Genomic DNA, 114,381 nt, shown 5'->3' with positions numbered 1-114,381 from the left:
CCGAGGCTGCGCTCGTCCCTCTGCTGCCAGTAGTGGTCTTGTTTGTCGCGGTCGTCTTCAACCGCGGTCGGATGCCGACTGCAGGTCAGCTCACCGATTTGATCATCCCTCGGTGAGTCGCAACAGCTCGTTGAAGCCCTCCTCACCTCGTACACAGAACTTCGCCGTGGAGCCAAGAACAACGTCCGGTGGTTCGTCGCTCCTTGCCGACGAATGCCTGCCGACGTCCTCTGCATCCGCGACGCACGCTCGGCAGCCTCCTGCATCGCACAGCGACATCACCGTCCGACTCCGCTGGTCAAGCTTTTACGAACCGCAGCCGTCGGCCCGTGCCACTACGTGCAACTCGCAGCGGTGCACGGCGGTCACCAGAGGCTCTTCGTGCCACCTGCCGCCAGAGCCATTACGCAGGCGTTTTTGCAGGTCAGATCCCCCAAGCCCCCTTGAGCGCCGGGTGATTCCCAAGCTCAGAGCGCGGGTTCGATTCCCGTCACTCGCTCCATAGCAAAACCCCAGGTCGACGACCTGGGGTTTTTCTGTGTCCAGAGCGTTTTCCGCGGGCGTCCCTTCACGCGCCGGTTCGTGGCGCCGGGAGGCCCGGATCGTCGATGTCGACGGCGATCTCGACCCCGGAGGTCGAATGGAAGGTAGCGACGTTCTCCGTCAGCCGGATCCGGTCGAATGGATTGGATTCGCTGAAGAATATCGCCCATACCAGCGCGCGGTCGGCAGTCAGGCGGGCGACGAAACCCTCCGAGCCGTACGAACCCTCGCCGCCCCACAACAGCCCCCTCTCTCCCAGGTCCACGGCGGCCAGCCCATCGACCGAGGACACCCGGGACGGGTCGTCTTGCAGTAGTTCCGTGAGGTCGAAGGGGGCCAGCACCGTGAAACCCGCCGGTGTGGCGCGGTCGAGGGCTATGTCGTAGGAGTTCCCGTCGGCGTAGTGGAGCGCGTCCCTGGTGGGCAGTTCAAAGCTTCTCCACAGGTTTTCGATCGTGGTTGTCATCCGGCGCCGCCTCTCCGTCGCCCGGCTCAATGACCGAGAGTCCGTCGTGCCAGGGCCCCGAGGCTCGCCGCGATGTGTTCCCTGCTCAGGCCCAGTTCGCGCTGGTGGCGGAAGAGTTCGGGGGCCAGGGGAGCCAGGAGGTGGTCCGCCAGGGGCTGGGGGTCGGGGAGGGCCGCCTCGCGTACGAGGTGGGTGACGTGTGCGTGCCAGAAGCCGTACGCGCCCGTGCCGTACCGTGCCGCCCCGGTCTCCGCGCCCAGGGCCAGCGGGAGGTGTGCCTCCAGGAGCGTGGTCATCTCGGCGTAGAACGCGGCCAGTCGCTCGGCCGGGGGCGCGGGCCGTTCGCCCGGACCGCCGCCGGGGCCCAGCGGCGGTGCGCCGCGCAACAGTTTCTCCTGGAGCGCCCGCTCGTGCTCGTCCAGCAGGGCCCGGGCGATCGCCGCCCGGTCGGGATAGCGGCGGTAGAGCGTCCCGCGGCCCACCCCGGCCGCCTTCGCGATGTCCTCCATGGTCACCGAGGCCGGGTCGCGTTCGGAGAAGAGGCGTGCGGCCGCCGCGAGGATCCGGGCCCGGTTGCGGGCCGCGTCCGCCCGCTCGGGCGGGGCGGGGGGAGCCCCGGCCCCGGGGGGCAGCGGCAGCAGGGGCCGGGGCGGTGTCGGTTCGCTCATGGCAGCACCGTAGGCAGGAAGTGGACAAGGTGTCCAGTTAGGCGTACGGTCCGGACCGAAGCTAAGTGGACGGCGTGTCCACTTAGTGGGTCGCGTCGAGCGCCGACGCCCTCCACCTGCCAGGGAGCCCCCATGCCGCACCTCCTCCACCTCGACTCCAGCGCCCGCCGCGACTCCTTCTCCCGTCGGCTCGGGGCGACCTTCGTCGCCGCCTGGCGGGCCGCCGGCGGGGGCGCCGTGACGTACCGGGACCTCGCCGCCGAACCCGTGCCGCCGATCGGGGAGGCGTGGACCCGTATCTGCGACACGCTCCTGCGCGAGGGCATCACCGACATCCACCGCTACGGCGAGGCCGTGCGCACCGAAGAGGAGCGGGCGGCCTGGGCGGTCGTCGGGCCGCTCCTGGGCGAACTGGTCGCCGCCGACGTCGTCCTCGTGGGGGCGCCGATGTACAACTTCGGCGTCCCGGCCGCCCTCAAGGCCTGGATCGACCAGGTCACCTTTCCCAAGATGGTCCTCGCGCCGCGCAAGTTCGTCGTCGTCTCCGCGCGCGGCGGCGCCTACGGCCCCGGTCTGCCCCGCGAGCCGTTCGACCACCAGGGCCGCTATCTCCTCGACTTCTTCCGCGGCCACTACGCCGTCGAGGACGCCGAGGTCATCAGCGCCGAGCTGGTCAACGCGGGCGTCGACCCCGCGCTGGCCGCGCGCCGCGGGGAGCAGCGGGAGTCGTACGCCGCCGCCACCGCCGCGGCCCGTGAACTCGCGCAGAAACTCGCCCACTTCACCGTCGCCGACCGGGAGGACTGACCGTGCCGTGGATCTGGCTGCTGCTCGCGGGCGCCGTCGAGGTCGCCTGGTCGCAGAGCATCGGGCCGACCGAGGGCTTCACCAGGGTCCCGCAGACCCTGCTCTGCCTGCTCCTCATGGTGGGCGCGGTCTACCTGCTGTCCCGCGCCATGGCGGAGCTGCCCGCGGGCCTCTCGTACGCGCTGTTCACCGGCATCGGCACGGTCGGGGCGATCGTGCTGGGCGCGGTGGTCCGGCACGAGCCGCTCGGGCCGGGCCGGGTCGTGGCCCTGCTGCTGATCGTGGCGGGGCTCACGCTGGCCCGGCTGACCGCGTGATCACCGGGTTCCGCCGTGCCACCCGGCTGGCCGCGTGATCACCGGGTTCCGCCGTGCCACCCGGCTGGCCGCGTGGCCGCCGGGTTCCGCCGTGCCGCACGAACCACCGCATGACCACCGGGTTCAGCCGTGCCGTCGCCCCCGTTCGAACCGGTCCCGCCCCTCCTCCAGTTCCACCAGCGGCCCCGGGTAGCCGGTGGCCCGTGCCTCCCGGGGAGGGAGTTTCCACGGTTCGTGGATGTGGCGGTCCGGTACGTCCGCGAGTTCGGGGATCCAGCGGCGCACGTACGTACCGCGCGGGTCGAGGCGTTTGCCCTGGGTCACGGGGTTGAGGACGCGGTTGGGGCGGGTGTCGGTGCCCGTTCCCGCCGCCCACTGCCAGTTCATTTGGTTGTTGGCGATGTCCCCGTCGACCAGCAGGTCGAGGAAGTGGCGGGCGCCGACGCGCCAGTCGGCGTACAGCGTCTTGGTGAGGAAGCTCGCCGCCAGCAGCCGGCCCCGGTTGTGCATCCAGCCCTCGTGGGCGAGTTGGCGCATCGCCGCGTCGACGAGGGGGTAGCCCGTGCGGCCCGCGCGCCACGCCTCGGTCTCGCGCGCGTCGTCGCGCCAGCGGTCGCCCCGGGCGCGGTAGTCCCTGTGCGACGTCTCGGGGCGGGCCGCGAGGACCTGGTAGTGGAAGTCGCGCCAGGCCAGCTGCCGTACGAACGCCTCCGCGCCCGGCGAGGGCCTGCTCCTCGCCAGCTGGACCAGCTCGGCCGCCGACAGGGCGCCGAAGTGCAGGAACGGGGAGAGGCGGGAGGTGGTGTCGGCCGCCAGGTCGTCGTGGCCGTCCGCGTACCCGTCGAGGCCGGACGCCAGCCACGACCGCAGCCGCTCGCGCCCGGCCCGCTCGCCGCCCCGGGCCAGCCCGGGCGAGGTCCCCTCCACGTCCGTACGCGGACGCAGCGGCTCCGAGGCGGTCTCGGGGACCCGCACCCGGCGCGGCGGCGGGACCACGTCCCGTACGCCTTCCTGGGTCCAGCGGCGCAGGTACGGGGTGAACACCGCGTAGTGGTCGGAGCCCGCCGGGGTCACCTCGCCCGGGGCGAGCGCCGTCACCACCGCGTCGTGGACCACCAGCGCGCCCCCGGGCAGCGCGTCGCGCAGCGCCGTCTCGCGCCGCACCGCGTACCGGCTGGGGCCGCCCGCCAGGTGCACCCGGCGCGCGCCCGTCTCGGCCACCACGGCGCGCACCTGCTCCACCACGTCCCCCGAGCGCACCACCAGGCGGCCGCCGCGCTCGCGCAGGCCGGTGTCGAGGTCGGCGAGGCAGTCGGCGAGGAAGGCCCGGCGGTTGGGCGCGTCGAATCCCGCCGCGCGCACCCCGTCGTCGTACACGAACAGCGGCACGACCTCGTCGGCCTCGCGGACGGCGGCGTGCAGGGCGGGGTTGTCGTGCAGCCGCAGGTCGGCGGTGAACAGCGCCACGGAGACGGTCATCCGCCCATCCTCCGCGAGCCGCGCCCGTGAGGAGGGGAAGCGCGGCCGGGAGTCACCCCCGCCCCGCCCCGGGGCGGGGCCCGCTCAGCCGCCCCACCCCTGTTCGCGCAGGACCGCCGCCACGTCCGGCGCCCGGTAGTGCTCGCCCTTGAGGACCTTGCCGTCGGCGCGCAGCACGGGGCGCCCGTCGGGGCCCAGCTTCGTCATATTGGCGCGGTGGATTTCCGCGATGACCGCGTCGAGGTCGATGCCGTGGACCAGGGCGGTGCCGTACGCCACGTACACGACGTCCGCCAGCTCGTGGGCCAAGTGGTCCAGGGGGCCCGCCACGGAGACCTCCGCCGCCTCGGCCGCCTCCTCCACCAGGAGGTCGCGGCGGTGGGCGGCCAGCTCCGCGGGGATCTCGGCCGGAGTGGTACGGGCGTCCAGACCGAAGGTGGTGTGGAATTCCCGGACGAGGGACGCGGGACTCGGCGCGCAGGTGGAATCGCAGGCTTCGGTTCGCTGTACGGGGGTGCTCATTCGCCCCACTTTACGTTCCCCGCCCCCGGCCAACCCGCCGTTCCCGTACGCCCGTTACTCCCTGGCCAGGAGGGAGTGGATCTGCGGCCAGGAGGGAGTGGATCTGTGCATCTGCGATCGGCGCGGGCCGCCTCGGGGGGGCCGCCGACGCCCGGGTCGCCGGGGCCGGGGAAGGACGGCTGCGTACACACGTACGCACGCGCTATCGGCGGGGCGACTGTTCCTGGCGCCTGACTCGGTGTCATAATGTATGGGTAGCCCTTCGTGCATCCCCCGTCGCGAAGGGCTACATCTCTGTCCGGGCACACCCGAGCGCGGCCGTACGCGGCTCTGCCCGGTTCCGGGCATGGCGTGGCCTTCACACGGGCAAGGGACTCCCCTCGTGGCCCCCTGCCCGTGTTTTTTCGAGTTAACAGTGGCGTAGAGTGTTTGTGCAAGCCCAGTTCCGACCAGACGGGGTGGGGGGACAGATGGAAGACCACACGCCTGAGTTGACGACCCTGCAGCAGAAGGTCGCCTACATGGTGGAGAAGACCTTCCCCGGCGAGACCGTCTCGGGGCGGGCGTTCTCCGACCTGGTGAAGGAGCGCGGCGGGCATCTGTCGCACAGCTACTTCTCCAACATCCTCGCGGGCAAGGTCACCCACCCTTCCGAGGACATCCTGAAGGCGCTCGGGCTCGGCTTCGGAGTCGACTGGCGCTTCTTCAAGGAGGAGTCCGAGGTCGTCGACGACGTGGTGGCCGGACTCCAGTTCCTCGCCAAGCGGCGTACGGGCGAGATCAGCGGCCTCGCGGGGCGCGGGCTCGACGACGAGGGCCTCTCCGCCGAACTCCTCCAGTTCGCCCTCTCCCTCCTTGAGGAGACCAAGGGCGCCGAGGGCGGCGAGGGCGCCGCGGGCACCCGGGGGAGCTAGGAGGGCACCTCCGCCCGGGAGCGGAGTCCTGCCCCCGGTCACCCGGTCCTGACCGTGGTCGTGTTCATGCCCGTTCGTTAAGATGCGCCGATCCATCGCATGCCATACGACCGCGTGACCACGCCCCAGAGGGACCCAGAGGCCGACATGTCCATGCGCGAGCTGCGGAGAGAGTGCGAAGCGGGGCTGGCGGACCTGCCGATCCCCGCCCCGTTCAGCATCCCGGCCCTCGTCGCGAACATGGAGCAGGCCCGGGGCCGGACCATCGTGCTGCGGGAGCTGCCCGAACGCCTCGCGCGCGTCAACGCCGCCTGCGGACTGCGGCTCAAGGCCGGCGGGACCAGTCTCGTCCTCTACCGGCGCCGCCCCACCGACTACCAGACCCAGCACGTCATCCTGCACGAGCTGTGCCACGAGTGGTTCGACCACGGCACCTCCCTCGACGCCGACCAGCTCGCGGCGCTGCTCCCGGTCTTCGACAGCTCCCTCGTCGGCCGGATGCTGAAGTCCGGCGCCACCGTGCAGGCCCGCGCCCAGTACGACACCCACGACGAGCGCGTGGCGGAGTTCGGCGCCTCCCTCATCCCCCGGATGGCCCTCGACGTGACCAGCGACGACATGGTCGGACGGCTCTCCGACTCGCTCTCACGGCCGGTCGCCCGCCGCCGCCGGGGCTTCTTCCGCCGCGACTGACCCGCGACCGACCCCGCGCTCGTCCCCCATGCCCGTCCCCGCGCCGGTCCCCGTGCTCGTCCCCGCGACCGGCCCCCTGGAAGTCCCCCGCTCCCCCCGCCCCCCCCCACGAAGGAACCCGTGAGCCCCCTCGACCTCGCCGGCTACCTCATAGCCGCGCTGATGACCGCCGTCGCCCTGTGGCGTATGCCCGCCGCCCTGTGGGGCGACGAGGAGGACAAGCGCCGGCGCGCCCTGTGGGGCTGCTACGCCGGGTTCGCCGTCGCCCTGTGGACCAAGACCAAGTTCGTACGGATCACCCTCAACGACAGCGAGGTCACCGACCTCGCCGTCCTCATCAAGCACTACACCGCCACCATCGCCATCCTGGCGATCCTCAGCTACATCGTGGCGATCTACGGCCACTTCCCGGACGAGGGTGCCGTGCCCCGGCACGTACGGTTCGCGCGGACCGTGCAGCGGGTCGCCGCCAAGGCGTCGGCGGCCACCCTGGTCCTGCTGACCGTGCTGTTCTTCACCGTCGTCGACCGGTCCGTGCCCTCCGACCGGTTCGTCTCCGACCACGCGGGCCAGTGGGGCGCGACGCTCTACATGAGCGTGTTCTACCTGTACTTGGGCGCCTCCTCGGCCGTCTGCGCCTACCAGTGGGCGCTGGCCACCGGCAACGCCCGGGTGCGCCATCTGCGCCTCGGGCTCGGCATGATGACGTTCGCCATGTTCATCGGCGTCGCCTACACCCTCAGCCGGACGCTGTTCCTGTGGGTGAGCGTCGTGGACCGGCCGGGCAAGTCGTTCGCGCTGCGCTTCGACGAGGTCACCGAGGCCTCGCAGATCGTGCTGTTCGCGTTCTTCGCGCTGGGCGCGTCCCTCCCCGCGTGCCACAAGGGCTGGCGGCGGGTGCGGCTGTGGCGGGCGCAGGCCCGGCTCCACCCGCTCTGGTACGAGCTGATGACGGCCTTCCCGGACCAGCCGTTCGAGCCGCCCCGGTCCCTGGTGCGGGAGCTGACGCGCTTCGACACCCCGGCCGACCTGCGGATCGACCGGTGGGCCGCGGACATCGCGGACGCGGTGGAGAAGCTGCGCCACTATGTGCCGGACGAGCTCCTCGACGCGGCCAAGCGGGCCGCCGGGGGCGAGGCCGGGGCCGGGGCCGGTGCCGCAGACAGCGCGGCGGCCGGGAGCGAGGCCGTCGGCCCGCTCGCCGACGCGTACTGGATCAAGGCGGCGCTCGCCGCCAGGACCGGGGGCGCCCCCGCCGGCCGGGCCGCCGCCATCGAACCGCAGCACGCCACCGACCAGGACGGCGAGGTCGCCTGGCTGGTGCGGGTGGCCGCCGCGTACCAGACGATTCCGCACGACCGGGCCCGCGAGGTCCTCGCGTCGGCGCGGACCGGAGCCCAGGAGAGCACCGCGTGACCAGCACCACCGACAGGACCACCCCCGACCACCGCACCACCGACAGGACCACCCCCGACCACCGCACCACCGACAGCCGGACCCCCGACAGCCGCACCACCGGGCTCGACGACCCGGCCCGGCGGCCCGTCGCCCTGGCCGTCACCAACGTCCTCCAGCCCCGCAACTGCCTGCTCGTCGGCATGCTCGGCATCGGGTACGCGGCGGCGGGCGACTGGACCGGCCTGCTGTGGGGGTTCCTGGGCGCGCTGTGCGCGGGACTGATCCCGGCCGGCTACATCGAGTGGGAGCGCGGACGCGGCACCTGGGGCGACCGGCATGTGGTGGACCGTACGAAACGGGCGCCGATCTTCTTCGTCATCCTCGGCTCGATCGGCACCGGCTCGCTGGTCATGGTCCTCGGGGACGCGCCCGTCGGCATTCTCGCGGCGATGCTCGCGCTGTGGGTGATGACGATCGGGCTGCTCGCGGTGAACACGGTGTGGAAGATCTCGGTGGACGCGTCGGTGGCGTCGGCGGTGGTGGCGCTCCTCGCCGCCGTCACGCACGAGCCGCTGTGGCTGCTCCTCCACACCCTCACCGTCGCGGTGTGCTGGTCGCGGGTGGCCCTGCGGTACCACACGGTGGGGCAGACCGTGGCGGGGGCGGCGCTGGGGGCGGCGACGGCGGGGGCGTTCCTGTTCGTCTGACGCCGAGCGCCCCGGGCGGCCGCGAGCCGTCCCGGGGCGTTTGGGGCGTCCGGGGTGTTTGGGGCGTCCGGGGTGTTTGGGGCGCGCCCGGCTCCGCCTTCACACCTTCACATGTGGATCGGGCTCGCGTCCCCGCCCTCCGTCGGGGGCACGCGGGGCGGGCCCTTGCGGTAGAGGATCACGGTGATGAGCAGGCCGAGGGCGAAGAAGGCGGCCGACCACCAGTAGGCCGTCGCGTAGCTGTGCAGCTGGGCCTTGGCGAGGACCTGCGGGGTCGGCTGCCTGCCGACCAGATAGTGGGTGGCGGCGCTGGTGGCCAGGGTGTTCAGGAGCGAGGTGCCCACCGAACCGCCCACCTGCTGGCTGGTGTTGACCATCGCGGAGGCCACGCCCGCGTCGTGGGCGGCGACTCCGGCCGTGGCCAGGTTCATCGCCGGGGCGAAGATCAGGCCCATGCCGCAGCCCATCACCAGGAGCGGCGGCAGGACGTGCGGCGCGTACGTGCTGTCGACGTCCAGCGCCGTCATCCACACCAGGCCCGCCGCGCCCAGGCCCATCCCCAGCGGCACGATCGGTTTGGCGCCCACCCTGGGCACGAACCGGTTCTGCGCGATCACCGAGGACGCGATCATGATCACGACCATGGGGATGAAGGCGAGTCCGGTCTTCACGGGCGAGTAGCGCAGCACCTGTTGCAGGTAGTACGTGAGGAACAGGAACACCCCGAACATCCCGGCGCCGGAGATGAACATGGCCAGGAACGAGGCGCCGCGGTCCCGGTCGAGGACGACGCGCAGCGGCAGCAGCGGGTGCGCGGCACGCCGCTGCCACACGACGAACGCCACCAGCAGGACACCGCCCGCCGCCAGGAACCCCCAGGTCTGCGCGGAACTCCAGGAGTGCTTCTCAGCGTTGGAGAAACCGAAGACGATGCAGAACAGACCCGCCGAGACCAGGAGCGTGCCGGGGATGTCGAGCTTGGGACGGTCGGCCGGGGCTCCCGGGTGCAGCAGCCGCAGGGCGCCGAGGAAGGCGATGGCCGCGAAGATGAGGTTCACGTACAGACACCAGCGCCAGTTGAGGTACTCGGTGAGCAGACCGCCGAGCAGCAGTCCCACCGCGCCGCCGGTGCCCGCGATGGCGCCGTAGATCCCGAAGGCCTTGGCGCGCTCCTTCGGGTCGGTGAACGTCGTGGTGAGCAGCGAGAGCGCGGCCGGGGCGAGCAGCGCGCCGAAGACGCCCTGAAGGGCGCGGGCGAGGACGAGCACGGTGAAGCTGGGCGCGGCGCCGCCGATCGCGGAGGCGACCGCGAAGCCGACCAGACCGGTCAGGAAGACGGCCTTGCGGCCCACCAGGTCCGCGACGCGTCCGCCGAGCAGCAGCAGCGAGCCGAAGGCCAGGGCGTACGCGGTGACGATCCACTGGCGGTTGCCGTCGCTGAAGCCGAGATCGCTCTGCGCGGAGGGCAGGGCGATGTTCACGATGGTGGCGTCCAGCACCACCATGAGCTGGGCGAGGCCGATGACGGCGAGGACCAGCCAGCGGTGTTCATGGGCGGCGCCCTGGTGGCCGGTGCGCCCGGCCGCCGCGGCGGCGGCCGTGGCCGCGCCCTCACCGCGCCGGGGCGGCCCGTCGGGACTCGCCCCGCCCGCCGCTTCGGCGCTCGCCTCCGGTGCCGAAGCGGCGGCGATGCGTTCCGCCCTGCCCTCTTCGACGGCGTCCTTGGTATGACGACCCATGGCGTACGTCTCCTTACGAGGGGATACGCGCCCTTCATCACGCTAAGGGGAGGTACGGGGTTCCGCCACGCGAGTGACGCGGGGGGCCGATGGGGTGAACGCCCCGGCGGAGAAGATCATGCGCGAGCGGCGACGGGAAGTGCCGGGCAACGACGGGCAACGGCGGGCAACGGCGGGAGCGCTCGGAGGGGTCGCGCGGCGGTTACGGCGGTTACGGCGGTTACGGCGGTTACGGCGTCGAAGCCGTCCGCCCGCCCCCCGCACCCAGCTCCACCCCCGCACCCGGTCCCGGCCTCGGCCCCTGCCCCGCCAACAGCCGGAACCGCAGGGCCACTTCGAGCTCGAAGCGGGCGTCCGGGTCGTCGAGCGCGGCGCCGAAGAGGTGCTCGATCCGGCGCAGCCGCTGGCGTACGGTCTGCGGGTGCAGCTCCAGCCGCTCCGCCACCTCCGGAGCGCTGCCCCGGTGACACTGGAGCCACACCAGGAGGGTGGTGGCCAGCCGGGTGGCCTGCTTGGGCGTGAGGTCGTCCAGCGGCCGGAGCCGCCGGTCGGCGAAGAGCCCCACCAGCGGCTGGTCCCCGAGGAGCAGCAGCTCCGGCAGCCGCTCCTCGCAGCGGACGATCCCCCCGGGCTTGCCGACGATCCCCCCGGGCCTTTCGAGGCGGGCGAGCAGCGTGCGCGCCCAGCGCAGCGAGTCCGCCGCCATCGCGAGCGGCACGGCCGGTCCGACCACAGCGCCGCGCGCGTCGAGCGCCGCCGCGAACACCTGGTCCCGGAAGGCCGTCCCCGGCTCCGGGACCAGCAGGAACGGCTCCGGTCCCTCCAGGTCGGCGAGGACGTCGGGCGGCAGCCTGCGGTGGATGCGGTCGCGCTCGGCGGGCGGCCCGAGCGCGACGCACGCCACCGTGTCCGGCAGCGTCCACCCCGCCGCCATGGCCGCCTGTTCGAGCGCGGGCCCGGTGGTACGGGAGACGATCCGCTCCAGCAGATGGTGGCGCCGCCGCCCGAGCGCGCCCGCCTTGTCGGCCTGCGCCTCGGCGTAGCCGCGCACCGAGACGGCGGAGATCTCGTCGATGTGCGCGAAGACGGCCTCGGCGAGCAGGACGACCTGGTCGGCCCCGACCCCGGCCCGCCGCGCCGCGCGCGCGTACCGCCGCCAGGCGACGCGGGCCCCGAGCCGGTACGCGGCCTGGAGCGCGTCCAGGCTGCGGCCCTCCGCGAACTCGCCGCGCCCCAGCACCCAGTAGACCCGCCAGCGCTCGCCGCCCGGGTGGGCGGACGCGCCGGCGCCGCCCTCCACCAGATCCGCGAATTCGGCGAGAGCGGTTTCCACACCCATCTGGATTCCGTGCCCGAATTTCCCGTGCAGCGGCCTGGAGAATTCCGGCACGTGCTGGCGTATCTGCCGGATCACCTCGGCCGCCGTGGAACTCTGTTCCTTTCGCAGCTCCGCGGCGAGCGTGCGCGGCAGAGCGGCCCATGGCCCGGCCATGCGTGCGAGTATGAGCGGTTGTTACTCGCCAGTCAATAGCCGTGATGCCCGCCTTCCGGGGCTCTGCCGCCACGCCGGATGGCGGAATACTCACCCGGGTGACAACGTCTCCGCAATGCGCGGCACGACGGCTTCACCGGCCCACAATTCCGAAATCGGCAGGTGAATGCCCACCCTTAGCGAAACCCCCCATGGCGGCGCGCACCTCGTCGAGGGTGGCCTCGGCGACGGCGTTGGCGCGTTTGTTTCCCTCGTGGAGGACATCCCGTACGTACGAGAGGTCGCGCGCGTACTCGGCACGGCGCGCCCGGAGCGGCGCGAGCCGGGTGTTGACGGCCTCGGTGACGGTCCGCTTGAGCGCGGCGGCGCCCCCGTCACCGATGTCGGCGGCGACGGCGTACGGGTCCCGGTCCTGGCAGAGCGCGGCGAGCTGAAGCAGCCCCGAGACACCGGGACGGCCGGCCGGATCGTAGGTGATGCGGCGGTCCGCGTCGGTGGTGGCGCGGCGGATGAGGGCGGCGGTCTCGTCGGCGGTGGCGGAGAGCGGGATGGAGTTGGAGCGGGACTTGCTCATCTTCGTCCCGTCGGTGCCGAGGAGCACGGGCGCGGCGGAGAGCATGGCCTCGGGCTCCGGGAAGACGGTCCCGTACCGGTCGTTGAAGCGCCGGGCGATGGTCCGGGTGACTTCGAGGTGCGGGACCTGGTCCTGCCCGACGGGGACCACATCGGCCTTGCAGAAGAGGATGTCGGCGGCCTGGTGCGCCGGATACGTGAACATCAGCCCGCTGACGGCGGACTGGCGCGAGTGCGCGATCTCGTCCTTGACGGTGGGGTTGCGGCCGAGCTCGGCGACGGAGACAAGGCTGAGGAAGGGGAGGAGGAGCTGGTTGAGGGCGGGGACGGCGCTGTGCGTGAAGACGGTGGCGCGGGCCGGGTCGATACCGACGGCGAGGTAGTCGAGGACGAGGCGGTGGGTGTGGCCGAGGAGGTCGTCGGCGATGTCGCGGTCGGTGATCACCTGGTAGTCCGCGACGACGACGAAGATCTCGGCCCCGCTGTCCTGGAGGCGGACGCGGTTCTGGAGGGTGCCGAAGTAGTGGCCGAGGTGGAGGGGGCCGGTGGGGCGGTCGCCGGTGAGCATGCGGGTCATGGGTCTGTGCCCTTCTGGGGAGGTGGGTGGAGGCCGTGGTCCGGGGGGACGGCCATCTCCCTGGCTCCTCGCGGAAGGGGCGAGGCGGGACATGCGAAAGGGCCGTCCGATACCGAACGGCCCTTTTCGCGAACGCGCATACGCGCAGGTCTGGTGGCCGCTCCTAGGAGGAGCGCCACCAGGTGGAGTGCTGCGCGGGGGTCATGGGGGGAGTGTAACGGGGGTGCCGCCTGGCGGGTAAGGACTTCCGGCTCCGCCCGCCACTTCCTTACCCTGGCCGGCCGGGGGACGGCGCGAGTTGATGCGAGGCGCGTAATTCCCCCTGGCGTCAGCTCACGGCCTTCTCGACGGCTTCGAAGATGTCCGCGTCCGTCTCCTGCTGCCAGGAAGGGAGGTCGGACCAGTCGGCGACGTAACCCGGCTTCGGGTGCTCGAAGTGCTTGTACATCTGCGCGATCCAGCAGGTCGCGACGAAACGGCTCTTCTGCTCCCGGGTCAGTCTGGCCGCGGTGCCGCCGCTGACCTCGATGAACTGGCTGACCTGCTCGTACACCGAGCCGGCGGCCTCCCGCTCCCACTCGGGCGTGTCCTCCCACGGAGTCACGTAACCGGCCTTCGGCTCGCCGGGGAAGTGCTGGTGCACCCCCGCGATCCAGGCTTCCCGGAAGACCCGTGCGCCCTGGCCTTGCCCTTGCCCGTGCGACATGCCAACCCCTCTCGTCACGTCTTGCTCAACGCGCCGATCTCGGCCCCCAGCTCGGCTACGCGACTGTCGTGCGCCATGGGGCCGAGCTCACCGCGTAGGCCCTGGAGTCTACGGGCGACATATCCGGAGGAGGACTCGCGCGCGAGGGCCAAGGCCTCCCGGCCATAAACGATCACCTGGTCAGGATCGCGCCGCTTCGCGCCGACGGCCGCCAAGTCCGCCAGGACCACTCCTCGTCGCCGAAACGAATGACCATGAGCCAATACGCCCTGTTCCAGGGCCGATCTCAAGGTCTGCTCGGCCAGATCGAGACGGCCGAGCTGTACGTATCGCGCTCCCCGCTCCTCGGCCAGGCGCGAGCCGTCGAACCGAAGCCATCCGCCGTTGTGCCCAGGGCCGGCCAGGTACGCGACCTCCTCAGCCGCGTCCAGCGCGCGCTCGCACGCGGCCAGGTCACCCATCCCGGCGAAGGCCTCCGCCTGCACGGACGCGACCCAGTGCCGAGTCGACAGTGCGCTGTCTCCCCGCCTGGCGATCATTTCAGCGGCCGACAGAAGGCGGATGGCGTCCTTCAAGCGGTGTTCACAGAGATCAACGTACGCATGCCGGACGAGCGCACACGCCCAGAGGTCGTACGCTCTCGCTTCTCTGCTCGCCGAAGCGGCGAGGGCGTAGGAAGCGGCGGCGTCCGTGTAGCGGCTGCTGTCGAACGCCAGCTCTCCCGCGAGCTGGAACAGGTCACCGGCCGCGCCGCACAGCATCCGCGCCTCGGCGCCGGAGCGTGCCTGGAGGGTACTGGTCAGGGCGGAGAGCTGCTCCCGAACGATGGGCCGCACCGCCCTTTTGGCGCGGGCGAGTTGGTACACCTGCCACAGGTGATCATTCATCTGCAAGAAGCCCGGAGCACGCCCCCGGTGAGCCGCGTCGTCGAGCGCCGCGGCCTGGTCGGCGGGCAGACCGGAAGTCAGGGCTCCGACCATCGCTATCGCGCGCAGGAATTCGCGTCGGATCATGTCCTCACTGTCCCGCAAGTGGTGGTCGTCACTGTCCCGCAAGGGGTGATCGTCGCCGGGTGGGGCCGGAACAGGGCTCTGCCCCTGGCCACGCGATTGCGCGACCAGGGCGCCCACTTCGGCGAGATCGACTCGCAGCACCGCTGCGAGTCGGGGCCGTAAGGAGACCTGGGGTTCGGTCTTCCCGCTCTCCCACCGGCCGACCGTGGTGCGGTCGACGCCGAGCGCGTGGGCGAACGTTTCCTGGCTGTGGCCGAGGGCCTTTCGCCGTTCCGCGAGTCCCACGCGGGGCCCCTTTCTCCACCGATGATTCTGGGGGCGGACGATGCGCCCAGGGCATCGGATGTGCCTCAAGACTGCCGCATGGATGCCGTGGAGCGCGGGCGTTCACAGCGGTTTCCTTGACGGTGTCAGTAACCGCGGCGGCACGCACCTGCCGTTCGGGAGGGTCCGACGCTCCTCGTCGGGCGGGTCACGACCACGAAGGAGCAGTCATGGGATGGGGAACCGGCAAGGGTGGCGGCGGGGGCGACGGGAAGCATGCGGGTGGCAAGGACCCGGGTACGTCCAAGCCGTCGCCGGACAGCTCGCAGCCCAAGCAGCCCCCGAAGCACGGGAAGTAAGAGCGCGCCATGAGCATGAACCACCGCATCGGCGCGGCGGCCCAGCAGCTCGCCGCCCACGGTCTGCTCGGCGCCCTCCACGACGAACTCGGCGCCCCGCTCGCACCGGAGTGGGAGCACGCGCTGTGGGCCGTGCCCCGGCACGCCTTCCTGCCCGGGACGATCTGGCTGGCTGACGACCTGACCCCCTGCACGCGCGCTTCCACTCCCAAGACCTGGCTGCGGGCGGCCTACGCGGACGCTCCGGTGGTGACGCAGATCAACGACGGCGACGACCCCGGCGACGAGGAGCGCTGGCCCTCGTCATCCGCCTCGGCCCCCTCCATCGTCTTCCGCATGCTCGACCTGCTGCGCCTCCGCCCCGGGCACCGCGTGTTGGAGATCGGCACCGGGACCGGCTGGAACGCCGGGCTGCTCGCCCATCGGCTCGGGGCCGAGCAGGTGACCACGATCGAGGTCGACACGGCACTGGCGGTGCAGGCGGCGCTCGCCCTGAAGAGAGCCGGCCTGGAACCCACGGTCATCAGCGGGGACGGGGCTGCCGGTTACCCGGCGGGAGCGCCCTACGACCGGATCATCGCCACCTGCTCGGTACGGGAAGTGCCCCCGGCCTGGCTGCGCCAGACGGCCCCGGGCGGGGTGATCCTCACGCCGTGGGAGACACCGTGGCTGTGTTACGGGCTGCTGCGGCTCATCGTCGACGGTACGGGGACGGCGTCCGGCTGGTTCTCTCCCCACTCGGCGTTCATGCTCATGCGCGGCCAGCGCTCCGACCTGCGGATCTACCGTGATGTCGTACGTGATGAGCACGTCCCCACCGAGTCCGTGACGCGCCTGTCGCCCTGGGCGGTGACGGGCGACGACTGGGCCGCCCGCTTCGCGATCGGGCTCCGGACGCGGGATGTCTGGCACACCTGGCACGAGGATCCCGGCGTCGAGGGGGTCGTCTCCCGGCTGTGGCTCGCCACCACCGATGCCACTTCGTGGGCGGCGGTGGACCGGGACGGGCGCGGTGGTGAGCGGTTCACCGTGTGGGAGTACGGACCGCGGCGCCTGTGGGCGGAGGTGGAGGAGGCGTACGGGTGGTGGCGCCGGGTGGGCGGCCCCGGTCCGGAGCGCTTCGGGATGACGGTGACCCCGGACGGCCACCACACCCCGTGGCTCGACTTCCCGGACCACCCGGTCCCCCGGGGCGGGGGTGGGCCCCGGGGTGGCGGCGGACCGCAGGGGGCGCGCACGCAGTTCCCCAAGCCCCGGTAGCCACCCCGGACCGCGGGGTGCCGGACCCCTTTCCTCCTTACCTGCGGACCGTGGAGGGTTGCTCGCGCAGTTCCCCGCGCCCCTGTAGGCCACCCCGGACCGGGGGGTGTGCCCCTCTCTCACCTGCGGACCGTGGAGGGCCGTTCGCGCAGTTCCCCGCGCCCCCCAAGGGGTCGTGCCCGAGCGGGGTTTCGCGGTTGCGGGGGGCCGCCTCAGGGGCGCGGGGAACTGCGCGAACGGCCCCCACCGGCCCGCAGCCGAAGGACGACCGATCCGCGCAGCGGAGCGTCGGCGACGGTGGTGTGGCAGTGTCGGATGCGACGGCGGCGCACGGTCGCCCGCGGCGGGGGCCATGGTCCAGAGGCCCGGGCTTGCGCAACCCGGCCGAACGGGCGGGCGGGTGGGTCATGGGGGCGCGCTGATCACGGCCTGCGGACGCCTTCCGGTCTGAGCCGACCAGCAGAGGCCCGGGCCCTCCCAACCCGGCCGCACGGGCGGGCGGGTGGGCAAATCCCCCCTCAACTCAACCCCCCGGCGAAGCAATCGCCCGAGCCGCCCGCACCTCCTGGCGGAGGGGGCCCAGTACCCCCTCCTCCGGGCCCGTCAGCGACGCCCGTACCTCCACCAGCGTGGACGACGCCCGCAGCCCGTCCGCCAGCCCGCGCAACTCCCGTACCGCCGCCGCCACTTCCTCCTCCGCCGGCGGGGCCGCGCCGTGGTTGACCCGTACGCGTGCCGCCGTCGTCGCGTCCACGATCCGCTCCACCGCCACCACCAGCGGCCACCACGCCGCCGCCCGCGCCCCCGTCGGCGGCGGCTCGGTCAGCGCGCGCTGGAACTCGGAGCGGACCACCGACAGGTCGCGGTAGATCCGGCGGCGCCGGCGGACCCGTTCGGCCTGGTCCTGGCCTTCCCCGCCGAACCGGCCCTCTCCGCCGAACGCGCACTCCACGTACCCCGCCGCGTCCTCCACCGCGTCCGCCAGCCGGTCCCCGATCCGGGTGTGCCAGCTCTCCGGCCACAGCAGATAGCCCGCCACCAGCGAGATCCCGCAGCCGATCAGGCTGTCCCACAGGCGCGGCAGCACCAGGCCGAAGCCCTGGTGGTTCAGGAGGTCCGAAAGGAGCAGGATCACCGGGGTGATGGCCGCCGTCTGGAAGGCGTACCCCTTCGCCGAGAACGCCGGGATCAGCGCCGCCAGCACCACCATCACGGGCACGTCCCACCACCCGCGCGGCACCTCCGCCAGCACGGCCGCCGCGGTCACCAGACCCACCGCCGTCCCCAGCGCGCGCAGCACCGCCCGCGAGAACACCGACCCGAAGTCCGGCTTCAGGACGAACGTGACGGTCAGCGCCACCCAGTACGAGCGCTCCACCGCCACCAGCGACACCAGCGCCTGGGCGAGCCCGATGCAGAGCGCGAGCCGCAGCCCGTACCGCCAGGAGGCCTCGGAGAACAGCACGTCGCGCGCGCCCCGCCGCACCCGGATGCGCAGCGCCGCCGGGCGCCCGAGCCGGTCGTCGACGTTGTACGGATCGGGGTCCGGCTTGTGGACCACCACGGCCGCGTGCCGCAGCGCCGCGTCCACCGCCCGCTCCGACGGCGCGGCCGCCTCCGGCAGGGCCAGGTCCGGCACCGGTCCGGTGTGCGCCCGCTCCACCGCCGTCGCCAGCTCCCGTACGGCCGCGGGGATCTCGGGCGGCAGCGGACGCCCGCGCAGATGCGCCGCGGGGGCCGCCTCCACCAGCGGGATCACCACGTTCAGCTGGGCGAGCAGCCGCACCAGGGGGCTGCGCCGTCCGTGGTCGCGGGTGCGGCGCGCGAGCACCAGGTCGTACGCCGTGTTGAGCGACTGCGTGACCGCCTGCCGTCGGGCGTCGTACGCCGGTGTGCCCGCGGCTTCGAGGAGGTCGGCCACCGCCCGGTAGGTGGAGGCGACGGCCGTCCGTTCCGGGACGCGGTTGCGCAGCGGCCAGCCGAGCAGGGTGAGCAGGAGGACGAAGAGCCCGCCGAGGGAGAGCAGCAGCGGCGCCTTCCACCAGGGCGAGGGCATCGGCAGTCCCGCCCCGACCACGGCGTTCAGCAGGAGCAGCAGCCCGGACACGGACGCCACCGCCCCGATGGACGAGATCATTCCGGAGGCGAGGGCGACCAGGGTGAGCGCGGCGACCGCGAACCAGCCCTCGCCGTACACCAGGGTGCCCAGGGTGACCCCGAGGGCGCCGAAGAGCTGCGGCACGGCGATGTTGAAGACCCGCATCCGGTACGCGTCGGCGGTGTCGCTGATGACCCCGGAGAGCGCGCCCATGGACACCAGCGCGCCGTACGTCGGCTGGTCGGTGGCGAAGCCCACGGCCAGCGGGGCCGCCAGCGCGATCCCGGCCCGCGCGACTCCGGGCCACACGATCGGGGTGCTCTGCGGGCGCAACCCGCTGACCAGCCACTGCGGCGGCGCGAGCCGCACCCGCCCCCGGCCGCCCGGGCCCTTGTCCACGTCGAGCTGTGCACCCATGGCATCAGTATGCGATCACGGTGAATACAACCTTTTGGGTGGGTCTACCCGCGCCGGAAGAGAGCCGTGCGGGCGAATATTTATCCACACCCTGTGGATAAACTTTCCCGCCCGCCCCAAGAAAACGGACATCTACGGCACACCTACGGCACATCTACGGCACGAACAGCGTCTTCCCCCGCGCCCCGCCCGCCCGGTTCCGCTCCATCGCCTCCGCCACCTTCTCCAACGGGTATTCCGCCTCCACGGGCACGTGCACGTCACCCGCCAGTGCCGCGGCCGCCAGCGCGTCGAGCAGCGCGCCCGACGCCGTGAGCTGGAAGTTCACTCCCCTGCCGGACGGGGCCGCGCCGCGGGTGCTCAGGGCCGCGCCGCCCGGACGCATCAGCCGGGCGTACACCTCGAAGGCCTCCGCGTCCGCCGACACCAGGTCCACCACCGCGTCCACCCCGCCCGGCACGGCCCGTTCGCACGCCTCGCGCACCGACTCCTCGGTGGAGTCGATCGCCAGGGCCGCGCCCAGCGCCCGCATCCGCTCCCGCTCCGCGCCCCGCACCACCGCCACCACCCGGATGTCCCGCGCCGCCGCCAACTGGGTCAGCGCGCTGCCGACCCCGCCCGCCGCGCCCACCAGGAGCATCGAGTCGCCCGGTTCGAGCGCCACACCCGTACGCAGGATCTGGAGCGCGGTCATCCCGGCCGTGGGCAGGGCCGCGGCCGCCCGCAGCGCGAGCCCGTCGGGCACCCCGGCGATGGTCGCGTCGTGCGGCATCGTCACGTACTCCGCGTATGTGCCGGTCCCCACCGGTGGCCGCGCCGCCTGCCCGTACACCGCGTCGCCCACCACGAACCGGTTCTCGCCGGGTCCGACCACGTCCACGCGGCCGGCGAAGTCGACGCCGAGGACCAGCGGGAAGACGTGCGGGGCCCGGCCGTCGAGGAGGCCGTCCGCGACCTGCCAGTCGAACGGGTTGAGGGCCGCGTACGCGACCTTCACCAGCACTTCGCCCGGGCCGGGTTCCGGCTTGGGGACATGGATGACCTCCGGCGTGGCCCTGAAGGCCTGGACCGCGACAGCGCGCATACCTTGACGCCTCCTGCTCGGCTAGGCCCCCCTGCAACCGGGCTTCCGGACGGTCCGATCCTCACCCACGAGCGCGCCGCCCGCACCCCGGGCAACCCGGCCCGCCCCGCTTAAGGGACCCGCCCGGCCGACGGGTTTGCCGGGCCGACGGGTTCGCCGGGCCGACGGGTTCACCGGGCCGACGGGTTCACCGGCCGGGCGTCGCGGGCCGCTGTCCCCGCCGGGGAGCGGTCCGCGGTGCGTTCAGCCCGTCAGATGGGCGCGCACGGCCGCGTTGAACTCCTCGGGCCGCTCCAGGTTGGGCAGATGGGCCGCCCGCTCCACGACCACCAGGGCGGACCCGGGGACCGCGGCGTGCATGGCCTCGGCGTCGGCGACCGGGGTGTACGTGTCGTCGCGGCCCACCACGATCAGGGTGGGGACGGTGACCGTGGTGAGCAGCTCCCGGTAGTCGGGCCGCTCGGCCCGCCCGCGCAGCGCGGCGGCCGCCCCCTCGGGATCGGTCGCGGTCATCATCCGGTGCACCCGCGCCTTGACCGCCGCGTCCGCGTACGGCGCCACCATCTTCTCCAGGACCTCGTCGGCGTACGGCTTCATGCCCTCGCGTACGAGCCGGTCGGCCGCCTCGCGGCGGGCGGTGCGTCCGGCCGGGGTCTCGGCGGCGGGGAAGGTGTCCGCGAGGAGCAGACCGCTGATCCGCTCGGGGAAGAGGCGGTAGCACTCCATGACGATCTGGCCGCCCATGGAGAGCCCGCCGAGGAGGAAGCGCCCGAGGCCGAGCCGGTCGGCGAGCGCCAGGACGTCCTCGGCGAAGTCGGAGAGGAGGGTGGTGCCGGGGGTGACGGGCGCGCTGCCGTAGCCGCGCAGATCGGGGGCGACGACCCGGTGCGAGCGCGCGAACTCCTCGGTCTGCGGGTCCCACATCGTGCGGTCGAAGGGATGGCCGTGGACCAGGAGCAGGGCGTCGCCCGTGCCCCGGTCGGTGTAGGTGGTGGGCATGTCAGGAGGCTAGGCGGCCCCAACTCCTCGGTGCAATAAGATCTTTGCTCTCGGTGCAATGCGGTCTCGGTGCGAGGCTGCTCCCGGTGCACTGTCGCTGCTCTCGGTGCAATGCGGTCTCGGTGCGAGACTGCTCCCGGTGCACTGTCGCTGCTCTCGGTGCACTGCGGGCGGGCTCTGGAGGAGCGATGGACTACCTGCGGCTGGCGGACGGGGTCGCGGCGGCGATAGCCGACGGAAGGCTGCGGCCGGGCGACCGGCTGCCGCCCCAGCGGACGTTCGCGCGCCGCCACCGGGTGGCGGTCTCCACCGCGATCCGGGCATACGGGGAGCTGGTGCGGCGGGGCCTGGTGGTGGGGGAGGTCGGGCGCGGCACGTTCGTCCGGGCGGCGCCGCCGCACCCCGGGTCGGTGCTCGCCGAGGACAGCGGCCGTACGCCGGTGAACCTGGAGCTCAACTACCCCGTGGCGGACGGTCAGTCGGAGCTGATGGGCCGCGCCCTCACGGCTCTGTCCCGCCCGGACGTGCTCCTTCGGGCGACCCGCCCGGCGGCGGCGGACGGTACGCCCGAGGCGCGGGCGGCGGCGGCCCGGCTGCTGGCCCGCCCCGGCTGGCGCCCGGACCCGGACCGGCTGCTGTTCGCGGGCAACGGCCGTCAGGCGATCGCGGCGGCGCTGTCGTCGCTGGCCGGGCCCGGGGCCCGGGTGGGCGTGGAGGAGCTGACGTATCCGCTGGTCAAGGCGGTCGCGGAGCGGTTGGGGATCTCCCTGGTGCCGATCGGGACGGACGGGTCGGGGATGCTGCCCTCGGCGCTGGAGGCGGTGCACCGGCGGACGCCGCTGAGCGCGGTGTACGTCCAGCCCACGCTCCACAATCCGCTGTCGCTGACGATGCCCGGGACGCGGCGGGCGGAACTGGCGGCGGTCCTGCGGGAGTCGGGGCTCGCCGCCGTCGAGGACACGACCTGGGCGTTCCTGGCGGACGGGGACGGGACGCCCGCACCGCTGGCGGCGTACGCCCCGGAGCGGACCCTGCTCGTCGACAGCCTCTCCAAGCGGCTGGCGCCGGGCCTGACGGTCGGGTTCCTGAGCGTGCCCGAGGCGTACGGGGAGGAGGCCGCGCGGGCGCTGCGGTCGGGGGCGTGGACGGCGGCCCGGTTCGCCCTGGAGGCGGCGGTGCGGTGGGTGGAGGACGGAACGGTGGAGGCGGTGACGGCGGCGAAGCGGGCGGAGGCGGCGGCGCGGCAGGCGCTGGTCGCGCGCCACCTGGGCGCCTTCTCCGTCCGTACGGACCCCCGCTCCTTCTCCTGCTGGTGGGAGCTGCCCGAGCCGTGGCGGGCGGAGACCTTCGTGGCGGCGGCCGTACGGGAGCTGGGGGTCGCGGTGACGCCCGGGAGCGCGTTCGCGGTGGGCGCGGGGTCGGCGCCGGACGCGGTCAGGGTGGGTCTGGCGTCGCCGCCGCGGCCGGTGCTGGACGCGGCGCTTCGCCGGCTGGCGGAGCTCGCCGTACGCGACCGCCGAGCCGTACGCGACCGCTGAGCCACGCCGTCAGCGCCAGCGCGAGACCGGCGGCGACGGCGGACCAGGCGGTGGTGCGCAGGAGGGCGGTGAGGGCGTCGTAGACGCCCGCCGCCGTGCCGGGGTCGGCGCGGGGCGGGAGGTCGGCGAGGGTCAGGACCCGGCCGAGGGCGACCAGCGCGCGCAGCCCGAGCCCGCCTGCGGCGATGCCGAGGCCGACGGCGGTGACGTGGGGGCGCACGGGTCCAGCCAACCCCGGGTTGCCGGGTGGGGCGCGCGGGTGTGGGCTGTATGGGGGAAGGTCCGTGGAAGGTGCCGAGGTACCGAGGTGCCGTGGAAGGAGCCCGCCATGTCCTCACACGCAGCGATGCCGAGGAGGCAGCCGACGTCGAGGCCGAGCCGCGCCACCGGCAGGCCGTCCCGGCTCGGCCTGCCGCCGGCCCTGATCGCCCTGCCGCTCGTGACCGGCGTCTTCTACGGCTTCTGGGCCGCGTCCATCAGCCGCAGGGGCGGGGAGGTGACGGGCGGGAACATCGCGCTGGGACTGGTGTCCGGGGCGGTGATCGCGGCCCTGGGCCTCGGCCTGCTGCTGATCCAGGGCCGCCTGCCCCGCGAACTCCGGGCCCTGGCGTTCGGAACGCTGTTCGGCGCGGGGACGGGGTTCCTGTATGCCCAGTCGGGCGAGAGTGTGCTGGGGGCGGCGGGGATGGGGGCGGTGCTGGGGGCGGGGATGGGGTTGGCGGCGTTCTATGTGTTCTACACACGGGAGTGAGGGGACCGCTCGGGGTGTGCCCTTCGCCTGCGGCCCGGTGGGGGCTGACCGCGCAGTTCCCCGCTCCTCTTGGTGTTGGTGCCCGGCCTTCGTCTGCGGACGGGTGGGGGCTGGCCGCGCAGTTCCCCGCGCCCCTGGGTAGTCCGCCTGAGCGGCGAATCCTGGCTCGGCCACGGGTGCTTGTTCTTCGCCTGCGGACCGTGGATGGCCGGTCGCGCAGTTCCCCGCGCCCCTAGGCAGTCCGCCTGAACCGGTGAACTCGGCTCAGCCACAGACCCCCAGCTCTTCGCCTGCAGACCGTGGACGGCCGGTCGCGCAGTTCCCCGCGCCCCTGGGTAGTCCACCCTGAGCCGGTGAACACGGCTCGGCCACAGACCCCCCAGGGGCGCGGGGAACTGCGCGGGCGACCCACCACAGCCCGCAGACAAACGACAGCCCGGCCCTGCAGGGGCGCGGGGAACTGCGCGAGCGACCCACCACGACCCGCAGACAAAGGCCGGGCGCGAAAGGGGCGCGGGGAACTGCGCGAGCGACCCACCACGACCCGCAGACAAAGGCCGGGCGCGAAAGGGGCGCGGGGAACTGCGCGGGCCGGCAACCCGTTACCCACAGCCGCCCCGCAGGGTCCCCCCTCAGAACAGCGGCAGCTGCCCCGGGAACGGTGCCACCTCGTACCCGTCCAGGGTCGGCCGGCCCAGGCCCGGAGGGGCCGGGCGCTTCGAGCCGGGGCACAGCGTCAGCTCACCCCCACCCGCCACCCGCGCCCGCGGATCATGACGCACATACCGCCCCGCCACCACAGCCACGGCACGGCCGCACGACGGACACGAACGGCGGGGAGAGACACTCGGCATGCGGCCATGCTGCCAGAGGGGTACGACAACCGGGGCGGAGCGGACCCGCCGGGCAGCCGGCCGCATGCCGGGCCAGGACCTACGCCGCCGGCTTGAACGCCGACGCCAGCCCGTTGCGCCACAGGCTGTTCACGCGCGAGCGCTCCGTGCTGTTCGGGTACGCGTTCCGGCACGACGTGCCCGGCCCGCCGCCGGACATCAGCTCGCTGCACGGACCCGAGTAGTGGTCCGGCAGCCCGAGGACGTGGCCGGTCTCGTGGGCGACCACACGGACCGAGTAGTACTGCTGGTTCTGCTGGTAGTCCAGGAAGATGTACCCGCCGCCGTGCCCGTCCGTGGACGCGTACGAGCCCTGCGGGTCGTTGCCCTCGTAGTACGAGAAGTCCGCGCCGGACGACGACTCGGCGAGGCGGACGTTCTGCACCGAGGAGTTCCAGATCTGCGCGGACTGCGATATCTGGGAACGGAAGCTCGGCGCGTTACGGGTGCTGTAGTAGACGGTGACGGAGGCCGCCAGCGGGTTGGCGGCCCGCTTCTTGGCCACGGACTTCATCACGGCGTCGTAGAACGCCTTGTTGTTGGCCGCCTCCTTGGCGGACCCGGCGTACGACGCGCCGTGCACGTACGCGGAAGAGGACGACGAGGAGAGGGGCGAAGAGGAAGACGGGGAAGCGGCGGAGGGGGCGGCGGCCGTGGCGGGGATCGCGCCCAGGCCGGCGAGCGCCAGACCCAGGGCGGCGGACAGGACGACAGTCCTCTGGTGTCTCATGGGGGGCTCCTGCTCGTTCATTCGTGGGGGTGTCCCCGGTGGGTTGCCGGGGGCAAGGGCGAGTGTCGGGGAGCCGGATGTGCCCGGGGATGATGACAACCGGCGATAACCCCGCGTTATCCGCCCGGATTCGGCCGTCTAGTGCGGGACATGACAAGCCCTTTACGCTCGGGATATGGAGCTCGACGTGAGGCATCTCCGCGCGCTGTGCGCGATCGCCGACACCGGCAGTCTGCACAGGGCCGCGCGGCAGCTCGGAACCAGCCAGCCGGCCCTGACCACCCAGCTCCGGCGGATCGAGCACTCACTGGGCGGCCTGCTCTTCTCCCGGGAGCGCACCGGCTGCCGCCCGACACCGCTGGGCCGGACCGTCCTCAGCCGCGCCCGGCCGCTGCTCGCGGGGATGGACGCGCTGCTCACGGAGGTGCGCGCGGCCGTCGACGGCGTGGACGGGCGGCCCCGGCTGCGGATCGGGTCCACCGCCAGCCGGGCCATTCCGGGGTGGCTGCGGCGGCTGCGCGAGCGGCTGCCCGGCACGGAGACGCAGCTCCATGTCGACGTCTCCGCCCACGCGTTGCTGAACCTGGTCGCGGCGGGCGAGCTCGACGTGGCCTTCGTCCACCAGGTGGAGGGGTGCCCGCTGCGGGTGCCCGACGGACTCGACGTGCGGGTGCTCGTCGAGCGCGAACCGCAGTTCATCTCCCTGGCGGCCGACCATCCGGCGGCCGAGGAGGACGTGGTGGACCTCGCCGATCTGGCGGGGGACCGCTGGATGGTGGATCCCAGCGTGGACGGGGAGTGGGACGGGCTGCGGCGGGTGTTCGCGGAGGCGGGGCTCAACCCCCGTGTGCTGCACGGCGATTACCTGACGGCGGCGTCCCTGGTGGCGTCCGGCGAGGTCGTCACGCCCTGTCAGCCCACGTCCCGGCCCCGCGCGGACATGGCGATCCGCCCGCTGCGGGGGGACCCGCTGGCGGTGCGGCTGCTGCTGGCGGCGCGGGCGGGGGCGTACGAGTCGGGGGTGTACGGGACGGTGCACTCGGCGCTGGACGCGGCGTACTGGGAGGCGGCGCGGCAGTCCGCCCCGTACCGCACCTGGCTGTCGGGCCCACTGGCCCTGCGTCCCTGACGGTGCCCGGTGTGGCGCGGACCCCGCGTGCAGACGGGCGATCCGGGGCAGCAGACCGATCGGTGACGGATCCGTCCGGGGCGTAAGCGGTACGGCGTCGTCCGCCCCCTGCCGAGGTTGACCGGATCGGATCGCTAACCTTACGTGTCCACGCTCGTGCTCCCGCTCACGCGGCGTGGGTACGCAACGCCCTGCACCACCCTGCACCGCACATCGCACCCAACTCATGCGAAAGGCCTCGCCCATGGGCATTCGGAGCTTGCTGCGCAAAGTGTTCGGACGCGATCGCGACGCGGAGAGCGCCGACCTGACGGCGGCTCCGGCGGAGGAGTCGGCCCCGGCCGCGGCGGCCGTACCGGCCCCCGCCGAGGAGTCGGCACCGGCCGCGTCCACGAACCCCACCCCGACCGTCCCGGCACCCGCCCGGCGCGACCTGTCCCCCGCGGAGGAACTGGTCGCGGCGGCGTTCGACGCGACGCCGCGGGCCGCCGTCCCGGCGCCGACCCGACCGGTGGAGGACGCGTCCCCGGCCGAACCGTCGGCACCGGCTCCGCCTCCGGAGTCGAAGCCGAAGCCGAAGCCGGAGCCGAAGGCGGACCCGGAGGCGAAGGCGGAGCCGAAGCCGGAGCCCGCCGCCTCCGAGGTCCCGCAGCCGCGCGCGGAGTCCCCGCGGGCGGAGAAGACCACGGAGGCCGAGCCGAAGCCGAAGACGCCCAAGGCCGAGGCGGAGACCGAGGCGGAGACCGAGCCGCAGGCCGAGGCCGTCGAGCCGAAGCCCGAGCCTAAGTCGAAGCCGAAGGCCAAGCCGGAGCCCGAGCCGAAGGCCGAGCCCGAGACGAAGGCCGCCGAGCCCAAGCCGAAGCCGAAGGCGGAGTCCGAGCCCAAGGCCGCCGAGCCCGAGCCCGCCCCCGAACCGGAAGCCGTACAGGCCAAGGCCGACCCCGACCCCGTAAACGCCAAGCCCAAGGCCAAGGCCAAGGGCGCCCCCGAGCCCGAGCCCCGGCCCGAGCCCGCCAACGCCAAGGCCAGCGCCAGCGCCAGCCCCAAGGGCGCCCCCGAGGCATCCCCCGCCAAGGCGTCCCCCGCCGTCACCCTCCCCCGGCTCAAGTCCCGCGCCCCCGGTCTCGTCGACCACTACAAGGCCGCCGGGGCCCAGCTGCGCAAGGCCGGGCTGAACGGGGCGCGGGCCTCGGTGTACCTCGTGCTGGACCGGTCCGGGTCGATGCGGCCGTACTACAAGGACGGCAGCGCCCAGCACCTCGCCGAGCGGGTGCTCGCGCTCGCCGCGCACCTCGACGAGGACGCCGCCGTCCACACCGTGTTCTTCTCGACCGAGCTCGACGGCACCGCCGACCTCTCCCTCACCTCGTACGAGGGCGTCATCGACGAGACGCACGCCGCGCTCGGGCACATGGGGCGCACCAGCTACCAGTGCGCCGTCGAGGCGGTCGTGGAGCACTACGAGAAGAGCCGCGGCGACGGCCCCGCGCTGGTGGTCTTCCAGACCGACGGCGCCCCGGACGCCAAGGTGGCCGCCCGGGAGGCGCTCGCCGACGCGGCCGGCAAGGACCTGTTCTGGCAGTTCGTGGCGTTCGGCGAGGACGACAGCAAGGCGTTCGACTTCCTGCGGAAGCTGGACGCTCCCAACGCCGCGTTCCTGCACGCCGGGCCCGCGCCCAGTGACGTGCCCGACACCGCGTTCTACCAGGGCCTCCTCGCCGGGTTCGCCCAGCGGGACTGATCCCCCGCGGCCCGGGAGCGCGGGAGGACCGGTCGCACGGTCCCCCGCGCCCCGGCCCCCGCGCCCCCGCGGCCGGCCCCCGCCCGCCCCGCGCGTTTACGCGGGTGAGTGGATCTCCCCGCGGCCGTTAGGATTTCGACCATGGCGGCCACTGGATCCGAGAAGCAGGGGGCGAACGACGTGAAGTCCTTCTACGTATCGACCCCCATCTACTACGTCAACGACGCTCCTCACCTGGGCCACGCCTACACGACCGTCGCAGGCGACGTGCTCACGCGCTGGCACCGTCAGCGCGGCGAGAAGGTGTGGTACCTCACCGGCACGGACGAGCACGGTCAGAAGATCATGCGCACGGCCGACGCGAACGGGGTCACCCCGCAGGAGTGGTGCGACAAGCTCGTCGAGGAGGCCTGGAAGCCCCTCTGGGAGCACCTGGAGATCGCGAACGACGACTTCATCCGGACGACGGAGAAGCGGCACACCGACCGGGTGCAGGAGTTCGTGCAGGACCTGTACGACAAGGGCGAGATCTACAAGGGCGGCTACGAGGGCCCGTACTGCGTGGGCTGCGAGGAGTACAAGCTCCCCGGGGACCTCATCGAGGCCGAGGACGGCACCAGGCTGTGCCCCGTCCACAAGAAGCCGGTGGAGATCCTCAAGGAGGAGAACTACTTCTTCAAGCTGTCCGAGTACGGCCCGAAGCTCCTGGAGTTCTACGAGGCGAACCCGGGCTTCATCCAGCCCGAGTCGGCCCGCAACGAGGTCCTGAACTTCGTGAAGCAGGGCCTCCAGGACCTGTCGATCTCCCGGTCCGCCTTCGACTGGGGCGTCCCGATCCCGTGGGACGACAAGCACGTCATCTACGTGTGGGTCGACGCGCTCCTGAACTACGCCACGGCCGTCGGCTACGGCGCCAACCAGGAGAAGTTCGAGCAGACCTTCCCGGCCAACGTGCACCTGGTCGGAAAGGACATCCTCCGCTTCCACGCGGTCATCTGGCCCGCGATGCTGATGGCCAACGGCCTGCCCGTGCCCGGCCAGGTCTTCGGGCACGGCTGGCTGATGGTCGGCGGCGAGAAGATGTCCAAGTCGAGCCTCACCGGCATCAAGCCGCAGGACCTCACCTCGCACTTCGGCGTGGACGCCTACCGCTGGTACTTCCTGCGCGCGATCGCCTTCGGCCAGGACGGCTCGTTCTCCTGGGAGGACTTCACCGCCCGGTACACCTCGGAGCTCGCCAACGACTACGGCAACCTCGCCTCGCGCGTGGCGGCCATGGTCGGCAAGTACTTCGGGGGCGCGCTGCCCGCGGCGACGGCAGCCGGCGAGGCCGAGCGGGCGATCGCCGACGGCCTGGCGAAGGCCGTGGCCGAGGCGGACCGGAAGATCGGCGAGGAACTGGACTTCCAGGGCGGCATCCTGGCCGTCTTCGACTTCGTGAAGCAGGTCAACGGCTACATCACGGAGCAGGAGCCGTGGAAGGTGGCCAAGGACGACTCGGAGGAGGGCCGGGCGCGCCTGGCGACCATCCTCTACACCGCCGCCGAGGCGCTGCGCGCGGTCGCGGTCCTGCTGAACCCGGTCATGCCGGACACCTCGCAGAAGCTGTGGGAGTCGCTGGGCGCCGAGGCGGCCGGTCTGGGCGCGCTGGCCGACCAGCGGATGGGGGACGTCGGCACCTGGGGCCTGCTGCCGGCCGGTGCGACGGTGACGAAGGGCGCGGTGCTGTTCCCGCGTCTGGAGGAGAAGCCCGCGTAACGCGTGCGTGAAGGCCCGGAACCCGGCTTCCCCGCTCTCAGGAGCGGGGGAGCCGTGCGGTTCCGGGCCTTTCGCGTGCCCTGCCCGGGTTGCGGGCCGCGTCCCGCGCGCGCACGCTGCGGACATGGGTGACGTACGGAGGGGGTGCGCGCAGTGACGAGGAGTACCGACCAGCCGCAGGCGGAGGAGGAGCGCCGCCGCGAGGAGCTGCTGGCCAAGGTCCGCGAGGCGAACCGGCAGAGCGCGAGGCGCCCGCACGGGCCGCCGGCGCCGGACCCGGTGGACCCGGCCGACGACTGACGCGGGCCCGGATCCGCGGGGGATCCGGGCCCGTCGCCGTACGGGGCCGCCCGGGGAGCAGCCCGGGAAAGCGGCTGCTCCGGCGGCTGCTGTCCGCTACTTGTCGGCTACTTGTCCGCTACTTGTCGGCGGTCTTGGGCGCGACCGGCTTGCGCAGCTGGATGTTCAGCTCGCGCAGCCGCGTCTCGTCCAGCTCGGTGGGCGCGCCCATCATCAGGTCCTGCGCGTTGCCGTTGAGCGGGAACGCGATGGTCTCGCGGATGTTGGGCTCGTCGGCGAGGAGCATCACGATGCGGTCCACGCCCGGGGCGATGCCGCCGTGCGGCGGGGCGCCGAGGCGGAACGCCTTGAGCATGCCGCCGAACTCGCGCTCCACGGTCTCCCGGTCGTACCCGGCGACCTCGAAGGCCTTGAACATGATCTCGGGCTCGTGGTTCCGGATCGCGCCCGAGGACAGCTCGATGCCGTTGCAGACGATGTCGTACTGCCAGCCCAGCACGTCCAGCGGGTCCTGGGTCTGAAGGGCCTCCAGACCGCCCTGCGGCATGGAGAAGGGGTTGTGCGAGAAGTCGATCTTGCCGGTCTCCTCGTCCTTCTCGTACATCGGGAAGTCGACGATCCAGCAGAACCGGAAGACGCCCTCCTCGAAGTGGCCGGCGCGCTTGGCGGCCTCGACGCGGACCGCGCCCATGATCTTGGAGACCTCGTCGTACTCGCCCGCGCCGAAGAAGACGGCGTGCCCGGCGGCGAGGCCGAGGCGCTCGGTGAGGACCTTGACGTTCTCCTCGGTGAGGAACTTGGCGATCGGACCCGCGAAGGTGCCGTCCTCGCCGACGCGGATCCAGGCCAGGCCCTTGGCGCCGTGCTCCACCGCGTACTCACCGAGGCCGTCGAAGAACTTGCGGGACTGGCCCGCGACGTCCGGCACCGGCAGCGCGCGCACGTGCTTGCCGGCGAACGCCTTGAACTCCGAGCCCGCGAAGACGTCGGTGATGTCGACGAGCTCCAGCTGGGCGCGCAGGTCCGGCTTGTCGTTGCCGTACTTCAGCATCGACTCGCGGAACGGGATCCGCGGGAACGGCGAGGTGACGTGGCGTCCGCCGCCGAACTCCTCGAACAGCTCGGTCATGAGCTTCTCGATCGGCTGGAAGACGTCCTCCTGCTCGACGAAGCTCATCTCGACGTCGAGCTGGTAGAACTCGCCCGGCGAGCGGTCCGCGCGGGCGTCCTCGTCGCGGAAGCAGGGCGCGATCTGGAAGTAGCGGTCGAAGCCCGAGATCATCAGCAGCTGCTTGAACTGCTGCGGGGCCTGCGGCAGCGCGTAGAACCTGCCGGGGTTCAGCCGGGAGGGGACGACGAAGTCGCGGGCGCCCTCGGGGGAGGTCGCGGCGAGGATCGGGGTCGCCATCTCGTTGAAGCCGAGCGCGGTCATCTTGCGGCGCATCGCCGAGATGACGGCCGAGCGCAGCATGATGTTGCGGTGCATGCGCTCGCGGCGCAGGTCGAGGAAGCGGTACTCCAGGCGCCGCTCCTCGTTGACGCCGTCCTCGGCGTTGATCGTGAACGGCAGCGGGCCGGCCGCGCCGAGCACCTCGACCTCACCGACCTCGATCTCGATCTCGCCGGTCGGCAGGTCCGCGTTCACGTTCTCCGCGCCGCGCGAGACGACCTTGCCGTCGATCCGGACGACCGTCTCCTTGGAGAGCTTGTCCAGGACCTCCGCGCCGGGCGTGCCCGGGCGGGCGACCAGCTGGGTGATGCCGTAGTGGTCGCGCAGATCGATGAAGAGGATGCCGCCCAGGTCTCGGCGATTGTGCAGCCAGCCGCTCAGCCGGACGTCGGCGCCGACGTCGGAGGCGCGGAGCTCGCCGCAGGTGTGGGACCTGTACCGATGCATTTCTTCATCCAGTTCTTCGCGTGACAGGCGGGAAACAGTCCCTCCAGGTTACCGGCCGGGCCCAGCAGCTCTCGCCGGTATAAAACGGGCTGCCTAGAGTGGGGATCATGCGCACCGAGGACGTCCTGGCTGCGATCGCCACCGGGCTGTGGCGCTGGGACAACGCGTCCGGAACGGTCACGCTCGACGCCGAGGCCGCCCGCCTCCTCGGCCTGCCCCCCGAGCGGGTGGCGCTCAGCGAGGCCGCCGTGCGCTCCCGCTTCCACCCGGTCGACTGGAACGAGGTCGACCAGATCGTGGCCCTGGCCGTCGCGGAGGGCACCCTCGCCGAGGCCCGGATGCGGATCATGGACGAGAGCGGGCGGGTGCTGCGGACCGTACGCAGCCGCTCCAAGCCGCTGCGCAAGGAGACGGCCGACGGCGTGGACTACGTCCTGGTCGGCACCCTCCAGGAGGTCGCGGAGCCACAGCCGTCCATCGCCGCGCACACCCCCATCACCGGCGACTGGCGCCGCTCGCGGGAGGCGTTCCTGCTGGACGCGGGCCGGGCGCTGGCCGAGGCCCGCTCCACGGCCGAGGTGCTGCGGGTGGCGGCCTCGCTGTCCATGCCGGGCTTCTCGCCCGACGGCCTCGCCGTCTTCGGGGTCGCCGGGGACCGCCTGTCGATCATCGGCCACCACGGGCACAACCCCGGCGACGACGGCCCCTTCGCGGACATGCCGCTGGACACGGACTACCCGGCGGCGGACGTCGTACGGACCGGGCGCGCCATCTACCTCTCCAGCCCCGAGGAGTACCGCCGCCGCTATCCGGCCACCTGGCCGCTGGCCCGGCGCTTCGACCGCCGGTCCTGGGCGTTCCTGCCGCTGATCGTGGCCGGGAAGACCATGGGCACCTGGATGGCGGCGTTCAAGCACGCCGTGGCGTTCACGCCCGACGAGCGGTCGGTGCTCACCACGGTGGCCCGGATGCTCGCCCAGGCGCTGGCGCGGGCGGGCGAGGCCGAGTCCGAGCGCGAGCTCTCCCTCGGCCTCCAGCGCTCGATGATGCCGACGCTGGGCCCCGAGATTCCCGGCATGACGGTCGCCGCGCGCTATGTGCCGACCGGCGGCGGACTCCAGGTGGGCGGCGACTGGTACGACATGATCCCGCTGCCGTCCGGCCGGTTCGCCCTGGTCATCGGGGACGTCCAGGGCCATGACGTACGGGCCGCGGGGCTGATGGGACAGCTGCGCATCGCGCTGCGGGCGTACGCCAGCGAGGGCCACCGCCCCGACGCGGTCCTCTCGCGCGCCTCGCGCTTCCTCTACGGGATCACCGAGTCGTACGGGGAGTCCTACGAGGCGGGCGACGAGCACCCGCGCTTCGCGACCTGCCTCTACATCGAGGTCGACCCCGCCACCGGCACCCTCGACATCGCCCGGGCCGGCCACCCCGACCCCGTCATCCGTACGGCCGAGGGCACCGCGCTGATCCGCCAGACCTCGGGCGGGCTGCCCCTGGGCATCGAGGCGGACTCCGACTATCCGACCACCCGGCTCGTCCTGGAGCCGGGCGAGACGATGATGCTCTGCACGGACGGGCTGATCGAGACCGGCGGCCACGACATGGCCTCGGGCTGGACCCGGCTGCGGCCGGTCCTGGAGGAGGACACCGGAGACGGCCTGGAGAAGCTGGCGGACGCGCTGGTCCAGGCGGTGCACGGGCCGCCCTCGCACCACACGGTGGGGCCGCTGGCCGACCGCCGCGAGGACGACATCGCGGTGCTGCTGCTGTGCCGCAACAGCGACGTGTGCGGCTGCGGCACGGACCCCGCCACCCGGACGGTCCCGGCCCGCCGCACCGCCGTGACCGTCGCCCAGGCCGAACCGCACCGGATCGCCGGGGTCCGCCGGCAGCTGCGCGAGCTGCTGCACGACTGGGCCGACGACGAGCAGGTGGACTCGGCCGTCCTGATGGTCTCCGAGATGGTCACCAACGTCCTGGTCCACACGGACGGCGACGCGCTCCTGGTCGCGGAGGCCACCGGCCCGCCCGGGTCCCGCTGTCTGCGCGTGGAGGTGGCCGACACCAGCGACGACCTGCCGCACAAGCGCCGCCCCGGCGAGATGGCGTCCAGCGGGCGGGGTCTGGTGCTGATGGAGATGCTGGCGGACCGGTGGGGGGTGGACCCCCGGGGCGAGGGCAAGTCGATCTGGTTCGAGCTCTACGAGGGGCCCGACGGGGACTCCCCTTCGGCGTAACGCTTCCGCAGCTCGCCGATGACACCGAACGCGGCGGCCGCGACGGGCACGGCGAGGAGCATCCCCAGCAGCCCGGCGACGCTCGCCCCCGCCGTGATGGCGATCATGACCATGGCCGGGTGCATCTGCACGGTCCGGCTCTGGATCACCGGCTGGAGGATGTGCCCCTCCAGCTGCTGTACGGCCAGGACGACCCCGAGCGTCCACAGCGCGATCCCGAAGCCCCGGTCGGCGAGCGCCACCAGGACCGCGACGGCCCCGGAGACGAAGGCGCCGAGGTAGGGGATGTACGCGCCGATGAAGACCAGGGCGCCCAGACCCACCGCGCCGGGCACGCGCAGGACGAGCAGCCCGACGGTGATGCACAGGGCGTCGATGAGGGCGATGATCGTGGTGCCCCGCATGAACCCCTCGACGGCCTCGAAGGCCCGCCGGGCCATGGCCTCCACGACCGGCCCGGTGCCGCGCGGGGCGAGGGAGTGGGCCAGGTGGACGGCCCGGTCGGAGTCCTTCAGGAAGAAGAACGTCAGCAGCAGCGACAGCACACCGGTCGCGATGAGCGAGCCGACGATGCTGAGCCCGGTGAGCAGCCCCGACGCGGCGGTGGCGCCGAACTTGCCGAGCAGCGGTTTGGCGTTGTCGGCGAGGCTGGAGACGCCGTCGCCGCCGGCGATCCCGAAGTGGTCGGCCAGCCACCGCCCGGCCTGCCGCAGCGACGCGATGATCTGGTCCCCGGTGTCGATGAGGGCGCTGACGACGACGTATCCGGCGCCGCCGACCACCGCCACGAGCGCGACACAGGTGAGCCCCGCCGCGAGCGAGCGCCGCATCCGCAGCTTCAGCAGCCGCCGGAAGACGGGCCCGAGCAGGGCCGTGCCCAGCAGGGCGAGCAGGACGGGGGTGACGGCGGTCTTGAACACCACGCAGAGCCAGACGGCGACGGCGGCGACACCGGTGACGAGCAGCACGACGACGCACCACGCGGCGAGACGCCGCGCGGACTCGGGGAGGAGGGGCTTGACGTGCTCCACCCCTCCACGCCACCACGATCCCCCCCACCCCGCGCCCGCTGTACACCCGCCCGTGTCCACCCCCGCCCTCGCGCCCCCAGCGACGGAGCGAGACTGCCGGCGCAGTTCCCCGCGCCCCTGACAACCCCGTGCCTGTCTGCGGCAGCGTGGGGGCTGGTCGCGCAGTTCCCCGCGCCCCTGAAAAACCCGTGCCCGTCTGCGGCTGCGTGAGTCCCCAAGAGGATGTGGCTGAGCTTCGGGTTCCGGATGCGGAGGACCCCCCAGGGGCGCGGGGAACTGCGCGAGCGGCCAGCCACGGTCCGCAGACGAAAGGCGGCAGCCGGGGTGCAGGGGGCGCAGCCCCCGCCAGGGGTGCAGGGGGCGCAGCCCCCGCCAGGGGTGCAGGGGGCGCAGCCCCCGCCAGGGGTGCAGGGGGCGCAGCCCCCGGGAAAGCAGCTTCCCCCGGCCCGCCCCTCCCCCACCCCCGGAGGGTTTAGGGAAGGGGCGGGGAGGGGCCATTCACATGCCGTGAACCGCCGGCACCGTCCCCAACCTCCCCTTCTGGAAGTCCTCGAACGCCTGCTGAAGCTCATCCCGCGTGTTCATCACGAACGGCCCGTAATGCGCCATCGGCTCACGGATGGGCCGCCCACCCAGCAGCACGACCTCCAGGTCGGGCGTGTGCCCGTCCTGCCGCTCGTCCGCCCGGACCGTCAGGGACCCGCCGTCACCGAAGACGGCGGTCTGCCCCATCGCCACGGGCCGGCGCCCCGCACCCACGGAACCGCGCCCGGCCAGCACGTACGCCAGCCCGTTGAAGTCCGCCCGCCACGGCAGCGTGACCTCCGCGCCGGGCCGTACCGTCGCGTGGATCATCGTGATCGGGGTGTGCGTGATCCCCGGCCCCTCGTGGCCGTCCAGCTCCCCCGCGATCACCCGCAGCAGCGCGCCCCCGTCCGGCGAGGTCAGCAGCTGGACCTGGCCGCCCCGGATGTCCTGGTAGCGCGGGTCCATCATCTTGTCGGCGGCGGGGAGGTTCACCCACAGCTGGAGGCCGTGGAAGAGGCCGCCCGAGGTGACCAGCGACTCCGGCGGCGCCTCGATGTGGAGCAGGCCGGACCCGGCCGTCATCCACTGGGTGTCGCCGTTCATGATCGTGCCGCCGCCACCGTTGCTGTCCTGGTGCACAAAGGTGCCGTCGATCAGGTACGTGACCGTCTCGAAGCCCCGGTGCGGGTGCCACGGCGTGCCCTTGGGCTCGCCCGGCGCGTACTCCACCTCACCCATCTGGTCCATCATGATGAACGGGTCCAGGTACTGGTAGTTGATCCCGGCGAACGCGCGCCGCACCGGGAACCCCTCCCCCTCGAATCCGGCCGGCGCCGTGCTCACGGCGAGCACGGGACGCGGCACCGCACCCTCCGGCGCGGCCACGCGCGGCAGGGTGAGCGGGTTTTCGACGGTCACAGCAGGCATGGGACGGCCCTCCTCGGGGGGATGCTCAGCATCCAAAGTAGTTGAATGGTGAACAGTCGGCAAGGCGCACTGATTCCCGAGGGGGGAGGGAGGGGGAACAGGGAGGTACGAAGGGGGCGAGGGGGCGGTGAACGGGCCCCTCAGCCGTACATCCGCCGCATGGCGAAGTCCACCATCTGCTCGACCGCCTTCGCGTCGAACACCATCCGGTGGTCCCCCTCCATGTCCAGGACGAAGCCGTACCCGGTCGGCAGCAGGTCGATCACCTCGGCGCCGGTGATCACGAAGTACTTGGACTCCTTGCCCGCGTACCGGCGCAGCTCCTTCAGCGAGGTGAACATCGGGATGACCGGCTGCTGCGTGTTGTGCAGCGCCAGGAACCCGGGGTTGTCGCCGCGCGGGCAGTACACCTTGGAGCCCGCGAAGATCTGCTGGAAGTCCTCGGCCGAGAGCGAGCCCGTGGTGAACGCCCGCACCGCGTCCGCGAGCGAGGGCGGTGACGGCTCGGGGTACAGCGGCTGCTCCCCGTAGGAGGGCTGCGGCTGGGAGTACTGCGCTTGAGCACCCTGGTTCTGGTCGTAGCCGTACATGGGCGCAAGAGTAGTGCGCCACATATGGGCCCAGAGGGGTTGCGTCTTATTACCGACGGGTAGCATCATCGTAGCTACTTGCTGGTAGAGATGTAACCGATCTGCTTACGGAGCCGTCGCCATGGGGCACTACAAGTCGAATCTCCGCGACATCGAGTTCAACCTCTTCGAGGTCCTCGGGCGCGACAAGCTGTACGGCACCGGCCCGTTCGCCGAGATGGACGTCGACACCGCCAAGACCATCCTCGACGAGATCGCGCGTCTCGCCGAGAACGAGCTGGCCGACTCCTTCGCCGACGCCGACCGCAACCCGCCGGTGTTCGACCCGGAGACCAACACCGCGCCCGTCCCGGCGTCCTTCAAGAAGTCCTACAAGGCCTTCATGGACAGCGAGTACTGGCGTCTGGGCCTGCCGGAGGAGATCGGCGGAACCGTTTCCCCCCGCTCGCTCATCTGGGCGTACGCGGAGCTGCTGCTCGGCGCGAACCCGGCCGTCTGGATGTACTCCTCGGGCCCGGCCTTCGCGGGCATCCTCTTCGAGGAGGGCAACGAGGCGCAGAAGAAGATCGCCGAGATCGCCGTCGAGAAGCGCTGGGGCTCCACCATGGTCCTCACCGAGCCGGACGCCGGCTCGGACGTGGGCGCCGGCCGCACCAAGGCCGTCGAGCAGCCCGACGGCTCGTGGCACATCGAGGGCGTGAAGCGCTTCATCACCTCCGGTGAGCACGACATGGAGGAGAACATCCTCCACTACGTCCTCGCCCGCCCCGAGGGCCACGGCCCCGGCACCAAGGGCCTCTCCCTCTTCCTGGTCCCGAAGTTCCACTTCGACTGGGAGACCGGCGAGCTGGGCGAGCGCAACGGCGTGTACGCGACGAACGTCGAGCACAAGATGGGCCTCAAGGCGTCCAACACGTGCGAGATGACCTTCGGCGACAAGCACCCCGCCAAGGGCTGGCTGATCGGCGACAAGCACGACGGCATCCGCCAGATGTTCATGATCATCGAGTTCGCCCGCATGATGGTCGGCACGAAGGCCATCGCGACGCTCTCCACGGGCTACCTCAACGCTCTCGAGTACGCCAAGGAGCGCGTCCAGGGCAGCGACCTCTCGCAGTTCATGGACAAGACCGCGCCCAAGGTGACGATCACCCACCACCCGGACGTGCGCCGCTCGCTGATGACGCAGAAGGCGTACGCCGAGGGCATGCGCTCCCTCGTCCTCTACACCGCCGCCGTCCAGGACGCGATCCAGGTCAAGGAGGCCGCGGGCGAGGACGCCAAGGCGCTCGTCGGCCTCAATGACCTCCTCCTGCCGATCGTGAAGGGCTACGGCTCGGAGAAGTCGTACGAGAAGCTCTCGCACGAGTCGCTCCAGACCTTCGGCGGCTCCGGGTACCTCCAGGAGTACCCGATCGAGCAGTACATCCGCGACGCCAAGATCGACACCCTCTACGAGGGCACCACCGCGATCCAGGGCCAGGACTTCTTCTTCCGGAAGATCGTCCGCGACCAGGGCGCCTCGCTCAACCTCCTCTCCGAGGAGATCAAGAAGTTCCTCGCCGAGCAGTCGGGCCACGAGGAGCTGGGCGGCGCGCTGGACTCGCTGGCCAAGGCCACGGTGGACCTGGAGGCGATCGTCGGCACGATGATCACCGACCTGACCGCCACCGGCGAGGACGTCAAGAACATCTACAAGGTGGGCCTCAACACCACCCGCCTGCTGATGGCCTCCGGCGACGTCGTCGTCGGCTACCTGCTCCTCAAGAGCGCGGCCGTCGCCGCCGAGAAGCTGCCGACCGCCTCCCCCAAGGACGTCGCGTTCTACACCGGCAAGATCGCCGCCGCGAAGTTCTTCGCCGCGAACGTCCTGCCGGGCGTCGGCACCGCCCGCGCGCTGGCCGAGACCGTCGACAACTCCCTGATGGAGCTCGACGAGGCCGCGTTCTAGCCGACGCTCCCGCTCGTCCACGAGCCTGTCGCGGCCTCCTTCCGGGCCGCCGGACCAAGGGCCCGCTTCCCGCCCGGGGAGCGGGCCCTTGTCTGTCGGACCCCCTCGTTAAGGTGAACGCATGAGCACACCCTCCCGCTTCGACCGCGGACACACCGACGACCTGATGTCCTTCCTCGCGGCGAGCCCCTCGCCGTACCACGCGGTGGCGAACGCGGCCGCGCGGCTGGAGAAGGCCGGCTTCCAGCAGGTGCGGGAGACGGACGCGTGGGACGGGTCGGCGGGCGGGAAGTTCGTGCTGCGCGGCGGGGCGATCATCGCCTGGTTCGTGCCGGAGGGCGCGGCGGCGCACACCCCGTTCCGGATCGTCGGCGCGCACACCGACTCGCCGAACCTGCGGGTCAAGCCGCTGCCGGACGCCGGGGCGTTCGGCTGGCGCCAGGTCGCCGTGGAGGTCTACGGCGGGACGCTCCTGAACACCTGGCTCGACCGCGACCTGGGCCTCGCGGGCCGCCTCACCCTGCGCGACGGCTCGCACGTCCTGGTCAACGTGGACCGCGCGCTGCTGCGCGTCCCGCAGCTGGCCATCCACCTGGACCGGTCGGCCAACGACGGGCTCAAGCTGGACCGCCAGAAGCACCTCCAGCCGATCTGGGGCCTGGGCGACGTCGCCGAGGGCGATCTGATCCGCTTCCTGGAGCAGGAGGCGGGCCTGGCCGAGGGCGAGGTCACCGGCTGGGACCTGATGGTCCACTCGATCGAGCCGCCCGCGTACCTGGGCCGCGACGAGGAGCTGCTGGCGGGCCCGAGGATGGACAACCTCATCTCGGTGCACGCGGGCACGGCGGCGCTCGCGGCGGCGTCGACGGAGGCGGACCTCCCCTACATCCCGGTCCTCGCCGCCTTCGACCACGAGGAGAACGGCTCCCAGGCCGACACCGGCGCGGACGGCCCCCTGCTCGGGACGGTCCTGGAGCGCTCGGTGTTCGCGCGCGGCGGTACGTACGAGGACAAGGCACGCGCCTTCGCGGGCACGGTCTGCCTCTCCTCCGACACGGGCCACGCGATCCACCCCAACTACGCGGAGCGCCACGACCCGACGCACCACCCGCGCGCCAACGGCGGCCCGATCCTGAAGGTCAACGTCAACCAGCGGTACGCGACGGACGGTTCGGGCCGGGCGGTCTTCGCGGCGGCGTGCGAGCGGGCCGGGGTGCCGTGGCAGCACTTCGTCTCCAACAACGCGATGCCGTGCGGCACGACGATCGGCCCGATCACGGCGGCGCGCCACGGCATCCAGACGGTGGACATCGGGGTGGCGATCCTGTCGATGCACAGCGCCCGCGAACTGTGCGGGGCGGACGACCCGTTCCTGCTGGCGAACGCGCTGCTGTCGTTCCTGCGGGGCTGATTCCCCCCACCCCGCCCCTTCCCCAGAGCCCTGGGCGGGCGGCCGGGTGGTGGGCCGGGGCGGGCTGCCGAGGGCTTCGCCCCCGGCATGGCCACCGGGAGAACCGCCTCCGCCCCCACCCGCCCCCGGAGGGGTCAGGGAGGGGGCGGGGAGGGGCTCACCCGTCCAGGCCCGCCAGGACCAGCGGCAGGCGGGACGTCGCGCCCGGGACCAGACGGACCGGGACCCCCCAGTCCTGCTGGTGCACATGGCACGCCGGGTACTCGTTCGCCGGGTCGTCGTCGCACGAGGCCGCCATCGCGGAGACGTGCAGGACGCCCTCCGGAACCGACGGGTCCAGCGTCAGGTCACGGGACAGGTCCGTCCCCGTCCCCTCCCCGGCCACCAGCAGCTCCACCGGCGTGGAGGACACGATCAGCCGCGTCGACGGGCCGTACCGGGTGTCCAGCTTCTGGCCCGCCGGCGCCTGGAAGACCACGTCCAGCCGGAGCACCCCCGGCGCGACCTCGGTCGCCTCCCGCCGCGTGCGGTGCGCCACCGAGTCCACCCGTACCGCCTCCTCCGGCAGCCGCAGCCGGGTCAGCCGGTGCCGCGCCGACTCCACCACCACGATGTCGTCCCCGACGAGCACCGCGTCGCTGGGCTCCCGCAGGTCCGTGGCCAGCGTGGTGACCTCACCCGACGCCGGGTCGTAACGGCGCAGCGCGTGGTTGTACGTGTCGGACACCGCCACCGACCCGTCCGGCAGCGCCGTCACCCCCAGCGGATGCTGGAGCAGTGCCTGCCCCGCCTCGCCGTCCCGGTGCCCGAAGTCAAAGAGCCCGGTCCCGACGGCCGTGCCCACGACGTACCCCGGTCCGGAGCCGGAGCCGGACCCGGAATCCGCGCGCTCCACGTACCGCAGCGCGGAGTTCTCCGAGTCGGCCACCCACAGCCTGTCCCCGGCCGCCGCCAGGCCGGACGGCTGCGCGAACCACGCCTCGGCGGCCGGGCCGTCGACCAGGCCCTCCTGCGTCGTCCCGGCGGCGACCTCGACGGTCCCGCTCTCCGGGTCGTACGTCCACAGCTGGTGCACCCCGGCCATGGCGATCCACACCTTGCCCTGCCACCAGGCGACGTCCCACGGCGAGGACAGGTCGACCTCCAGGGCCGGCCCGGAGGTGGGCGAGCCCTGCCACCACTGCTTGCCGGTGCCCGCGACCCGCTCCACCGCCCCGCTCACCGGGTCGAGGACGCACAGCGCGTGGTTGACGGTGTCCGCGACGACCACCCGCCCGTCCGGCAGCAGCGCCAGCCCCTGCGGCTCCTTGAACGCGCCGCCGCCGATCCGCCGGACGACGCTCTCCCCGTCCGGCTCCAGCTCGACCAGCTCGTGCCGCGTGGTGTCCGAGACCAGGAAGTTCCCGCTGCCCGGCAGCACGACCGCCTTGCCCGGGAAGCGCAGCCCGCCCGCCACCGGCTCCGGCGGCACGTACGGCCCGTCCCCGCGCCGCAGCGTCCCCTTCGCCGCGTGCTCGGCCTCCAGCTCCTCCACCAGCCTCGCGATGGCGTGCGCATGGCCCTCACCGGCGTGCTGGGCGACGATGTACCCCTCGGGGTCGATCACGACGAGCGTGGGCCAGGCCCGCACGGCGTACTGCTTCCAGGTCGCGAGCTCGGGGTCGTCCAGGACCGGGTGGTGCACCTGGTAGCGCTCCACGGCGTCCACGACGGCCTGGTGCTCGGCCTCGTGCACGAACTTCGGCGAGTGCACCCCGACGATCACCACGGTGTCCCGGTGCTTCTCCTCCAGCTCCCGCAGCTCGTCCAGGACGTGCAGACAGTTGATGCAGCAGAAGGTCCAGAAATCCAAGATCAATACGCGGCCTCGGAAGTCGGCGAGCTTCAGATCCTTCCCGCCGGTGTTGATCCAGCCCCCTTTGCCGATCAGCTCAGGAGCACGGAGGCGGGCACGGCGGGGCGCGGGGGTGGGCGCCGGGGCAGCATCGTTCATCCTTCAAGCTTGCCATTGGCCCGTGAACACCGGATCACGGCCGTACGACGCCGTGGCCCCGCGGAGGTAGGGGGCGGGCCCGGTTCAGGGCAGGCGGCGGTCCTTCAGGGCCGGGAACCGCTCCCGCGTCGCCGCCACCTTCTCCGGGTCCAGCTCGACCGTGAGGACCTCCTCGCCCTCGCCCGCCTCGCCCAGGACCTCGCCCCAGGGGTCGACCACGACGCTGTGGCCCGCCTGCGGGACGCCCGCGTGGCTGCCGCCGGTGCCGCAGGCCAGGACGTACGCCTGGTTCTCGACCGCGCGCGCCCGGGCGAGCAGGGTCCAGTGGGCCAGGCGTCGGGCGGGCCAGCCGGCCGGGACGACGAAGGTCTGGGCGCCCGCGTCGACCAGGCCCCGGAACAGCTCGGGGAAGCGCAGGTCGTAGCAGGTCGCGAGGCCGAGGGTGGTCTGCGGCAGGGCCACGGTCACCAGCTCGGTGCCCGCGCTCATCAAGACCGCCTCGCCCTGGTCGAAGCCGAAGCGGTGGATCTTGCGGTAGACGGCCGCCAGTTCGCCCTCGGGCGAGAAGACCAGGGAGGTGTTGTAGAGGCCGCCGTCCGCGCCGCGCTCGGGAATCGAGCCGGCGTGCAGCCAGACTCCCGCGTCCCGCGCGGCCTCTGACATGGCCTCATGCGTCGGCCCGTCAGCCGCCTTCTCCGCCTCGGCCGCGAAGCTCTCGTACGCGAACGCCCCCACCGTCCACAGCTCCGGCAGGACGACGAGGTCGCTGCCCGACTGCTCCCGTACCAGCGCCGCCGCGCGCCGCCTGCGGGAATCCACCGATTCCTGAGGGTCTACACCGAATTGGATGAGGGAGGCGCGCACACTACCACCGTCCTGGCATTCGAGTTGTCAACACGGGCCTACGATCGTCACACGAAAGCACTGCCGGGGTGCCTTTCGGCAGCGTAACTTAACTGCCACAGCGCCCAGCCCGCGTACGTACAGAACCGCCGAGGGGTCCCGTGACCGTCCATCCCAGCCTCCAGACCTACGCCGATGCCTGGACCCATTCCATCGAGGCGATATCCGAGCTGGTGATGCCGCTCGTCGAGGGGGAGTGGAACCGTGCCACGCCGTGTCCGGCGTGGTCGGTGCGCGACATCGTGTCGCACATCATCGGGATGGAGTGCGAACAGCTCGGCGACCCGCGGCCGATCCACACCCTGCCGCGCGATCTCTACCATGTGCAGAGCGAGTTCGCGCGCTACATGGAGATGCAGGTCGATGTGCGCCGGCACCACACCGCGCCGGAGATGACCTCGGAGCTGGAGTACACGGTCATCCGCCGGGCGCGTCAGCTGCGCAACGAGACCCGCGATCCCGGCACCCTGGTCCGCGCGCCGCTCGGCACCGAGCAGACCCTGGAACTGGCGCTGCGGATGCGGGCGTTCGACGTGTGGGTGCACGAGCAGGACCTGCGGTGGGCGCTGGGCCGGCCGGGCAACCTGGACTCCCCGGGTGCGTACGTCGCCCGTGACATCCTGCTGCACACCCTGCCGAAGGTCGTCGCCAAGGACGCGGGCGCCCCGGCGAACTCGGCCGTCGTCTTCGACATCCACGGGCCGGTGGAGTTCCTGCGGACGGTACGGGTCGACGCCGAGGGGCACGGCACGATCGACGGCGCGCCCTCGCTGGGCCCGCTGGTGACGATCGCGATGGACTGGGAGACGTTCGTACGGCTGGCCTGCGGCCGGGTGCGTCCGCACGCGGTCGCGGACCGGGTGAAGACCGAGGGCGACCAGGAGCTGGCGGCGGCGATCCTGCGGAACTTCGCGGTCACGCCGTAGGCGCGGACGCCCGCCGGGCGTCGCCCCGCCCCGGCCCCCGCGTGCGTCACGCCGGTACGTGGACCGCCTCCACCCGGCTCGCGACCAGCCGCTCCCGTTCGCGGTGGGCCGCCCGGCCGCGCAGCCGCAGGATCTGGGCGATGCCGAGCGCCTGGAGGACGAAGACCGAGGCGAAGGCGATCCGGTAGTTGTCGCCGGTGGCGTCGAGGAGCACGCCGATCGCCAGCAGGGTCGTCATGGAGGCCGTGAAGCCGCCCATGTTGACGATGCCGGAGGCGGTGCCCTGGCGCTCGGGCGGGTTGGCGGGGCGGGCGAAGTCGAACCCGATCATCGAGGCCGGGCCGCAGGCGCCCAGCACCACGCACAGGACGATCAGCAGCCACATCGGGGTGTGCGGCGCGGGGTAGGCGACGGCGGCGGCCCACAGGACGGCGGTCGCCCCGACCGTGCCGAGGGCGAGAGGCGCGCGGGCGGCGTGGTGGCGGGCGATGACCTGCCCGTACACCAGGCCCACCACCATGTTGGAGAGCACCACCAGGGTCAGCAGCTCGCCGGCCGTCCCCCGCGAGTGCCCCTGGGCCTCGACCAGGTACGGCATCCCCCACAGCAGCAGGAACACCATGGCCGGGAACTGCGTGGTGAAGTGCACCCACATGCCCAGGCGGGTGCCGGGCTCGCGCCAGGACTCGGCGATCTGGCGGCGTACGTAGGCGGCCCCGGCGTGCGTGGCGGGCGGCGGCTCGTGGCCCTCGGGGTGGTCGCGCAGGAAGAGCAGCAGCAGGACCAGGACGACGACGCCCGCGAGCGCGCTGCCCGCGAAGGTGGCGGTCCAGCCGATCCCGTGCAGCGCGCGGGAGATGACGATGGTGGAGACGAGGTTGCCCGCCATCCCGAAGAGCGCGGCGACCTGGGCGATCAGCGGTCCGCGCCGGACGGGGAACCAGCGGGAGCCGAGCCGCAGGACGCTGATGAACGTCATGGCGTCGCCGCAGCCGAGCAGGGCGCGGGAGGCGAGGGCGGTGCCGTAGGAGGGCGAGAGGGCGAAGCCGAGCTGCCCGGCGGTGAAGAGGACGACGCCCAGGGTCAGCACCTTCTTGGTGCCGAGGCGGTCGACCATGAGGCCGACGGGTATCTGCATCCCCGCGTACACGAGCAGCTGGAGTATGGAGAAGGTGGAGAGCGCGGAGGCGTTGACGCCGAAGCGGTCGGCGGCGTCGAGTCCGGCGACGCCGAGGCTGGTGCGGAAGATGACGGCGACGAAGTAGACGCTGACGCCGATGCCCCACACGAGGGCCGCGCGGCGTCCGCCGAGGGCCGCGCGCACGGGCCCGGGCCCGGCGGGGGAGCCGGAGGAAGCCGAGGAACCGGAGGAGCCGGAGTCGGACGAGGAGGGCGAGCCGGAGGAGGCGGAACTCATCGTTCCGCACCCCGGACCAGGACCTTGACCCAGCTCAGGTGCTGGCGCACGCAGTGCGCGGCGCGCTCGGCGTCCCCGGCCCTGATGGCGTCCAGCATCTCCTGGTGCTCGGTGATGTTCTTGGCGATCCGGTCGGGCTGGGCGTGCATCACGGCGACGCCCATCCGCAGCTGGCGGTCGCGCATCTGGTCGTAGAGGCGGGAGAGGATCTCGTTGCCGGCGTTGCGGACGATCTCGGCGTGGAAGCAGCGGTCGGTGACGGCGACGGCGGCGAGGTCGCCGGCGGCCGCGTTCTCCTTCTGCTCCGCGAGCAGCTCCTCCAGGCGGGCGATCAGCCGCGCGGGCGCGGGCACCGCCCTGCGGACGGCGAACTCCTCCACCAGCAGCCGCGTCTCGACCACATCGGCGGTCTCCTGCGCGGAGACGGCGAGGACGAGGGCGCCCTTCTTGGGGTAGAGCCTGATGAGCCCTTCCACTTCGAGCTTGAGCAGCGCCTCGCGCACGGGTGTGCGCGACACCCCGACGGCCTCGGCCAGCTCGCCCTCGGTGAGGAGCGTGCCGCCCTCGTAGCGCCGCTCCAGGACGGCCTGCTTGACGTGCATGTAGACGCGGTCGGCGGCGGGCGGCTGCTTGACGGGGGCGGGCACGGGCGGGACGGCGGAGGCGGGAGCGGACGGCATGCGCACAGGATAGATACAACAGGTGTACGTGAGAAAGGGGCGTCCGGATGCCGGAACGCCCCCCGTAGCCTGCCTGCCCGTCGCTCGCCTGCCTGCTTGGCCGCCAGGCCCGCCAGGCCCGCCAGGCCCGCCAGCGGGTGACACGACCGCACCACCGGACGACCACCCCCCGGCCCGGCTGCGCCACCGCACCACCGCACGACCACACGACCGTGCCCCCGGGCGCCGAAGCGGCCGGGGGCACGGAGGCGTGCGTTCAGGGCGGTGTGGTTACGCCCAGGTGATCAGCCGCTTGGGCTGCTCCAGGATCGCCGCCACATCGGCCAGCACCTTGGAGCCCAGCTCGCCGTCGACCAGGCGGTGGTCGAACGACAGCGCCAGGGTGGTGACCTGACGGGGCTTCACCTTGCCCTTGTGGACCCACGGCTGGAGCTTGATCGCCCCGACCGCCAGGATCGCCGACTCGCCGGGGTTGAGGATCGGCGTGCCGGTGTCGACGCCGAAGACGCCGACGTTGGTGATGGTGACCGTGCCGCCCTGCATCGCGGCGGGCGAGGTCTTGCCCTCGCGGGCCGTCGCGACCAGGTCGCCCAGCGCCGAAGCCAGTTGCGGCAGCGTCTTGTCGTGGGCGTCCTTGATGTTCGGGACGATCAGGCCGCGCGGGGTGGCGGCCGCGATGCCCAGGTTCACGTAGTGCTTGAGGACGATCTCCTGCGCCGCCTCGTCCCACGCCGCGTTGACGTCGGGGTTGCGCTTGATGGCGACGAGCAGCGCCTTGGCGATGATCAGGAGGGGGTTGACCCGCAGGCCCGCCATCTCCTTGTCGCCCTTGAGCTCCTCGACCAGCTTCATCGTGCGCGTCACGTCGACCGTCACGAACTCGGTGACGTGCGGCGCGGTGAACGCCGAACCGATCATCGCCTGCGCGGTCGCCTTGCGTACGCCCTTGATGGGGATACGGGTCTCACGCGCGCCCGGGGACACAACCGCCGCGGCGGGCGCGGGAGTTGTTTCACGTGAAACACCGGCGGCCGCGACCTGCCCGGCCTGCCCGGTCTGCTGGGGCTGCTCGACGGCCGGGGCGGCCGCCGCGTGGACGTCCTCGCGGGTGATGACCCCGTCCGGTCCGGTCGGGACCACGCTCGCCAGGTCGATGCCCAGGTCCTTGGCCAGCTTGCGGACCGGCGGCTTGGCCAGCGGGCGGGCGACGGGCGCGGAGCCGTGGCCGTTGAGCTCGCCCTGCACCGCGGCCGCGGCCAAGGCCTGGCCGGGCATCGGGGCGCCCTTGCGGGGGCGGCGCTTGGTGGAGGCCTCGGCGACGCCGTAGCCGACGAGCACGGGCTGGCGGCCCTTGGGCTTCTCGGGCTCGGCGGGCGCCTCGGCGACCGGGGCCTGGGCGGGAGCGGCGGCCTCGGGGGCCGGCTCGCCGGAGCCCGGAGCCACGTCCACCGAGATGATCACCTCGCCGACGTCCACCGTGGTGCCCTCGGGGAAGCGCAGCTCGTGCACCACCCCGTCGAACGGGATCGGCAGCTCGACGGCCGCCTTCGCCGTCTCCACCTCACACACGACCTGGCCGTCGGTGACGGTGTCACCGGGCTGGACGTACCACTTGAGGATCTCCGCCTCGGTGAGCCCCTCGCCGACGTCCGGCATCTTGAACTCGCGGAAGCGGGCGGAAGTTTCAGTCATGGTCACGGGTCTCCTCAGTACGCCAGCGAGCGGTCGACGGCGTCGAGCACCCGGTCCAGACCCGGCAGGTACTCCTCCTCCAGGCGCGCCGGCGGGTACGGGGCGTGGTAGCCGCCGACCCGGAGCACCGGTGCCTCCAGGTGGTAGAAGCTGCGCTCGGAGATCCGCGCGGCGATCTCCGCGCCGGCGCCGTAGAACACCGGCGCCTCGTGGACCACGACCAGGCGGCCGGTCTTCTCCACCGACGCCTGCACCGCGTCGAAGTCGATCGGGGACATCGAGCGCAGGTCCAGGACCTCGATCGACTTGCCCTCCTCGGCGGCGGCCGCGGCGGCCTCCACGCAGACCTTCACCATCGGACCGTACGCCACGAGGGTGAGATCCGAACCCTCCACGACCGTGCGGGCCTTGTGCAGAGGACCCGGGATGGCCTCGGTGTCGACCTCGCTCTTGTCCCAGTAGCGGCGCTTGGGCTCGAAGTAGATGACCGGGTCGTCGGACTGGATGGCCTGCTGCATCATCCAGTACGCGTCGGCGGCGTTGGAGGGCGAGACCACCTTGAGGCCGGGAACATGCGCGAAGAGCGCCTCCGGGGACTCGCTGTGGTGCTCGACCGCGCCGATGCCGCCGCCGTAGGGGATGCGCACGACGACCGGCAGCTTGATCTTGCCGAGCGCGCGGGCGTGCATCTTGGCGAGCTGGGTGACGATCTGGTCGTACGCCGGGAAGACGAACCCGTCGAACTGGATCTCCACGACCGGGCGGTAGCCGCGCAGGGCCAGGCCGATCGCGGTGCCGACGATGCCGGACTCGGCGAGCGGGGTGTCGATGACCCGGCCCTCGCCGAAGTCCTTCTGGAGCCCGTCGGTGACCCGGAAGACACCGCCGAGCTTGCCGACGTCCTCGCCCATGATGAGGACCTTGGGGTCGGTCTCCATCGCCTTGCGCAGCGACTCGTTGATCGCCTTGGCGATGGGAAGCTTCTGTACGGTCATGGCTACTTGCCCTCCCCGTCGGCGAAGGACGCCTGGTAGGCCGCGAACTGGGCCCGCTCCTCGTCGACGAGCGCGTGCCCGTCGGCGTAGATGTTCTCGAAGATGGCCATCCGGTCCGGGTCGGGCATGGCGCGGACCGCCTCGCGGACCCGCTTGCCGAGCGTCTCGGACTCCTCCTCCAGGGAGGCGAAGAACGCCTCGTCGGCGTGCCCCTCATTGCTGAGGTAGGTCTTCAGACGCAGGATCGGGTCCTTGGCCTCCCAGGCCTCGCGCTCCTCGTCGGCCCGGTACTTGGTCGGGTCGTCGGAGGTGGTGTGCGCGCCCATCCGGTACGTGAACGCCTCGACCAGGGTCGGGCCCTCGCCGCGCCGGGCCCGCTCCAGGGCGGACCGGGTCACCGCCAGACACGCCAGCACGTCGTTGCCGTCGACCCGGACGCCGGGGAAGCCGTAGCCCTGGGCGCGCTGGTAGAGCGGCACCCGGGTCTGCTTCTCGGTCGGCTCCGAGATCGCCCACTGGTTGTTCTGGCAGAAGAACACGACCGGGGCGTTGTAGACGGCGGAGAAGGTGAACGATTCCGCGACATCGCCCTGGCTGGAGGCGCCGTCGCCGAAGTACGCGATCACGGCCGAGTCCGCGCCGTCCTTGGCCACGCCCATGGCGTAACCGGTCGCGTGCAGCGTCTGCGAGCCGATGACGATCGTGTACAGATGGAAATTGTTGCTGTTGGGATCCCAGCCGCCGTGGTTGACGCCACGGAACATGCCGAGCAGGTTGGTGGGGTCGACCCCCCGGCACCAGGCGACACCGTGCTCCCGGTAGGTCGGGAAGACGTAGTCGTCGTCGCGCAGGGCGCGGCCGGAGCCGATCTGGGCGGCCTCCTGGCCGAGCAGCGAGGCCCACAGGCCCAGCTCGCCCTGGCGCTGCAGTGCGGTGGCCTCGGCGTCGAAGCGCCGGGTCAGCACCATGTCGCGGTAGAGCCCGCGCAGCTCTTCGGGGGTCAGGTCAACGTCGTAGTCAGGGTGCTCGACCCGCTGGCCCTCGGGCGTCAGCAGCTGTACGAGCTGAGGGTCGGCCACAGCCTTCCCGGCGCTGCTACCGGTGCGCTTGCTGCTGCGTCGCGGTTTGCGCGCGGCAGTGCTCTCCACGGTCACGTGCGTGCTCCTCCGTCTGTCCGGCCCCCGGGTTCGCCGGTGTGGCCAGTTGCGGCTCCTCGCCTGCTTCCGGTCGCGGTGCACGGGGGTGGGTGCGCCTCACCGGGAACCAGGCGTGACAGGTGCCCCGGCGAGCGCCCTGTCATAGGCACGTTACCCAGTGCTGCGCATTCCTGCGAAACCCCATTTGACCTGCGATTTTGCTTGGATTTCCAAGTAAATCGAGAAAGTGGGGAACAACCACTGGTCACAGCACTGATGACAGCCTTGCAGGCCGCCGGAACAACGGCACGTTATCCCGGTGACCTACGACACGGGAAGAGCGAATGTGTGAGACTGATTCCGTGCGCGAACCAGGCAAAATCACCGTATTCCTGCTCGACGACCACGAAGTGGTCCGCCGTGGCGTCCACGAAATGCTCTCCGTCGAGGACGACATCGAGGTGGTCGGCGAGGCCGGTACCGCGGCGGATGCCCTGGTCAGGATCCCGGCGACCCGTCCGGATGTCGCCGTCCTCGACGTCCGGCTGCCCGACGGCAGCGGCGTGGAGGTCTGCCGCGAGATCCGCTCGCAGGACGAGGACATCAAATGCCTGATGCTGACCTCGTTCGCGGACGACGAGGCCCTGTTCGACGCGATCATGGCGGGTGCGTCCGGATATGTCCTCAAGGCGATCCGGGGCAGTGAGCTGCTCTCGGCGGTACGGGACGTGGCGGCGGGCAAGTCCCTGCTCGACCCGGTCGCGACCGCCCGCGTCCTGGAGCGGCTGCGCGACGGCGGCGCCACCAAGGGCGACGACCGGCTGGCGAGCCTCACGGACCAGGAGCGCAGGATCCTCGACCTGATCGGCGAGGGCCTCACGAACCGGGTGATCGGCGAGCGGCTGCACCTGGCGGAGAAAACGATCAAGAATTACGTCTCCTCGCTCCTGTCCAAACTGGGAATGGAACGCCGCTCCCAGGCAGCGGCCTACGTAGCCCGCCTCCAGGCAGAACGCCACTAGCCCCCACCCGGGCCGCACCTTTCAAGCACCCCGAGCACGCCCGCCCAGGGGCGCGGGGAACGGCGCGAGCAACCCACCACAGCCCGCAGACGCCCAACAAGCCCCCGGGGACGGCTGTCCCGCCCGAGCCCCGCATCCCCCTCAAGGGGCGCGGGGAACTGCGCGACAAGCCCCCACCGCCCCGCAGACGAACAGCAAGCCCCCGGGGCGGCGGACCCACCCCGAGCCGATGCAACCCCTAAGGGGCGCGGGGAACGGCGCGAGCAACCCATCACGGCCCGCAGACGAAAACAAGCCCCATCACGACCCGCAGACGACCAGCAGGCCCCACTACACCCCCTCCCACCCCCACCACCACCCGAATCCCCAGAGCCACACCCCCACCACGCCCCGTGATCTAACATCTGGCGCGTGCCGCGCTCATATGCAACACCGCCCGTGAGGAACCTGCTGCGCCGATACGCCTCCCTCGGCGAGCCCCTCACCTGCGAACCCGTCGCCCAGGGCCTCCTCAACCGCGGCTACCGCCTCGCCACCACCCGCGGCGAGTTCTTCCTCAAGCACCACCTCGACGGCGACCGCGAGGCCATCGTCCGCCAGCACGACGCGACCCGCCGCCTCCAGGCCCTCGGCGTCCCCGTCGCACCCCCCGTACCGGACGCCGACGGCGACACCGTCACCGTCCTCGGCGGCCGTTGCTACGCCCTGCACCCCTGGGTCCACGGCCGCCACCGCGACGGCGCCCAGCTCGGCGCCGTCGGCTCGGGGCGGCTCGGCGCGCTGCTCGGGCTCGTCCACATCTGCCTGGAGCAGGTCATGGAGGGGCGCGGTCCGGCCGCCGACCATCCCAGCGCCGACCCCGCCGACACCTTCGCCCTCATCGACGACCTGCTCACCCTCGCCCGCCGCAGCCGCCCCCGCGACTGCTTCGACGAACTCGCCGAGCACCGGCTGCGCGAGCGCCGCGACCTCATCGAGCGGCACGCCCACCGCCGCCCGCCCCCGCAGGAGGCCGGGGCCTGGGTGCACGGCGACTTCCACCCGCTGAACCTGCTCTACCGCGGCAAGGAGCCCGCCGCGATCGTCGACTGGGACCGCCTGGGCGTCCAGCCCCGTGCGGAGGAGGCGGTACGGGCCGCGGTCATCTTCTTCGTACGCCCGGCGGGGGAGCTGGAGCTGGACAAGGTGCGCGCGTACTCCCGCGCGTACCGGCAGGCCACCGGCGCGGACCCGGCGGAGCTCGCCGCCGCCGTCCACCGGGTGTGGTGGGAGCGGCTCAACGACTTCTGGATCCTGCGCTGGCGCTATCTGCTGCACGACCGAAGGGCCGACCCGCAGTTCCCCGCGGCGTCGGCCCTGGCGGTCTGGTGGACCCGCGAGTACGAGGCGGTGTGCGAGGCGTTCGCGGACTAGCCCCGCACCGCCCGCATCCCCCGTCGCACCGCCCGGCCGAACCGCCCTGGCCGCAACGCCTGCCCGCGGCCCCGGTCAGGGCTTCGGGGAGGCGCCGCCCGTCGTCGCGCCACCGGTGGTCGTGCCCTTGGTGTCGCCGTTCCCGCCGTCGGTCGTCCCGGCGGTCGTGCCCGCGCTGGTCCCGGTGGTGGTGCCGGCCGTCGTGCCCGCGCTCGTCCCCGAGGTGGTGCCCGACGTCGTCCCCTGGTCCGTGCCCGAGGTCGTCCCGGAGGTCGTGCCCTCGTCGGTGCCGGAGGTCGTCCCCTGGTCCGTCCCGGACGTCGTGCCCTGGTCGGTGCCGGAGGTCGTGCCCTGGCTCGTCCCGGACGTCGTGCCCTGGTCGGTGCCGGGCGACGGCGAGCGCTTCTTGCTGTGCCTGGGCGACGGCGTGTACGGCGGCGGGTAGTTGCCGCCGGTCGTCGACGTCTGCTCCTGGCCGCGGCTGGCCTGGTCGTCGGGCGACGGCGACGTCTTCGACTCGTCGGACGGCGAGGGGGAGTGCGAGACGGCCGGCTTCTTCGGCGTCTGGTCGCCGTCCTTCTTGTCCCCCGCCTTCATCGCGAACGCGACACCCGCCGCGATCGCGATGATCGCGAGCACCACGAACAGGATGACCTTGCCCCGGCCGCCGGACTTTCCGTTGCCGTTGTAGCCGCCGTTGTTGTAGCCACCGGAGCCGTAACCCCCGTCGTAGCCGCCGTCGTCCGGGTTCATCGGCGGCAGGATCGGGCCGTGGAACTGCGAGGTCTCCCCGTGCCCGGGGTGGCCCATGGCACCGGTCGCCCCGGTCATGCCCATGGCCGCGGTACGGCCGACGTCGTGCATGACCTCGACCGGACCGGTGTTCCAGGTGCCGGTGTGGCCGCCCTGCGCCTGGAGCATCTGCAGTCCGTACTGGACCAGGCCGCGCATCTCCTCGGCGGACTGGAAACGGTCGTCGGGGTCCTTGGCGAGAGAACGCATGACGAGGCCGTCGAGTTCCGGCGGCGCCACGGAGGCCACCTGCGACGGCGGCACCGGGGTGTCCTGCACGTGCTGGTAGACCACCGACAACGGTGTCTCACCGGTGAAGGGCGGGCGCAGCGCGAGCAGTTCGTACAGCAGGCAGCCCGTCGCGTACAGGTCGGAGCGGTGGTCGACGGCCTTGCCGAGCGCCTGCTCCGGCGAGAGGTACTGCGGCGTGCCCATGACCATGCCGGTCTGCGTCATCGTCGACTGCGCGCCGTGCAGGGCGCGCGCGATGCCGAAGTCCATCACCTTCACGGCACCGGTGTGCGTGATGATCACGTTCGCGGGCTTGATGTCGCGGTGCACGATGCCGTGCTGGTGCGAGTACGCCAGCGCCTCCAGGACACCGGAGACGATGATCAGCGCCTGCTCCGGCGGCGGAGCCTCCGCCTGCACCAGCAGGTCGCGGATGGTGCGGCCCTCGACCAGCTCCATCACGATGTAGGGGACGGTCCGGCCGCCCACCACGTCCTCGCCCGAGTCGTACACCGCCACCACCGCGTGGTGGTTGAGCCCGGCCACCGACTGCGCCTCGCGCGTGAAGCGGGCCTTGGAGACCGGGTCCTCGGCGAGGTCGGCGCGCAGCAGCTTCACCGCGACCGTACGGCCCAGACGCACGTCCTCCGCCGCGAAGACCTCGGCCATACCGCCCCGGCCGAGCCGGTGCGTCAGCCGGTAGCGGCCGTCACCGACGAGTCCGCCGACCCACGACTCGTGGTCCTGCGCATCGGGCATCCCGGCGCCGCTTCCCTCGGGTTCGGGTGCCATCAGTCCTCGCCGTCGTGTCTGGCCGCGTCAGCGGTGGTTCCATAGGGTCTTACGGTTGTGCAGTAGTGCACGCTACAGCGTTCGTACAGGACGCCGGTTCGGGATGGACCGGCCATCCAATCGGTTCCGCGTGTACCCATGCAAATTCCATGCGATTCCTGTAACGCTTACGAGACGCTTCTTGCGCGTACGGTCACGGAACGGGCACCCGGCTTGACGTGTCGTACCCCTCGGGCAGACTTGGCTCGAAAATTTCGCAGGATCATCGCTGGCCACCGCGGCCAAGGGGGATGCACAGTCATGAGCCAGGACGGCGCACAGGGCCGCTATGCGGGCGGCTCCATCGCGGGCGGGCGCTACCAGCTGCGCGACCTCCTCGGCGAAGGCGGCATGGCCTCGGTCTACCTCGCGTACGACGCCGCGCTGGACCGCCAGGTCGCGATCAAGACCCTGCACACCGAGCTCGGCCGGGAGGCGTCGTTCCGCGAGCGCTTCCGCCGCGAGGCGCAGGCCGTCGCCAAGCTCCAGCACACCAACATCGTGTCGGTCTTCGACACCGGTGAGGACGAGCTGGGCGGCGCGACGATGCCGTACATCGTCATGGAGTACGTGGAGGGCCAGCCGCTCGGCTCGGTGCTGCACAGCGACATCCAGCAGTACGGCGCGATGCCCGCCGACAAGGCGCTGAAGATGACCTCCGATGTGCTCGCCGCGCTCGAGGTCAGCCACGAGATGGGCCTGGTCCACCGCGACATCAAGCCCGGCAACGTGATGGTGACCAAGCGCGGCGTGGTCAAGGTCATGGACTTCGGCATCGCGCGCGCCATGCAGTCCGGTGTCACCTCGATGACGCAGACCGGCATGGTCGTCGGCACCCCGCAGTACCTCTCGCCGGAGCAGGCCCTGGGCCGGGGCGTGGACGCCCGCTCCGACCTGTACTCGGTCGGCATCATGCTCTTCCAGCTGATCACCGGCCGGATCCCGTTCGACGCCGACTCCCCGCTGGCGATCGCGTACGCACACGTCCAGGAGGAGCCGGTCGCGCCCTCCTCGGTCAACCGGTCCATCCCGCCGGCCGTGGACGCGCTGGTGGCCCGCGCGCTGAAGAAGAACCCGAACGAGCGCTTCCCGAGCGCCGCCGCGATGCGCGACGAGATCGCCCGGATCTCCGCCAGCGGCCAGACGGGCGCCGCCCCGGTGATCACCGGCGGCGGCCCGGTCTCCAGCGGCCAGGGCGTCGGCTCGACGGTCTTCCCGCCGCTGGACGCCTCCGCCGCCCAGCAGGGCTACCCGGGCGGCGTGCAGACGCCGTACCAGCCGAGCCCGTACGGCCCGCCGACGCCGGCCCCCACGCCGCAGCCCTCCTACGGCTACCCGCAGCAGGCGCCGATGCCGGCGCAGCACACCCCGCCGCCGTACACGATCTCCCCGAACGTCCCGCCGTCCGGCGGCCCCTCCGGGAACGCGTCGAACTCCGCCGCCTCCTCGAAGCGGAACACCCCGGTGATCGTCGGTGCGATCGCGGTGGCGCTGCTCGCGGTCGGCGGTCTGATCACGGCGGTGGTGATGAACCAGGGCGACGACGCGAAGGACGGCGGCGACAAGGCCACCGGCGCGGCCGTCGCCGGCCACAAGGGCCCCGAGCGCAGCCGCACGCTGGACACCACCAAGTGCACCAGCCCGCAGAAGTCCGCCCTCGACCCGTCGAAGGTCCAGGCGCCCGACTTCACCTACAAGGACATCCTGTCGGTGAAGCTGTGCATCCAGGCGGCGGGCTGGAAGGTCGACACCACCACCGTGGACAACGGCCAGTGGGGCCAGGACACGGTCGTGACGCAGTTCCCGGCCTCCGGCACCGACGTCGACCCCAAGACGGCCCAGTTCACGCTGACGCTCTCCTCGGGCAACCCGCCGCAGCAGTAGGACGGGCCGGGCGGGATGCACCCGCCTGACGCACCCGGGGTGCCCGCCCCGCCGCCCCGTGTGACGCTGACCGCATGGCTTCAGGGCTTGGGACACGGCTCCGGGCGGCGCTCGGGCCGCTCGGCGCGGGTGCGGCGCTCGCGGGCCTGCTGCTCGTCGCCCCGCCCGCGTACGCGGAGGACCCGGCGCCGCCGTCCGCCCCTCTCGACCAGCGGTTCGCGGGCAACCGGGCCGGTGAGGGCCGCGCCCGGCCTGGCCGCCCGCCGGGCACCCTCCCCTTCGTACCGGACGAGTCGGCGCAGCCGATCGCGGACGCGTTCTCGTCGCCGACGCCGCCCCCGCCGCTGCCGAGCGCGCAGCCCGCGGTGGCACCCAAGGGCCGTCCCTCCGGCCTGTCCGGCACGTCGGACCTGCGGGTCCACGTGCTGTCGATGGGGGCGGGCCTTACCCTGACGGGCCTGGGCCTCGCGTTCCTGGCCCTGCGTCTGCGCCGCCCCTGAAGCGGCTCCCACTCCGCCGCCCTCCAGGGGGTGGATCACCGCTCCCCGGGGGCACAACGTGATGTGAGGCACGTGTGCGAGAGAATGGGCGGCATGGAGATGCCGAGGAACGAACAGTCGCCGGACAGCCCCCACATCCTGGTCGTCGGACAGGACGGCATGGCCATCGGCGGCGGTGACGACGAGTCGCGCGAGGTCCCGGTGACGGAGATGGTCGAACAGCCCGCGAAGGTCATGCGGATCGGCAGCATGATCAAGCAGCTTCTGGAAGAAGTGCGCGCGGCGCCTCTGGACGAGGCGAGCCGTGTACGCCTGAAGGACATCCACGCCTCCTCCGTCAAGGAACTGGAGGACGGCCTGGCCCCCGAACTGGTCGAGGAGCTGGAACGCCTGTCGCTCCCCTTCACGGACGAGGCGATCCCCTCCGAATCGGAACTCCGCATCGCCCAGGCCCAGTTGGTGGGCTGGCTGGAAGGCCTCTTCCACGGCATCCAGACGGCCCTGTTCGCCCAGCAGATGGCGGCCCGAGCCCAACTGGAACAAATGCGCCGAGCCCTCCCCCCAGGCACCTCCCACGACGACGAGGAGGGCCCTGGGGTACGGACGGGGGGCCCGTACTTGTAGGGCGGAGCGTCCGGCGGCACGCGGGGGCCGGGTGGGGGTGCGGCCCCGCCGGGGGCGCAGGGGCGCAGCCCCGCCGGGGTGCAGGGGGCGCAGCCCCCGCCAGGGGCCTGGGGACGGAGTCCCCAGGAGACCCCTCATCCCCACCCACCCCGGGCCACGGCGGGCCTGAGCCCATAACCCAGGGGGCGCAGGGGCGGAGCCCCGCCGGGGGTGCAGGGGCGCAGCCCCGCCGGGGGTGCAGGGGCGCAGCCCCGCCGGGGTGCAGGGGGCGGAGCCCCCGCTCAGGGGTTCGGGGACGGAGTCCCCGGGAAAACCCACCCCCTCCCACCCCCGGAGGGTTTAGGGAAGGGGCGGGGAGGGGCTCAAACCACCAACAACACCTTCCCCACGTGCCCCCCCGCCTCCAACACCCGATGCCCCTCCGCAGCCTCCCCCATCCCCACAACCCGATCCACCACCGGCCGCACCCGCCCCGCGGCAACCAGCGGCCACACATGCTCCCGAACGGCCGCCACGATCGCCGCCTTCTCCCCCGCAGGCCGCCCCCGCAGCGTCGTCGCCGTCACCGCGGCCCGCTTCGCCATCAGCGCCCCGAGGTTGAGCTCGCCCTTCACCCCGCCCTGCATCCCGATGACGGCCAGCCGCCCGTTGACGGCCAACGCCCGTACGTTCCGGTCGAGATACTTCGCCCCCATGATGTCGAGGATGACGTCCGCCCCCGCCCCGTCCGTCGCCTTGCGGACCTCCTCCACGAAGTCCTGCTTGCGGTAGTCGATGAGGATGTCCGCCCCCAGCTCCGCGCACCGCGCCAGCTTCTCGGGCCCGCCCGCTGTGACGGCGACCCGCGCCCCCACCGCCTTGGCCAGCTGGATCGCCATCGTGCCGATCCCGCTCGCACCCCCGTGCACCAACAGCGTCTCGCCGGGCCGCAGATGGGCCACCATGAACACGTTGGACCACACCGTCGAGACGGCCTCCGGCAGCGACGCCGCCACCGTCAGCTCCACCCCGTCGGGCACCGGCAGCAACTGCCCCGCCGGCACCGCCACCTTTTCTGCGTACCCGCCGCCGCTCAGCAGCGCGCACACCTCGTCGCCCACGGACCACCCGGACACCCCTGGCCCGACCGCGACGATCCGCCCGGAGCACTCCAGCCCCGGGTACGGGGACGCCCCCGGCGGCGGCTCGTAATGCCCCTGCCGCTGAAGCACATCCGCACGGTTGACGGCCGCCGCCGCCACCTCGACGAGGACCTCGCCCTCACCCGCCACGGCATCGGGCACCTCGGCCCACACCAGCGCCTCGGGACCACCCGGCTCAGGAATCGTGATCGCATGCATACGGCCGACGCTACTCCGCCGCACCCTCCGAGGCCCCCCTGCCCGCCCGTACGATCGTGATCAGCCGGTCCGTCAGCTGGAGCGGGCTGGCCCGCACGTCGTCGTAGGCCAGCAGCCGGTGTCCGCGCAGCACACTGACCGTGAGGTCCTCCGTCTCCCGGACTCCCCGCCCCACCTCGCTCTTCCTCACGGGCCGCTCCACGATGTCGAGCCCGCTGCCCTGCTGGATGAGGTCCTCCATCACCGTGCCCGCGCTCGGGCTGAGCACGGAGAGCCCGAGCAGCCGCCCCGCCGCGCTCGCGCTGGTGATCACCCCGTCCGCCCCGGACTGCCGCAGCAGCGGCGCGTTCTCCTCCTCCCGCACCGCCGCGACGATCTTGGCCCCACGGTTGAGCTGGCGCGCCGTCAGCGTCACCAGCACCGCCGTGTCGTCGCGCTGGGTGGCAATCACGACCTGACGGGCCCTGGGCACCTCCGCGCGCACCAGCACATCACTGCGCGTCGCGTCCCCGATCACCCCGACGAATCCCTCGGCGTTGGCCGCCTCGATCACCTTCGCGCTCGGGTCGACGACCACGACCTGCTCCTTCTTCAGTCCGGTCGCGCAGAGTGTCTGGATCGCCGAACGGCCCTTCGTCCCGAAGCCGACGACGACGGTGTGGTCTCGCAAGTTCGCCTTCCAGCGGTTGAGCCGCCACTCCTCCCGGGTCCGCTCCGTGAGGACCTCGAGAGTCGTACCGACCAGGATGATCAGAAAGAGCACGCGCAGCGGCGTGATCAACAGGATGTTGGTGAGCCGGGCACTGTCGCTGTACGGGACGATGTCGCCGTACCCGGTCGTGGAGAGCGTCACGGTGGCGTAGTACGACGCGTCCAGCAGATCCACTCTGCCGTCGGCGTTGTCGTGGTAGCCGGCCCGGTCGATCCAGACGAGGAACGCGGTCAGCACCAGCACGCCGAGCGCCATCAGCAGCCGCTTGCCGACCTGCCGCAGCGGCCGGTCCACCACCCGGCGCGGCAGCTTCACCCGCCGCGTGACCAGATTCTCGCCCGCCTGCCGGGCCATCGCGTCCTGGCCGGGCAGTTTCACGTGAAACACCGCCGACGCGCAGGGGAGTTGAGGTGAGCAGGCGTGGTTTCACGTGAAACACCCGCCCGCCACAGCCGACTTGAGCCGGGACGACGTGACCAACGCGCCGCGCCCCCGCCCTCTGGGACCAACGACTCCGCATGTTTCACGTGAAACACCCTTCCCCCGCTCCCAGTTGTCCCCACGGCAGATCAAGGACCTCGATGGCCTGGCCCGCCTTGGCCCCGCCCGGCGGTACGACCGCCAGTCCGTCCGCCGCCGCGATCCCGCGCAGCATGGCCGGGCCGTTGTAGTGCAGCGGCACGGCCTGCTCGCCCCGGTGCACCACGGGCACGAGCCGGGTGTCGTACCGATGCCCGTGCACCTCGTCGCGCAACACGGCGGTGTACGGGCCGGTGGCCGCGGCGCCCCCCGGGTATCCCGCGAGCTCCCGCAGCAGGGGCTCGGCGAGAGTGAGCAGCGCGGAGACGGCCGCGAGCGGATTGCCGGGCAGTCCCACCAGGTGCTTTCCGGCGGCGATCCGGGCCAGCAGCATCGGATGCCCGGGACGGACGGCGACCCCGTCCACCAGCAGCTCGGCCCCGAGTGTCCGCAGCACGGGATGCACATGGTCGACAGGCCCGGCCGCCGTACCGCCGGTCGTCACCACCAGGTCCGCCGTCGAGCCCTCCACGGCCGCGAGCAGCACCCCGGCGTCGTCCTTGAGCCGCCGCGTGGCGACGACCTCGGCACCGAGCATGCGCAGCCAGGGCCCGAGCATCGGACCGAGCGCGTCCCGGATCAGCCCCTCACGCGGCAGCCCCTCGGCCAGCAGCTCGTCGCCGAGGACGAAGATCTCGACGCGGGGCCGGGGCACGGTGCTCAGCTCGTCGTACCCGGCCGCCGCCGCCAGCCCCAGTACGGCCGGGGTGACCAGCGCGGACGCCGGGAGCAACCGGTCTCCGGAACGGCACTCCTGGCCGCGCGGGCGGATGTCCTGTCCGGTGACGACCTCCCGCTGGGCATGGAGCACCGCCTGGGCCGCGTCCGTACGGGCGTGTTCGCTGCGGATGACGGCGGTCGCCTCGGCGGGGATACGCGCGCCGGTGGCGATCCGTACGGCCTCCCCGTCCGCCAGGGGGGCGGGCGCCGCGTGTCCGGCGAGGATGTCGTCGGCCGCGTCCCGGATCCGCCAGGGCCCGGGGCCGGCGACGACCCAGCCGTCCATGGCGGAGGTGTCGAAGGACGGCAGGTCGGTGAGGGCCGCGAGGGGGGCGGCCAGGGTCTCCCCCAGGGCCTGGGGGAGCGGCACCCGGTGGCTGCGGCGGGGCGCCGCCCGTCCGGCCGCGACGGCGGCGTCCCGGGCGTGGTGCCAGGGCGCGGCACGGTGGCGGGGGCCGGGGCGGGGCTCCGGCGCGGGCACGGGGGCGGGAACGGGCGCATTCACCAGGGCCAGCGCCTCCTCCACCCCGTCGTCGACGGGCGACACGGACGGCTCGGCGCCCGTCACGGGTTGAGCTCGTCCTTCTCGGCCGCCCACCGGGTGGCGAGGGCGGCGGCCTTGCGGGCCGCCTCGGCGACGTCGGCGCCCTCCCCGCCCGCCTTGGCGGCCGCGTAGCCGACCAGGAACGTCGTGAGCGGCGCCGCCGGCCGGGCCACGCCGTGGGCGGCGTCCCTGGCCAGGTCGAGCAGTACGCCGGTGTCGACGTCCAGGTCGATGCCGAGTTCGTCCTTGACTGCGGTGATCCATTCATCCAGCACGTTCCCATGCTCCCTGATCCGGGCGCGGGCCGTCGCGATGTCCTCCCAGGTGTCGCAGTCGAAGGAGGCGAGAGCCTGGGGAGCGGTGAGACGGGCGAGGTCGAGTTCCCGGGTCAGCAGCCGCAGGGGGAGGCCCGCCAGGCCTCCGTGCTCGGCCGTGAGGAGGGCGAGTGCGCGGCGGAGCGGCTCGGCCCGGTAGACGGCGACGAGCGGCTGTTCCCGTCCGCTCTCGTCGACGCACAGCACGCCTTCGCGCCCGCCCGCGCCGAGGGCGTCGAGCAGGGCGGTGACGGTGGGCTGCCCCAGGAAGGGCAGGTCGGCGGAGAGCGCGAGCACCACGGGGGCGGTGGTCGGCCGGAGTCCCGCCTCGAGGGCGGCGAGGGGCCCACCGCCGGCCGGTTCCTCCCGCGTCCACCGCACGGGCCGCGCCGTGGTGCGGCGTCCTCCGACGACCACGGTGACTCCGGCCCCGGCGCAGGCGGCGAGCACCCGGTCGAGCAGCGCTCTGCCCCCTACCCGCACCCCGGGCTTGTCCGCCCCGCCGAGCCGCCGCGCGGCCCCTCCGGCGAGCACGATGGCGTCATAGGGCGTCGTCATCCCAGCAGTATGGGCGCACGCGGTAGCGGGGCGACGGCCCGGGCCCGGCGTGCGGCGCGACGGGCTGCGCGGGGCGCGGCTTACCGGGCACGGCGTGCGACGCGACGGGCGACGAGTTGCAGGCTGCGGGCGACGGGCGACGGGTGCAGGCTGCGGGACGGCAGGCGACGGGTTGCAGGCTGCGGGAAGGCAGGCCTGAGATGGCCGGGTGCCGAGCCGTGGCCAGGACACCCGGGGCGTCCCCGTCGCGACGGGCACCGCGACGGACTGCGCGGGGCGCGGCGGGGGGGGCCGGGGCGCGGCGGGGGGCCGGGGCGCGGCGGAACCCGCCGCCCCATTCCCCGGGCGCCCCGTCCCGGTTACAGCGACCGCAGCAGTACCGCCGGCTGCTCCACGCAGTCCGCCACGTACCGGAGGAAGCCTCCCGCCGTACCCCCGTCGCACACCCGGTGGTCGAACGTCAGCGACAGCTGGACGACCTGACGTACCGCCAGCTCGCCCTGGTGCACCCATGGCTTGGGTACGATCCGGCCGACTCCGAGCATCGCCGCCTCGGGGTGGTTGATGATCGGCGTGGAGCCGTCCACCCCGAATACGCCGTAGTTGTTGAGCGTGAAGGTGCCCCCGGTCAGGTCGCCGGGCGTCAGCGTGCCCGCCCGGGCCGCCTCGGTCAGCCGCGTGAACTCCTCGCTCAGCGACGCCGCGCTGCGCGCCTGCGCGTCCCGGACGACCGGTACGACCAGGCCCCGCTCGGTCTGGGCGGCGAAGCCCAGGTGCACGGCCGGCAGCCGCACGATCTCCCGGGCGGCGGTGTCCACCGTCGAGTTGAGCTCGGGGTAGCGGTCGAGGGCCGCCGTGCAGATCCTGGCCAGCAGCGCCAGGACGGAGATCTTCGGGCCGCCCACCGCGTTCATCGCCGCTCGCGCCGCCATGAGTTCGGTGGCGTCCGCGTCGACCCAGCACGTGGCGTCGGGGATCTCGGAACGGCTGCGCGCCAGCTTGTCGGCGACCGCGCCCCGTATCCCGCGCAGCGGTATCCGCGTCCCGGCGGCGGCGGAACCCCCGGCCGTCACGGGCACCGTCGCGGCGGCGGCGGTCACCGGCTGGGCCGCTGTCCGCAGCGCCGACTCCACGTCGCCGCGCAGGATCAGCCCGTCCGGCCCGGAGCCGGTCAGTGCGCGCAGGTCCACCCCGTTCTCCCGCGCCAGCTTCCGTACGAGGGGCGAGATGACGGGCACGGGGCCCTCGCCCAGGGAGGCGGGCGCGGAGGGCGCGGGCGCGCTCGCGGTCGGAGCGGCGGGGCGCGCGGTGCCCGGCGCGGACGCCACCGAGGAGGCGGAAGACGTGGCGGCGGGCGTCGCGCCCACGGGTGCCGGGCGCACCCGGCGCCGCCGCCGCACGGCCTCCCCCGTGCCGTAACCGACCAGGACGTTGCCCGAGTACTCCGAGGACTCCGCGTCGGCCGCCTCGGGCGCTTCGGGCGCACCCACGGCGACGGTCAGCAGCGGCGCGCCGACGGGCAGCTCCGTGCCCTCTTCACCGAAGCGCGCCGTCACCACGCCCCCGTACGGGCAGGGCACCTCCACCATCGCCTTGGCGGTCTCGACCTCGACCACCGGCTGGTCGATCGCCACGACGTCGCCCACCGCCACCAGCCAGCGCACGATCTCCGCCTCGGTGAGGCCCTCGCCGAGGTCCGGCAGCTTGAATTCCAGGACCTTGGGCATCAGCTCTGCGCCTCCCACTGAAGCCGCGCCACCGCGTCCAGGACCCGGTCGACGCCCGGCAGGTGGTGCTTCTCCAGCATCGGCGGCGGATACGGGATGTCGAAGCCCGCGACGCGCAGCACCGGCGCCTCCAGGTGGTGGAAGCAGCGCTCGGTGACCCTTGCCGCTATCTCGCCCCCGGGGCCGCCGAAGCCGGTCGACTCGTGGACGACGACGGCACGGCCCGTACGCCGCACCGAGGCGCACACCGTCTCGTCGTCGAAGGGCACCAGGGAGCGCAGGTCGACGACTTCCAGGTCCCAGCCCTCGGCGGTGGCCGCCTCGGCCGCCTCCAGGCAGACCGGGAGGGACGGGCCGTAGGTGATCAGCGTGGCGCTGCGGCCGGGGCGGCGCACCACCGCCTTGCCGATGGGCGCGACCTCGGTGGGCGCCTGTGGCGACCAGGCGGACTTCGACCAGTAGAGCCGCTTGGGCTCCAGGAAGACGACGGGGTCGTCGGAGGCGATGGCCGCGCGCAGCAGGCCGTACGCGTCCTCCACGGTGGCGGGGGTCACCACGTGCAGGCCCGGGGTCGCCATGTAGTAGGCCTCGGAGGAGTCGCTGTGGTGCTCGACGCCGCCGATCCCGCCGCCGTAGGGCACCCGCACCACCAGGGGCATGCCCATGGAGCCGCCGGTGCGGTTGCGCATCCGGGAGACATGGCTGATCAGCTGCTCGAACGCCGGATAGGCGAAGGCGTCGAACTGCATCTCCACCACGGGCCGCAGCCCGTACATCGCCATGCCGACGGCCGTGCCGAGGATGCCGGCCTCGGCGAGCGGGGTGTCGGTGCAGCGGTCCTCGCCGAACTCCTTGGCGAGCCCGTCGGTGATCCGAAAGACGCCGCCGAGCGTGCCCACGTCCTCTCCCAGGACGTGGACCGAGGGGTCCTCGGCCATCGCGTCGCGCATGGCGCGCTGCAGTGCCTGCGCCATGGTGGCGGGCTTCGCCGCGACCGTGGTCATCGCTGCCCCTCTTCCTCGTCCTCGTGCGCCGCCAGCTCGGCCCGCAGCTGGGCCTCCTGTTCGCGCAGCTGGGCCGTCTTCTCTGCGTAGACGTGGGCGAACAGGTCCATGGGGTCGAGCTCCGCGTCCGCGTTCATCCGTTCGCGCAGGGACGCGGCCATGCGCTCCGCCCCCTCTGCCGCGGCCTTCTTCCCGCTCTCGTCGAGGAATCCGCGGCTGGTCAGCTCGGCCTCCAGGAGCTGGATCGGGTCGTGATCGCGCCACGCCGCCACCTCGGCGTCCACCCGGTAGCGGGTGGCGTCGTCGGCGTTGGTGTGCGCCTCGATCCGGTACGTCACGGCCTCGACCAGCGTGGGGCCGCCGCCCCGGCGGGCGCGCGCGACGGCGTCGGCCAGCACCTCGTGGACCGCCGCCGCGTCGTTGCCGTCGACCAGCCGGCCGGGCATCCCGTACCCCACGGCCTTGTGGGCGAGGGAGGGGGCCGCGGTCTGCTTGGCCAGCGGCACGGAGATGGCGAAGCCGTTGTTCTGCACGAGGAAGACGACCGGGGCCTGCCAGACGGCCGCGAAGTTCAGCGCCTCGTGGAAGTCGCCCTCGCTGGTGCCGCCGTCGCCGACCATGGCGAGCGCCACCACGTCGTCGCCCTTGAGGCGGGCCGCGTGCGCCAGGCCCACCGCGTGCGGCAGCTGGGTGGCGAGGGGGGTGCACAGGGGGGCGATGCGGTGCTCGCGCGGGTCGTATCCGGTGTGCCAGTCGCCGCGCAGCAGGGTAAGGGCCTGTACGGGGTCGAGTCCGCGGGCGACGGCGGCGAGGGTGTCCCGGTAGCTGGGGAAGAGCCAGTCCTGCTCCTGGAGCACCAGCGCGGCCGCGACCTCGCAGGCCTCCTGGCCGGTGGAGGACGGGTAGACCGCGAGGCGGCCCTGCTTGGTGAGGGCGGTGGCCTGCGCGTTGTACCTCCGGCCGCGGACCAGTTCCTCGTACAGCCGCAGCATCAGGGTGCGGTCGAGCGGGGCGTCCGTGCCGAGCACGCGGTACGGCTCGGGGTCCGGGAGCAGCGGGGCGGGGTCGGTGCGGGGCCTCCAGGCAGGGGGAGGGGTGGGCCGGTAGGCGGCGGCACCGGCACCGGGCAGCTCTTGGACCGTCATGACGAAGCACCTCCTCGTGAGAGCGGGAAGGAGGCACGGCAGTGTGATGCGCCTCACCTACCGATTGTTCGGTCGAGAGCGCATTTTGGCTACAGGCACCGCGAGCCTGTGGACAAACGGTTCTGCACAGCCTGGGATAGAGACAGGTCGTCCATGCTAGGGAGGCGGGGGGACATGGCAGCTGAACAAATGGCCGACGAGGGCCAGGGCACCGCGGCACGGCCGCTGGACGCCGTGGACCGCGACATCCTGCGCATGCTCCAGACCGACGGGCGTGCGTCGATACGTTCCGTGGCCGAGCGCGTGCACGTGTCGCGCGCCAACGCCTACGCTCGGATCAACCGGCTGCTGGACGACGGCGTGATCCGGGGCTTCACCGCACGTGTGGACCACGAGCGGGCGGGGCAGGGCGCCTCCGCCTACATCACCCTCAAGATCGTGCAGAACTCGTGGCGCACGGTCCGCGAGCAGCTCCAGGCACTGCCGGGGGCGGCGCACATCGCCCTGGTCAGCGGCGACTTCGACGTCCTGCTGCTGGTGCACTCGCCGGACAACCGGGCGCTGCGCGAACTGGTCCTCACCAAGCTCCAGTCGATCCCCGAGGTGCTGTCCACCCGGACGCTGCTGGTCTTCGAGGAGACCGACCTGGACCCGGGCCCCGCCACGCCGTAGGCGGGCTCGGGTCGGGCGAGGTCGGCCAGGTCGGGTGGCCGGCCAGAAGCCGGACAGCGCCGCCGCGGCGAGCGGCGTCACGGCGAGCGGCGTCACGGCGCACAGGGGCACAGCGGCAACACGGGTGCGCACGCGTTTCATGACCGGGGATGGTGATCGCCATTCCCGGGGCGCGTCAACGTCACGCGCGCGTCAGGGGTGGGTGCGCAGCCCGTCGAAGGCCAGCTGGACGACCGCCTCGGTGACCTGGGCGCGCTCCGCCTCCGATTCGCGCTGCGGCCGGTACCACTCCACCAGCGAGTTCACCATGCCGAAGAGCAGCCGGGTCGCCAGGCGTATGTCCATGTCGGAACGGAGGTCGCCGTCGGCGGCCGCGGCCTTGAGCAGGTCGGAGACCCGCTGGTCGAACTCCCTGCGGCGCTCCATCGCCCACCGCTCGGTCTTGGTGTTGCCCCGTACGCGCAGCAGCAGGGTGACGTACGGAAGCTCCGCCATCAGCACCTCGACCGTACGCCGAGTGACGTACTCGACCCGCTCGATCGCCCGGCCGCGCGTGGCGCCAGGCTCCTCAAGGACGGCGAACAGGCCGTCGATGGCGCGGCTGACGGCCCGCCGCAGCAGCTCCTCCTTGCCGGCCACATGGTGGTAGATCGACGACTTGGAGATGCCGGCCGCCTTGGACAGGTGCTCCATGGAGGTGCCGTCGTAGCCGCGCTCGTTGAAGACCCGCACCGCGACCGTGAGCAGGGTCTCCGGGGTGTAGGTGTCCCGCTTGGCGGTGGTCATGAGGCGGTCTCCTCGCCGTTGCTGTACGACTGCCGGTAGAGGGCGAGGGAGGGCGCGTACCGTCCGGTGGGGCAGCGCTCGTGCATCGCCGACAGCAGGTCGTACGCCCAGTCCCGGCCGAGCCTGCGGCTCCACTCGATGGGCCCGAGGGGGTAGTTGACGCCCAGGCGCATCGCGGTGTCGACGTCCTCGGGCGTGGCGACGCCCCGGGCGACCGCGTCGGCGGCGAGGTCCGCGAGCATCGCGACGGTCCGCGCGACGATCATGCCGGGTACGTCCCCGATGACGCTGACCTTCTTGCCGAGCTTCTGGAAGAGGCCGACGGCCTCGCTCACCGCGCGCGTGGAGGTGTCCTCGCTCGCCGAGAGCGCGATGCGGGTGGCGCCCCGGTAGTCCAGGGCCAGGTCGAAGTAGACGACGTCCGCATACTCGACGGAGGTGCGCCCGTCGGCGGGGACGAGCTGGCCGTCGCCCGGCAGCCCGATGTAGGGGCCGCCCGACTCGACGCTCTTCACCTCGATCCCGGCTTCGCGCATCATCGCGACGAGTTCGGCGGCGGGGCCGAGGTCACCGACGACGGTGACGGCGGCGGGCGCCTCGGCGGGCTCGGCGGTGTGCGGCTCGGGGCGCGCCGCGCCCTCTCCGTAGCCGTACCAGCCGCGTCCGCTCTTGCGGCCGTGCAGGCCCGCCTCGACCAGCCTGCGCTGGGCCAGTGAGGGGGTGAACTTGGGGCTCTGGAAGAAGGCCTCCCACACGGAGCGGGTGACGGCCTCGTTGACGTCCTGGCCGATGAGGTCGGTCAGCTCGAAGGGGCCCATGGCGAAGCCGCCGCTCTCGCGCAGCACGGCGTCGATGGTGGCGGGGTCGGCGCCGCGCTCCTCGTACACGGCGAAGGCCTCGGCGTAGAAGGGCCTCGCGATGCGGTTGACGAGGAAACCCGGGGTGTCGGAGCACCGCACCGGGGTCTTGCCCCAGGCCCTGGCCGTCTCGTACGCGCGCGTGGCGGCGGCCTCCTCGGTGGCGAAGCCGGAGACGACCTCGACGAGGGGGAGCAGCGGCGCGGGGTTGAAGAAGTGCAGCCCGACGAAGCGGCCCGGATGGCGCAGGGCGCCCGCGACGGCGGTCACGGACAGGGAGGAGGTGTTGGTGGCGAGCAGGCAGTCCTCGGCGACGATGTCCTCCAGGGCCGTGAAGAGCCGCTGCTTGACGTCGAGTTGCTCCAGGACCGCCTCGACGACCAGCGCGGCGTCCGCGAGCTCGGCGAGTTCCTCGGCCGGGTGCAGCCGGGCGAGCGCCGCGTCGCGCTCGGCCGATGTGATCCGGCCTTTCTCCACGAGCCGGTCCAGGCGGCCCGCGATGGCCTCGGCGGCCTGGCGCGCCCGGCCGGGGACGGCGTCGTGGAGCCGCACGGGGTGCCCGGCCACCAGGGCCACCTGGGCGATGCCCTGCCCCATGGTCCCGGCGCCGACGACGGCGACGGCGCGGTCCGGCCCGACGGCAGGGCTTGGTTCGATGGCGGTCATGACGCGATCCTCCCCGATGCGTTGTCCACAGGTTCGACGGACCCCCTTGTCCCGACCGATCGTTCGGTTACTCTAACTCTGTCCGCCCGTCCCTGCCCAGCTCGACGAGGAGTTGGTCCGTATGGCCGCCCAGCTCAGCCCCCAGCAGCTCACCGAGTCCCACCGGACCACGCTCGACCAGGCCCTGGAAGCGATCCGCACCCGTGCGTACTGGTCCCCCCACCCCGAGCACCCCAAGGCGTACGAGAACGACGGCAAGGCCGCCTTCGACGCCCTGCTCGGCTCCCGCTTCGACCTGGACCAGCCTGGCACCGACGACTGGACGGGCGCGGAAGTCTCCCCCTACGGGACGGAGTTGGGCATCACCTACCCGCACCCCGACCTGGAGGTGCTGCTCCCGGCGATGAGGGCCGGCATGGGCGCCTGGCGCGAGGCCGGGCCCGAGCTGCGCGCCCTGGTGTGCCTGGAGATCCTCTCCCGCGTCTCCGCGCGCACCCCGGAGCTGGCGCACGCGGTCATGCACACCAGCGGCCAGGCCTTCATGATGGCGTTCCAGGCGGGCGGCCCGCACGCCCAGGACCGCGGCTTGGAGGCGGTGGCGTACGCGTACCAGGAGCAGACCCGCACCCCCTCGGACGCGGCGCACTGGTCCAAGCCCCAGGGCAAGCGCGACCCGCTGGAGCTCAGCAAGACCTTCATCCCCGCCGCCCGCGGCATCGCGCTGATGATCGGCTGCAACACCTTCCCGACGTGGAACGGCTACCCCGGCCTGTTCGCCTCGCTGGCCACCGGCAACCCCGTCCTGGTCAAGCCGCACCCGCGCGCGGTGCTGCCGCTGGCCCTGACCGTCCGGATCGCCCGCGAGGTCCTGTCCGAGGCGGGCTTCGACCCGAACCTGGTGGCCCTGGCCGTCGAGCGTCCCGGCGAGGGCATCGCCAAGACGCTGGCCGTCCGCCCCGAAATCAAGATCATCGACTACACGGGCTCGACCGCCTTCGGCGACTGGCTGGAGGCCAACGCCCGCCAGGCGCAGGTCTACACCGAGAAGGCCGGCGTCAACACGGTCGTGGTGGACTCCACCGACAACTACAAGGGGATGCTCTCCAACCTGGCGTTCTCGCTGTCCCTCTACAGCGGCCAGATGTGCACCACCCCGCAGAACCTGCTGATCCCCCGCGACGGCATCACCACCGACGCGGGCGAGAAGTCCTACGACGAGGTGGTGGCCGACCTCGCCGCCTCGGTCGGCGGCCTGCTCGGCGACGACGCGCGCGCCAACGCGATCCTGGGCGCGCTGGTCAACCCGGACGTGAAGGCCCGCCTGGAGGCCGCGTCCGGGCTCGGCGAAGTCGCCCTGCCCTCCCGCGAGATCACCAACCCGGAGTTCCCCGACGCGGTGGTGCGCACCCCGGTGATCGTCAAGCTGGACGGCGCCAAGCCGGACGCCGAGGCGGCCTATCTGTCGGAGTGCTTCGGCCCTGTCGCCTTCGCCGTGGCCGTCGACTCCACCGACGGCGCGCTGGAGCTGCTGCGGCGCACGGTCCGCGACAAGGGCGCCATGACGGTCGGCGCGTACACGACGTCGCGGGAGGTGGAGCGCGCGGCCGAGGAGGTCTGCCTGGAGGAGTCCGCCCAGCTCTCCCTGAACCTGACGGGCGGGGTCTACGTCAACCAGACGGCGGCGTTCTCCGACTTCCACGGCTCCGGCGGCAACCCGGCGGCGAACGCGGCCCTGTGCGACAGCGCGTTCGTGGCCAACCGCTTCCGGGTCGTGGAGGTCCGCCGCCAGGCCTGACCCGCGCGTAGCGGGCGCCCGGACGCGCGCGTAGCGGACACCCAGACACGCGTACCGGGCGTCCGCGCCGGGCCCGGCTGCCTCAGAGCGCCGGGTCCGGGATGGTGGCGTAGCGCTGCACCCAGGCGTGCATCGCGATCGCGGCCGCGGCGCCCGCGTTGATCGACCGGGTCGAGCCGAACTGGGCGATCGAGCACACCGCCGAGGCGTGCTCGCGCGCCTCCTCGGTGAGGCCCGGCCCCTCCTGCCCGAACAGCAGCACACACCGGCGGGGCAGCACGGTGCGCTCCAGCGGTACCGCGCCCGGGAGGTTGTCGATCCCGATGATCTCCAGCCCCTCGGCGGCCGCCCACGCCGTCAGCGACTCGGTGTCGGGGTGGTGGCGTACGTGCTGGTAGCGGTCGGTGACCATCGCGCCGCGCCGGTTCCAGCGCCGCCGCCCCACGATGTGGATCTCCTTCGCGAGGAAGGCGTTGGCGGTCCGTACGACGGAGCCGATGTTGAAGTCGTGGCCCCAGTTCTCCACCGCCACATGGAAGTCGTGGCGGCGGGTGTCCAGGTCCGCGACGATCGCCTCACGCGTCCAGTAGCGGTAGGCGTCGACGACATTGCGCCGGTCACCGTGCGCGAGCAGCTCCGGGTCGTACCGTTCGCCCTCGGGCCAGGGCAGCGGATGCGGCCCCACCCCGACCTCCGGCGCGAACCCGTCGTCGTACTGAAGCGGCTCCGGGCTCCGAAGCGGCTCCGGCGCCGGGTTCTCGGCGCCGGAGGAGGGGCTGGGGCTGGTCTCGCTGCTCACGCCACGAGCGTACGGGGCCGCTGCTCCTCGTCCGCACGCCCCCGCGGGGCCGCCCGGCGCGCCAGCCGCTCACGCAGCCGTCCGGCACGGCCGCCCAGCCAGCGCAGGAACCCGGTCGGCAGGAACACCGCGTCGGCCGCGATCATCGCGAGCGAGAAGAACGGCAGCCCGAGCAGCAGGGCGATCCCGGCGTGCTCCATCATCATCGCCACCAGCAGGACGTTCTTGACCCGCCGGTTGAAGAGCGTGAACGGGAACGCGACCTGGACGGCGACCGTTCCATAAGTGAGCAGCATGACGATCAGGCCGCTGCCGCCGAGGATGTCCGACAGGGCGGGCCAGGGCGAGAAGTAGTCCAGGTGCAGCGGGTAGTAGAGCGCGGTGCCGTCCTGCCAGCGCGAACCCTGGATCTTGTACCAGCCGGCGGTCGCGTAGATCAGACACACCTCGGCCATGATCACGACCATGGTGGCGTTGTGCGCGAGGTTGGCGACGACGTCGAGCAGGGCGCGCGGGTCGCCCTGCGCGTACCGCCCGGCGGCCCACCACAGCGCCTGCACCGCCCACAGACCCCAGAAGATGAGCAGCCAGCCGCCACTCGCGTCGCCGAGCAGCGTGACGGCGAGGAGGCAGAGACCGAGGACGCTCCACAGCACCGGCCCCACCCGGTCGGCCACCGGCTCGCCGGTCCGGGCGGCGCGCGCCGCGGCCCGTTCGCGCCGGCGCGCGTCCAGCGACCAGACCTGGCCGCAGCGAGTGAGCACGAGATACATCGCCATCAGGTGGATGACGTTGTCCCCACCGTCCCCCATGAAGACGGACCGATTCTGCAGCGACAGGACACCCACCATGAACAGCACGGACATGGTGCGGGTGCGCCAGCCGAGCAGCAGCAGGGCGCTGGAGAGCACGGCGACGGCGTAGACGACCTCGAACCAGAGCGTGCTGTCCGTCCACAGCAGCGCCGTGAAGGCGTGGTTGCCGTCCACCAGCCGCTGGGCCATGTCCCAGCTCCACGGGCCGTCCGGACCGTACAGCTCCCGGCGGTGCGGCAGCTCGCGCAGCAGGAAGAGCAGCCAGGTCGCGGAGAAGCCGATGCGCACGACCGCGCTCTGGTAGGGACCGAGCGCCGCGCCCGTGACCCGGCGCAGCGCCTGGGCGGGCTTGGACTCGGGGGCCGGAGCATGGGCCGGAGCATGGGAGAGCGGGGCCGCGGGGGCGGTATGGGCGTCAGGGACTGGGGAGGGGGCCTGAGGGGCCTGGGGGGCCTGGGGAGTCGACAGTGTCTGGTGTTCGAGGGAGGCGTGCCAGTGCCACCCCTGGGGCTCAGGGGACGTACGTGAAACCTGGGGCTCGGGGGTCGTACGTGACACCTGGGGTTGCTCCTCGGCGGGCCCGCCCGTCGCACTGTTCACGGACCCGCGCCCGGGGCCGCTCGCCGTTTCACTCATGGCCCCGCCCGGGGACTCACTCGGGGACTCGCTCGTGAATCCGCTGGTGGACTCACTCGTGGACTCGTTCATCGGCCGGCCTCCGTGCGCGCCTCGGCGGAACCGGCGCCGCCCGGGAGGTCGGCGGCGGTCACGGTCCACCAGGGGACGACCCGGTAGTACGGCCGGGTGTCGATCTTCTCGTCGCTCCACACCGGAGCCTTCACGGACCTCGTCACGGACCTGACCTGTACACGCTCGACGGTTCCGCCGTCGTGGTGCGCGCCGAGGCGGAGCATCACGATCCGGTGGATGTAGCGGTCGGAGAGCTCGCCGCGCAGCCCGTTGGGCTTGTTGTCGTCGGTGTGGGAGTTGATGAAGAACTCCCAGCCCCGGCGCAGCTCGTTCTGCTGGGTGTGGCTGGGCAGCGGGTTGCCGCGGATGTGGGAGCCGTCCTCGGCCGTCAGGTCGATCCAGTCGGTCGTCTTCCGGTTCCCGTCCGGCATACGGATCTCGGCCCGGGCCTGGACCGCGATGTTCTGCTGGAGCGGGTTGGGCGCGAAGAGCTTCCAGTTCTGCTCGAACTCGGGGTAGATCCAGTCGTCGATGACCTTGCCGTGCTGCTTGGTGACCGTGTTGGACGGCGCGACGTGCAGGAACACCATGGCGATGTGGACGATCCCCACCACCGCGACGACGGCCAGCGCGAGCGCGCCCGCCACTTGATACGGCAGTGACAGCCCGGCGATACCGCGCCCGGGGACACCGGGAGCCGGGGACTCGAAGGCCTGGGGAGCCGGGGAGCCGGGGGCGTCGGAGGCCGTCGGAGCAGGGGCGGCGGGGGAACCGGGGGGCGGGGAGGCCAGGGCGGCGTGCGTAGGCGCGCCGGGCGCGGGGTTCGGCGCGCCCGGCGCGGGGGCGGGTGCCGCCGTGGCGCCGGACGCGGGAGCCGATGCGTCCGAGGCGTCGCCGGGCCGGTGCACCTCGTCGCCGCGCGGGCTCGCGGGACCGCCGGGCGCGGTCACGTCGTCGCTGGTGGGAGCGGGTGCGGCAGCGCCAGGAGCGGCCTGCGGGCCGCCGTCAGCGGCGTCCGGCCCGGGCCGCCGGAGCCGATCCTCCCCGCCCGGCACGTCCTTGTCGTCGTACGAATCCATCCCGCCCCGATCCCGGTTGGCTCCACTGGGTTATCCACAGGGTTGACACCCTACGGGCCGTCGACTCACCATTGAAGTCAATGAACCGAACGATCGGTCGGGCGCGAGTGGCCCGGCGGACGACCCGGAATCGACAGCTCGGCAGGGGGCTCGGATGACGGCAGTGACCGCGGAGACCGGCACCAACAAGCACGGCACACCGACGGCGGACGAGCAGGACACGTCGGCGTACGAGGCCGCGTTCGACGCCGCGGTGGCCGCCGACGAGCGCATCGAACCGCGCGACTGGATGCCCGAGGCCTACCGGGCCTCCCTCGTCCGCCAGATAGCGCAACACGCCCACTCCGAAATCATCGGCATGCAGCCCGAGTCCAACTGGATCACCCGAGCACCCTCGCTGCGCCGCAAGGCGATCCTCATGGCGAAGGTGCAGGACGAGGCCGGCCACGGGCTGTATCTGTACAGCGCGGCGGAAACCCTCGGCGTCAGCCGCGACGACCTGCTCGACAAGCTCCACTCGGGCCGCCAGAAATACTCATCGATCTTCAACTACCCCACTCTGACCTGGGCCGACGTCGGCGCCATCGGCTGGCTCGTGGACGGCGCCGCCATCACCAACCAGGTCCCCCTCTGCCGCTGCTCCTACGGGCCGTACGCACGGGCGATGGTCCGCGTCTGCAAGGAGGAGTCCTTCCACCAGCGCCAGGGCTACGAACTGCTCCTCGCCCTCTCCCAGGGCACCCCGCAGCAGCACGCGATGGCGCAGGACGCGGTGGACCGCTGGTGGTGGCCCTCGCTGATGATGTTCGGCCCGCCCGACGACGAGTCGTCCCACTCGGCGCAGTCCATGGCCTGGAAGATCAAACGGCACTCGAACGACGAGCTCCGCCAGCGCTTCGTCGACATCTGCGTCCCCCAGGCCGAAGCGCTCGGCCTCACCCTCCCCGACCCCGACCTGCGGTGGAACGAGGAGCGCGGACACCACGACTTCGGGACGATCGACTGGACCGAGTTCTGGGACGTCCTCAAGGGCAACGGCCCCTGCAACGAACAAAGGATCACCCAGCGGCGCCGCGCCCACGAGGAAGGCGCCTGGGTCCGCGACGCGGCAGCCGCGTACGCGACCAAGCAGCACAGGAACGGGGAGGCAACGGCATGACCTCACACGACTGGCCGCTGTGGGAGGTGTTCGTGCGCTCGCGCCGCGGACTGTCCCACACCCACGCCGGAAGCCTGCACGCCCCGGACGCCCAGATGGCCCTGCGCAACGCACGCGACCTCTACACCCGGCGCTCCGAAGGTGTCTCCCTCTGGGTTGTGCCCTCCAGCGCCGTCACCGCCTCCTCCCCCGACGAGAAGGACTCCTTCTTCGAACCGGCCGGCGACAAGCCCTACCGCCACCCGACCTTCTACGAGATCCCGGAAGGGGTGAAGCACCTGTGACGGCCCCGACCCCCGCGCCCACGACCCACACCCCCACCCCCGCGGTCGCGGCCGCCCTCGCCCTCGGCGACGACGCACTGGTGCTCTCGCACCGACTGGGGGAGTGGGCCGGGCACGCCCCCGTCCTCGAAGAGGAAGTGGCCCTCGCCAACATCGCGCTCGACCTGCTCGGCCAGGCCCGCGTCCTGCTCTCCCTCGCGGGCGACGAGGACGAGCTGGCCTTCCTGCGCGAAGAGCGCGCCTTCCGCAACCTCCAGCTGGTCGAGCAGCCCAACGGCGACTTCGCCCACACCATCGCCCGCCAGCTCTACTTCTCCACCTACCAGAAACTGCTCTACGGGCAGCTCGCCACAGGCGACGGCGAACTCGCCGGGCTGGCCGCCAAGGCGGTCAAGGAAGTCGCCTACCACCAGGACCACGCCGAACAGTGGACCCTGCGCCTGGGCGACGGCACCGACGAGAGCCACGGCCGGATGCAGCGTGCCTGCGAGGCGCTGTGGCGGTTCACCGGAGAGATGTTCCAGCCCGTCGACGGTGTCGACATCGACTGGCAGGAGACCGAGCAGACCTGGCTCGCCTCCATCACCTCCGTGCTGGAGCAGGCCACCCTGACCGTCCCCGAAGGCCCCAGGACCGGCGCCTGGGCCGCAGGCGCGGGCCGCCAGGGCCTGCACACCGAACCCTTCGGACGGATGCTCGCCGAAATGCAGCACCTGCACCGCAGCCACCCGGGGGCGACATGGTGACCGACACGACCGCAGCCGATGCCATGACCACGGCCAGGGCCACACCCACGGCCACGGCCACGGCCGAGATGACCCCGCTCGAACGGGACCTGGCCCGGCTCGCCGGATCCGTCCCCGACCCCGAGCTGCCCGTGATCACCCTGGAGGAACTCGGCGTGCTGCGCGGAGTCCACCTGGACAGCCCCGGCAAGGTCACCGTCCGGCTCACCCCCACCTACACCGGCTGCCCCGCCATCGAAGCGATGACCGCCGACATCGAACAGGTCCTGCACGAGAACGGAATCCCGGACGTCACCGTCGTCCGCGTCCTGTCCCCCGCCTGGTCGACCGACGACATCAGCGATGAAGGCCGCCGCAAACTGGCCGAGTTCGGGATAGCACCACCCCGGCCGCGAAGCGCCGCCGAAGGCCCCGTCGCGCTCACCCTTTCCGTGCGCTGCCCGCACTGCGGCTCCACCGACACCGAGCTGCTGAGCAGGTTCTCCTCCACGGCCTGCAAGGCACTGCGCCGCTGCGTCACCTGCCGCGAACCGTTCGACCACTTCAAGGAGTTGTAGATGTTCCATCCACTCCGGGTGAGCGAGGTCGAACGGCTCACCGACGACGCGGTGACCGTCACCTTCGACGTACCACCGGAGCTGCGCGAGGCCTACCGGCACCGCCCCGGCCAGCACCTCGCCCTGCGCCGCACCGTGCAGGGCCAGGAGATCCGCCGTACGTACTCGATCTGCGCGCCCGCCGTCGAACAGCCCGGCACGCCCGTCCTGCGCGTCGGCATCCGCCTCGTCGAGGGCGGCGAGTTCTCCACGTACGCCTTCAAGGAACTCACCGTCGGCGACACGGTCGACGTCATGGAACCGATGGGCCGCTTCATCCTGGAGCCCCGCCCCGGATACTTCGTGGCCATAGTCGGCGGCAGCGGCATCACCCCCGTCCTGTCCATCGCCACCACCCTGCTGGAACGGGAACCCGAAGCCCGCTTCTGCCTCATACGCAGCGACCGCACGGTGTCGTCCACCATGTTCCTGGAGGAGACGGCCGACCTGAAGGACCGCTTCCCCGACCGGTTCCAGCTGGTCACCGCACTCTCCCGGGAAGAGCAGCAGTCCGGACTGCCCTCCGGCCGGCTCGACCAGGAACGGTTGACGGCCCTGCTGCCCGCGCTGCTCCCGGTGGAGGACGTCGACGGCTGGTACCTGTGCGGACCGTTCGGCCTGGTCCAGGGCGCCGAACGGGCCCTGCGCGAATTGGGCGTGGCCCGCGGCCGCATCCACGAGGAGATCTTCCACGTCGACGAGGCTCCGGCACCCAGCACCGCCGCGACTACGGCTCCGGCGCATGCCGCGCTGACCGCGACGCTCCACGGCCGCTCCGGCACCTGGCCGGTCCAGGACGGCGAGAAGCTCCTGGACACGGTGCTGCGGGCGCGTTCGGACGCCCCGTACGCCTGCAAGGGCGGGGTGTGCGGCACCTGCCGGGCGTTCCTGGTCAAGGGCGAGGTGCGCATGGACCGCAACTTCGCCCTGGAGGAGGACGAGACCGAGGCGGGCTATGTGCTGGCCTGCCAGTCCCGCCCGGCGACGAAGGAAGTGGAGCTGGACTTCGATCGGTGAGGGGGGCGGGGGTTTGGCTTGAGGGCGGGGCTTGGGGAGGTGGGGGGGAGGGGGCCGGGGGGGAGGGCCCCCAAGGTTCAACTTCTCGTCCGGCGGTCCCGCCCATTCCCATCCGCTAGAACCTGTTCTATCTTGACGCCTCATCAGATCCGCTGCGTGCGCGGGAGGACAGGGCTGTGGACTTCACCTTCAGCGAGGAACAGCAGGCGGCCGTCGAAGCGGCAAAGGCGGTCTTCTCGGGGGTCGCACCGGACGCCGTACCGAGCCCCGCGCTGACCCAGGGCGCGGTGGCCGAGGAGTTCGACCGCCCGCTGTGGGCGAAGCTCGCGGAATCGGATCTGCTGAGCCTGGTCATCGACCCCCAGTACGGCGGTGCGGGCCTCGACCCCATCGCTCTCTGCCTGGTGCTGCGCGAGTCCGCGAAGGTGCTGGCTCGGGTTCCGCTGTTGGAGAGCAGCGCGGTGGCGATGGCCGTACAGCGATACGGGGACACCGAGCTGGCCCGTGAACTGCTCCCCGCCGCAGGCCGGGGCGAGCTCGTGTTCACCGTCGGGGCCAACGGCCGCACCGGCCACGACCCCGCCGAACTCGCCGTCACGGCACGGCAGGAGAGCGCCGGAGACGGCGACTGGGTGCTGGATGGAGTGCAGACTGGGGTGCCCTGGGCACAGAACGCGGACCGTATCGCCGTACCGGCCCACACCGGCGAGGGCCGCGCCGTACTCGCGCTGGTCCCCCGTGTCCACGACGGGATCACCCTCACCGACCAGGTCTCCACCAGCGGGGAGCGCCTCGCCGAGGTCCGCCTCGACTCCGTACGGATCGAAGCACGCGCTGTCGTCACGGCCGAAGGGGCCTGGGAGTGGCTGCGCGAGCTGCTGGCCACCGGCACCTGTGCGCTCGCGCTGGGCCTCGGCGAAACCGTATTGGGAATGACCAGCGCGTACACCGGCAAGCGCGAGCAGTTCGGGTTCCCCATCGCGACCTTCCAGGCGGTCGCCGTCCAGGCGGCCGACCGGTACATCGACCTGCGCGCGATGGAAGCCACCCTGTGGCAGGCGGCGTGGCGCATCAGCACGGGCACGGGGTCGGGGGCGGGGGCGGCCCTGGGCACCGGGGGGCCACTGCCTGTATCGGGGGATGTGGCGGTGGCGAAGATCTGGGCCTCCGACGGCGTACGCAGAGTCGTACAGACCGCACAGCATCTGCACGGCGGGTTCGGCGCCGACACCGACTACCCTCTGCACCGCTACCACGCCTGGGCCAAACAACTGGAACTGTCACTCGGCCCGGCCGCGGCCCACGAGGAAGCCCTTGGCGACCTGCTGGCCGCGCACCCACTCGGATAGCGGGACCGCACACGGCCGCTCGCGCCTGGCTACCGCGTACGACCGGCTCCGACCGCGGCGCAAGGCCGGGCTGCGGCGCCGGTCGGACGATGCAGCCCGTCCGACGACGCCGGTCAGGGACCAAAGCCCGTCAGAGAGCAAGGCCCGTCAGGGGCGAGAGCCGGTCAGAGGACGAAAGCGGGGCTGTCGTTGTCGCTGACCATCGGGCGCCCGGCGGCGTCCCACGCCTGCATGCCGCCGTCGATGTTCACGGCGTCGATCCCCTGCTGCACCAGATACTGCGTGACCTGCGCGGACCGGCCACCGACCCGGCACATCACATACGCCCGGCGGCCGTCCTCGACAGCCTGCGTCACCTCGCCGAAGCGCGCCACGAAACCGCTCATCGGCACATGCAGCGCGCCCTCGACGTGCCCGGCCGCCCACTCGTCGTCCTCACGGACGTCCAGCACCAGGGCGTCGGCCGGCACGGCGGCGGCCTCCACGGACGGCAGCTGGGCGAAATTCATGGGTCATGCCTTCTCTCGTACGCGTCGGCTGTCCCGGTCACGGCGCCGAAGCAGCCGCGACGGACGTCTCGGCCGGTCACCGGTACCGGCCGGTCAGCGAGGTCAGCCGTGTGGCCAGGTCACAGGGAACGCTACTGCACCAGCTCCGCCAGGACCGCCTCGCGCCCGGCGACCTCGGCCAGCAGCTGCTCGGCGATCTCCTCCAGAAGCCGGTCCGGGTCGTCGGGCGCCATCCGCAGCATCGAGCCGATCGCGCTGTCCTCCAGCTCACGAGCCAGCACGGCCAGCAGCTCCTTGCGCTGGGCCAGCCACTCCAGCCGGGCGTAGAGCTCCTCGCTCTCGCTGGGGCGCGCTTCCTCCGGCACGGGGCCTGCCGCCCACTCCTCGGCGAGCTCCCGCAGCAGCTCCTCGTCGCCCCGGCCGTACGCGGCGTTGACCCGGGTGATGAATTCCTCGCGCCGGGCCCGTTCCTGCTCCTCCTGCGCGAGGTCGGGGTGCGCCTTGCGGGCCAGCTCGCGGTAGAGCCTGCGCGCCTCCTCGCTGGGGCGGACCCGCTTTGGCGGCCGTACAGGCTGGTCGGTGAGCATGGAGGCGGCCTCGGGGGAGATCCCGTCGGAGTCCATCCAGTCGTGGAAGAGCTCGTCGACCCCGGGCATGGGCATGACGGCGGCTCGCGCCTCACGTGCCTTGCGCAGGTCCTCCGGATCGCCGGTGAGCGAGGCCCTGGCCTCGGCGATCTGGGCGTCGAGCTCGTCGAGCCGGGCGTACATCGGGCCGAGCTTCTGGTGGTGCAGGCGGGAGAAGTTCTCCACCTCCACGCGGAAGGTCTCGACCGCGATCTCGAACTCGATCAACGCCTGCTCGGCCGCCCGCACAGCCCGGTCCAGCCGGGCTTCGGGCCGCTCCGCGTTCTCGTCCGCGTTCGCTGGGGCGTGGGGGCGGGCGGTTGTGTCTTCGGCAGGTTCGTCCGTCACCGGTCCAGCGTACGGGCGCGGGGGGTGGGGGCCCCTCCCTCCCCCCTCCCCCCACCCCCGCCCCTCCACCCCACCCCGCCTCAAAGCCCCAGCTCAACAAAGCCCGACCTCGACCTCACAAACCCAGCTCTGCCTCGCACCCCAACCCACCTCGCACCCTCAGCCCACCTCAAACCCCCAGCTCCGCCTCCACCCGCCCGTCCCTGATCGCGGCCAGGAGCGTGGCGTGGTCCGCCTCCGTACGGTCGGCGTAGAGGACCGCGAAGCCGGCCAGGGCCTCGTCGAGCTCTTCGTTCTTGCCGCAGTACCCCGCTATCAGGCGCGGGTCGGCGCTGTGGGAGTGGGCGCGCGCCAGCAGTGCGCCCGTCATGCGGCCGTAGTCGTCCAGCTGGTCGGCGGCCAGGGCCGCCGGGTCGACGCTGCCCTTGCGGTTGCGGAACTGGCGCACCTGATAGGGGTGCCCGTCGACGGTGGTCCAGCCGAGCAGGATGTCGCTGACGACCTGCATGCGCTTCTGCCCGAGGACCACGCGCTGTCCCTCGTGTCCCGCGTCCGGGGCTGGGAAGCCGGCCTTGGCCAGGTGCGGCAGCAGGGCGGAGGCGCGGGCCTCCTTGACCTGGAGGACCAACGGCTCACCGCGATGGTCGAGGAGCAGCACCACGTATGACCGTGTGCCGACGCTGCCGGTGCCGACGACCCGGAAGGCCACGTCATGTATCGCGTACCGCGCGAGCAGCGGCAGGCGGTCTTCCGAGAGGGTTTCCAGGTAGGGGCCGAGTGAGGCGGCCACGGCGGCTGCCTCGGCGTCGGGTACCCGGCGCAGTACCGGTGCCGCGTCGACGAAGTGGTGGTGTCCGTCGGCTCTCTGCTCGGTGGCCTTTGCTGCGAAGCGGGCGCTGGTGTTGTTGCGGGCCTTGGCCGACACCTTCTCCAGGGTGCCGAGCAGGTCCCGCGCGTCGGTGTGGGAGACCAGTTCCTCGTCGGCTATCGCGTTCCACGCGTCCAGCACCGGCAGTTTCGCCAGGAGTCTCATGGTGCGCCGGTAGGCGCCGACCGCGTCGAAGGCGGCGGCCCGGCAGGTGTCCTCGTCGGCGCCTGCTTCCCGGCCGGCCAGGACCAGGGAGGCGGCGAGGCGCTTGAGGTCCCATTCCCAGGGGCCGGTGACGGTCTCGTCGAAGTCGTTGAGGTCGATGACGAGGCCGCCGCGTGCGTCGCCGTAGAGACCGAAGTTCGCCGCGTGGGCGTCGCCGCAGATCTGGGCACCGATTCCGGTGATGGGGGTGCCGACGAGGTCGTGGGCCATCAGTCCGGCGGAGCCGCGCAGGAAGGCGAACGGGGTGGCTGCCATGCGGCCCACCCGGATCGGCGTGAGCTCGGGCACGCGGCCCAGGTTCGATTCCTCGACGGCGCGGACCGCGTCGGGCCGGTCGGTGGAGAGGACCAGAGAGTCGTGTGAGGAGCGGGGCACCCGGTGGCGCAGGGCCTTGCCCTCGCTCTTGGGCGAGCCGTCCTTGTGGCCGGGGCCCACGCCTTTGTGGTGTCGGAAACCGGGCACCTCGGGGATCCGGATCCGTCCGTTGCCGGGCACCGCTCGCTGGGCCGGAATCACCGCCTCGACATCGCTCATCGCGTGCCGCCTCCCCCGTACTCGTTCACCGTCAGCAGCTCGCATTTCTGCAGCTCGAATGCCATGACGGTACCGCTGGCGGCCGACACCCGTCTCCCCCTGTGGATAACTCCCGGGGCGGCCATCAGGCAGGCCACCGCCGGGAGTTGTCCACAGCTCCGCACGCAGCGGGATTCAGACGCCGACCGCTTCCTCCAGCTCCTCTTCGAGCTCTTCTTCTCCCTCGCGGATGCGGCCTTCGCGGCCGTCGTCGCCCCGGTCCCCGGCAGCCACGGCACCGGCACCCTGACCCGCGCCCGCAGCCACGCCGGCCCCGGCACCCGATACGGCCCCAGCCCCAGCCCCAGCAGCCGCATTCACACCCGCACCGGCCCCCGAACCCACAGCGGCCCGCCTCCGCTCAACCAGCCCCGCGATGCCCATCATCGCGACACCGGCCAGCAGCCAGAGGGCCAGGACCAATACATGGCGGCCGAGGCCGTTGCCCGCGAAGTACACGTGGCTGCGGGCACCCTCGACGAACCCGGCGCCGTTCCAGAAGGCGTGCAGGGCGCCGAAGAAGCCGGGCTGGAGTTCGGGCCGGAAGATGCCGCCGGAGCTGGTGAAGTTGAGCATCACGAAGAGGACCATCACGCCGAGCGTCGTCCACCTCTTGAGGAAGGTGTGCAGTCCGACGCCGATCAGCAGGATTCCGGCCGAGTACAGCCACGCCATGCCCCAGACGCCGCCGAGGCCGGTGTCGACGAGGTGGAAGAGCGGGCCCGCGAAGACCGCGCCGATACCGCTGACCAGCAGCGACATGCCGAGCGCCAGCAGTGCCCTGATCCGCAGGGGCAGGACGACGCCGGCTCCGCCGATCACGGCGACGGACGCGTAGGAGCCGATGCTCAGTGCGACCAGCAGGAAGAAGATGCCCTGGCCGGTCGGGTCGCCCTTGGCGAGGTCCGTCACGTCGGTGACCTTCAGGGGCGCGTCCTGTGCCGCCGCCACCTTGGTGAAGACCTTCTCGACGGCCGTGGCGCTGGTGTCGGAGGAGGCGGAGGCGACGAGCAGTTCGGGCTTGGCGCCGGGGATGTAGGCGCCGTACACGTGCTGCTGCTCAAGGCTGTGAACGGCGGTGGCGCGGTCGGGCACGGTACGGACGTCGAGGGCGCCCGCGCCCTTGTCCTGGAGCGTCTGCGCGAGCACCTGCGTGCTGGGGCCCGAGCCGACGATGTCGACCCGCAGGTCGTGCGGCTGCGGGTTGTGGAAGGCGCCCAGATACGCGAGGCCCATCCCGACGCACATCAGCAGCGGGGTGAGGAGATGGCTGAGCACATGGCGCAGAGGGCTGGGAGCGGTACCGGGGGACACCACAACTCCAATGGTTGGCTTATACAACTCACTCGATACGTTGTACTGTACAACCACTTTTTGGGGATGGCGAACACCCAGCTCAAAAGGCCCGGACCGCATCCCCCACGGGACTTGTTTCACGTGAAACACCGGGAACGCGGAACAAACCCCTCCCGCTCCCTGCCTGCCCCTGCCCCTGCCCCTGCCCCTGCCCCCGGGCCTACAACCCCGCGTCTCGCGCGAGCAACGCCGCCTGCACCCTGTTCTCGCACTCCAGCTTCGCCAGGATGCGGCTCACATACGTCTTCACCGTGGCCTCGCTCATATGGAGCCGCCTGCCCGCGTCCGCGTTGGACAGGCCCTCCCCGAGCAGCGCCAGCACGTCCCGCTCCCGCGCCGACAGCACCTCCACCCGGCGCCGCGCCTCCTCGCCCCGGGCCGCCGCGCGGCCGAGGGCCAGCTGGTCCACGACGTGCCTGGTCGCCCCGGGTGACAGATAGGCGTCCCCGGCCGCCGCCGCCCGTACCGCGGCGATCAGCTCGGCCGGGGCGGTGTCCTTCAGGAGGAACCCGGCTCCCCCGTACTCCAGTGCGCGCAGGACGTTCTCCCGCTCGCCGAACGTCGTCAGGATGATCACGCGGGTCGCCGGGGTGCTCCTGCGCAGCTCGGCCAGGGCGGTGAGGCCGTCCATCACCGGCATCTGGATGTCGAGCAGCACCACGTCGACGCCGTGGGCGCGTGCCGCTTCCACGGCGTCACGGCCGTTGGCCGCCTCGGCGGCGACCTCGATGGCCGGGTCCGAGGTGAGGATCATCCTGATCCCCGCCCGGATCAGCGGCTCGTCGTCCGCGATCACGACCTTGATCCGCGGACCGAGTGCACCCCCTCGACCGTCTGGACCCGTCACGCCTGCTCCCGTCCTCGCGCGGCGCCACAGCGCTCCCGCCGCGCCACCGCGCCATCATTCCCGCCGGCCCTGCCGCGCCGCCGCCGCTCGACGACCGACACCACTACCGTCAACGCACGGCCGCTCGGTCCCGTACGACAACCTCCACTGCTGGACCTCGTACGACGCCCTCCACCGTTCCACCTCGTACGGCTACGTTTTACCGTTCCACCTCGTACGACCGCTTCTCGATGAGCTTGCCGTCCTTGAAGCAGAACCGGAAAACCGGGTCGGTGTCGATGCTGTCGCCGAAGTCGGACGACAGCAGTACCAGGCAGCTCGCTCCGGCGGGCTCGGCGGGTCCCTTGCCGGGCAGGCCCTTCGCCAGGAATGTGTCGCCGTCCGGGAGCCGGTCGCGTACGTCCTGTTCGGAGCTGCCGACCTCGATGTCCCGGTACTCGGCGGGGTCGATCATCGCCTTGTCCGCGGACCCCGCGAGGAAGAACAGCCCGACACCCGCGGCCACCGCGAGCAGCACCACCACCGCGAAGGCGATCCCGCACCCCAGGGCGACGCCGCCGCCCCTGCTCCTGCCACTCATCGCCAACTCCCTCTCCGCGACACTCAGGTCGACGTCCCAGCCGCCGTGCCGGCCGGCCTGGTGCCGGCCGGTCCCCGTCGCGCCGGCGGCACCACCGTCGCGGAGCGGGAGGGCGCCCGGCTGCTGTCGGAAGTCGTCCGCCGGATCGACGAAGGTCGTCGCCTCCACGGCCCCGTAGGGCAGTACGCCGGCCACCCGGAAGCCGCCGTCCCCGGTCCGTCCCGTGTGGACCATGCCGCCGACGAGCCGGGCCCGTTCGTGCAGCCCGGTCAGCCCCTGGCCGCCGCTGACCACGTCGCCCGGCGGGGGACCGGTCACCGGTCCGTTGACGACCTCGACGACGAGCGCGTCGGGCTCGTAGCGCAGTTCCACGCCGATGGGGGCGCCCGGTGCGTGCTTGTACGCGTTGGTCAGCGCCTCCTGGACGATCCGGTACGCCGCGTGGTCGGAGGCGGCGGCCAGGTGCCGCGGCTCCCCGGTCTCGCGCAGGTCGACGGTGGTGCCCGCGGCCCGGGCGGCGGCCACCAGGGCTTCGACGCCGGCCGTGCCGCGGGCGGCGCGCTGTGCCTCGTCCGTGGCGCGGTCGGGGGCTTCGACGCCGTCGCGCAGGATGCCGACGACCGCGCGCAGTTCGTGCATGGCCGCGACGGACGCCTCGCGCAGGACGCCGACGGCCTCGCGCTGGCGGCCCGTCAGTGCCGGATCGACCTCCAGGGCACCGGTGTGCACGGAGATCAGGGCCAGTTGGTGGCCGAGGCTGTCGTGCATGTCCTGGGCGATGCGCTGGCGCTCGCGCAGCCGGGCCTGTCCGGCGACCATCGCGCGCTCGCGCAGCAGCTGCGCGTTGCGTTCCTGCATGGTCTGCAGAAGGGTGCGCCGCTGGTACCAGTAGCGGCTGGCGAGGCCCGGCACCACGGCGATCACCATGAAGAACAGCGCCGCGAACAGGGCGATGACGAACAGCGGGCCCTCGCCGGACTCGGTGAGCGCGACGACGGCCAGGTATCCGGCGAACGCGGCGCAGAACGCGGCCAGGGCGCGCCCGGCCCCGGCGATGCGCCGGCCCGCCGAGCAGGCCACCACGAGCAGCAGCAGGGTGGCGCCCGCACTGGCGCCGGCGAGGGCGGCCGTGGCGACGAGCACGCTCGCGGGGAACCTGCGGCGCAGCGGCGACAGGACGAGGACGGCGGCGGTCACCAGGGCGGGCACCACCAGGCCGCCGTGGGCCAGCCGGCTCGCTCCGGCCGCGGCCAGGGCCAGCAGGAGGGCGAGGGCCGACTCGCCGGCGATCCGGCGGCGCGACCAGGGTTCGGGTCCCGCCAGCCGCAGGCGCACGTCCTGGAGTTTCGATGACACGTCCACGGCCGCACCCTAGGCAGTCGGCCAAGGGCCGGGCGGCTCTCTTTCGTCGCGCCCCGCCGAGACGAAAGTCTCCGTGACGGTCTTGGACGGCCGTGGAGTGGCACGGAGTCCTCTGGAACTCCTTCGGCCTTCGGGCGCGCGACATTCAGCGCCGCGAAGTTCTGCGCGCATCCGGGAACGCGGAAGCCCCGCCGGTCGTTTGACCTGCGGGGCTTCCGTTCTGTGGGCGAGGGGGGATTTGAACCCCCACGTCCCGAAGGACACTGGCACCTGAAGCCAGCGCGTCTGCCGTTCCGCCACTCGCCCGAGTGGTGTCCGAGGCCTTCGCACCTTTTCGGTGCGCTTGCCTGGCGACGTCGAGAAGATTAGCACGCTGCGCAGGGTGGATTCACATCCGTTGTTTCCGCCGTCCCTGGCGGGCAGGAGAGGGGAAGGAACGACGACGTACAGCGACGGTTCGGGGACCCACAGGAACCTCACAGGGTGCTCGAGGCAACGCGGAGGAGCCGCACCCACTCCTCCACGGTGCACCCCGGGTGCGGGACACTGTGAGGAGGCCACCTCTACGATCCTGTGAGAGGTGACACTCGTCCACCGGTCACAGAAGGGGAACCAGCCGATTTCCCGACGCGTGGATACGATCAGTAAGCAGTACCAGGACGACAACGACGGAGGAGGTGCCCCATGGGAGTCCTGAAGCGTTTCGAGCAGCGTCTCGAAGGCCTGGTCAACGGCACCTTCGCGAAGGTCTTCAAGTCCGAGGTCCAGCCCGTCGAGATCGCCGGCGCCCTCCAGCGCGAGTGCGACAACAACGCGACGATCTGGAACCGTGAGCGGACCGTCGTCCCCAACGACTTCATCGTCGAGCTCAGCGCGCCCGACTTCGAGCGCCTGAGCCCGTACTCGGGCCAGCTGGGCGACGAACTGTCCGGCCTGGTCCGCGACTACGCCAAGCAGCAGCGCTACACGTTCATGGGACCGATCAAGGTCCACCTGGAGAAGGCCGACGACCTCGACACCGGCCTGTACCGGGTGCGCAGTCGTACGCTCGCCTCCAGCACCGACCAGCAGGACCTGCACAGCCAGCAGGAGCAGCACGGCAGACCTCCGGGTCCGGCCCGTCCCGCTCCCGTCGCACCGCCGCAGTCCGCCCAGGGCCGCGGCGGCTACGGCTATCCGCCCTCCGCCGCACCGCCGATGCCGGCCGCCCCGCCCCCCGGCGGGAACGGCGGCCCCGGCCGCCCCGGCGCGGACCGCCGCCCGACGGCTCCCGGCCCCATGCCGGGCTCCCAGGTGCGGCGCTGGATCGAGATCAACGGCACCCGCCACCAGATCTCCCGCCCGACGCTGGTGCTGGGTCGCAGCACCGACGCCGATGTGCGGATCGACGACCCCGGCGTCTCGCGCCGGCACTGTGAGATCCGGACCGGAACGCCCTCGACGATCCAGGATCTCGGGTCCACCAACGGCATCGTGGTGGACGGGCAGCACACCACCCGCGCTACGCTCCGCGACGGCTCGCGGATCGTCGTGGGCAGCACCACCATCGTTTACCGGCAAGCCGAAGGGTGAAGCGGGGGCAATGTCAGAGCTGACCCTCACGGTCATGCGGTTGGGTTTCCTCGCCGTACTGTGGCTGTTCGTCATCGTGGCCGTCCAGGTCATTCGCAGTGATCTGTTCGGTACGCGGGTCACCCAGCGCGGTTCACGCCGCGGCGGGGACACGGGCCGCCAGCAGACCGGCAGGCAGCCCGCCGCTGCCGCGCCGCCGCAGCAGCGCGGCCAGCAGGCCGCGCCCTCGGGCGGCCGCCAGCGCCGTGGCGCGCCCACCAAACTGGTGGTGTCCGAGGGGACGCTGACCGGCACGACGGTGGCGCTCCAGGGGCAGACCATCACGCTGGGCCGGGCGCACGACTCGACGATCGTCCTCGACGACGACTACGCGTCGAGCCGGCATGCCAGGATCTATCCGGACCGTGACGGCAACTGGATCGTCGAGGACCTCGGTTCCACCAACGGCACCTACCTGGACCGGACGCGGCTCACCACCCCGACCCCGATTCCGCTGGGCGCGCCGATCCGCATCGGCAAGACCGTCATCGAGCTGCGGAAGTAGTACGACAATGAGCGAGCGGAGCGAGCGAGCCGCGGCGGTCCGGACGACGGACCGGGACGGGCTCCCGACCGGAGGGTGGGCAGTGTGGCTCGACATGACCGGCTGTACCCCGAGCCGACGGGCGAGGTGGGCATGAGTCTCTCCCTGCGCTTCGCCGCCGGATCCCACAAGGGCATGATCCGCGAGGGCAACGAGGACTCCGGTTACGCGGGTCCGCGTCTCCTCGCCATCGCCGACGGCATGGGCGGCCAGGCCGCCGGCGAGGTCGCCTCCTCCGAGGTGATCTCCACCCTGGTCACGCTCGACGACGACGTGCCCGGCTCCGACATCCTGACGTCGCTGGGTACGGCGGTGCAGCGCGCCAACGACCAGCTGCGCATGATGGTCGAGGAGGACCCCCAGCTGGAGGGGATGGGCACCACGCTCACCGCTCTGCTGTGGACGGGCCAGCGCCTGGGCCTGGTGCACGTGGGCGACTCGCGCGCGTATCTGCTGCGCGACGGCGTGCTGACCCAGATCACCCAGGACCACACCTGGGTGCAGCGGCTCGTGGACGAGGGCCGCATCACCGAGGAGGAGGCGACGACGCATCCGCAGCGCTCGCTGCTGATGCGCGCGCTGGGCAGCGGCGACCATGTGGAGCCGGACCTGTCGATCCGCGAGGTGCGGGCCGGCGACCGCTATCTGATCTGCTCCGACGGCCTGTCGGGGGTGGTGTCCCACCAGACGATGGAGGACACCCTCGCCAGCTACCAGGGCCCGCAGGAGACGGTGCAGGAGCTGATCCAGCTCGCGCTGCGCGGCGGCGGCCCGGACAACATCACGGTGATCGTCGCGGACGTCCTGGACGTCGACTCCGGCGACACCCTGGCCGGGCAGCTCAGTGACATCCCGGTGATCGTGGGTGCCGTCGCCGAGAACCAGCTCCAGCTCAACGACGACGGGGCCATGCAGACCCCGGCGGGCCGCGCCTCGGGCCTGGGCCGTCCCTCCTCGCCGCAAGGCGGCTTCGGCCCGCCCGGCAGCGGTGAGGACGGCGGCTACGGCGCGCCGCCCGAGGGCGCCTTCGGTACCTACTCGGACGAGGACTTCGTCAAGCCGCGGCGCGGCAGGTGGCTGAAGAGATCCGTCTACATCGTGCTCGCCCTGGCCGTGATCGGCGGCGGTCTGTACGGCGGTTACCGCTGGACGCAGACCCAGTACTTCGTGGGCACCAAGGACGAGCACGTCGCGCTGTATCAGGGCATCAGCCAGGACCTGGCCTGGGTGAAGCTGTCGAAGGTGGAGACCGACCACCCCGAGATCGAACTCAAGTACCTGCCGCCGTACCAGCGCAAGCAGGTCGAGGCGACGATCGCCGAGGGCAGCCTCGGCAAGGCCCAGGCCAAGATCACCGAACTGTCCACGCAGGCGTCGGCGTGCAAGAAGGACGAGCAGCGGCGCGCCGCCGAGAGCCAGAACCCGCCGAAGACCGGAACGACGGCCTCTCCGTCGCCCGGCAAGACCGGGTCCACCAAGACCACCGCCACTCCCACGCCCGGCCCCAGCCTCTCGGAGGAAGAGCAGAAGCTGGTCCCGCAGTGCGGTAAGCAGTAGGCAGCCGTAGGGGGCCTTTCCACACCATGAGCGTTGTCACCAACACGACCACCATCGGCGCGATCGACGCACCGAGCCGCCGCAACACCGAGCTCGCGCTGCTCGTCTTCGCCGTCGCCATCCCGGTGTTCGCGTACGCCAACGTGGGCCTGGCCATGACCGGCAAGCTGCCCTCGGGCATGCTCGGTTACGGTCTCGGCCTCGGGCTGCTCGCGGCTGTCGGGCACCTCGTGGTGCGCAAGTTCGCCCCGTACGCGGACCCACTGCTGCTGCCGCTGGCGACGCTGCTGAACGGGCTGGGCCTGGTGATGATCTGGCGCCTGGACCAGTCGCCGCGCCTGATCCAGCGGGCCAAGAGCGCGTTCGGTGCGTTCCACCCGGACGCGCCCAAGCAGATGCTGTACACGGCGCTGGGCGTGGCGCTGTTCATCGGTGTGCTCATGCTGCTGAAGGACCACCGGATCCTTCAGCGCTACACGTACATCTCGATGGCGTTCGCGCTGTTCCTGCTGATCCTGCCGATGTTCTTCCCGGCGGTGAACGGCGCCAAGATCTGGATCTCCATCCCCGGTCTGGGCACGATCCAGCCCGGCGAGTTCGCGAAGATCATCATCGCGGTGTTCTTCTCCGGCTACCTGATGGTCAAACGGGACGCGCTGGCGCTGGCCAGCCGCCGCTTCATGGGTCTGTACCTGCCGCGCGGCCGCGACCTCGGTCCGATCCTCGTGGTGTGGGGCGTCTCGATCCTCATCCTGGTCTTCGAGACCGACCTGGGCACCTCGCTGCTCTTCTTCGGCCTCTTCGTGATCATGCTGTACGTGGCGACCGAGCGCACCAGCTGGATCGTCTTCGGTCTGTTGATGTCGGCGGTCGGCGCGGTCGCCGTGGCCTCCTTCGAACCGCACGTGCAGTCCCGGGTGAACGCCTGGCTCGACCCGTTCGCCTGCTACAAGACCGACAAGACCGGCGCCTGCGAGCAGATCGGCCAGGCGATCATGTCGTTCGGTTCCGGCGGCACGCTCGGTACGGGCCTGGGCCAGGGCAACTCCGATCTGATCGGTTTTGCCGCCAACGCCGACTTCATCCTCTCCACCGTCGGCGAGGAGCTGGGGCTGGCCGGGATGATGGCGATCTTCCTCATCTACGGTCTGATCGTGGAGCGGGGCGTGCGCACCGCGCTCGCCGCCCGCGACCCGTTCGGCAAGCTGCTGGCGATCGGCCTCTCGGGCGCGTTCGCCCTCCAGGTGTTCGTGGTCGCCGGCGGTGTCATGGGCCTCATCCCGCTGACCGGTATGACCATGCCGTTCCTCGCGCAGGGCGGCTCCTCCGTCATCGCCAACTGGGCGCTGATCGGCATCCTCATCCGCATCAGTGACACCGCCCGCCGCCCGGCGCCCGCCCCTGCCCCGTCCCCCGACGCCGAGATGACCCAGGTGGTCCGACCGTGAACAAGCCCCTGCGACGGATCGCGATCTTCTGCGGGCTGCTGATCATGGCCCTGATGATCCGCGACAACTGGCTCCAGTACGTACGTGCCGACGAGCTGAACGCGCACAAGTACAACCGGCGCGTCCAGATCGAACGGTTCGCGCACGAGCGCGGCAACATCATCACGGCCGACGGCCAGCCGATGACCGCCTCCAAGGAGACCTCGGGCAGCGACTACAAGTTCAAGCGGGCCTGGAACAACGGCGCCCTGTGGTCGCCGGTGACCGGGTACAACTCGCAGGCCTTCGACTCCTCGCAGCTGGAGAACATCGAGGACAAGATCCTCTCGGGCAACGACGACCGGCTCTTCTTCGACCGGACGCTCTCGATGTTCACCGGCGAGAAGAAGCAGGGCGGCAACGTCGTCACCACCCTCAACACCGCCGCCCAGAAGGCCGCCTTCGAGGGGCTCGGCGACAAGAAGGGCGCGGTCGCCGCGATCGACCCGCGCACCGGCGCGATCCTGGCGCTGGCCTCGACTCCGTCGTACGACCCGTCGGTCTTCGCGGGCAACGCCAAGGCGGACAGCGAGGCCCGCCAGAAGCTGCTCAAGGACAAAGACAAGCCCATGCTGAACCGGGCGCTGCGCGAGACCTACCCGCCCGGCTCCACGTTCAAGGTCGTCACCGCCTCCGCGGCGCTGGAGAACGGGCTGTACTCCAGCATCGACGAGCCGACCCGCTCGCCGGTGCCGTACCAGCTGCCGCAGTCGACGATGCCGCTGAAGAACGAGGGGACCATCCCCTGTGAGAACGCCACGCTCAAGGTGGCCCTCCAGTGGTCCTGCAACACCGTCTTCGGCAAGATCAGCGATGACCTCGGCAACGACAAGATGATCGCGGAGGCCAACAAGTTCGGCTTCAACGACGAGATCTTCACCCCCGTCCGCGCCGACGCCAGCGTCTACCCCAAGGACAACCGCCCGCAGAACGCGATGGCGGGCATCGGCCAGGCCTCCAACCGCGCCACCCCGCTCCAGATGGCCATGGTCGCCGCCGCCGTCGCCAACGACGGCAAGCTGATGAAGCCGTACATGGTCGACCAGCTCCAGGCGCCCAACCTCGACGTCCTGTCCAAGACGCAGCCGGAGAAGATGAGCCAGCCGCTTTCGGCGGCCAACGCCCAGAAGGTCCAGGCGCTGATGGAGAACGTCGTCGCCGAGGGCACGGGCAAGAAGGGCGCCATCGAGGGCGTCACCGTCGGCGGCAAGACCGGCACCGCCCAGCACGGCCTCAACAACAGTGAGAAGCCGTACGCCTGGTTCATCTCGTACGCCAAGACCAGCGAGGGCTCCCCGGTCGCGGTCGCCGTGGTCGTCGAGGACGGCGAGGCGCACCGCGACGACATCTCCGGTGGCGGTCTGGCCGCCCCCATCGCCAAGGCCGTGATGCGGGCGGTGCTCAAGAAGTGATCCACGGACGTTTCACGTGAAACGGTCCTCGTTTCACGTGAAACGTCTCTCGCGACCTGTACCGGTCCGGTATCAGCTGACGGTCGCGGACGGATCAGCTACCGGTGCCCGGTAGCGTATGCGCGAACAGCACACCGCCGGACCACACACACGGGTGCGGTCGGGACTGACGGAGAGGGCTGGAACGTTATGGAAGAGCCGCGTCGCCTCGGCGGCCGGTACGAGCTGGGCCAGGTGCTCGGCCGTGGTGGCATGGCGGAGGTCTACCTCGCGCACGACACCCGGCTCGGCCGCACCGTCGCCGTGAAGACGCTGCGGGCCGACCTCGCCCGCGACCCGTCCTTCCAGGCCCGGTTCCGCCGTGAGGCCCAGTCCGCCGCCTCGCTCAACCACCCGGCGATCGTCGCTGTCTACGACACCGGCGAGGACTACGTCGACAACATCTCCATCCCGTACATCGTCATGGAGTACGTCGATGGCTCCACCCTGCGTGAGCTGCTGCACTCCGGGCGCAAGCTGCTGCCCGAGCGCACCCTGGAGATGACGGTCGGCATCCTCCAGGCCCTGGAGTACTCCCACCGCGCCGGCATCGTCCACCGCGACATCAAGCCCGCCAACGTCATGCTGACGCGCACCGGCCAGGTCAAGGTCATGGACTTCGGCATCGCGCGCGCCATGGGCGACTCCGGCATGACGATGACGCAGACCGCCGCCGTCATCGGCACCGCCCAGTACCTCTCCCCGGAGCAGGCCAAGGGCGAGCAGGTCGACGCCCGCTCCGACCTGTACTCGACGGGCTGCCTCCTCTACGAGCTGCTGACCGTGCGGCCGCCGTTCGTCGGCGACTCGCCGGTCGCGGTCGCCTACCAGCACGTACGGGAAGAGCCGCAGCCGCCGAGCAACTTCGACCCCGAGATCACGCCCGAGATGGACGCCATCGTCCTGAAGGCGCTGGTCAAGGACCCGGACTACCGCTACCAGTCGGCCGACGAGATGCGTGCCGACATCGAGGCCTGCCTCGACGGCCAGCCGGTCGCCGCGACCGCCGCCATGGGCGCGGTCGGCTACGGCGGCTACGACGCCTACACCTCCGGTCCCCAGGACCAGCCCACGACCGCCCTGCGCCCCGCGGACGCGGCGGGCCAGACGTCGATGCTGCCCCCGGTCGGCCCGGACGACGGCTACGGCTACGACGACCGACCCGACCGCCGCCGCCAGAAGAAGTCGTACACCTCGACGATCCTGCTGGTGCTGGCCGGTGTCCTGGTGCTCGTCGGCGCGATCCTGATCGGCAAGTCGGTCTTCGGCGGGAAGAGTGACAGCGGCCAGGTGCCGGTGCCGCAGCTCGTCGGTGAGACCCGGAAGTCCGCCGAGACCCTGACGGCGAACGTCGGCCTCAAGCTGACCGTGGCCAAGACCGAGCCCTGCGCCGACCAGCCCAAGGACAGCATCTGCAGCCAGACCCCCACCAGCGGCAAGCTGGACAAGGGCGAGGCGGTCACGGTCGTCGTCTCGGCGGGCGCGCCCAAGGTCGAGGTCCCGGACGTCACGGAGAAGAAGAAGGACAACGCCACCCAGCTCCTCCAGGACAAGGGCTTCACGTGGAAGATCACCACGGTGGAGGCCGACGCCGAGGAGGGCACGGTGGTCAGCCAGGACCCCAAGGGCGGGCAGCAGGCCGAGAAGGGCACCGAGGTCACGCTCTCGATCGCCAAGAAGAAGACGTTCAAGATCCCTGACGTCACGAACACCGACTACAACGCGGCCGAGGCCCAGCTCCGCACGCTCGGCTTCACCAACGTCTCGCGCCAGGACGTCGACTCGGACAAGCCCGCGGGCCAGGTCATCGACCAGACGCCCAAGGGCAACACCAACCAGACCAAGGACGTCCAGATCGTCCTGAAGGTCTCCAAGGGCCCGCAGACGCCCGTGCCGGTCCCGGTTCCCAGCGTCTTCGGGATGACCGTCAAGCAGGCCACGGAGAAGCTCAACGCGGCCGGATTCAGCAACATCCAGTTCGCCCCGGGCAGCTCCAAAGACGACAAGGCGCGGGTCACCTCGCAGACCCCGCCGGCCACCACCCCGTCCGACCCGGCCACCACGGCGATCGTCCTGACGACGATCGGCGGAGGCGGCAACCAGGGCCAGGACGGCGGGAACTTCCCGTTCGGCGGCCCGTCCGGCCGCTGACCACCGGCACGACGAAGCCCCGGTCCCCTTCCCAGGGGGCCGGGGCCTTTTCGTACGTACGCCGTGGGCCGTAGGGCGTGCGCGGGCCGTCAGCGCAGCTCGGCAGGCTTGGTGCGGTGCTCGTCGACCTTCTGGGTGCGCACCAGCTCGCCCCACACGATGTAGCGGTAGTCGGAGGTGTAGACGGGCGTGCACGTCGTCAGGGTGATGTAGCGGCCCGGCTTCCTGGCGCCCGACTCCTTCGGCACCGGCTGCAGGACGTCGACGTTGTACTTCGACGTCTCCTTCAGCTCCGCGTACGCCTTGTAGACGTACCAGGTGTCCTTCGTCTCGAAGACGATCGGATCGCCGGTCCTGATCTTGTCGATGTTGTGGAACTTCGCGCCGTGGCCGTCGCGGTGCGCCGCCAGGGTGAAGTTGCCCTTGGCGCCGCTGCCGGGCAGGACCGCCTTCAGCGGCTCCGTGTAGTAGCCCGCGACGCCCCCGTTGAGCACCTTGGTGTCGGTGCCCTTCTTGACCAGCACCTCGCCGTTCCTCATGGCGGGTACGTGCAGGAAGCCGATGCCGTCCTTGGTGTCGAGGGCCCCGGGGCCGCTGTTCGCCCAGTCGCGCCGCACGTCCTTGCTCTGCTTGGCGGCCTCACGGTCGGCTATGACGTTGGTCCACCACAGCGAGTAGACGACGAAGAGGCCGAGCACCAGCCCGGCCGTGATCAGCAGCTCGCCGAGGACGCTGACGACTCCCGCGACGACACCGCGGCGGCGCGGGCGCGGCGGGAGGGGGGCCTCGGTCTGCTGCTCGTCGTGCTCGGTCCTCAACTCCACGGCACCTGTCTGTCGTTCCGTCAGCCGGCGAGCGCGTCGGGCACGCCCTTGCTGCGCGGTCGTTCGTCGACCATCTTGCCCCACACGATCATTCGGTACGTACTCGTGAACTCGGGTGTGCAGGTCGTCAGGGTCAGGTAGCGGCCCGGCCGGGTGAACCCCGAGCCGGCCGGGATCGGCTTGAGCACCGAGACGTTCTTGGGACTGGTCGAGGGGAGCATGCCGGAGACCGCGTACGTGTAGTACGCCTGCTGGGTCTCCACGATCACCAGGTCGCCCGGCTTGAGCCGGTTGATGTAGCGGAAGGGCTCGCCGTGCGTGTTGCGGTGCCCGGCGACCGCGAAGTTGCCCGTCCTGTCGCCCGGCATCGCGGTCTTCAGGCTGCCCTGCCCGTAGTGGCCGACCATGCCCCGGTCGAGGACCTTGTGCTTGCTGGTGCCCTCGGCGACGGGGACGACGACGTCCAGCTTCGGGATGTGCATGATCGCGAAGCCCTCGCCCGGCTCGAAGGCGCCGGGGGCCTTCTTGCCGCTGTCCCAGCCGTGCGTGATCTTCTTCGCCTCGCTGCCCGCCTGCTGATGGGCGCGGACGTTCGTCCACCACAGCTGGTACGTGACGAAGAGGAGCATCACCACGCCGAGCGTGATGAACAGTTCCCCGATGATCCGGCTCGCGATCACGGCCGCGCTGTCCTTGCGCGCCTTCGCGGCGCGGCGCGCCTCCGCGCGGGTCCGCGGACGCCCGCCCTCCGCCGGCCCGGCGGGCGCGGACGCGGCCGGGGCCGAGGCGGAGGCCCGGTGTCCGCGCGCCTTGGCGGCGCGGCGCCGCTCGGCGCGCCCACCGGTGGGGGGCGCGGGCGCGTCGGCTATGGGCTTGAGCGCCATGGTGGCGTCGTCGAGAGGGACGGCCTCGGGCAGGGGGTGGGCGGCGGGCTCGGCGTACCACTCCTGGTCCGGGGCGGCCGCCGGGGTCTGCTCCACGCGCGCGTAGGCATCGCCGCCCGGCACCTGAGCCGAGAACGGGGCCCGCGACTCGGCCGGAAGCGGCATCTGGGCCTGCGGCTGCGGCTGGGGCCGCGGTTGGGCCTGCGGCTGGGGCTGGGCCTGCGGCTGGAGCTGCGGAGGCGCCTCGGCCACGGCCTGCCCGTGCCCCTGCCCGTGCCCGTGCCCCTGCCCCTGCCCCTGCCCCTGCGGGATGTTGTCCGCCCTGAACCAAGGCGACCCGTGACCACCCGCAGGGAGGGGGTCCGTCAGCGGGTCGTACTCGTGCTCGGGCCGGACGGCCGTCACGCCGCGGCCTTGCCCACCACCGGTGCCAGGCCTGCCGACCGCTCGACGGCTCCCGCGTCCCCGCACCGCACCAGCCAGTTGGCGAGCATCAGATGGCCGTGTTCGGTCAGGACCGACTCCGGGTGGAACTGGACGCCCTCCACCGGCAGGTCCCGGTGGCGCAGCCCCATGACGATCCCGTCGGCCGTCCGGGCGGTGACCTCCAGCTCGGCGGGCAGCGTCGAGGGCTCGGCGGCCAGCGAGTGGTACCGGGTCGCGGTGAACGGCGAGGGCAGCCCCTCGAAGACGCCGAGACCCTCGTGCAGGACCGGCGAGGTCTTGCCGTGCAGCAGCTCGGGCGCCCGGTCGACGACACCGCCGTACGCGACCATCATCGACTGCATGCCGAGGCAGACGCCGAAGACCGGCACCCCGGTCTCCGCGCAGTGGCGCACCATGTCGACGCAGACGCCGGCCTGTTCGGGCGCGCCCGGGCCGGGCGAGAGCAGCACGCCGTCGAAGCCGTCCTGGGCGTGCTCCAGGGACACCTCGTCGTTGCGTACCACCTCGCACTCGGCGCCCAGCTGGTACAGGTACTGGACCAGGTTGAAGACAAAGCTGTCGTAGTTGTCCACGACGAGAACGCGTGCGCTCATCGGGTCGCTCCCCTGCCCTGGTCGACGGTGACATCGTTGAACGGCAGCAGCGGCTCCGCCCACGGGAAGACGTACTGGAAGAGCACATAGACAAGCGCCAGTACCAGGACGAGCGAAGTGAACGCCCGTACCCACGCGTTGCCCGGCAGATGCCGCCAGATCCAGCCGTACATGCGGTCCGCTGTCCCTTCCGACGATCGTTACCGCACCAGACTAAGGGGCGGCGCCGTGGACAGGGGCTCAGCCGGTCAAAGCCGGTGGCCTGCCCCGGGCCGCGGGCCGGGTGGAGTCGAGGTGGGCCCAGGCGATCAGCCGGTGGCTGCTGCCCCATTCCGGGTCGCAGGTGGTGAGGGTCAGATAGCGGCCCGGGGAGCGGAACGGCGACTTGGCGGGGACCGGGTCGATGACGCCGACATCGCTCGGCACGGTCCGGTAGGGCCGGTTGTCGAGGCGGTAGGTGAACCAGGTCGTCCCGTCGGTGAGCACCACCGCGTCGCCGGGCCGCAGCTCGGGGAAGTCCTTGAACGGGTCGCCGTAGGTGCGCCGGTGCCCGGCCACCGCGAAGTTGCCCGGCTGTCCGAGCCGTGTGGTGCCGGCGTAGTGCCCGAGGCCCTTCTGGAGGTCCTTGACGCCGGTCCCCTCCAGCACGGGCCTGTGCCAGTGCCTGCCCAGCCTGGGGATGTACATGACCGCGAAGGACGTGCCCTCGGTGTACGGGGCGGGGGCGGGCGGCCCGGTGCTCGGGGGCGGGCTCGCGGCGGGGGCGCGCGCCCACTGGTGGCGCAGGTCGGAGATCTGGCTGTCGGCGGCGTTGTCCGCCTTCACCCCGGTCCAGTACAGGACGTACACGACGAAGAGGACGATCAGGGTGCCGGCCGTGAGGCACAGTTCGCTGAGCGTCCTGACGACCAGCCGCACCGGGTCCCCAGGCACCGGGCCGCCCCCTCCCGCGCTATCCCACCGGTTTCGCGTAGTGGAGATCCACTGTGCCCGAGTAGCCGGGCAGAGTCATCGCCTTGTGCTCGTCGACTTTCCAGCCGAGTCCGTACGCCTTCACATACAGCTGGTAGTTCTGGATCGCCGGGGAGTCGGTGAGCGCCCGGCGCAGCTTCCCCAGGTCGCCGACGGCGCTGACCTTGTACGGGGGTGAGTAGACGCGGCCCTGGAGGATCAGGGTGTTGCCGACGCAGCGCACGGCACTGGTGGAGATGAGCCGCTGGTCCATGACCTGGATGCCGCGGGCGCCGCCCTGCCACAGCGCGTTGACCACGGCCTGGAGGTCCTGCTGGTGGATGACCAGGTCGTTGGGCTGGGGGGCGGGGTAGCCGGGGGCGGCCGTGGCGTTGGGCGGGGCGTCGTTGAGGGTGACGGTGAGCGCCTTGCCGGCGACCTTCTCGGTGCCGGCCGCGTCCTTGAGGGCGGCGAACTGCCGGTCCTCTGCCTGGGTGGAGCCGTTGTCGCGCCGGGCGAGGGCGTCGACGTCGTCGCGGACGGTGGCGGTGGACTGGTCGAGCTCGGCGTTCTTGCGGCTGCGCTGCTGGATCAGGTCGGAGAGCTTCAGCAGCGAGGCGTCCGTACGGATGTTGGTGCCCTTGGCGGTGTTGAAGCTGGTGACGAAGATGAGTCCGGCGAGGGCGAAGACGGCGGCGGAGAGCAGCCGGACGGGGCGGGCGCGGAAGCGGCGGCCCGGGCCTGCGGGCTCGTGGGGGAGCCCTTCGGGGGAGTCGGCTGAATTGCTCAACGTACCCTTATCTCCTTCGGCGCCACGGAAGCACTACGCTAACGGACGCCTGGGGGCAGCAGTGATCCCCGGTTGCCCCTCCGCCGCCGCCCAGCCACAGTTCCCTGCGCGGTCACGCAGCGCATCGACAGGAGTGTTCCTCGTGCCGAAGTCACGTATCCGCAAGAAGGCCGACTTCACGCCGCCGCCGGCGGCGAAGCAGGCCACCGCCATCAAGCTGGGCAGCCGGAGCTGGGTGGCCCCGGTGATGCTGGCGCTCTTCCTGATCGGGCTCGCCTGGATCGTCCTCTTCTATGTGACCGAGGGCGACCTGCCGCTGAAGTCCCTCGGGAACTGGAACATCGTGGTCGGCTTCGGCTTCATCGCCGGCGGCTTCGGTGTCTCCACGCAGTGGAAGTAGCGCCGTCGAGCAGCTCGGCCGGGCAGCGGGGCCGTAAGGACGCGTCCGGGTGGGCGCGGCTGAAGTAGCTGGTCCACAGCCTCCTCGTCAAGCCTTGCCCACAGGTTATCCACAACGCTATCCACACTGGGGAAAAGGTCAGACGATCTGTGGATAACCTCCGCCGTGTTGACGCCGGTGTGACTGCACTCTTCCACACCGTCCCACGGCCCGCCCCTTGTCCTTGCTGGGAAAACCCAGGTCAGCGACAAGGGGCACAGCTGTTCCCCACCGGGTGCACAAGATCCGGCACACACTGTGGACAACCTTGGGGGAAAGCCCGACTCCGTGTGCCCGACCGGGCGGCCGGCCCGGAGCTCAGGTGAGCGCCGCCGTCCTGGCTATGACGATGGCCAGGACGGCCAGCAGGACCGCCGCGCACGTCCCCCACTGGATCACCGCCCGGCGCTCGCGGGGCGCGTGGACCATGGCGTACGCGATCACCGTGCCGCCGACCAGGCCGCCGATGTGGGCCTGCCAGGCGATTCCGCCCCAGGGGTTGAAGGTGATCGCCAGGTTGATCACCAGGAGCCCGATCAGCGGGCGCAGGTCGTAGTTCAGCTTGCGCATCAGCACGGCGGTGGCGCCGAACAACCCGAAGATCGCCCCGGAGGCGCCGAGCGAAGGGGCGTTCGGCTCGGCGAGCCAGTACGTCAGGGCGCTTCCGGCCAGTCCGGAGACAAAATAGAGCGCCAGATAGCGCGCCCGGCCGAGCGCGGCCTCCAGCGGCCCGCCGATCCACCACAGGCTGAGCATGTTGAAGGCGATGTGCATGGGGCCGCCGTGCAGGAACATCGAGGTGACCAGGCGGTACCACTGGCCTTCGGCGACGCCCTGGGGCGAGTCGGACCCGGGGGTGGAGGCCCGCCCCAGCATTTCGTACGCGGCCTCGAACGTGTCCCCGATCGCCAGCTGGAGCAGAAAGCCCACCAGGTTCAGCCCGATGAGGATCTTGGTGAGCAGATGGGGGTCGCCGGGTGCGATCGCCGCGCCCGCCATCGTGCGCGGCTGGTTGGCCGTCGGCGCGTGGCCGGTGCCCGAGCCGCCCCGGACGCACTCCGGGCACTGGAATCCGACCGAGGCGCTGACCATGCACTCCGGGCAGATCGGGCGCTCGCAGCGGGTGCAGGTGATGCCCGTCTGCACGCCCGGGTGCCGGTAGCAGCTCGGCAGGCTCGCCTGGTCCATCGGGCTCCTTGTGCTCGGTGTGCGCGGGTCGCGGTACGCGTTCTTCGCGCGAGACGGCAAGCGGTCCGCCCCGCACGTCAGTCATACGGACGGGCGGGGCGGTTTGGTTCCCCCCGAAAGGGTGCCGTCGGTACGGGCGCGCGGCCGGAGCCCTCGCGGGACCGGCGCCCCCCGCCGCCGGACTCAGACCTCGCGGGACTCAGCCCTCGCGGGACTCGACGACGACCGACTCGATCACCACGTCCTGGACGGGGCGGTCGGTGCGCGGGTTGGTCGGGAGGCTCGCGATGGCGTCCACGACCTTCCGGCCGGCGGCGGAGGAGACCTCGCCGAAGATCGTGTGCTTGCGGGTCAGCCACGCCGTGGGGGACACCGTGATGAAGAACTGCGAGCCGTTGGTGCCCGGCCCCGCGTTCGCCATGGCCAGCAGGTACGGCTTGTCGAAGGCCAGCTCCGGGTGGAACTCGTCGGCGAACTCGTACCCCGGACCGCCGGTGCCGTTGCCCAGCGGGTCACCGCCCTGGATCATGAAGCCGCTGATCACGCGGTGGAAGACGGTGCCGTCGTAGAGCGGGTCCGTGGTCTGCTTGCCGGTCGCCGGGTGCGTCCACTCGCGCTCGCCCTTGGCCAGCTCGACGAAGTTCCTGACCGTCTTGGGGGCGTGGTTCGGCAGGAGCCGGATCTCGATGTCCCCTTGGTTGGTCTTCAGGGTGGCGTAAAGCTGCTCGGCCACGGTCTGCCTTCCTTTGGTCTGCACTGACGTCCCACGATCCTCGCACGGAGGACGCCGCGGCAGGGAAACGCCGCCGTGTGCCGCCGATCCCGCCGAACAGCCGCGGCGCGGGGCCCCGCCGTGGCATCGTCGGACGCGAACTCCCCGCCCCGCCCTCGCGCCGTCGTGCCGTCCTTCTTCGCGAAGCCGGCCCGTACTTCTTCCGAAGTCGATCCGTGTGACCCGGATGCCTTTCCGCGCATGCCGGGTACCCGTCCGACAGGCATGATTTCGAGATGGGTGGAAAGGCGACACTGTGCTCATTCCGGCGACAACCCACCGGACCGCCCTGAACCCCGCCACCAAGGAGGAGGATCACGTGACCCGCATGGAGAGCGTGCGCGCCGCGACCGGCTCGGCGAAGGAGAGCGTGCTGCACGCCGCGGAAGTGGTGGCGCCCTACGCCGACTCGGCCAAGAACCAGGCCGCGCACTACGCGCACGAGACGCGCGTACGGCTCGCGCCCAAGGTGGCCAAGGCCGCCCAGCAGGCCCGCAGCCAGGCCCAGCAGCAGTACGGCTCGTACGTCGCGCCGCATGTGCCGCCCAAGGTCGACGAGGTGGCCCGGGAAGCGGCGGCCCGCTCCCGCCGCGCCGCGCGCCAGGCGGCCGAGTACACGGCGCCCCGGGTCAGCCAGGCGGTCGCGGCCGCCCAGCCGGTCCGCGAAGAGGCGATGGCCCGCTCCGCGGCCGCGATCGCGGCGCTGCGCGGGCAGGTCACCCCGCGCCAGATCGAGAAGCTGGTGAAGAAGCAGCGGCGCCGGGCCCGCGCCGGACGCCTGGCCAAGTACCTCGCGGTCGCCGGCATCCTGACGGGTGGCGCCGTCGCCGCCTGGAAGTGGTGGGACAAGCAGGCCAACCCGGACTGGCTGGTCGAGCCCCCGGCCCCCACCGAGGTCGCCGAGCCGACCCCGCTGAGCGCCGTCGACGGCAGCGGCGGGGCCCTGGACCCGGAGGTCGAGGCGAAGGAGGCCGAGGAGGCCGAGTTCGGCGAGGAGCGCGGCGGGGGCCACTGACCCCCTGCCTCGGCGGTACACAGCGAAACGGCGGGTGCCGTGGACCGGATGAACGGTCCACGGCACCCGCCGTCGTCGTGCTGTGGAGCCTAGGGGAGTCGAACCCCTGACATCTGCCATGCAAAGACAGCGCTCTACCAACTGAGCTAAGGCCCCGGAAAGGTGATGCGCAGACCAGAGTACCGGGTGGAGACGGGTATCCCGCAAAAAGATGGGGACTCCCGGTGGGCGACCACTCTCCGTAAGATGCTCGTCGGGGTTCGCGGCAGCGAAGCGCCTCGATGGGGAAGCGATGGGGAGACGCGCAATGGACGCAACGCAACAAGAAGCGACCGCAAGAGCGAGGGAGCTTCAGCGGAGCTGGTACGGAGAGCCGCTGGGGGCGCTCTTCCGACGACTGATAGACGACCTGGGACTGAATCAGGCCAGGCTCGCCGGCGTCCTCGGCCTCTCGGCCCCCATGCTGTCCCAGCTGATGAGCGGTCAGCGCGCCAAGATCGGCAACCCGGCGGTCGTCCAGCGCGTCCAGGCCCTCCAGGACCTGGCCGGCCAGGTCGCCGACGGCAGTGTCAGCGCCGCCGAGGCCACCGACCGGATGGACGAGATCAAGAAGTCCCAGGGCGGTTCCGTCCTCACCAACACCGGGCAGACCACGACGAGTTCCGGTGCCCCCACCGTGCGCCGCGTGGTGCGCGAGATCCAGTCGCTGCTCCGTTCGGTGGCCGCCGCCGGGGACATCATCGACGCCGCCGACACCCTCGCCCCGGCCCACCCCGAGCTGGCAGAGTTCCTCCGGGTGTACGGCGCCGGACGCACCGCGGAGGCGGTCGCCCACTACGAGGCGCACCAGAGCTGACGGCCATGGGGGCGGGGATGTCGGGTGGGTGAGGTCTTCGCCGGTCGGTACGAACTCATCGACCCGATCGGCCGCGGTGGCGTCGGCGCCGTCTGGCGCGCCTGGGACCACCGCCGCCGCCGCTGTGTGGCGGCGAAGGTCCTCCAGCAGAGCGACGCGCACACCCTGCTGCGCTTCGTCCGCGAGCAGGCCCTGAGGATCGACCACCCCCATGTGCTGGCCCCGGCGAGCTGGGCCGCCGACGACGACAAGGTCCTGTTCACCATGGACCTGGTCACCGGCGGCTCGCTGGCCCATCTGATCGGGGACTACGGGCCGCTCCCGCCCCGGTTCGTCTGCGTCCTGCTGGACCAGCTGCTCTCCGGTCTGGCGGCGGTCCACGCCGAGGGCGTCGTCCACCGCGACATCAAGCCGGCCAACATCCTCCTGGAGGCCACCGGCACCGGGCGGCCGCATCTGCGGCTGTCCGACTTCGGCATCGCGATGCGCAAGGGCGAGCCGCGGCTGACCGAGACGAACTACGTGATGGGGACGCCGGGGTACTTCGCGCCCGAGCAGATCATGGGCGCGGACCCGGACTTTCCGTCCGACCTGTTCGCGGTCGGCCTGGTCGCGCTGTATCTGCTGGAGGGTCAGAAGCCGGACGCCCGGGCGCTGGTGGAGTACTTCGCCACGCACGGCACGCCGGGAGCCCCCCAGGGCGTTCCCGAGCCGCTGTGGCAGGTCCTGGCGGGTCTGCTCCAGCCGGACCCGCACGTGCGCTTCAGGACGGCCACGGGAGCGCGCAAGGCGCTGGCCTCGGCCGTGGAGCTGCTGCCGGACGCCCTGCCCGACGAGGAGCCGGTCGAGGTCTTCGACCAGGTGGGTCCGCTTCCCGAGGGGTTCGTACCGCGCGAGCTCCCGCCGGTCCTGCGGCACCCGCGGACGTCCGGGACGCCCCAGCACGCGGCCGGGGCCCCGGCCGGGCCTGCGAGCCCCTCACCGGGGCAGGCGCACGGTCAGGAACGGCCGGATCACCAACCCGGCCGCCCTGTGCACCGGTTGCCGACGCCCACGCCCTCCGCAGCGGACGGATTCCCGCCGGTCCCGCCCCCGTATCCGCCGTCGTCCACCCCCACCCCCGTCACCAGGCGGTACACCGGCCGGAGCGCGCAGGCTCCCGCTCCCGCGCCGGTCCCCCAGCCCGGCACGCCCCCGCCGCCGGGGCCCCTCACCCCGCCCCCCGCGGCCCGGCACAAGCGCCCCGGGGCGCCCCCGAAGGCGACGGTCCCGGTCCTGCTGCTCGCTCTGCTCTGCTTCGCCGTCGGCTTCTGGGCGCTCAGCCAGGTCTGAGGGCGACGGCGACGCCGTACGGACGGCGCTGCGCCCGGTGGCGCCTCCGCGCCCGGTGCCGGCGGCCTCGTCCTTACGGACGCCCGTGCCTGTAGGCCCGTGCGCCCAGGCGCTCAGCCCCGACCCGCCGAACCCGCACGCCGCCGCGCCACGACCGTCCGCACCCCGGCCCAGAGCACCAGCAGCGTCCCCGTCCCGATGCCCGCCGCCGCCAGCAGCCGCATTTTCGTCGAGTCGCCGTCGTGCCCCGTGGCGGCCGGGCCCGCGGCGGGGGCGGTGGTCCGGCCGCCGGGCGCGAAGTCGGGCGCGGCCCCTTCGTACGCGGGACCCGGCCCCGCCCGGCCCTGTACCCCCACCCGGAGCGTCACGGGGTACGGCCCCGCGCCGAGCGTCCGGGCGGTCTCGGGGCTGAGGCTGACCGCCAGGTAGTGGTCGCCTCCGAAGCGCAGCGCGCCGACCTGGCCCGAGGTGGAGTAGCGGTTCCGGTACGCGACCGCCGGGAGCGGCGGGAAGGAGACGGACGCGGGCGTGCCGTCGTATCCCATCTCCGCGTCCGCGACCTGGCCGAGCGCCGGGTTGTAGAGCTGGAAGTCGATGGCGTGGGGCACGTATCCGCTGCCGGTGGCCCGGCCCAGGTCGGCGGTGGCGAAGAGCTGCTGCCCCCAGCCGACCGGGACGCGGTAGAAGAGCGTGGTGCCGGGCCTGAGCGTGTCGCGCCAGGCGCCGGAGCCCAGCCGGGGCGCGTCGGCGAAGCCGGTACTCCCGTGGGCCGTGTGCGCGGACGGGGAGGGCGCGGAGGGGGAGGCGGTCGCCCATGTCGTGGGCGCGGCCGTGGGCTCCGGGGCCGTGAGTCCCGGTTCCCTCACGTGCCGGAGTTCCAGCCCCCACGCGCCGGGCGCGGAGGCCGCGTCCCCGATCCGCCGGACCAACAGGTGGTAGGGGCCCGCCGTCTGACAGGACGTCCGATGACCGGCCGTGCCCCGTGAGACGTACGCGGCGACCGGCCTCGGGTACTGGGGCGAGCCGAAGGTCGCGCGGCCGGTGTCGCAGGTGTTGCCGTCGCGGTCCTGGAGGGTCAGCTCGATGCCGTCGCCGAAGACCACCTCGGCGTCCGGCTTCGGCACGACCACGGCCGACACATAGGCGTCGCCGGTGGCGCCCAGATCGACCTGGAAGTACGCCTTGGTGCCGGGCTCGAGAGCCGAACGGTAGACCGCTCCGGCCGCCAGGCGGGGCGCGTCCCGGCCGGTCGCGGCGCCGGCGACGGGCTGGGCGCGGGGGTCGTAGCGGTAGGGGCTCTCAGCGCGGTCCGGGCGGTGCTGCCGGGGCCCTTCGGCCGCCCGCGCGCCCTGCCCGGGGAGGGCCGTCAGCGTGCAGAGCGCCACGGCCACGGCGCCCAGGGCGGCCACGGCCCGGCCCTTCCCCCGCTGGTTCCTCATCCTGCCGCGCCCCCTTCAATTTTGCTTCCGCAAGCCATTGATTCGCGCAGGTGAACCCGTGGGGCCGGAACCCCGGGGCCCATGACAGCACAGAGCCCCGGCCGCGTCGGCGGCCGGGGCTCTGCAACGGGACTCTGTGGGGCTCACACACCCGAACCTGCGGGCACGGAGTCGGTCGCCTCCGTCCACAGGTCCTGCTCGGCGCGATCCGCCTGGATCTGGCGGTACACGAGGAGCCCGCCGATGGCGGCCAGTGCGACCAGGAGGAGCTTCTTCACCGCGCGACCTCGTCTTTCCTTGACGTAAGGGACCTCTGCCGCCCGACTATACACACCGATCGATATCAATCGGTGATGGTCCATCCGAGTGCAGTTCATCCGAAGATCCGCCCATAACGGTGCGTCGCGCCCTCGCTCTCCGCCGCTCTTACACATCATGAGATACAACGCAAATCGGGCAACCCGGAACGGCACAGAAGCGAGGAAGTCATGGCAACCAGCAAGCTCACGACGTGGTGGACCGCACTCATCGGCGCGCTCGTCGCCCTCTTCGCCTTCTTCGGCCTGACCGGTCAGACGGCCGCCGCCGCCTCCGTACCCCAGCAGGGCGCCCCGCGCCACCTGGGCGAAGCCGCGGCTCCCGCGACGCCGAACGTGCGATGGGCCCTGCCCAGCGCCTCGGCCCTGCCGCCCACGATGAAGCAGCGCATCCGCGCCGAGGCCCACGGCTCCTCGCCGTCCAGCAGGCACCTGCCCACCGCCCACGACGAGAGCGAGGGCGGCGAAGGGTCCCAGGCCCCCGCCTCCGACGAGGCGGCCGAAGCACCCGGGGGCACGCCGGCCCCCGCCGGGGACGGCGAGGCCCCGCCTCCCTCCTCCTGATCCCGCGCACCGGCTCCTGCCCGAGCCCGCGACCCACGAGCCCGGCGACTCCCCCGAGTCGCCGGGCTTCTTCGTGCGCGTACGTACGTAGTACGTACGCGAAGGACACGCCACCGGGACCACGGCACGGCGGGATACAGCCGGCCCGGCGAAGTCCCGCTTGTACAGCGAAGTCCCGCTGCCCGGCGAAGTCCCGCCGACACGGCGACACCCGCACGACGACCCGCCCGCCCTGCACCCGCGACAGGCCTCCGCCCCGGCTCCCGGACCTGCCCCCGGTACAACGAAAAGGTCCCCGGACGATTCGTCCGGGGACCTTCTGCACTGTGGGGCTAACAGGATTTGAACCTGTGGCCTCATCCTTATCAGGGATGCGCTCTAACCAACTGAGCTATAGCCCCGCCGCGCTCTGCGGGGTGTCCCCCGCGCGCTGACCTCTGAAGATTAGCGCACGTGGGGGCCAGTCCCAAAATCGATGGCCGCCCCCGGTCCGAGCTGCGGCGACCGCGCTACTCGTCCTCGGCCAGGGTGAGCTCGACGCCACCCACGAAACCGGCCGAGAGGTTGTAGATGAACGCGCCGAGCGTCGCCAGCGCGGTGGCGAGCACCACGTCGATGACCGCGATCACCGAGGTGAAGATCAGCACGCGCGGCAGCGACAGGAAGGACTGGAGGTCGAAGCCGTTCGACTCGTTGGAGCCGGTGGCCTCGCTGATGGTCCCGCCCACCGACGAGAAGACGCCCATCGCGTCCATGACCATCCACAGCACCGCCGACGCCACCACCGTGCACACGCCCAGCGCGATGGAGAGCAGGAAGCTGACCTTCATCACCGACCACGGGTCGGCCTTGGCCACCCGCAGCCGTGCCTTGCGCGTACGCGGCGTCGTACGCGCCCCGGTGCGGGGGCGGCGGACGGCGGGGCCGCCACCGCGCTGCTGGCCGCCCTGCGTCCCGTTCTGGGACGTCGGGTAGGCCTGCGGCGGGTGGTACGGCTGTGCGGCACCCGTGGCGGGCTTCTCGCGCTCGCCGGGCAGCGCCCCGTAGTCGGACCGGGCCTCAGGCCCGCGGGTGTCGGTCACCGTTACCCCCTGGGAGTCCGCGGCTGGGCCACGGGCACCGTTCGCTCCGGAAGCGGCCGATCCGGCGCCCGTGGCTCCACTCACGCTTTACTCCTCGTGCTCCCCGGCCGAAGGCTCCATGCCCTCGACTGCGGCCTCGGCAGACTCGCCCTCGGCCGTGTCGATCTCGATCCCCTCGGGACCGTCGACCTCTTCAGCCTCGCGACCGGCTTCGGCGTTACGAGCGATGCCGACGACGGCATCGCGCTTGCCCAGGTTGATCAGTTGGACGCCCATGGTGTCACGGCCCGTCTCCCTGACCTCGTTGACTCGCGTACGAATCACACCACCGCCGAGCGTGATGGCGAGGATTTCGTCCGTCTCCTCGACCACCAGCGCGCCGACCAGCGAGCCCCGGTCCTCGACGATCTTGGCGGCCTTGATACCGAGGCCACCGCGACCCTGGACGCGGTACTCGTCGACGGGGGTCCGCTTCGCGTACCCGCCGTCGGTGGCGGTGAACACGAAAGTACCGGGCCGGACGACATTCATCGAGAGCAGTTCGTCGCCTTCGCGGAAACTCATCCCCTTGACGCCGGAGGTGGCACGGCCCATCGGGCGCAGCGCGTCGTCCGTCGCGGTGAAGCGGATGGACTGCGCCTTCTTGCTGATGAGCAGCAGATCGTCCTCGGCGGAGACCAGTTCGGCGCCGATCAGCTCGTCCTCGCCGCCGGCCTCCGTCTCACGGAGGTTGATGGCGATGACACCACCCGATCGGGGCGAGTCGTAGTCCTTGAGCGACGTCTTCTTCACCAGACCGGACTTGGTGGCGAGGACCAGGTAGGGCGCGGCCTCGTAGTCGCGGATGGCGAGGATCTGGGCGATCTTCTCGTCCGGCTGGAAGGCCAGCAGGTTCGCCACATGCTGGCCGCGCGCGTCCCGGCCGGCGTCCGGCAGCTCGTACGCCTTGGCCCGGTAGACGCGGCCCTTGTTGGTGAAGAACAGCAGCCAGTGGTGCGTGGTGGAGACGAAGAAGTGGTCGACGATGTCGTCCTGCTTCAGTTTCGTGCCCCGGACGCCCTTGCCGCCGCGCTTCTGCGACCGGTAGTCCTCGGTCTTGGTGCGCTTGACGTAGCCGCCGTTGGTGATGGTGACGACGATGTCCTCTTCGGCGATCAGGTCCTCGATGGACATGTCACCGTCGAAGGGCACCAGCTTGGAGCGCCGGTCGTCGCCGAACTTCTCGACGATCGCGGCCAGCTCCTCGCTGATGATCCGGCGCTGGCGCTCGGGCGAGGCGAGGATCGCGTTGTACTCGTTGATCTTCGCCTGGAGCTCGTCGTGCTCGGCGACGATCTTCTGGCGCTCCAGGGCGGCGAGCCGGCGGAGCTGCATCTCCAGGATCGCGTTGGCCTGGATCTCGTCGATGGAGAGCAGGCCCATCAGGCCCTCGCGCGCGACGTCGACGGTGTCGCTGCGCCGGATGAGCGCGATGACCTCGTCGATGGCGTCGAGCGCCTTGAGCAGACCGCGCAGGATGTGGGCGCGCTCCTCGGCCTTGCGCAGCCGGAACCTGGTGCGCCGGACGATGACCTCGATCTGGTGCGTCACCCAGTGGCGGATGAACGCGTCCAGCGAGAGCGTGCGCGGCACGCCGTCGACGAGCGCCAGCATGTTGGCGCCGAAGTTCGTCTGGAGGTCGGTGTGCTTGTACAGGTTGTTGAGGACGACCTTGGCGACCGCGTCGCGCTTGAGCACGATGACCAGGCGCTGGCCGGTGCGGGAGCTGGTCTCGTCCCGGACGTCGGCGATGCCGCCGACCTTGCCGTCCTTCACCAGGTCGGCGATCTTCTGGGCCAGGTTGTCGGGGTTGACCTGGTACGGAAGCTCGGTGACCACCAGGCACTGGCGGTTCTGGATCTCCTCGACCGCGACCACCGCGCGCATGGTGATGGAGCCGCGCCCGGTGCGGTACGCCTCCTCGATGCCCTTGCGGCCGACGACGAGGGCGCCGGTCGGGAAGTCGGGGCCCTTGATGCGCTCGATGAGCGCGTCCAGGAGCTCCTCGTGCGAGGCGTCGGGGTGCGACAGGAACCACTGGGCGCCGTCCGCGACCTCGCGCAGGTTGTGCGGCGGGATGTTGGTGGCCATACCGACGGCGATACCGGCGGAGCCGTTGACCAGCAGGTTCGGGAAGCGCGCCGGCAGGACCGTCGGCTCCTGGTTGCGGCCGTCGTAGTTGTCCTGGAAGTCGACGGTCTCCTCGTCGATGTCCCGGACCATCTCCATGGCCAGCGGCATCAGCTTGCACTCGGTGTACCGCATGGCGGCGGCCGGGTCGTTGCCCGGGGAACCGAAGTTGCCGTTGGAGTCCACCAGCGGCATCCGCATCGACCAGTGCTGGGCGAGGCGGACGAGCGCGTCGTAGATCGAGGAGTCGCCGTGCGGGTGGTACGTGCCCATGACGTCGCCGACGACGCGGGCGCACTTGTAGAAGCCCTTCTCGGGCCGGTAGCCGCCGTCGTACATCGCGTACAGCACTCGGCGGTGGACGGGCTTCAGGCCGTCCCGGACGTCCGGCAGCGCGCGCGAGACGATGACGGACATCGCGTAGTCGAGGTAGGAGCGCTGCATCTCCGTCTCGAGCCCGACGGGCTCGATGCGCAGGACAGGTTCTTCCTCGGTGGGTTCAGTGGTCGCGGGAGTGTTCTCGTCGGCCATTGCTGGTTCTCAAGTCCTTTCGAAGCGGTCAGCGACGGACCGACTCAGATGTCGAGGAAGCGGACGTCCTTGGCGTTGCGCTGGATGAACGAGCGCCGCGCCTCGACGTCCTCGCCCATCAGCACCGAGAACAGGTCGTCGGCCTGGGCCGCGTCGTCCAGGGTGACCTGGCCCAGGACGCGGTGGTCGACGTCCATGGTGGTGACGCGCAGCTCCTCGGCGTTCATCTCGCCCAGACCCTTGAAGCGCTGGATCGAGTCCTCGCGGATCCGCTTGCCCGACTGCTTGCCGAGTTCCACGAGCGCGTCGCGCTCCCGGTCCGAGTACGCGTACTCGAAGTCGTCCCGGCCCCACTTGATCTTGTAGAGCGGCGGGCGCGACAGGTACACGTGCCCGGCCTCGACCAGCGGCCGCATGAAGCGGAAGAGGAAGGTCAGCAGCAGGGTGTTGATGTGCTGGCCGTCGACATCGGCGTCCGCCATCAGAATGATCTTGTGATAGCGGAGCTTCTCGATGTCGAAGTCCTCGTGGACTCCGGTGCCGAAGGCCGAGATCAGCGCCTGGACCTCGGTGTTCTGCAGGATCTTGTCGATACGGGCCTTCTCGACGTTCAGGATCTTGCCTCGGATCGGCAGGATGGCCTGGTACATCGGGTTGCGGCCGGACTTCGCCGAACCACCGGCGGAGTCACCCTCGACGATGAAGATCTCGCACTTCGTCGGGTCGTTGGACTGGCAGTCGGAGAGCTTGCCGGGCAGGGAGGCGCTCTCCAGCAGGCCCTTGCGGCGGGTCAGGTCGCGCGCCTTGCGGGCGGCGACACGGGCCGTCTGGGCCTGGATGGACTTGCGGATGATGTCCGCAGCCTCGTTGGGATTCCGGTCGAACCAGTCGGTCAGGTGCTCGTGCACCACCTTCTGGACGAACGTCTTCGCCTCGGTGTTGCCCAGCTTGGTCTTGGTCTGGCCCTCGAACTGCGGCTCGCCCAGCTTGACGGAGATGATCGCCGTCAGACCCTCGCGGATATCCTCGCCGGAGAGGTTGTCGTCCTTCTCGCGCAGCAGCTTCTTGTCCCGGGCATACCGGTTGACCAGGCCCGTGAGCGCGGCGCGGAATCCCTCCTCATGCGTACCCCCCTCGTGCGTGTGGATGGTGTTCGCAAAGGAGTAAACGCCCTCGGTGTACTGGGAGTTCCACTGCATCGCGATCTCGGCCGAGAGCATGCGCTCCTTGTCCTCGGCCTCCACGTCGATCACAGTCGGGTGGATCAGCTCGCCCTTGCGGGAGTTCAGGTACTTCACGAAGTCGACGATGCCGCCCTCGTAGTGGTACGAGACCGAGAGCGCGCGCTCCTCCTCCGACTCCTCGGCCGAGTCCGCCCCGGAGACGGCCTTGGCCGACTCCCGCTCGTCGGTGAGGCTGATGGTGAGGCCCTTGTTGAGGAAGGCCATCTCCTGGAAGCGCCGCGCGAGGGTCTCGAAGGAGTACTCGGTGGTCTCGAAGACGTCCGGGTCGGCCCAGAACGTCACCGTGGTGCCGCTCTCCTCGACCTGCTCGTGCTTGGCCAGGGGGGCGGTCGGGACGCCGAGCTTGTAGTCCTGGGTCCAGCGGTAGCCGTCGCGCTTGATGTCGACCGCGAGCTTGGTGGAGAGGGCGTTCACCACGGAGACGCCGACGCCGTGCAGACCACCGGAGACGGCGTAGCCACCGCCGCCGAACTTGCCGCCCGCGTGCAGCACGGTCAGGACGACCTCGACCGCCGGCTTCTTCTCCACGGGGTGCATGTCCACGGGGATGCCGCGGCCGTTGTCGACGACGCGCACGCCGCCGTCGGCGAGGATCGTGACGTCGATCGTGTCCGCGTGACCGGCGAGGGCCTCGTCGACCGAGTTGTCGACGACCTCCTGCACCAGGTGGTGCAGGCCGCGCTCGCCCGTCGAGCCGATGTACATGCCGGGTCGCTTGCGGACCGCGTCCAGACCTTCGAGGACGGTGATGGCGCTGGCGTCGTACGAGGCGGTGACCTCGCCGTTCTGGCCGGCGGCAGCGGACGGGGTGTTCTCGTTGGGGTTGCCGGAATCGGCCACGAAGCGCCCTTTCTGGCACAGCACAGCCTTCCCCTGGGCAGGCAGGAGCAGCTGCGTCGTTCAGCGATGGTCAGCGCCGGGCGGTGCCGTTTGGGGGCATCACCCGACCGCGTCATTTCGGTGGGTCCCGCGAGGAGGGCGGGATTATTGACCAGTCTACCGGTAGCGCCGACATGAATGGGGGTTTGCCGGTACCTGAGTCCGCATGTGCCGCCCTGAGCGGGCGGCGACCGACTCCCCATATCCGGGCAGGGGCTCTAAGAGCCTCACACGGGCATTCAGCGCTTCGGCCTGTCAACCTCCGGCTACCGTGAGGGACGCCTCACCCGTACCGCCCGGTTTCCTGCCGCGCGGAGGCCGCCGGACGGGCCCGCGTGAGGGGAGAAGGCTCGGAGCGCCCCTGCGCGCGCGCAGGAAACCGGGCGGTACGGGTGAGGCGTCCCTCACGGTAGCCGGAGGTTGACATGCGTGGACATGCACACGGCGAAGCTGCGGGGGCTCGGC

Annotated in this window: 100 protein-coding genes and 3 tRNA genes (1 of these 103 only partly in view); 43 read left to right on the top strand and 60 right to left on the bottom strand. The window is 71.9% G+C overall.

All coding sequences use genetic code 11. From position 1 onward, the window contains the following. Positions 1-116, top strand: the 3' portion of a protein-coding gene (locus ABZ404_RS11050) for a hypothetical protein (protein WP_358833318.1). The gene continues 1,066 nt to the left of window position 1, outside the view; only the last 116 of its 1,182 coding nucleotides appear in the window; its start codon lies off the left edge, out of view; the stop codon is at positions 114-116. A 452-nt stretch (positions 117-568) separates the two neighbouring features. Here the strand turns inward: ABZ404_RS11050 and ABZ404_RS11045 are convergent, their stop codons facing one another. Both ABZ404_RS11045 and ABZ404_RS11040 read right to left on the bottom strand, forming a co-directional pair. Continuing rightward, positions 569-1,009, bottom strand: a complete 441-nt coding sequence (locus ABZ404_RS11045) for a hypothetical protein (RefSeq protein WP_358833317.1) — start codon at positions 1,007-1,009, stop codon at positions 569-571. Between the two features lie 26 nt (positions 1,010-1,035). Further along, the gene (locus ABZ404_RS11040) at positions 1,036-1,677 is read right to left on the bottom strand and encodes a helix-turn-helix domain-containing protein (protein WP_358833316.1); all 642 of its coding nucleotides are present in this window, start codon (positions 1,675-1,677) and stop codon (positions 1,036-1,038) included. A gap of 132 nt (positions 1,678-1,809) precedes the next feature. Here ABZ404_RS11040 and ABZ404_RS11035 point away from each other — a divergent pair, with 132 nt between their 5' ends. Further along, the gene (locus tag ABZ404_RS11035) at positions 1,810-2,484 is read left to right on the top strand and encodes an NAD(P)H-dependent oxidoreductase (RefSeq protein ID WP_358833315.1); all 675 of its coding nucleotides are present in this window, start codon (positions 1,810-1,812) and stop codon (positions 2,482-2,484) included. 2 nt (positions 2,485-2,486) lie between these two features. Further along, positions 2,487-2,801 (top strand): multidrug efflux SMR transporter, encoded by a 315-nt coding sequence (locus tag ABZ404_RS11030; protein ID WP_358833314.1) that lies wholly within the window; start codon positions 2,487-2,489, stop codon positions 2,799-2,801. A gap of 123 nt (positions 2,802-2,924) precedes the next feature. On the opposite strand, the gene ABZ404_RS11025 is transcribed toward ABZ404_RS11030, so the two are convergent. After that, the gene (locus tag ABZ404_RS11025) at positions 2,925-4,280 is read right to left on the bottom strand and encodes a deoxyribodipyrimidine photo-lyase (RefSeq protein WP_358833313.1); all 1,356 of its coding nucleotides are present in this window, start codon (positions 4,278-4,280) and stop codon (positions 2,925-2,927) included. Positions 4,281-4,364: 84 nt separating this feature from the next. Further along, a complete protein-coding gene (locus ABZ404_RS11020; protein WP_358833312.1) occupies positions 4,365-4,802 on the bottom strand; it encodes a MazG nucleotide pyrophosphohydrolase domain-containing protein in 438 nt (145 codons plus the stop codon). Positions 4,803-5,272: 470 nt separating this feature from the next. Here ABZ404_RS11020 and ABZ404_RS11015 point away from each other — a divergent pair, with 470 nt between their 5' ends. The 4 genes from ABZ404_RS11015 (at position 5,273) to ABZ404_RS11000 (ending at position 8,514) form a co-directional block, all read left to right on the top strand. After that, entirely contained in the window at positions 5,273-5,716 is a 444-nt protein-coding gene (locus ABZ404_RS11015; protein WP_358833311.1) for a hypothetical protein, read from the top strand. A 147-nt stretch (positions 5,717-5,863) separates the two neighbouring features. Further along, positions 5,864-6,409 carry a toxin gene (locus ABZ404_RS11010; RefSeq protein WP_358833341.1) on the top strand — a complete coding sequence of 182 codons (546 nt, stop codon included), beginning with the start codon at positions 5,864-5,866 and terminating at the stop codon, positions 6,407-6,409. Positions 6,410-6,529: 120 nt separating this feature from the next. Continuing rightward, a complete protein-coding gene (locus ABZ404_RS11005; protein WP_358990327.1) occupies positions 6,530-7,825 on the top strand; it encodes an MAB_1171c family putative transporter in 1,296 nt (431 codons plus the stop codon). A 134-nt stretch (positions 7,826-7,959) separates the two neighbouring features. Continuing rightward, positions 7,960-8,514: a hypothetical protein gene (locus ABZ404_RS11000; protein ID WP_358834290.1), complete on the top strand. Its 555-nt coding sequence runs from the start codon at positions 7,960-7,962 to the stop codon at positions 8,512-8,514. A gap of 107 nt (positions 8,515-8,621) precedes the next feature. Here ABZ404_RS11000 and ABZ404_RS10995 read toward each other — a convergent pair whose 3' ends face one another. The 5 genes from ABZ404_RS10995 to ABZ404_RS10975 all read right to left on the bottom strand — a co-directional run bounded on the left by ABZ404_RS10995 (position 8,622) and on the right by ABZ404_RS10975 (position 14,899). Continuing rightward, on the bottom strand, positions 8,622-10,253 hold the full coding sequence (locus ABZ404_RS10995; RefSeq protein WP_358834289.1) for an MFS transporter: 1,632 nt from the start codon (positions 10,251-10,253) through the stop codon (positions 8,622-8,624). Between the two features lie 229 nt (positions 10,254-10,482). Next, positions 10,483-11,745, bottom strand: a complete 1,263-nt coding sequence (locus tag ABZ404_RS10990; protein WP_358834288.1) for a helix-turn-helix domain-containing protein — start codon at positions 11,743-11,745, stop codon at positions 10,483-10,485. A gap of 133 nt (positions 11,746-11,878) precedes the next feature. Then, positions 11,879-12,895 (bottom strand): tryptophan--tRNA ligase, encoded by a 1,017-nt coding sequence (gene trpS, locus ABZ404_RS10985; protein ID WP_358834287.1) that lies wholly within the window; start codon positions 12,893-12,895, stop codon positions 11,879-11,881. 328 nt (positions 12,896-13,223) lie between these two features. Continuing rightward, positions 13,224-13,601 (bottom strand): hypothetical protein, encoded by a 378-nt coding sequence (locus ABZ404_RS10980; RefSeq protein WP_358834286.1) that lies wholly within the window; start codon positions 13,599-13,601, stop codon positions 13,224-13,226. Between the two features lie 14 nt (positions 13,602-13,615). Beyond that, a complete protein-coding gene (locus tag ABZ404_RS10975) occupies positions 13,616-14,899 on the bottom strand; it encodes a helix-turn-helix transcriptional regulator (RefSeq protein WP_358834285.1) in 1,284 nt (427 codons plus the stop codon). 209 nt (positions 14,900-15,108) lie between these two features. Here ABZ404_RS10975 and ABZ404_RS10970 point away from each other — a divergent pair, with 209 nt between their 5' ends. Together ABZ404_RS10970 and ABZ404_RS10965 are read left to right on the top strand one after the other, a co-directional pair. After that, complete coding sequence (locus ABZ404_RS10970; protein WP_358834284.1) at positions 15,109-15,237, top strand: hypothetical protein; 129 nt, start codon at positions 15,109-15,111, stop codon at positions 15,235-15,237. 9 nt (positions 15,238-15,246) lie between these two features. Beyond that, the gene (locus tag ABZ404_RS10965) at positions 15,247-16,497 is read left to right on the top strand and encodes a methyltransferase domain-containing protein (protein ID WP_358834283.1); all 1,251 of its coding nucleotides are present in this window, start codon (positions 15,247-15,249) and stop codon (positions 16,495-16,497) included. Between the two features lie 523 nt (positions 16,498-17,020). On the opposite strand, the gene ABZ404_RS10960 is transcribed toward ABZ404_RS10965, so the two are convergent. From ABZ404_RS10960 to ABZ404_RS10950, 3 genes are all read right to left on the bottom strand, one after another. Beyond that, positions 17,021-19,012: an FUSC family protein gene (locus tag ABZ404_RS10960; protein ID WP_358834282.1), complete on the bottom strand. Its 1,992-nt coding sequence runs from the start codon at positions 19,010-19,012 to the stop codon at positions 17,021-17,023. A gap of 154 nt (positions 19,013-19,166) precedes the next feature. After that, positions 19,167-20,096, bottom strand: a complete 930-nt coding sequence (locus tag ABZ404_RS10955) for an NADP-dependent oxidoreductase (RefSeq protein WP_358834281.1) — start codon at positions 20,094-20,096, stop codon at positions 19,167-19,169. 243 nt (positions 20,097-20,339) lie between these two features. Beyond that, positions 20,340-21,095: an alpha/beta fold hydrolase gene (locus ABZ404_RS10950; protein WP_358834280.1), complete on the bottom strand. Its 756-nt coding sequence runs from the start codon at positions 21,093-21,095 to the stop codon at positions 20,340-20,342. A 188-nt stretch (positions 21,096-21,283) separates the two neighbouring features. Between ABZ404_RS10950 and ABZ404_RS10945 the strand changes: the two genes are divergently transcribed. Next, positions 21,284-22,633, top strand: a complete 1,350-nt coding sequence (locus tag ABZ404_RS10945) for a PLP-dependent aminotransferase family protein (RefSeq protein WP_358834279.1) — start codon at positions 21,284-21,286, stop codon at positions 22,631-22,633. Here the strand turns inward: ABZ404_RS10945 and ABZ404_RS10940 are convergent. Continuing rightward, entirely contained in the window at positions 22,530-22,853 is a 324-nt protein-coding gene (locus ABZ404_RS10940) for a hypothetical protein (protein ID WP_358834278.1), read from the bottom strand. The two genes, ABZ404_RS10945 and ABZ404_RS10940, sit on opposite strands and share 104 nt — an antisense overlap. Positions 22,854-22,961: 108 nt before the next feature. Here ABZ404_RS10940 and ABZ404_RS10935 point away from each other — a divergent pair, with 108 nt between their 5' ends. Further along, positions 22,962-23,384, top strand: a complete 423-nt coding sequence (locus ABZ404_RS10935; protein WP_358834277.1) for a hypothetical protein — start codon at positions 22,962-22,964, stop codon at positions 23,382-23,384. A 933-nt stretch (positions 23,385-24,317) separates the two neighbouring features. Here the strand turns inward: ABZ404_RS10935 and snpA are convergent. Then, complete coding sequence (gene snpA, locus ABZ404_RS10930) at positions 24,318-25,007, bottom strand: snapalysin (protein WP_358834276.1); 690 nt, start codon at positions 25,005-25,007, stop codon at positions 24,318-24,320. Positions 25,008-25,182: 175 nt separating this feature from the next. Between snpA and ABZ404_RS10925 the strand changes: the two genes are divergently transcribed. The 4 genes from ABZ404_RS10925 to ABZ404_RS10910 all read left to right on the top strand — a co-directional run bounded on the left by ABZ404_RS10925 (position 25,183) and on the right by ABZ404_RS10910 (position 29,935). Continuing rightward, entirely contained in the window at positions 25,183-26,136 is a 954-nt protein-coding gene (locus ABZ404_RS10925) for a LysR substrate-binding domain-containing protein (RefSeq protein ID WP_358834275.1), read from the top strand. Positions 26,137-26,407: 271 nt separating this feature from the next. Further along, positions 26,408-27,877: a VWA domain-containing protein gene (locus ABZ404_RS10920; protein WP_358834274.1), complete on the top strand. Its 1,470-nt coding sequence runs from the start codon at positions 26,408-26,410 to the stop codon at positions 27,875-27,877. A 141-nt stretch (positions 27,878-28,018) separates the two neighbouring features. Then, a complete protein-coding gene (metG, locus tag ABZ404_RS10915; RefSeq protein WP_358834273.1) occupies positions 28,019-29,635 on the top strand; it encodes a methionine--tRNA ligase in 1,617 nt (538 codons plus the stop codon). Positions 29,636-29,788: 153 nt separating this feature from the next. After that, entirely contained in the window at positions 29,789-29,935 is a 147-nt protein-coding gene (locus tag ABZ404_RS10910) for a hypothetical protein (protein ID WP_358834272.1), read from the top strand. Between the two features lie 118 nt (positions 29,936-30,053). Here the strand turns inward: ABZ404_RS10910 and aspS are convergent, their stop codons facing one another. After that, entirely contained in the window at positions 30,054-31,832 is a 1,779-nt protein-coding gene (gene aspS, locus ABZ404_RS10905; protein ID WP_358833722.1) for an aspartate--tRNA ligase, read from the bottom strand. A gap of 107 nt (positions 31,833-31,939) precedes the next feature. Between aspS and ABZ404_RS10900 the strand changes: the two genes are divergently transcribed. Beyond that, positions 31,940-34,075, top strand: coding sequence for a SpoIIE family protein phosphatase (locus ABZ404_RS10900; RefSeq protein ID WP_358833723.1), 2,136 nt, complete (start codon positions 31,940-31,942; stop codon positions 34,073-34,075). Here ABZ404_RS10900 and ABZ404_RS10895 read toward each other — a convergent pair. From ABZ404_RS10895 to ABZ404_RS10885, 3 genes are all read right to left on the bottom strand, one after another. Next, entirely contained in the window at positions 34,039-35,106 is a 1,068-nt protein-coding gene (locus tag ABZ404_RS10895; RefSeq protein ID WP_358833724.1) for an AI-2E family transporter, read from the bottom strand. The two genes, ABZ404_RS10900 and ABZ404_RS10895, sit on opposite strands and share 37 nt — an antisense overlap. A gap of 498 nt (positions 35,107-35,604) precedes the next feature. Then, positions 35,605-36,561, bottom strand: coding sequence for a pirin family protein (locus tag ABZ404_RS10890; protein ID WP_358833725.1), 957 nt, complete (start codon positions 36,559-36,561; stop codon positions 35,605-35,607). A 140-nt stretch (positions 36,562-36,701) separates the two neighbouring features. Continuing rightward, the gene (locus tag ABZ404_RS10885) at positions 36,702-37,151 is read right to left on the bottom strand and encodes an SseB family protein (RefSeq protein ID WP_358833726.1); all 450 of its coding nucleotides are present in this window, start codon (positions 37,149-37,151) and stop codon (positions 36,702-36,704) included. Between the two features lie 121 nt (positions 37,152-37,272). Between ABZ404_RS10885 and ABZ404_RS10880 the strand changes: the two genes are divergently transcribed. Beyond that, positions 37,273-39,102, top strand: coding sequence for an acyl-CoA dehydrogenase (locus tag ABZ404_RS10880; protein ID WP_358833727.1), 1,830 nt, complete (start codon positions 37,273-37,275; stop codon positions 39,100-39,102). A gap of 121 nt (positions 39,103-39,223) precedes the next feature. Continuing rightward, positions 39,224-40,513: a M18 family aminopeptidase gene (locus tag ABZ404_RS10875; protein WP_358833728.1), complete on the top strand. Its 1,290-nt coding sequence runs from the start codon at positions 39,224-39,226 to the stop codon at positions 40,511-40,513. Between the two features lie 157 nt (positions 40,514-40,670). Here ABZ404_RS10875 and ABZ404_RS10870 read toward each other — a convergent pair whose 3' ends face one another. After that, entirely contained in the window at positions 40,671-42,506 is a 1,836-nt protein-coding gene (locus ABZ404_RS10870; protein ID WP_358833729.1) for an NHL domain-containing thioredoxin family protein, read from the bottom strand. Between the two features lie 84 nt (positions 42,507-42,590). Beyond that, positions 42,591-43,370: a carbon-nitrogen family hydrolase gene (locus ABZ404_RS10865; protein WP_358833730.1), complete on the bottom strand. Its 780-nt coding sequence runs from the start codon at positions 43,368-43,370 to the stop codon at positions 42,591-42,593. Between the two features lie 140 nt (positions 43,371-43,510). On the opposite strand from ABZ404_RS10865, the gene ABZ404_RS10860 reads away from it, so the two are divergent. Beyond that, positions 43,511-44,335 carry a maleylpyruvate isomerase family mycothiol-dependent enzyme gene (locus ABZ404_RS10860; protein WP_358833731.1) on the top strand — a complete coding sequence of 275 codons (825 nt, stop codon included), beginning with the start codon at positions 43,511-43,513 and terminating at the stop codon, positions 44,333-44,335. A 46-nt stretch (positions 44,336-44,381) separates the two neighbouring features. Here the strand turns inward: ABZ404_RS10860 and ABZ404_RS10855 are convergent, their stop codons facing one another. From ABZ404_RS10855 to pdhA (ABZ404_RS10835), 5 genes are all read right to left on the bottom strand, one after another. Next, positions 44,382-45,752 (bottom strand): MFS transporter, encoded by a 1,371-nt coding sequence (locus ABZ404_RS10855; RefSeq protein ID WP_358833732.1) that lies wholly within the window; start codon positions 45,750-45,752, stop codon positions 44,382-44,384. Beyond that, complete coding sequence (locus tag ABZ404_RS10850; protein WP_358833733.1) at positions 45,749-46,432, bottom strand: GntR family transcriptional regulator; 684 nt, start codon at positions 46,430-46,432, stop codon at positions 45,749-45,751. Before ABZ404_RS10850 ends, ABZ404_RS10855 begins: the two co-directional genes overlap by 4 nt. A gap of 270 nt (positions 46,433-46,702) precedes the next feature. Further along, the gene (locus ABZ404_RS10845) at positions 46,703-48,124 is read right to left on the bottom strand and encodes a dihydrolipoamide acetyltransferase family protein (RefSeq protein ID WP_358833734.1); all 1,422 of its coding nucleotides are present in this window, start codon (positions 48,122-48,124) and stop codon (positions 46,703-46,705) included. 14 nt (positions 48,125-48,138) lie between these two features. Next, positions 48,139-49,119 carry an alpha-ketoacid dehydrogenase subunit beta gene (locus tag ABZ404_RS10840; RefSeq protein WP_358833735.1) on the bottom strand — a complete coding sequence of 327 codons (981 nt, stop codon included), beginning with the start codon at positions 49,117-49,119 and terminating at the stop codon, positions 48,139-48,141. Positions 49,120-49,121: 2 nt separating this feature from the next. Next, positions 49,122-50,273: a pyruvate dehydrogenase (acetyl-transferring) E1 component subunit alpha gene (pdhA, locus tag ABZ404_RS10835; RefSeq protein WP_358833736.1), complete on the bottom strand. Its 1,152-nt coding sequence runs from the start codon at positions 50,271-50,273 to the stop codon at positions 49,122-49,124. 344 nt (positions 50,274-50,617) lie between these two features. On the opposite strand from pdhA (ABZ404_RS10835), the gene ABZ404_RS10830 reads away from it, so the two are divergent. Together ABZ404_RS10830 and ABZ404_RS10825 are read left to right on the top strand one after the other, a co-directional pair. Next, the gene (locus ABZ404_RS10830) at positions 50,618-51,277 is read left to right on the top strand and encodes a response regulator transcription factor (protein WP_358833737.1); all 660 of its coding nucleotides are present in this window, start codon (positions 50,618-50,620) and stop codon (positions 51,275-51,277) included. A 411-nt stretch (positions 51,278-51,688) separates the two neighbouring features. Then, positions 51,689-52,690: a phosphotransferase gene (locus tag ABZ404_RS10825; RefSeq protein WP_358833738.1), complete on the top strand. Its 1,002-nt coding sequence runs from the start codon at positions 51,689-51,691 to the stop codon at positions 52,688-52,690. A 75-nt stretch (positions 52,691-52,765) separates the two neighbouring features. On the opposite strand, the gene ABZ404_RS10820 is transcribed toward ABZ404_RS10825, so the two are convergent. Next, on the bottom strand, positions 52,766-54,505 hold the full coding sequence (locus tag ABZ404_RS10820; protein WP_358833739.1) for a protein kinase: 1,740 nt from the start codon (positions 54,503-54,505) through the stop codon (positions 52,766-52,768). Positions 54,506-54,805: 300 nt separating this feature from the next. Between ABZ404_RS10820 and ABZ404_RS10815 the strand changes: the two genes are divergently transcribed. The 3 genes from ABZ404_RS10815 (at position 54,806) to ABZ404_RS10805 (ending at position 57,552) form a co-directional block, all read left to right on the top strand. Beyond that, entirely contained in the window at positions 54,806-56,428 is a 1,623-nt protein-coding gene (locus ABZ404_RS10815) for a protein kinase (protein ID WP_358833740.1), read from the top strand. 74 nt (positions 56,429-56,502) lie between these two features. Further along, on the top strand, positions 56,503-56,928 hold the full coding sequence (locus ABZ404_RS10810; protein WP_358833741.1) for a hypothetical protein: 426 nt from the start codon (positions 56,503-56,505) through the stop codon (positions 56,926-56,928). 93 nt (positions 56,929-57,021) lie between these two features. After that, on the top strand, positions 57,022-57,552 hold the full coding sequence (locus ABZ404_RS10805; protein WP_358833742.1) for a bacterial proteasome activator family protein: 531 nt from the start codon (positions 57,022-57,024) through the stop codon (positions 57,550-57,552). A 362-nt stretch (positions 57,553-57,914) separates the two neighbouring features. Here the strand turns inward: ABZ404_RS10805 and ABZ404_RS10800 are convergent, their stop codons facing one another. The 7 genes from ABZ404_RS10800 to pdhA (ABZ404_RS10770) form a co-directional block, all read right to left on the bottom strand. Beyond that, a complete protein-coding gene (locus tag ABZ404_RS10800; protein WP_358833262.1) occupies positions 57,915-58,892 on the bottom strand; it encodes an NAD(P)H-quinone oxidoreductase in 978 nt (325 codons plus the stop codon). 10 nt (positions 58,893-58,902) lie between these two features. Further along, positions 58,903-59,982: a potassium channel family protein gene (locus ABZ404_RS10795; RefSeq protein ID WP_358833263.1), complete on the bottom strand. Its 1,080-nt coding sequence runs from the start codon at positions 59,980-59,982 to the stop codon at positions 58,903-58,905. Between the two features lie 145 nt (positions 59,983-60,127). Further along, positions 60,128-61,411, bottom strand: coding sequence for a molybdopterin molybdotransferase MoeA (locus tag ABZ404_RS10790; RefSeq protein WP_358833281.1), 1,284 nt, complete (start codon positions 61,409-61,411; stop codon positions 60,128-60,130). A gap of 56 nt (positions 61,412-61,467) precedes the next feature. After that, positions 61,468-62,319, bottom strand: coding sequence for a DUF6457 domain-containing protein (locus tag ABZ404_RS10785; RefSeq protein WP_358833264.1), 852 nt, complete (start codon positions 62,317-62,319; stop codon positions 61,468-61,470). A gap of 359 nt (positions 62,320-62,678) precedes the next feature. Next, a complete protein-coding gene (locus tag ABZ404_RS10780; protein WP_358833265.1) occupies positions 62,679-64,046 on the bottom strand; it encodes a dihydrolipoamide acetyltransferase family protein in 1,368 nt (455 codons plus the stop codon). Continuing rightward, positions 64,046-65,050, bottom strand: a complete 1,005-nt coding sequence (locus ABZ404_RS10775) for an alpha-ketoacid dehydrogenase subunit beta (protein WP_358833266.1) — start codon at positions 65,048-65,050, stop codon at positions 64,046-64,048. Before ABZ404_RS10775 ends, ABZ404_RS10780 begins: the two co-directional genes overlap by 1 nt. After that, on the bottom strand, positions 65,047-66,195 hold the full coding sequence (pdhA, locus tag ABZ404_RS10770) for a pyruvate dehydrogenase (acetyl-transferring) E1 component subunit alpha (RefSeq protein WP_358833267.1): 1,149 nt from the start codon (positions 66,193-66,195) through the stop codon (positions 65,047-65,049). Before pdhA (ABZ404_RS10770) ends, ABZ404_RS10775 begins: the two co-directional genes overlap by 4 nt. A gap of 174 nt (positions 66,196-66,369) precedes the next feature. Between pdhA (ABZ404_RS10770) and ABZ404_RS10765 the strand changes: the two genes are divergently transcribed. Beyond that, positions 66,370-66,867 carry an Lrp/AsnC family transcriptional regulator gene (locus ABZ404_RS10765; RefSeq protein WP_358833268.1) on the top strand — a complete coding sequence of 166 codons (498 nt, stop codon included), beginning with the start codon at positions 66,370-66,372 and terminating at the stop codon, positions 66,865-66,867. Between the two features lie 192 nt (positions 66,868-67,059). On the opposite strand, the gene ABZ404_RS10760 is transcribed toward ABZ404_RS10765, so the two are convergent. Next, positions 67,060-67,653, bottom strand: coding sequence for a TetR/AcrR family transcriptional regulator (locus ABZ404_RS10760; protein WP_358833269.1), 594 nt, complete (start codon positions 67,651-67,653; stop codon positions 67,060-67,062). Further along, on the bottom strand, positions 67,650-69,176 hold the full coding sequence (locus tag ABZ404_RS10755; protein ID WP_358833270.1) for a 3-hydroxyacyl-CoA dehydrogenase: 1,527 nt from the start codon (positions 69,174-69,176) through the stop codon (positions 67,650-67,652). Before ABZ404_RS10755 ends, ABZ404_RS10760 begins: the two co-directional genes overlap by 4 nt. A 121-nt stretch (positions 69,177-69,297) precedes the next feature. Between ABZ404_RS10755 and paaN the strand changes: the two genes are divergently transcribed. Next, positions 69,298-70,971, top strand: coding sequence for a phenylacetic acid degradation protein PaaN (gene paaN / locus ABZ404_RS10750; protein ID WP_358833271.1), 1,674 nt, complete (start codon positions 69,298-69,300; stop codon positions 70,969-70,971). Positions 70,972-71,053: 82 nt separating this feature from the next. Here the strand turns inward: paaN and ABZ404_RS10745 are convergent, their stop codons facing one another. The 3 genes from ABZ404_RS10745 to ABZ404_RS10735 form a co-directional block, all read right to left on the bottom strand. Next, complete coding sequence (locus tag ABZ404_RS10745) at positions 71,054-71,770, bottom strand: TrmH family RNA methyltransferase (protein ID WP_358833272.1); 717 nt, start codon at positions 71,768-71,770, stop codon at positions 71,054-71,056. Then, positions 71,767-72,921, bottom strand: coding sequence for an HTTM domain-containing protein (locus ABZ404_RS10740; RefSeq protein ID WP_358833282.1), 1,155 nt, complete (start codon positions 72,919-72,921; stop codon positions 71,767-71,769). Before ABZ404_RS10740 ends, ABZ404_RS10745 begins: the two co-directional genes overlap by 4 nt. A 368-nt stretch (positions 72,922-73,289) precedes the next feature. Next, entirely contained in the window at positions 73,290-74,354 is a 1,065-nt protein-coding gene (locus tag ABZ404_RS10735) for a DUF5819 family protein (protein ID WP_358833273.1), read from the bottom strand. Positions 74,355-74,508: 154 nt separating this feature from the next. Here ABZ404_RS10735 and paaA point away from each other — a divergent pair, with 154 nt between their 5' ends. The 6 genes from paaA to ABZ404_RS10705 all read left to right on the top strand — a co-directional run bounded on the left by paaA (position 74,509) and on the right by ABZ404_RS10705 (position 79,505). After that, entirely contained in the window at positions 74,509-75,513 is a 1,005-nt protein-coding gene (paaA, locus tag ABZ404_RS10730; RefSeq protein WP_358833274.1) for a 1,2-phenylacetyl-CoA epoxidase subunit PaaA, read from the top strand. Further along, on the top strand, positions 75,510-75,797 hold the full coding sequence (gene paaB, locus ABZ404_RS10725; RefSeq protein ID WP_358833275.1) for a 1,2-phenylacetyl-CoA epoxidase subunit PaaB: 288 nt from the start codon (positions 75,510-75,512) through the stop codon (positions 75,795-75,797). Before paaA ends, paaB begins: the two co-directional genes overlap by 4 nt. After that, positions 75,794-76,543, top strand: a complete 750-nt coding sequence (paaC, locus tag ABZ404_RS10720) for a 1,2-phenylacetyl-CoA epoxidase subunit PaaC (protein ID WP_358833276.1) — start codon at positions 75,794-75,796, stop codon at positions 76,541-76,543. The genes paaB and paaC overlap by 4 nt, the downstream gene beginning before the upstream one ends. 68 nt (positions 76,544-76,611) lie before the next feature. After that, a complete protein-coding gene (gene paaD, locus ABZ404_RS10715) occupies positions 76,612-77,100 on the top strand; it encodes a 1,2-phenylacetyl-CoA epoxidase subunit PaaD (RefSeq protein WP_358833283.1) in 489 nt (162 codons plus the stop codon). Next, positions 77,101-78,156 (top strand): 2Fe-2S iron-sulfur cluster-binding protein, encoded by a 1,056-nt coding sequence (locus tag ABZ404_RS10710; protein ID WP_358833277.1) that lies wholly within the window; start codon positions 77,101-77,103, stop codon positions 78,154-78,156. 176 nt (positions 78,157-78,332) lie between these two features. Continuing rightward, positions 78,333-79,505 carry an acyl-CoA dehydrogenase family protein gene (locus tag ABZ404_RS10705; protein ID WP_358833278.1) on the top strand — a complete coding sequence of 391 codons (1,173 nt, stop codon included), beginning with the start codon at positions 78,333-78,335 and terminating at the stop codon, positions 79,503-79,505. A 164-nt stretch (positions 79,506-79,669) separates the two neighbouring features. On the opposite strand, the gene ABZ404_RS10700 is transcribed toward ABZ404_RS10705, so the two are convergent. The 7 genes from ABZ404_RS10700 to ABZ404_RS10670 form a co-directional block, all read right to left on the bottom strand. Continuing rightward, entirely contained in the window at positions 79,670-80,014 is a 345-nt protein-coding gene (locus ABZ404_RS10700; RefSeq protein WP_358833279.1) for a rhodanese-like domain-containing protein, read from the bottom strand. Positions 80,015-80,145: 131 nt separating this feature from the next. Then, positions 80,146-80,901: a hypothetical protein gene (locus ABZ404_RS10695; protein WP_358833284.1), complete on the bottom strand. Its 756-nt coding sequence runs from the start codon at positions 80,899-80,901 to the stop codon at positions 80,146-80,148. Positions 80,902-81,157: 256 nt separating this feature from the next. Continuing rightward, positions 81,158-82,615, bottom strand: coding sequence for a DUF2252 domain-containing protein (locus tag ABZ404_RS10690; RefSeq protein ID WP_358834252.1), 1,458 nt, complete (start codon positions 82,613-82,615; stop codon positions 81,158-81,160). A 174-nt stretch (positions 82,616-82,789) separates the two neighbouring features. Beyond that, the gene (locus ABZ404_RS10685; protein ID WP_358834269.1) at positions 82,790-83,902 is read right to left on the bottom strand and encodes a hypothetical protein; all 1,113 of its coding nucleotides are present in this window, start codon (positions 83,900-83,902) and stop codon (positions 82,790-82,792) included. Between the two features lie 268 nt (positions 83,903-84,170). After that, positions 84,171-84,806 (bottom strand): response regulator transcription factor, encoded by a 636-nt coding sequence (locus ABZ404_RS10680; RefSeq protein ID WP_358834253.1) that lies wholly within the window; start codon positions 84,804-84,806, stop codon positions 84,171-84,173. 250 nt (positions 84,807-85,056) lie between these two features. Continuing rightward, positions 85,057-86,793 (bottom strand): histidine kinase, encoded by a 1,737-nt coding sequence (locus tag ABZ404_RS10675; protein ID WP_358834270.1) that lies wholly within the window; start codon positions 86,791-86,793, stop codon positions 85,057-85,059. Positions 86,794-87,022: 229 nt separating this feature from the next. Further along, positions 87,023-87,105: transfer RNA gene (locus ABZ404_RS10670), tRNA-Leu, on the bottom strand. Positions 87,106-87,483: 378 nt separating this feature from the next. Here ABZ404_RS10670 and ABZ404_RS10665 point away from each other — a divergent pair. The 6 genes from ABZ404_RS10665 (at position 87,484) to pknB (ending at position 95,600) form a co-directional block, all read left to right on the top strand. Next, positions 87,484-88,371: a DUF3662 and FHA domain-containing protein gene (locus ABZ404_RS10665; RefSeq protein WP_358834254.1), complete on the top strand. Its 888-nt coding sequence runs from the start codon at positions 87,484-87,486 to the stop codon at positions 88,369-88,371. Positions 88,372-88,381: 10 nt separating this feature from the next. After that, the gene (locus tag ABZ404_RS10660; RefSeq protein ID WP_358834255.1) at positions 88,382-88,915 is read left to right on the top strand and encodes an FHA domain-containing protein; all 534 of its coding nucleotides are present in this window, start codon (positions 88,382-88,384) and stop codon (positions 88,913-88,915) included. Positions 88,916-89,047: 132 nt separating this feature from the next. Further along, entirely contained in the window at positions 89,048-90,511 is a 1,464-nt protein-coding gene (locus tag ABZ404_RS10655) for a Stp1/IreP family PP2C-type Ser/Thr phosphatase (protein WP_358834271.1), read from the top strand. Between the two features lie 26 nt (positions 90,512-90,537). Next, positions 90,538-91,959: an FtsW/RodA/SpoVE family cell cycle protein gene (locus ABZ404_RS10650; RefSeq protein WP_358834256.1), complete on the top strand. Its 1,422-nt coding sequence runs from the start codon at positions 90,538-90,540 to the stop codon at positions 91,957-91,959. Beyond that, positions 91,956-93,410, top strand: a complete 1,455-nt coding sequence (locus ABZ404_RS10645; RefSeq protein WP_358834257.1) for a penicillin-binding transpeptidase domain-containing protein — start codon at positions 91,956-91,958, stop codon at positions 93,408-93,410. Before ABZ404_RS10650 ends, ABZ404_RS10645 begins: the two co-directional genes overlap by 4 nt. A 189-nt stretch (positions 93,411-93,599) precedes the next feature. After that, positions 93,600-95,600: a Stk1 family PASTA domain-containing Ser/Thr kinase gene (pknB, locus tag ABZ404_RS10640; protein ID WP_358834258.1), complete on the top strand. Its 2,001-nt coding sequence runs from the start codon at positions 93,600-93,602 to the stop codon at positions 95,598-95,600. 89 nt (positions 95,601-95,689) lie between these two features. Here pknB and ABZ404_RS10635 read toward each other — a convergent pair whose 3' ends face one another. The 6 genes from ABZ404_RS10635 to ABZ404_RS10610 all read right to left on the bottom strand — a co-directional run bounded on the left by ABZ404_RS10635 (position 95,690) and on the right by ABZ404_RS10610 (position 100,089). Further along, entirely contained in the window at positions 95,690-96,424 is a 735-nt protein-coding gene (locus ABZ404_RS10635) for a class E sortase (RefSeq protein ID WP_358834259.1), read from the bottom strand. A 20-nt stretch (positions 96,425-96,444) separates the two neighbouring features. Beyond that, positions 96,445-97,713 (bottom strand): class E sortase, encoded by a 1,269-nt coding sequence (locus ABZ404_RS10630; RefSeq protein WP_358834260.1) that lies wholly within the window; start codon positions 97,711-97,713, stop codon positions 96,445-96,447. Next, positions 97,710-98,348 carry an aminodeoxychorismate/anthranilate synthase component II gene (locus tag ABZ404_RS10625; RefSeq protein WP_358834261.1) on the bottom strand — a complete coding sequence of 213 codons (639 nt, stop codon included), beginning with the start codon at positions 98,346-98,348 and terminating at the stop codon, positions 97,710-97,712. Before ABZ404_RS10625 ends, ABZ404_RS10630 begins: the two co-directional genes overlap by 4 nt. Then, positions 98,345-98,521, bottom strand: a complete 177-nt coding sequence (locus ABZ404_RS10620; RefSeq protein ID WP_358834262.1) for a hypothetical protein — start codon at positions 98,519-98,521, stop codon at positions 98,345-98,347. Before ABZ404_RS10620 ends, ABZ404_RS10625 begins: the two co-directional genes overlap by 4 nt. Positions 98,522-98,588: 67 nt before the next feature. Next, positions 98,589-99,281: a class E sortase gene (locus ABZ404_RS10615; RefSeq protein ID WP_358834263.1), complete on the bottom strand. Its 693-nt coding sequence runs from the start codon at positions 99,279-99,281 to the stop codon at positions 98,589-98,591. A gap of 19 nt (positions 99,282-99,300) precedes the next feature. Continuing rightward, positions 99,301-100,089 (bottom strand): DUF881 domain-containing protein, encoded by a 789-nt coding sequence (locus ABZ404_RS10610; RefSeq protein ID WP_358834264.1) that lies wholly within the window; start codon positions 100,087-100,089, stop codon positions 99,301-99,303. A gap of 142 nt (positions 100,090-100,231) precedes the next feature. Between ABZ404_RS10610 and crgA the strand changes: the two genes are divergently transcribed. Then, a complete protein-coding gene (gene crgA, locus ABZ404_RS10605) occupies positions 100,232-100,489 on the top strand; it encodes a cell division protein CrgA (protein WP_358834265.1) in 258 nt (85 codons plus the stop codon). A gap of 357 nt (positions 100,490-100,846) precedes the next feature. On the opposite strand, the gene ABZ404_RS10600 is transcribed toward crgA, so the two are convergent. Both ABZ404_RS10600 and ABZ404_RS10595 read right to left on the bottom strand, forming a co-directional pair. Beyond that, entirely contained in the window at positions 100,847-101,716 is an 870-nt protein-coding gene (locus ABZ404_RS10600) for a rhomboid family intramembrane serine protease (RefSeq protein WP_358834266.1), read from the bottom strand. A 199-nt stretch (positions 101,717-101,915) separates the two neighbouring features. Continuing rightward, positions 101,916-102,449 (bottom strand): peptidylprolyl isomerase, encoded by a 534-nt coding sequence (locus tag ABZ404_RS10595; RefSeq protein ID WP_358834267.1) that lies wholly within the window; start codon positions 102,447-102,449, stop codon positions 101,916-101,918. Between the two features lie 358 nt (positions 102,450-102,807). Here ABZ404_RS10595 and ABZ404_RS10590 point away from each other — a divergent pair, with 358 nt between their 5' ends. Then, entirely contained in the window at positions 102,808-103,503 is a 696-nt protein-coding gene (locus ABZ404_RS10590) for a DUF5324 family protein (RefSeq protein ID WP_358834268.1), read from the top strand. A gap of 83 nt (positions 103,504-103,586) precedes the next feature. On the opposite strand, the gene ABZ404_RS10585 is transcribed toward ABZ404_RS10590, so the two are convergent. Beyond that, a tRNA-Ala gene (locus ABZ404_RS10585) sits at positions 103,587-103,659 on the bottom strand. 151 nt (positions 103,660-103,810) lie between these two features. On the opposite strand from ABZ404_RS10585, the gene ABZ404_RS10580 reads away from it, so the two are divergent. Then, positions 103,811-104,359, top strand: a complete 549-nt coding sequence (locus ABZ404_RS10580) for a DNA-binding protein (RefSeq protein ID WP_358837570.1) — start codon at positions 103,811-103,813, stop codon at positions 104,357-104,359. A gap of 24 nt (positions 104,360-104,383) precedes the next feature. Then, entirely contained in the window at positions 104,384-105,691 is a 1,308-nt protein-coding gene (locus ABZ404_RS10575; RefSeq protein ID WP_358837569.1) for a serine/threonine-protein kinase, read from the top strand. Positions 105,692-105,804: 113 nt separating this feature from the next. Here the strand turns inward: ABZ404_RS10575 and ABZ404_RS10570 are convergent, their stop codons facing one another. Together ABZ404_RS10570 and ABZ404_RS10565 are read right to left on the bottom strand one after the other, a co-directional pair. After that, positions 105,805-107,130: a hypothetical protein gene (locus ABZ404_RS10570; RefSeq protein ID WP_358837568.1), complete on the bottom strand. Its 1,326-nt coding sequence runs from the start codon at positions 107,128-107,130 to the stop codon at positions 105,805-105,807. Between the two features lie 143 nt (positions 107,131-107,273). Then, on the bottom strand, positions 107,274-107,408 hold the full coding sequence (locus ABZ404_RS10565; protein WP_003958712.1) for a DLW-39 family protein: 135 nt from the start codon (positions 107,406-107,408) through the stop codon (positions 107,274-107,276). Positions 107,409-107,618: 210 nt separating this feature from the next. Here ABZ404_RS10565 and ABZ404_RS10560 point away from each other — a divergent pair, with 210 nt between their 5' ends. After that, positions 107,619-108,011 carry a DUF6344 domain-containing protein gene (locus tag ABZ404_RS10560; RefSeq protein WP_358837003.1) on the top strand — a complete coding sequence of 131 codons (393 nt, stop codon included), beginning with the start codon at positions 107,619-107,621 and terminating at the stop codon, positions 108,009-108,011. 327 nt (positions 108,012-108,338) lie between these two features. Here the strand turns inward: ABZ404_RS10560 and ABZ404_RS10555 are convergent. The 4 genes from ABZ404_RS10555 to gyrB form a co-directional block, all read right to left on the bottom strand. Continuing rightward, positions 108,339-108,412, bottom strand: a tRNA-Ile gene (locus ABZ404_RS10555). A gap of 108 nt (positions 108,413-108,520) precedes the next feature. Next, positions 108,521-109,093 carry a DUF3566 domain-containing protein gene (locus ABZ404_RS10550; RefSeq protein WP_358837004.1) on the bottom strand — a complete coding sequence of 191 codons (573 nt, stop codon included), beginning with the start codon at positions 109,091-109,093 and terminating at the stop codon, positions 108,521-108,523. An 87-nt stretch (positions 109,094-109,180) separates the two neighbouring features. Further along, positions 109,181-111,793, bottom strand: coding sequence for a DNA gyrase subunit A (gene gyrA / locus ABZ404_RS10545; protein ID WP_358837005.1), 2,613 nt, complete (start codon positions 111,791-111,793; stop codon positions 109,181-109,183). 44 nt (positions 111,794-111,837) lie between these two features. Continuing rightward, positions 111,838-113,901, bottom strand: coding sequence for a DNA topoisomerase (ATP-hydrolyzing) subunit B (gyrB, locus tag ABZ404_RS10540; protein WP_358837006.1), 2,064 nt, complete (start codon positions 113,899-113,901; stop codon positions 111,838-111,840). Positions 113,902-114,381 lie beyond the last annotated feature (480 nt).

The sequence above is a fragment of the Streptomyces sp. NPDC005878 genome, from assembly GCF_040629815.1.
Classification (GTDB): Bacteria; Actinomycetota; Actinomycetes; order Streptomycetales; family Streptomycetaceae; genus Streptomyces.
This window is presented reverse-complemented; position numbering and strand designations above follow the sequence as displayed.

Bases quoted from the DNA above. Each gene is read 5' to 3' on its own strand.
- ABZ404_RS11045 (WP_358833317.1), bottom strand. From the start codon at position 1,009: ATGACAACCACGATCGAAAACCTGTGGAGAAGCTTTGAACTGCCCACC.
- ABZ404_RS11040 (WP_358833316.1), bottom strand. From the start codon at position 1,677: ATGAGCGAACCGACACCGCCCCGGCCCCTGCTGCCGCTGCCCCCCGGG.
- ABZ404_RS11035 (WP_358833315.1), top strand. From the start codon at position 1,810: ATGCCGCACCTCCTCCACCTCGACTCCAGCGCCCGCCGCGACTCCTTC.
- ABZ404_RS11025 (WP_358833313.1), bottom strand. From the start codon at position 4,280: ATGACCGTCTCCGTGGCGCTGTTCACCGCCGACCTGCGGCTGCACGAC.
- ABZ404_RS11020 (WP_358833312.1), bottom strand. From the start codon at position 4,802: ATGAGCACCCCCGTACAGCGAACCGAAGCCTGCGATTCCACCTGCGCG.
- ABZ404_RS11015 (WP_358833311.1), top strand. From the start codon at position 5,273: ATGGAAGACCACACGCCTGAGTTGACGACCCTGCAGCAGAAGGTCGCC.
- ABZ404_RS11010 (WP_358833341.1), top strand. From the start codon at position 5,864: ATGTCCATGCGCGAGCTGCGGAGAGAGTGCGAAGCGGGGCTGGCGGAC.
- ABZ404_RS10995 (WP_358834289.1), bottom strand. From the start codon at position 10,253: ATGGGTCGTCATACCAAGGACGCCGTCGAAGAGGGCAGGGCGGAACGC.
- ABZ404_RS10990 (WP_358834288.1), bottom strand. From the start codon at position 11,745: ATGGCCGGGCCATGGGCCGCTCTGCCGCGCACGCTCGCCGCGGAGCTG.
- trpS (WP_358834287.1), bottom strand. From the start codon at position 12,895: ATGACCCGCATGCTCACCGGCGACCGCCCCACCGGCCCCCTCCACCTC.
- ABZ404_RS10980 (WP_358834286.1), bottom strand. From the start codon at position 13,601: ATGTCGCACGGGCAAGGGCAAGGCCAGGGCGCACGGGTCTTCCGGGAA.
- ABZ404_RS10970 (WP_358834284.1), top strand. From the start codon at position 15,109: ATGGGATGGGGAACCGGCAAGGGTGGCGGCGGGGGCGACGGGAAGCAT.
- ABZ404_RS10965 (WP_358834283.1), top strand. From the start codon at position 15,247: ATGAGCATGAACCACCGCATCGGCGCGGCGGCCCAGCAGCTCGCCGCC.
- ABZ404_RS10960 (WP_358834282.1), bottom strand. From the start codon at position 19,012: ATGGGTGCACAGCTCGACGTGGACAAGGGCCCGGGCGGCCGGGGGCGG.
- ABZ404_RS10955 (WP_358834281.1), bottom strand. From the start codon at position 20,096: ATGCGCGCTGTCGCGGTCCAGGCCTTCAGGGCCACGCCGGAGGTCATC.
- ABZ404_RS10950 (WP_358834280.1), bottom strand. From the start codon at position 21,095: ATGCCCACCACCTACACCGACCGGGGCACGGGCGACGCCCTGCTCCTG.
- ABZ404_RS10945 (WP_358834279.1), top strand. From the start codon at position 21,284: ATGGACTACCTGCGGCTGGCGGACGGGGTCGCGGCGGCGATAGCCGAC.
- ABZ404_RS10935 (WP_358834277.1), top strand. From the start codon at position 22,962: ATGTCCTCACACGCAGCGATGCCGAGGAGGCAGCCGACGTCGAGGCCG.
- snpA (WP_358834276.1), bottom strand. From the start codon at position 25,007: ATGAGACACCAGAGGACTGTCGTCCTGTCCGCCGCCCTGGGTCTGGCG.
- ABZ404_RS10925 (WP_358834275.1), top strand. From the start codon at position 25,183: ATGGAGCTCGACGTGAGGCATCTCCGCGCGCTGTGCGCGATCGCCGAC.
- metG (WP_358834273.1), top strand. From the start codon at position 28,019: ATGGCGGCCACTGGATCCGAGAAGCAGGGGGCGAACGACGTGAAGTCC.
- aspS (WP_358833722.1), bottom strand. From the start codon at position 31,832: ATGCATCGGTACAGGTCCCACACCTGCGGCGAGCTCCGCGCCTCCGAC.
- ABZ404_RS10900 (WP_358833723.1), top strand. From the start codon at position 31,940: ATGCGCACCGAGGACGTCCTGGCTGCGATCGCCACCGGGCTGTGGCGC.
- ABZ404_RS10890 (WP_358833725.1), bottom strand. From the start codon at position 36,561: ATGCCTGCTGTGACCGTCGAAAACCCGCTCACCCTGCCGCGCGTGGCC.
- ABZ404_RS10885 (WP_358833726.1), bottom strand. From the start codon at position 37,151: ATGTACGGCTACGACCAGAACCAGGGTGCTCAAGCGCAGTACTCCCAG.
- ABZ404_RS10880 (WP_358833727.1), top strand. From the start codon at position 37,273: ATGGGGCACTACAAGTCGAATCTCCGCGACATCGAGTTCAACCTCTTC.
- ABZ404_RS10875 (WP_358833728.1), top strand. From the start codon at position 39,224: ATGAGCACACCCTCCCGCTTCGACCGCGGACACACCGACGACCTGATG.
- ABZ404_RS10870 (WP_358833729.1), bottom strand. From the start codon at position 42,506: ATGAACGATGCTGCCCCGGCGCCCACCCCCGCGCCCCGCCGTGCCCGC.
- ABZ404_RS10855 (WP_358833732.1), bottom strand. From the start codon at position 45,752: ATGAGTTCCGCCTCCTCCGGCTCGCCCTCCTCGTCCGACTCCGGCTCC.
- ABZ404_RS10850 (WP_358833733.1), bottom strand. From the start codon at position 46,432: ATGCCGTCCGCTCCCGCCTCCGCCGTCCCGCCCGTGCCCGCCCCCGTC.
- ABZ404_RS10845 (WP_358833734.1), bottom strand. From the start codon at position 48,124: ATGACTGAAACTTCCGCCCGCTTCCGCGAGTTCAAGATGCCGGACGTC.
- ABZ404_RS10840 (WP_358833735.1), bottom strand. From the start codon at position 49,119: ATGACCGTACAGAAGCTTCCCATCGCCAAGGCGATCAACGAGTCGCTG.
- ABZ404_RS10820 (WP_358833739.1), bottom strand. From the start codon at position 54,505: ATGGCACCCGAACCCGAGGGAAGCGGCGCCGGGATGCCCGATGCGCAG.
- ABZ404_RS10815 (WP_358833740.1), top strand. From the start codon at position 54,806: ATGAGCCAGGACGGCGCACAGGGCCGCTATGCGGGCGGCTCCATCGCG.
- ABZ404_RS10810 (WP_358833741.1), top strand. From the start codon at position 56,503: ATGGCTTCAGGGCTTGGGACACGGCTCCGGGCGGCGCTCGGGCCGCTC.
- ABZ404_RS10805 (WP_358833742.1), top strand. From the start codon at position 57,022: ATGGAGATGCCGAGGAACGAACAGTCGCCGGACAGCCCCCACATCCTG.
- ABZ404_RS10800 (WP_358833262.1), bottom strand. From the start codon at position 58,892: ATGCATGCGATCACGATTCCTGAGCCGGGTGGTCCCGAGGCGCTGGTG.
- ABZ404_RS10785 (WP_358833264.1), bottom strand. From the start codon at position 62,319: ATGACGACGCCCTATGACGCCATCGTGCTCGCCGGAGGGGCCGCGCGG.
- ABZ404_RS10780 (WP_358833265.1), bottom strand. From the start codon at position 64,046: ATGCCCAAGGTCCTGGAATTCAAGCTGCCGGACCTCGGCGAGGGCCTC.
- ABZ404_RS10775 (WP_358833266.1), bottom strand. From the start codon at position 65,050: ATGACCACGGTCGCGGCGAAGCCCGCCACCATGGCGCAGGCACTGCAG.
- pdhA (WP_358833267.1), bottom strand. From the start codon at position 66,195: ATGACGGTCCAAGAGCTGCCCGGTGCCGGTGCCGCCGCCTACCGGCCC.
- ABZ404_RS10765 (WP_358833268.1), top strand. From the start codon at position 66,370: ATGGCAGCTGAACAAATGGCCGACGAGGGCCAGGGCACCGCGGCACGG.
- ABZ404_RS10760 (WP_358833269.1), bottom strand. From the start codon at position 67,653: ATGACCACCGCCAAGCGGGACACCTACACCCCGGAGACCCTGCTCACG.
- ABZ404_RS10755 (WP_358833270.1), bottom strand. From the start codon at position 69,176: ATGACCGCCATCGAACCAAGCCCTGCCGTCGGGCCGGACCGCGCCGTC.
- paaN (WP_358833271.1), top strand. From the start codon at position 69,298: ATGGCCGCCCAGCTCAGCCCCCAGCAGCTCACCGAGTCCCACCGGACC.
- ABZ404_RS10735 (WP_358833273.1), bottom strand. From the start codon at position 74,354: ATGGATTCGTACGACGACAAGGACGTGCCGGGCGGGGAGGATCGGCTC.
- paaA (WP_358833274.1), top strand. From the start codon at position 74,509: ATGACGGCAGTGACCGCGGAGACCGGCACCAACAAGCACGGCACACCG.
- paaB (WP_358833275.1), top strand. From the start codon at position 75,510: ATGACCTCACACGACTGGCCGCTGTGGGAGGTGTTCGTGCGCTCGCGC.
- paaD (WP_358833283.1), top strand. From the start codon at position 76,612: ATGACCCCGCTCGAACGGGACCTGGCCCGGCTCGCCGGATCCGTCCCC.
- ABZ404_RS10710 (WP_358833277.1), top strand. From the start codon at position 77,101: ATGTTCCATCCACTCCGGGTGAGCGAGGTCGAACGGCTCACCGACGAC.
- ABZ404_RS10700 (WP_358833279.1), bottom strand. From the start codon at position 80,014: ATGAATTTCGCCCAGCTGCCGTCCGTGGAGGCCGCCGCCGTGCCGGCC.
- ABZ404_RS10690 (WP_358834252.1), bottom strand. From the start codon at position 82,615: ATGAGCGATGTCGAGGCGGTGATTCCGGCCCAGCGAGCGGTGCCCGGC.
- ABZ404_RS10685 (WP_358834269.1), bottom strand. From the start codon at position 83,902: ATGTGCGTCGGGATGGGCCTCGCGTATCTGGGCGCCTTCCACAACCCG.
- ABZ404_RS10665 (WP_358834254.1), top strand. From the start codon at position 87,484: ATGGGAGTCCTGAAGCGTTTCGAGCAGCGTCTCGAAGGCCTGGTCAAC.
- ABZ404_RS10660 (WP_358834255.1), top strand. From the start codon at position 88,382: ATGTCAGAGCTGACCCTCACGGTCATGCGGTTGGGTTTCCTCGCCGTA.
- ABZ404_RS10655 (WP_358834271.1), top strand. From the start codon at position 89,048: ATGAGTCTCTCCCTGCGCTTCGCCGCCGGATCCCACAAGGGCATGATC.
- ABZ404_RS10650 (WP_358834256.1), top strand. From the start codon at position 90,538: ATGAGCGTTGTCACCAACACGACCACCATCGGCGCGATCGACGCACCG.
- pknB (WP_358834258.1), top strand. From the start codon at position 93,600: ATGGAAGAGCCGCGTCGCCTCGGCGGCCGGTACGAGCTGGGCCAGGTG.
- ABZ404_RS10625 (WP_358834261.1), bottom strand. From the start codon at position 98,348: ATGAGCGCACGCGTTCTCGTCGTGGACAACTACGACAGCTTTGTCTTC.
- ABZ404_RS10620 (WP_358834262.1), bottom strand. From the start codon at position 98,521: ATGTACGGCTGGATCTGGCGGCATCTGCCGGGCAACGCGTGGGTACGG.
- ABZ404_RS10600 (WP_358834266.1), bottom strand. From the start codon at position 101,716: ATGGACCAGGCGAGCCTGCCGAGCTGCTACCGGCACCCGGGCGTGCAG.
- ABZ404_RS10580 (WP_358837570.1), top strand. From the start codon at position 103,811: ATGGACGCAACGCAACAAGAAGCGACCGCAAGAGCGAGGGAGCTTCAG.
- ABZ404_RS10570 (WP_358837568.1), bottom strand. From the start codon at position 107,130: ATGAGGAACCAGCGGGGGAAGGGCCGGGCCGTGGCCGCCCTGGGCGCC.
- ABZ404_RS10560 (WP_358837003.1), top strand. From the start codon at position 107,619: ATGGCAACCAGCAAGCTCACGACGTGGTGGACCGCACTCATCGGCGCG.
- gyrA (WP_358837005.1), bottom strand. From the start codon at position 111,793: ATGGCCGACGAGAACACTCCCGCGACCACTGAACCCACCGAGGAAGAA.